98 protein-coding genes, 1 other RNA gene, 1 pseudogene and 1 riboswitch (2 of these 101 only partly in view) are annotated in these 115343 nt (G+C 54.5%); of the genes and pseudogenes, 64 read left to right on the forward strand and 36 right to left on the reverse strand.

Features of this window, described 5'->3' with window-relative positions:
* A protein-coding gene (ftsZ, locus tag FE788_RS03745) for a cell division protein FtsZ (RefSeq protein WP_138379381.1) crosses the window boundary here: on the forward strand, positions 1-656 show its 3' portion. 1120 nt of this gene lie to the left of the window's left edge; 656 of the gene's 1776 nt are visible here — the last part of the coding sequence; its start codon lies beyond the left edge, outside the window; its stop codon occupies positions 654-656.
* A 403-nt stretch (positions 657-1059) separates the two neighbouring features.
* Complete coding sequence (locus FE788_RS03750) at positions 1060-1254, forward strand: hypothetical protein (protein ID WP_138379382.1); 195 nt, start codon at positions 1060-1062, stop codon at positions 1252-1254.
* A 22-nt stretch (positions 1255-1276) separates the two neighbouring features.
* Here FE788_RS03750 and hppD read toward each other — a convergent pair whose 3' ends face one another.
* The gene (gene hppD, locus FE788_RS03755) at positions 1277-2329 is read right to left on the reverse strand and encodes a 4-hydroxyphenylpyruvate dioxygenase (protein ID WP_138379383.1); all 1053 of its coding nucleotides are present in this window, start codon (positions 2327-2329) and stop codon (positions 1277-1279) included.
* 137 nt (positions 2330-2466) lie between these two features.
* On the opposite strand from hppD, the gene FE788_RS03760 reads away from it, so the two are divergent.
* Complete coding sequence (locus FE788_RS03760) at positions 2467-2934, forward strand: Lrp/AsnC family transcriptional regulator (protein ID WP_138379384.1); 468 nt, start codon at positions 2467-2469, stop codon at positions 2932-2934.
* A gap of 44 nt (positions 2935-2978) precedes the next feature.
* Here FE788_RS03760 and FE788_RS03765 read toward each other — a convergent pair whose 3' ends face one another.
* From FE788_RS03765 to FE788_RS03775, 3 genes are all read right to left on the reverse strand, one after another.
* Complete coding sequence (locus FE788_RS03765) at positions 2979-3542, reverse strand: phosphatase PAP2 family protein (protein WP_210414126.1); 564 nt, start codon at positions 3540-3542, stop codon at positions 2979-2981.
* 151 nt (positions 3543-3693) lie between these two features.
* Complete coding sequence (gene hisC, locus FE788_RS03770) at positions 3694-4779, reverse strand: histidinol-phosphate transaminase (RefSeq protein WP_138379385.1); 1086 nt, start codon at positions 4777-4779, stop codon at positions 3694-3696.
* A gap of 60 nt (positions 4780-4839) precedes the next feature.
* The gene (locus FE788_RS03775) at positions 4840-8319 is read right to left on the reverse strand and encodes an indolepyruvate ferredoxin oxidoreductase family protein (RefSeq protein WP_210414127.1); all 3480 of its coding nucleotides are present in this window, start codon (positions 8317-8319) and stop codon (positions 4840-4842) included.
* A gap of 142 nt (positions 8320-8461) precedes the next feature.
* Between FE788_RS03775 and FE788_RS03780 the strand changes: the two genes are divergently transcribed.
* Complete coding sequence (locus FE788_RS03780) at positions 8462-8935, forward strand: Lrp/AsnC family transcriptional regulator (protein WP_138379386.1); 474 nt, start codon at positions 8462-8464, stop codon at positions 8933-8935.
* 118 nt (positions 8936-9053) lie between these two features.
* Positions 9054-9638: a hypothetical protein gene (locus FE788_RS03785; protein WP_138379387.1), complete on the forward strand. Its 585-nt coding sequence runs from the start codon at positions 9054-9056 to the stop codon at positions 9636-9638.
* Positions 9639-9709: 71 nt separating this feature from the next.
* Here FE788_RS03785 and FE788_RS03790 read toward each other — a convergent pair whose 3' ends face one another.
* Both FE788_RS03790 and FE788_RS03795 read right to left on the reverse strand, forming a co-directional pair.
* Positions 9710-10726, reverse strand: coding sequence for a zinc ABC transporter substrate-binding protein (locus FE788_RS03790; protein WP_168190253.1), 1017 nt, complete (start codon positions 10724-10726; stop codon positions 9710-9712).
* 124 nt (positions 10727-10850) lie between these two features.
* The gene (locus FE788_RS03795; protein ID WP_138379389.1) at positions 10851-12239 is read right to left on the reverse strand and encodes a short-chain fatty acid transporter; all 1389 of its coding nucleotides are present in this window, start codon (positions 12237-12239) and stop codon (positions 10851-10853) included.
* A 242-nt stretch (positions 12240-12481) separates the two neighbouring features.
* Here FE788_RS03795 and FE788_RS03800 point away from each other — a divergent pair, with 242 nt between their 5' ends.
* The 7 genes from FE788_RS03800 (at position 12482) to FE788_RS03830 (ending at position 20602) form a co-directional block, all read left to right on the forward strand.
* Positions 12482-13000 (forward strand): PAS domain-containing protein, encoded by a 519-nt coding sequence (locus tag FE788_RS03800; protein ID WP_138379390.1) that lies wholly within the window; start codon positions 12482-12484, stop codon positions 12998-13000.
* Positions 13001-13241: 241 nt separating this feature from the next.
* Entirely contained in the window at positions 13242-13820 is a 579-nt protein-coding gene (locus FE788_RS03805; protein ID WP_138379391.1) for a PAS domain-containing protein, read from the forward strand.
* Positions 13821-13822: 2 nt separating this feature from the next.
* Positions 13823-15094: a methyl-accepting chemotaxis protein gene (locus tag FE788_RS03810; RefSeq protein WP_138379392.1), complete on the forward strand. Its 1272-nt coding sequence runs from the start codon at positions 13823-13825 to the stop codon at positions 15092-15094.
* A 403-nt stretch (positions 15095-15497) separates the two neighbouring features.
* On the forward strand, positions 15498-16298 hold the full coding sequence (locus FE788_RS03815; protein ID WP_138379393.1) for an outer membrane protein assembly factor BamD: 801 nt from the start codon (positions 15498-15500) through the stop codon (positions 16296-16298).
* Between the two features lie 17 nt (positions 16299-16315).
* Entirely contained in the window at positions 16316-17986 is a 1671-nt protein-coding gene (gene recN / locus FE788_RS03820) for a DNA repair protein RecN (RefSeq protein WP_138379394.1), read from the forward strand.
* Positions 17987-18001: 15 nt separating this feature from the next.
* On the forward strand, positions 18002-20083 hold the full coding sequence (ligA, locus tag FE788_RS03825) for an NAD-dependent DNA ligase LigA (RefSeq protein WP_425462975.1): 2082 nt from the start codon (positions 18002-18004) through the stop codon (positions 20081-20083).
* A 225-nt stretch (positions 20084-20308) separates the two neighbouring features.
* On the forward strand, positions 20309-20602 hold the full coding sequence (locus FE788_RS03830; RefSeq protein WP_138379396.1) for a hypothetical protein: 294 nt from the start codon (positions 20309-20311) through the stop codon (positions 20600-20602).
* Positions 20603-20743: 141 nt separating this feature from the next.
* On the opposite strand, the gene FE788_RS03835 is transcribed toward FE788_RS03830, so the two are convergent.
* Positions 20744-21643, reverse strand: coding sequence for a 50S ribosomal protein L11 methyltransferase (locus FE788_RS03835; protein ID WP_138379397.1), 900 nt, complete (start codon positions 21641-21643; stop codon positions 20744-20746).
* A 252-nt stretch (positions 21644-21895) separates the two neighbouring features.
* On the opposite strand from FE788_RS03835, the gene FE788_RS03840 reads away from it, so the two are divergent.
* Together FE788_RS03840 and FE788_RS03845 are read left to right on the forward strand one after the other, a co-directional pair.
* Entirely contained in the window at positions 21896-22528 is a 633-nt protein-coding gene (locus FE788_RS03840; protein WP_168190254.1) for a head GIN domain-containing protein, read from the forward strand.
* A gap of 39 nt (positions 22529-22567) precedes the next feature.
* Positions 22568-23323 (forward strand): head GIN domain-containing protein, encoded by a 756-nt coding sequence (locus FE788_RS03845; protein WP_138379399.1) that lies wholly within the window; start codon positions 22568-22570, stop codon positions 23321-23323.
* Positions 23324-23536: 213 nt separating this feature from the next.
* Here the strand turns inward: FE788_RS03845 and FE788_RS03850 are convergent, their stop codons facing one another.
* From FE788_RS03850 to FE788_RS03860, 3 genes are all read right to left on the reverse strand, one after another.
* A complete protein-coding gene (locus tag FE788_RS03850; protein WP_210414128.1) occupies positions 23537-25816 on the reverse strand; it encodes an ATP-dependent helicase in 2280 nt (759 codons plus the stop codon).
* A 98-nt stretch (positions 25817-25914) separates the two neighbouring features.
* Positions 25915-27750 carry a chloride channel protein gene (locus FE788_RS03855; protein ID WP_168190255.1) on the reverse strand — a complete coding sequence of 612 codons (1836 nt, stop codon included), beginning with the start codon at positions 27748-27750 and terminating at the stop codon, positions 25915-25917.
* Positions 27751-27763: 13 nt separating this feature from the next.
* On the reverse strand, positions 27764-28288 hold the full coding sequence (locus FE788_RS03860; RefSeq protein WP_168190256.1) for a thioesterase family protein: 525 nt from the start codon (positions 28286-28288) through the stop codon (positions 27764-27766).
* Between the two features lie 231 nt (positions 28289-28519).
* Here FE788_RS03860 and FE788_RS03865 point away from each other — a divergent pair, with 231 nt between their 5' ends.
* Positions 28520-32191, forward strand: coding sequence for an AsmA family protein (locus FE788_RS03865; RefSeq protein WP_484177332.1), 3672 nt, complete (start codon positions 28520-28522; stop codon positions 32189-32191).
* 22 nt (positions 32192-32213) lie between these two features.
* Here the strand turns inward: FE788_RS03865 and FE788_RS03870 are convergent, their stop codons facing one another.
* From FE788_RS03870 to ssrA, 6 genes are all read right to left on the reverse strand, one after another.
* Entirely contained in the window at positions 32214-32438 is a 225-nt protein-coding gene (locus FE788_RS03870) for a ribbon-helix-helix domain-containing protein (RefSeq protein ID WP_138379404.1), read from the reverse strand.
* A gap of 25 nt (positions 32439-32463) precedes the next feature.
* On the reverse strand, positions 32464-34074 hold the full coding sequence (locus tag FE788_RS03875) for a fumarate hydratase (RefSeq protein ID WP_138379405.1): 1611 nt from the start codon (positions 34072-34074) through the stop codon (positions 32464-32466).
* Positions 34075-34921: 847 nt separating this feature from the next.
* Complete coding sequence (locus FE788_RS03880; protein ID WP_138379406.1) at positions 34922-35752, reverse strand: ferritin-like domain-containing protein; 831 nt, start codon at positions 35750-35752, stop codon at positions 34922-34924.
* 126 nt (positions 35753-35878) lie between these two features.
* Positions 35879-37303: a class II fumarate hydratase gene (gene fumC, locus FE788_RS03885; protein WP_138379407.1), complete on the reverse strand. Its 1425-nt coding sequence runs from the start codon at positions 37301-37303 to the stop codon at positions 35879-35881.
* A gap of 16 nt (positions 37304-37319) precedes the next feature.
* Complete coding sequence (locus tag FE788_RS03890) at positions 37320-37865, reverse strand: SspB family protein (protein WP_138379408.1); 546 nt, start codon at positions 37863-37865, stop codon at positions 37320-37322.
* 234 nt (positions 37866-38099) lie between these two features.
* Positions 38100-38506: a transfer-messenger RNA gene (gene ssrA, locus FE788_RS03895) on the reverse strand.
* Positions 38507-38583: 77 nt separating this feature from the next.
* Here ssrA and FE788_RS03900 point away from each other — a divergent pair.
* The 3 genes from FE788_RS03900 to FE788_RS03910 all read left to right on the forward strand — a co-directional run bounded on the left by FE788_RS03900 (position 38584) and on the right by FE788_RS03910 (position 41359).
* Positions 38584-39378, forward strand: a complete 795-nt coding sequence (locus FE788_RS03900; protein ID WP_138379409.1) for a thymidylate synthase — start codon at positions 38584-38586, stop codon at positions 39376-39378.
* Positions 39378-39884: a type 3 dihydrofolate reductase gene (gene folA, locus FE788_RS03905; protein ID WP_138379410.1), complete on the forward strand. Its 507-nt coding sequence runs from the start codon at positions 39378-39380 to the stop codon at positions 39882-39884. The genes FE788_RS03900 and folA overlap by 1 nt, the downstream gene beginning before the upstream one ends.
* 248 nt (positions 39885-40132) lie before the next feature.
* Positions 40133-41359: an ATP-binding protein gene (locus FE788_RS03910; protein WP_138379411.1), complete on the forward strand. Its 1227-nt coding sequence runs from the start codon at positions 40133-40135 to the stop codon at positions 41357-41359.
* 112 nt (positions 41360-41471) lie between these two features.
* On the opposite strand, the gene FE788_RS03915 is transcribed toward FE788_RS03910, so the two are convergent.
* Both FE788_RS03915 and FE788_RS03920 read right to left on the reverse strand, forming a co-directional pair.
* Entirely contained in the window at positions 41472-41906 is a 435-nt protein-coding gene (locus tag FE788_RS03915; RefSeq protein WP_138379412.1) for a CoA-binding protein, read from the reverse strand.
* Positions 41903-43045: an Mrp/NBP35 family ATP-binding protein gene (locus FE788_RS03920; protein WP_138379413.1), complete on the reverse strand. Its 1143-nt coding sequence runs from the start codon at positions 43043-43045 to the stop codon at positions 41903-41905. The genes FE788_RS03915 and FE788_RS03920 overlap by 4 nt, the downstream gene beginning before the upstream one ends.
* 281 nt (positions 43046-43326) lie before the next feature.
* On the opposite strand from FE788_RS03920, the gene hflK reads away from it, so the two are divergent.
* The 8 genes from hflK to FE788_RS03960 all read left to right on the forward strand — a co-directional run bounded on the left by hflK (position 43327) and on the right by FE788_RS03960 (position 50833).
* Positions 43327-44391: an FtsH protease activity modulator HflK gene (gene hflK / locus FE788_RS03925; RefSeq protein WP_138379414.1), complete on the forward strand. Its 1065-nt coding sequence runs from the start codon at positions 43327-43329 to the stop codon at positions 44389-44391.
* A 20-nt stretch (positions 44392-44411) separates the two neighbouring features.
* Complete coding sequence (gene hflC, locus FE788_RS03930) at positions 44412-45281, forward strand: protease modulator HflC (RefSeq protein ID WP_138379415.1); 870 nt, start codon at positions 44412-44414, stop codon at positions 45279-45281.
* A gap of 8 nt (positions 45282-45289) precedes the next feature.
* Complete coding sequence (locus tag FE788_RS03935) at positions 45290-45472, forward strand: DUF2065 domain-containing protein (RefSeq protein ID WP_138379416.1); 183 nt, start codon at positions 45290-45292, stop codon at positions 45470-45472.
* Positions 45473-45685: 213 nt separating this feature from the next.
* Positions 45686-47158, forward strand: a complete 1473-nt coding sequence (locus tag FE788_RS03940; protein ID WP_138379417.1) for a DegQ family serine endoprotease — start codon at positions 45686-45688, stop codon at positions 47156-47158.
* A gap of 526 nt (positions 47159-47684) precedes the next feature.
* Positions 47685-48248: a bifunctional adenosylcobinamide kinase/adenosylcobinamide-phosphate guanylyltransferase gene (cobU, locus tag FE788_RS03945; RefSeq protein ID WP_138379418.1), complete on the forward strand. Its 564-nt coding sequence runs from the start codon at positions 47685-47687 to the stop codon at positions 48246-48248.
* Positions 48245-49282 carry a nicotinate-nucleotide--dimethylbenzimidazole phosphoribosyltransferase gene (gene cobT, locus FE788_RS03950; protein ID WP_138379419.1) on the forward strand — a complete coding sequence of 346 codons (1038 nt, stop codon included), beginning with the start codon at positions 48245-48247 and terminating at the stop codon, positions 49280-49282. Before cobU ends, cobT begins: the two co-directional genes overlap by 4 nt.
* Positions 49275-50081, forward strand: a complete 807-nt coding sequence (cobS, locus tag FE788_RS03955) for an adenosylcobinamide-GDP ribazoletransferase (RefSeq protein WP_210414129.1) — start codon at positions 49275-49277, stop codon at positions 50079-50081. The genes cobT and cobS overlap by 8 nt, the downstream gene beginning before the upstream one ends.
* A complete protein-coding gene (locus tag FE788_RS03960) occupies positions 50078-50833 on the forward strand; it encodes a histidine phosphatase family protein (RefSeq protein WP_138379420.1) in 756 nt (251 codons plus the stop codon). Before cobS ends, FE788_RS03960 begins: the two co-directional genes overlap by 4 nt.
* A 7-nt stretch (positions 50834-50840) precedes the next feature.
* On the opposite strand, the gene cobO is transcribed toward FE788_RS03960, so the two are convergent.
* The 6 genes from cobO to FE788_RS03990 all read right to left on the reverse strand — a co-directional run bounded on the left by cobO (position 50841) and on the right by FE788_RS03990 (position 57126).
* On the reverse strand, positions 50841-51461 hold the full coding sequence (cobO, locus tag FE788_RS03965; RefSeq protein WP_138379421.1) for a cob(I)yrinic acid a,c-diamide adenosyltransferase: 621 nt from the start codon (positions 51459-51461) through the stop codon (positions 50841-50843).
* Entirely contained in the window at positions 51445-52503 is a 1059-nt protein-coding gene (locus FE788_RS03970) for a threonine-phosphate decarboxylase (RefSeq protein WP_138379422.1), read from the reverse strand. The genes cobO and FE788_RS03970 overlap by 17 nt, the downstream gene beginning before the upstream one ends.
* The gene (gene cbiB / locus FE788_RS03975) at positions 52500-53471 is read right to left on the reverse strand and encodes an adenosylcobinamide-phosphate synthase CbiB (RefSeq protein WP_138379423.1); all 972 of its coding nucleotides are present in this window, start codon (positions 53469-53471) and stop codon (positions 52500-52502) included. The genes FE788_RS03970 and cbiB overlap by 4 nt, the downstream gene beginning before the upstream one ends.
* Before the next feature lie 17 nt (positions 53472-53488).
* The gene (locus FE788_RS03980) at positions 53489-54367 is read right to left on the reverse strand and encodes an ABC transporter substrate-binding protein (protein WP_138379424.1); all 879 of its coding nucleotides are present in this window, start codon (positions 54365-54367) and stop codon (positions 53489-53491) included.
* Complete coding sequence (locus FE788_RS03985; RefSeq protein WP_168190257.1) at positions 54367-56229, reverse strand: TonB-dependent receptor plug domain-containing protein; 1863 nt, start codon at positions 56227-56229, stop codon at positions 54367-54369. The genes FE788_RS03980 and FE788_RS03985 overlap by 1 nt, the downstream gene beginning before the upstream one ends.
* Before the next feature lie 149 nt (positions 56230-56378).
* A riboswitch (cobalamin riboswitch) is annotated at positions 56379-56583 on the reverse strand.
* Between the two features lie 51 nt (positions 56584-56634).
* On the reverse strand, positions 56635-57126 hold the full coding sequence (locus FE788_RS03990) for a MarR family winged helix-turn-helix transcriptional regulator (protein ID WP_138379426.1): 492 nt from the start codon (positions 57124-57126) through the stop codon (positions 56635-56637).
* 299 nt (positions 57127-57425) lie between these two features.
* Between FE788_RS03990 and ectA the strand changes: the two genes are divergently transcribed.
* The 7 genes from ectA (at position 57426) to FE788_RS04025 (ending at position 64607) form a co-directional block, all read left to right on the forward strand.
* Positions 57426-57926 (forward strand): diaminobutyrate acetyltransferase, encoded by a 501-nt coding sequence (gene ectA, locus FE788_RS03995; protein WP_138379427.1) that lies wholly within the window; start codon positions 57426-57428, stop codon positions 57924-57926.
* A gap of 77 nt (positions 57927-58003) precedes the next feature.
* The gene (gene ectB, locus FE788_RS04000; RefSeq protein WP_138379428.1) at positions 58004-59317 is read left to right on the forward strand and encodes a diaminobutyrate--2-oxoglutarate transaminase; all 1314 of its coding nucleotides are present in this window, start codon (positions 58004-58006) and stop codon (positions 59315-59317) included.
* Between the two features lie 100 nt (positions 59318-59417).
* Positions 59418-59816 carry an ectoine synthase gene (locus FE788_RS04005; RefSeq protein ID WP_138379429.1) on the forward strand — a complete coding sequence of 133 codons (399 nt, stop codon included), beginning with the start codon at positions 59418-59420 and terminating at the stop codon, positions 59814-59816.
* 13 nt (positions 59817-59829) lie between these two features.
* Entirely contained in the window at positions 59830-60747 is a 918-nt protein-coding gene (gene thpD, locus FE788_RS04010) for an ectoine hydroxylase (protein WP_246057967.1), read from the forward strand.
* Positions 60748-60809: 62 nt separating this feature from the next.
* Positions 60810-62243, forward strand: coding sequence for an aspartate kinase (locus tag FE788_RS04015; RefSeq protein WP_138379430.1), 1434 nt, complete (start codon positions 60810-60812; stop codon positions 62241-62243).
* Entirely contained in the window at positions 62233-63183 is a 951-nt protein-coding gene (locus FE788_RS04020; protein ID WP_138379431.1) for a TPR end-of-group domain-containing protein, read from the forward strand. The genes FE788_RS04015 and FE788_RS04020 overlap by 11 nt, the downstream gene beginning before the upstream one ends.
* On the forward strand, positions 63180-64607 hold the full coding sequence (locus FE788_RS04025; RefSeq protein ID WP_138379432.1) for a sodium/proline symporter: 1428 nt from the start codon (positions 63180-63182) through the stop codon (positions 64605-64607). The genes FE788_RS04020 and FE788_RS04025 overlap by 4 nt, the downstream gene beginning before the upstream one ends.
* Positions 64608-64645: 38 nt before the next feature.
* On the opposite strand, the gene FE788_RS04030 is transcribed toward FE788_RS04025, so the two are convergent.
* Positions 64646-65071: an RrF2 family transcriptional regulator gene (locus FE788_RS04030; RefSeq protein ID WP_138379433.1), complete on the reverse strand. Its 426-nt coding sequence runs from the start codon at positions 65069-65071 to the stop codon at positions 64646-64648.
* 340 nt (positions 65072-65411) lie between these two features.
* Here FE788_RS04030 and FE788_RS04035 point away from each other — a divergent pair, with 340 nt between their 5' ends.
* From FE788_RS04035 to hpaR, 4 genes are all read left to right on the forward strand, one after another.
* Entirely contained in the window at positions 65412-67298 is a 1887-nt protein-coding gene (locus FE788_RS04035; RefSeq protein ID WP_138379434.1) for an SLC13 family permease, read from the forward strand.
* Between the two features lie 241 nt (positions 67299-67539).
* Positions 67540-68820, forward strand: coding sequence for an efflux RND transporter periplasmic adaptor subunit (locus FE788_RS04040; protein ID WP_168190258.1), 1281 nt, complete (start codon positions 67540-67542; stop codon positions 68818-68820).
* Entirely contained in the window at positions 68817-71984 is a 3168-nt protein-coding gene (locus FE788_RS04045) for an efflux RND transporter permease subunit (RefSeq protein WP_138379436.1), read from the forward strand. Before FE788_RS04040 ends, FE788_RS04045 begins: the two co-directional genes overlap by 4 nt.
* 154 nt (positions 71985-72138) lie before the next feature.
* Positions 72139-72534: a homoprotocatechuate degradation operon regulator HpaR gene (gene hpaR / locus FE788_RS04050; protein WP_281277197.1), complete on the forward strand. Its 396-nt coding sequence runs from the start codon at positions 72139-72141 to the stop codon at positions 72532-72534.
* Between the two features lie 15 nt (positions 72535-72549).
* Here hpaR and FE788_RS04055 read toward each other — a convergent pair whose 3' ends face one another.
* Together FE788_RS04055 and dapA are read right to left on the reverse strand one after the other, a co-directional pair.
* The gene (locus FE788_RS04055) at positions 72550-73413 is read right to left on the reverse strand and encodes a fumarylacetoacetate hydrolase family protein (protein ID WP_138379438.1); all 864 of its coding nucleotides are present in this window, start codon (positions 73411-73413) and stop codon (positions 72550-72552) included.
* Positions 73414-73445: 32 nt separating this feature from the next.
* Complete coding sequence (dapA, locus tag FE788_RS04060) at positions 73446-74357, reverse strand: 4-hydroxy-tetrahydrodipicolinate synthase (protein ID WP_138379439.1); 912 nt, start codon at positions 74355-74357, stop codon at positions 73446-73448.
* A gap of 163 nt (positions 74358-74520) precedes the next feature.
* On the opposite strand from dapA, the gene FE788_RS04065 reads away from it, so the two are divergent.
* Genes FE788_RS04065 through hpaD form a run of 3 tightly spaced genes read left to right on the forward strand, consistent with a single transcriptional unit; the run spans position 74521 to position 77315 of the window.
* Positions 74521-74916, forward strand: a complete 396-nt coding sequence (locus FE788_RS04065; protein ID WP_138379440.1) for a 5-carboxymethyl-2-hydroxymuconate Delta-isomerase — start codon at positions 74521-74523, stop codon at positions 74914-74916.
* Between the two features lie 2 nt (positions 74917-74918).
* Positions 74919-76436: a 5-carboxymethyl-2-hydroxymuconate semialdehyde dehydrogenase gene (gene hpaE / locus FE788_RS04070; protein ID WP_138379441.1), complete on the forward strand. Its 1518-nt coding sequence runs from the start codon at positions 74919-74921 to the stop codon at positions 76434-76436.
* A 36-nt stretch (positions 76437-76472) separates the two neighbouring features.
* Entirely contained in the window at positions 76473-77315 is an 843-nt protein-coding gene (gene hpaD, locus FE788_RS04075) for a 3,4-dihydroxyphenylacetate 2,3-dioxygenase (RefSeq protein ID WP_138379442.1), read from the forward strand.
* An 18-nt stretch (positions 77316-77333) separates the two neighbouring features.
* Here hpaD and FE788_RS04080 read toward each other — a convergent pair whose 3' ends face one another.
* Positions 77334-77663, reverse strand: coding sequence for a TraR/DksA family transcriptional regulator (locus FE788_RS04080; protein ID WP_138379443.1), 330 nt, complete (start codon positions 77661-77663; stop codon positions 77334-77336).
* Positions 77664-77874: 211 nt separating this feature from the next.
* Here FE788_RS04080 and FE788_RS04085 point away from each other — a divergent pair, with 211 nt between their 5' ends.
* From FE788_RS04085 to FE788_RS04100, 4 genes are all read left to right on the forward strand, one after another.
* Positions 77875-78294 (forward strand): hypothetical protein, encoded by a 420-nt coding sequence (locus FE788_RS04085; RefSeq protein ID WP_138379444.1) that lies wholly within the window; start codon positions 77875-77877, stop codon positions 78292-78294.
* A 70-nt stretch (positions 78295-78364) separates the two neighbouring features.
* Complete coding sequence (locus FE788_RS04090; protein WP_138379445.1) at positions 78365-79120, forward strand: (Fe-S)-binding protein; 756 nt, start codon at positions 78365-78367, stop codon at positions 79118-79120.
* Complete coding sequence (locus FE788_RS04095) at positions 79120-80535, forward strand: lactate utilization protein B (RefSeq protein WP_138379446.1); 1416 nt, start codon at positions 79120-79122, stop codon at positions 80533-80535. The genes FE788_RS04090 and FE788_RS04095 overlap by 1 nt, the downstream gene beginning before the upstream one ends.
* Positions 80532-81152, forward strand: a complete 621-nt coding sequence (locus FE788_RS04100) for a LutC/YkgG family protein (RefSeq protein WP_138379447.1) — start codon at positions 80532-80534, stop codon at positions 81150-81152. Before FE788_RS04095 ends, FE788_RS04100 begins: the two co-directional genes overlap by 4 nt.
* Before the next feature lie 136 nt (positions 81153-81288).
* Here FE788_RS04100 and FE788_RS04105 read toward each other — a convergent pair whose 3' ends face one another.
* Positions 81289-81483, reverse strand: coding sequence for a hypothetical protein (locus FE788_RS04105; RefSeq protein WP_138379448.1), 195 nt, complete (start codon positions 81481-81483; stop codon positions 81289-81291).
* Between the two features lie 136 nt (positions 81484-81619).
* Between FE788_RS04105 and FE788_RS04110 the strand changes: the two genes are divergently transcribed.
* The gene (locus FE788_RS04110) at positions 81620-83470 is read left to right on the forward strand and encodes a PHA/PHB synthase family protein (RefSeq protein ID WP_138379449.1); all 1851 of its coding nucleotides are present in this window, start codon (positions 81620-81622) and stop codon (positions 83468-83470) included.
* Between the two features lie 54 nt (positions 83471-83524).
* Positions 83525-84814 carry a phospholipase A gene (locus FE788_RS04115; protein WP_138379450.1) on the forward strand — a complete coding sequence of 430 codons (1290 nt, stop codon included), beginning with the start codon at positions 83525-83527 and terminating at the stop codon, positions 84812-84814.
* A 374-nt stretch (positions 84815-85188) separates the two neighbouring features.
* On the opposite strand, the gene FE788_RS04120 is transcribed toward FE788_RS04115, so the two are convergent.
* On the reverse strand, positions 85189-87378 hold the full coding sequence (locus tag FE788_RS04120) for a TonB-dependent hemoglobin/transferrin/lactoferrin family receptor (RefSeq protein WP_138379451.1): 2190 nt from the start codon (positions 87376-87378) through the stop codon (positions 85189-85191).
* Positions 87379-87597: 219 nt separating this feature from the next.
* On the opposite strand from FE788_RS04120, the gene FE788_RS04125 reads away from it, so the two are divergent.
* The 10 genes from FE788_RS04125 to FE788_RS04175 all read left to right on the forward strand — a co-directional run bounded on the left by FE788_RS04125 (position 87598) and on the right by FE788_RS04175 (position 96960).
* Positions 87598-88179, forward strand: a complete 582-nt coding sequence (locus tag FE788_RS04125) for a MotA/TolQ/ExbB proton channel family protein (RefSeq protein WP_138379452.1) — start codon at positions 87598-87600, stop codon at positions 88177-88179.
* Positions 88166-88498 carry a DUF2149 domain-containing protein gene (locus FE788_RS04130; protein WP_210414130.1) on the forward strand — a complete coding sequence of 111 codons (333 nt, stop codon included), beginning with the start codon at positions 88166-88168 and terminating at the stop codon, positions 88496-88498. Before FE788_RS04125 ends, FE788_RS04130 begins: the two co-directional genes overlap by 14 nt.
* A 21-nt stretch (positions 88499-88519) precedes the next feature.
* Entirely contained in the window at positions 88520-92443 is a 3924-nt protein-coding gene (gene cobN / locus FE788_RS04135; protein WP_138379454.1) for a cobaltochelatase subunit CobN, read from the forward strand.
* A gap of 351 nt (positions 92444-92794) precedes the next feature.
* Positions 92795-93004 (forward strand): alpha/beta hydrolase family protein, encoded by a 210-nt coding sequence (locus FE788_RS04140; RefSeq protein WP_138379455.1) that lies wholly within the window; start codon positions 92795-92797, stop codon positions 93002-93004.
* Positions 93005-93017: 13 nt separating this feature from the next.
* The gene (locus FE788_RS14360; RefSeq protein WP_138379456.1) at positions 93018-93263 is read left to right on the forward strand and encodes a tyrosine-type recombinase/integrase; all 246 of its coding nucleotides are present in this window, start codon (positions 93018-93020) and stop codon (positions 93261-93263) included.
* A 300-nt stretch (positions 93264-93563) separates the two neighbouring features.
* A complete protein-coding gene (locus tag FE788_RS04150; RefSeq protein ID WP_138379457.1) occupies positions 93564-94835 on the forward strand; it encodes a tyrosine-type recombinase/integrase in 1272 nt (423 codons plus the stop codon).
* A 284-nt stretch (positions 94836-95119) separates the two neighbouring features.
* Complete coding sequence (locus FE788_RS04155; RefSeq protein WP_138379458.1) at positions 95120-95557, forward strand: hypothetical protein; 438 nt, start codon at positions 95120-95122, stop codon at positions 95555-95557.
* A 100-nt stretch (positions 95558-95657) separates the two neighbouring features.
* Complete coding sequence (locus FE788_RS14365; protein ID WP_138379459.1) at positions 95658-95849, forward strand: AlpA family phage regulatory protein; 192 nt, start codon at positions 95658-95660, stop codon at positions 95847-95849.
* Positions 95850-96026: 177 nt separating this feature from the next.
* Positions 96027-96572 (forward strand): hypothetical protein, encoded by a 546-nt coding sequence (locus FE788_RS04170; protein ID WP_138379461.1) that lies wholly within the window; start codon positions 96027-96029, stop codon positions 96570-96572.
* 10 nt (positions 96573-96582) lie between these two features.
* The gene (locus FE788_RS04175; protein WP_138379462.1) at positions 96583-96960 is read left to right on the forward strand and encodes a helix-turn-helix domain-containing protein; all 378 of its coding nucleotides are present in this window, start codon (positions 96583-96585) and stop codon (positions 96958-96960) included.
* Between the two features lie 323 nt (positions 96961-97283).
* On the opposite strand, the pseudogene FE788_RS04180 reads toward FE788_RS04175, so the two are convergent.
* The 3 genes and pseudogenes from FE788_RS04180 to FE788_RS04190 form a co-directional block, all read right to left on the reverse strand.
* Positions 97284-97843: pseudogene (locus FE788_RS04180) on the reverse strand (transposase).
* 77 nt (positions 97844-97920) lie between these two features.
* Positions 97921-99234 (reverse strand): type II toxin-antitoxin system HipA family toxin, encoded by a 1314-nt coding sequence (locus tag FE788_RS04185; RefSeq protein ID WP_138379463.1) that lies wholly within the window; start codon positions 99232-99234, stop codon positions 97921-97923.
* The gene (locus FE788_RS04190; RefSeq protein ID WP_138379464.1) at positions 99234-99488 is read right to left on the reverse strand and encodes a helix-turn-helix domain-containing protein; all 255 of its coding nucleotides are present in this window, start codon (positions 99486-99488) and stop codon (positions 99234-99236) included. The genes FE788_RS04185 and FE788_RS04190 overlap by 1 nt, the downstream gene beginning before the upstream one ends.
* A gap of 143 nt (positions 99489-99631) precedes the next feature.
* Between FE788_RS04190 and FE788_RS04195 the strand changes: the two genes are divergently transcribed.
* Genes FE788_RS04195 through FE788_RS04215 form a run of 5 tightly spaced genes read left to right on the forward strand, consistent with a single transcriptional unit; the run spans position 99632 to position 107541 of the window.
* Positions 99632-99829, forward strand: coding sequence for a hypothetical protein (locus tag FE788_RS04195; protein ID WP_138379465.1), 198 nt, complete (start codon positions 99632-99634; stop codon positions 99827-99829).
* Between the two features lie 18 nt (positions 99830-99847).
* Complete coding sequence (locus FE788_RS04200) at positions 99848-101461, forward strand: class I SAM-dependent DNA methyltransferase (protein WP_138379466.1); 1614 nt, start codon at positions 99848-99850, stop codon at positions 101459-101461.
* The gene (locus FE788_RS04205; RefSeq protein ID WP_138379467.1) at positions 101454-102803 is read left to right on the forward strand and encodes a restriction endonuclease subunit S; all 1350 of its coding nucleotides are present in this window, start codon (positions 101454-101456) and stop codon (positions 102801-102803) included. Before FE788_RS04200 ends, FE788_RS04205 begins: the two co-directional genes overlap by 8 nt.
* On the forward strand, positions 102800-104389 hold the full coding sequence (locus FE788_RS04210; protein WP_138379468.1) for a DUF6119 family protein: 1590 nt from the start codon (positions 102800-102802) through the stop codon (positions 104387-104389). Before FE788_RS04205 ends, FE788_RS04210 begins: the two co-directional genes overlap by 4 nt.
* Positions 104386-107541, forward strand: a complete 3156-nt coding sequence (locus FE788_RS04215; RefSeq protein WP_138379469.1) for a type I restriction endonuclease subunit R — start codon at positions 104386-104388, stop codon at positions 107539-107541. The genes FE788_RS04210 and FE788_RS04215 overlap by 4 nt, the downstream gene beginning before the upstream one ends.
* A gap of 363 nt (positions 107542-107904) precedes the next feature.
* On the opposite strand, the gene FE788_RS04220 is transcribed toward FE788_RS04215, so the two are convergent.
* From FE788_RS04220 to FE788_RS04230, 3 genes are all read right to left on the reverse strand, one after another.
* The gene (locus FE788_RS04220) at positions 107905-108915 is read right to left on the reverse strand and encodes a 3-hydroxybutyryl-CoA dehydrogenase (protein WP_138379470.1); all 1011 of its coding nucleotides are present in this window, start codon (positions 108913-108915) and stop codon (positions 107905-107907) included.
* Positions 108908-110002: an NAD/NADP-dependent octopine/nopaline dehydrogenase family protein gene (locus FE788_RS04225; RefSeq protein ID WP_138379471.1), complete on the reverse strand. Its 1095-nt coding sequence runs from the start codon at positions 110000-110002 to the stop codon at positions 108908-108910. The genes FE788_RS04220 and FE788_RS04225 overlap by 8 nt, the downstream gene beginning before the upstream one ends.
* 108 nt (positions 110003-110110) lie before the next feature.
* Positions 110111-111112, reverse strand: coding sequence for an AraC family transcriptional regulator (locus FE788_RS04230; protein WP_138379472.1), 1002 nt, complete (start codon positions 111110-111112; stop codon positions 110111-110113).
* Between the two features lie 277 nt (positions 111113-111389).
* Here FE788_RS04230 and FE788_RS04235 point away from each other — a divergent pair, with 277 nt between their 5' ends.
* From FE788_RS04235 to FE788_RS04245, 3 genes are all read left to right on the forward strand, one after another.
* Positions 111390-113660 (forward strand): TonB-dependent receptor, encoded by a 2271-nt coding sequence (locus FE788_RS04235; protein WP_210414131.1) that lies wholly within the window; start codon positions 111390-111392, stop codon positions 113658-113660.
* Between the two features lie 76 nt (positions 113661-113736).
* Positions 113737-114807, forward strand: a complete 1071-nt coding sequence (locus tag FE788_RS04240) for a nitrilase-related carbon-nitrogen hydrolase (protein ID WP_138379474.1) — start codon at positions 113737-113739, stop codon at positions 114805-114807.
* Positions 114808-114835: 28 nt separating this feature from the next.
* A protein-coding gene (locus FE788_RS04245) for a spinster family MFS transporter (RefSeq protein WP_138379475.1) crosses the window boundary here: on the forward strand, positions 114836-115343 show its start. It continues 839 nt past the right edge of the window; 508 of the gene's 1347 nt are visible here — the first part of the coding sequence; its start codon is at positions 114836-114838; the stop codon falls past the right edge of the window.

The raw sequence follows: 115343 nt of genomic DNA on the forward strand, positions 1-115343 counted from the left end.
CGCTGGAATTGCAGGATGAAGTTCGGGAAGAAACCGAGGAGCTGTTCAGCCAGCTCGACGACAGCATCGTGGAAGACCGGCAGGTTGAGGCGGAGACTGTGGAGCCGGCCATAGAGGAGGATCGGGAAGCGCCTTTCATCGCGCCGGAGCCGGTTCTGCCTGAGCGCAAGGTACAGCCGCTTTCCGATAAGCCCGATCCTTATGCGGAAGCCGCTTTGGCCAATGCCCAGAGTGGCGAGGAACGGCCCAGCCGGCTGAATATTTTCGGGTCCATGCTGGGGGGAAAGAAAAAAGCCAAATCCTCAAAGGAGCCTGTTCTGCGCCAAGGGGATCTTTTGGGCGGCCGTGAAGAGGAAGAACCCTCCAGGGCCAGCGGGCCTTCAGGAACCGACCGGGAAGAGGCAGAGCCGTCTTCCCCGCCAGCGCGTAATCCCTTGCGTCAAAAACCGGCCGCGCCGCGTACTGAACGTCCGCAGGAGCAAGCGGCCAAACCGGCAACGGAACAGGCCGATCGGGCCTCTGCTGATCGGTCCGCCGGTCGCGGCCCGTTGACGGCCGGAGAAAGAATTGTGCCGCGAACGCCGTCAAAACCGGCGGGTGAGCGGGAAGAGGATCATCTGGAGATTCCGGCTTTCCTGCGCCGGCAGGCCAACTGAAGCGGCTGGGGAATGTCGCGCCGGTATGTCCTGATATAGCAGGAAAGACAGACTGCCATAGTTGTGAGGGCGGTGTTTTTGAACGCCAGTAGTCTGAGATTGGGTTTCGATAAAAAAGACGAGTATTTTTATAATAAGGCGAGTATCATTTTCCCCACAAAACTTTAAAGGCGGGCCAAAACCCGCCTTTTTTATTGGGGCCTTCTTCATTCTTTGAGGTCACGCCCTTGTCCAAATATATGGTGCGGGTTCCCGATGACGTTGTTCTGTCATCCTTGCAAGTGAGGGGAAGCGACGCCATCCACAAAGCCTATGGGGCGTCGCTCCGGAAGGAGGGAATTAGAGTGAATTGTGCATAGGTTGACCCATTCTGCCGGGCCGGTCTGGTTCAGGAGCCAGGGGTTTGGCGCAGGTCATACTGGCGGTACGGCCCAGCCAAATCCCTCAGGAACCGGGCCAGACCGGCCCGGCCCTTCGGGTTGGCGGCTTGGGGCCGCTCACTTTGTCAGACGCCTGGGTCAGACGCCTGGCCCGATGCCCCGCATCGCCCGGCGCCGTCTTCCGCGTGAGGCGGGCCGCAATCCGCAAACAGAATTGAGCCAACCTCTTCACAATTCACTCTAAATCACGCCGCGGCGGATCTGATCCAGCTCGATGGATTCAAACAATGCCTTGAAGTTGCCTTCGCCAAAGCCCTTGTTGCCCTTGCGCTGGATAATCTCGAAAAAGATCGGGCCAATCACATTGTTGGTGAAGATCTGCAACAGAATGCCCTGATCTTTGCTGCCGTCGATCAGAATGCGGCGTTTGCGCAATTCTTCCACGTCTTCCTCGTGACCGATCACCCGATCGTTAACCAGCTCATAATAGGTGTCTACCGTATCCTGTAACGGTACGTTATGAGCCCGCAGAACATCCACGGTTTTGTAGATATTTTCTGTATGCAGGGCTACGTGCTGAATGCCTTCGCCGCGATATTCCATGAGATATTCCACAATCTGGGACTTGTTGTCCTTGGATTCATTCAGTGGAATATGGATCTTGCCGCAGGGGCTGGTCATGGCCTTGCTGGTCAGGCCGGTTTTCTGCCCTTCGATATCGAAATATTTCAGTTCCCTGAAATTAAACAGGCGTTCATAAAATTCCGCCCAGAATGCCATGCGTCCCTGATAAACATTATGGGTCAGATGGTCGATGAACTGGAACCCGGCGTCTTCGACATCCTTTTCATCGTCCAGTTCAATGGGCACAAAATCCACATCATAAATGGTATTCTCGCCATACCGGTCCACCAGATAAAGACGGCTGCCACCAATGCCTTCTATGGCCGGGATATACAGTTCCATTGGCGCCACATCGGTTGGAACCGGGTTGGCGCCAAGGCTCAGGGCGCGTTCGTAAGCGTATTTGGCGTCCTTGACCCGGAAGGCCATGGCGCAGATGCTGGGGCCGTGGGCGAAGGCATAACGTTGGGCAAAACTGTTGGGTTCTGCGTTGATGATGAAGTTCACATCGCCCTGACGGTGCAAAGTGACGTTTTTGTGCCGGTGCTTGGCTACGGTTCTGAACCCCATCTGTTTGAACAGACCACGCAGCATTTCCGGGTCCGGCGCAGCATATTCGATAAACTCAAACCCATCCAGGCCCATGGGATTTTCAAAAAGATCAGCCATTACAGTCTCCTGATAAGATCGTGCCATTTATGTTTTACGGGGGAAATTATACTCCATAATGTATGGAATTTTGTTTATAAATTAGGAGGTTTTATGATATTTATGGGTTTCTGTTTCAAAAATATGAAGTAAGTGAAATGAATATTGCTCTTGATGCGGCGGATAAAAAAATTCTTGAACTTATTCAGCAGGACGCAACGCTGACCCATCAGGAAATTGCCGACCGGGCGGGTTTGTCGTCCACTTCGGTCTGGCGGCGCATTCGCAATCTGGAAGAAGTGGGTGTGATCCGGGGACGTGTGGCGTTGCTGGATGCCAAAAAGATTGGCATGCAGGTCAACGCTCTGATTAGTGTGCGCCTTACACATCAGGGGCTGGAGACCGGCAAAAAGTTCGAGGAATTTATCGTCGAGCAGCCGGAAGTGATGGAATGTTACGCCGTGGTGGGCAATTATGACTATGCCCTGATCGTGCGAGTCAGCAACGTGGAACGGTTTGAAAAATTCCTGTCCGGGACGCTGCTCAGTCACCCGGCGGTGGCCACATCTACATCCAGTTTCGCGCTCAGGCAAGTCAAATACACTACGGCCGTGGCCCTAGACTGATCCTCAAACGGAGGAGGGAAGATTGATGGGGAAGGCTAAAGCTGTTACCAGCTTGTGCTGAGGCGCAGCCCCATAAAATCCCCACCCGCCTGGGGCGTAAGGGTAATACCTTTATAGGTCGTGGTGAACGCGAAACTGCTGAGCATGCCGATGGCCGCTCCGACCAGGACATCGGCCATATCGTGTTTATCTGCATGAATCCGGCTGTAGCCTACAAAACCTGCGCCCAGGTAGGCGGGTAGAGCATAGTCCCAGCCATAACGTTTGTGGATAAAGGCCGCGCCCATAAAGGCGGTGGAGGTATGGCCGGAGGGAAAGGCTTCGCAACACTCACCATTGGGCCGCCGTTTGTCAATGGCCCCTTTCAGGCCGTGAGTCACAATTTGCGTGACGGCGTATGATTGGATGAATTGAAGGGGGCCCTCGCTGCCGTCTTCATAAAACAAGGTGGCGCCAAGGCCCGCCAGCGGGATGATGGCCCGCAATACATCGCCGGCCTTTTCCACGTCATCTTTGGCCGTGGCGGTGGGGGCACAGAGGGGCAGGCCGATGATCATGCCCAGGATCGCCAGCGTATATGTCCGAAGGCGGGGCTGGAGGCTTTTCATGCGATCCCCTCTCAGTAAAAAGACAATATAGCATGGATTGCCGCGACGACTTAGGAGGAAACGTCATCGCGAGCCCCCGCAATATACTTTGCGGGCGTGGCGATCCAGAACCGGGGAGTGTTATCCGAATCTTCTGACCTGTGCGAGACGTTCAGGTCATAAACTCTGCCAGAGCTTTGAGCAGGGCGTCGTTTTCCGCATCACGGCCAATGGTAATGCGCAGGGATCGCTCAAGCCCGTAATTGGCCACGGGACGCACAATAATACCCCGGCCCCGCAGGAAATTATCCGCAGCTTGCCGCTGTTCAGCATCCCTGAAATGGACCAGCACAAAATTCCCCACACTGGGGGTCACCTCAAGGCCGATTTCCTCAAGGGCTGCGCTCAGGCGGGGCAGCCACTTGTTGTTGTGGATCCGGGTGCGGGCCACATGATCCTGATCCCTAACGGCGGCTTCGGCCGCGGCTTGGGAGATTTTATTGACGTTAAAGGTGGGGCGGATGCGGTGCAATACGGCGAGAATTTCTTCCGGGGCATAGACCCAACCCACCCTAAGCGCGGCCAAACCGTAGATTTTGGAAAAGGTGCGGGTGACCACCGTATTGTCCAACCCGTTGTCTACCAGCTCCAGCCCGGCATTATAATCTTCAGTTTCCGGATATTCCGCATAGGCCGCATCAAGGATCAGCAGAACGTCTTCCCGCAGACCTTGTCGTAGTCTTTTGACTTCCTCGAAAGGCAAATATGTGCCAGTAGGATTATTAGGGTTGGCCAGTACCACGACTTTGGTACGCTCCGTTTGAGCGGCAATCATGGCGTCAATGTCGGCTTTGTAGTTCTGCTCGTCAATCATCACTGCTGTGCCGCCCACGGCCCTGGTCACCAGCGGAGGCACCAGAAAACCGAAGCGGGACAGGATAACCTCGTCACCGTCGCCCACATAAGCGCGGATTAGAAGCTGCAACAATTCCTCCGATCCGTTGCCGCAAAGGATCTGTTCAGAACGTAGGCCATGGACCTCGGCAATGGCTTCTCTGAGCGTGGTACAGGCCGGGTCCGGATACAGCGCCAGATCATCGTTCAGCGCCCGTTCGATGGCGTCCTGTACCTTGGGGCTTGGCCCCAAGGGGCTTTCGTTGGAGGCGAGCTTGATAATGCGGTCCACGCCTTCCACTTTGGATTCACCAGGCTTGTAGGGCACGATATCGAGAATGCCTTTACGGGGGGATATGCTCATCTCTGTTCTCGTCTTGTTATCATTTCTTGTTATCATTCCGGATTATGCGGCCAGGCCGGATTACGCGGCCGCAGAGGTTGTGACCGCTCTGTTGTGAAAGTCGTCCAGAAGCGGGCGAATATTGTCTTCCACGTCGCGAATGGCCTGTTCCTTTACATGGCCGAAGCCACGGATATCTGCCGGATAGGCGGCAAGCTTGACGGCCAGGTCATAATTTTCTGCCGTCAGTTTCTTGAGGATTTCCGTCATTCGGTTTTCATAATCGCGAATCAGGCGGCGTTCCATTTTACGTTCTGCCGTCATACCGAAAATGTCCAATGGGGTACCACGCAGGACGCGCAGCTTTGCCACCAGCTTCAGCAGCGGGAACATCCAGCCGCCGATTTCCATTTTTTTCAAATGGCCTTCATCGTCTTTTTTGGCCAGCAATGGCGGGGCCATATGAAATTTCAGTTTGATGTCCCCTTCAAACTGGGCTTTGAGGCGGTCCATGAACCGCCCGTCAGTATAGAGCCGCGCCACCTCATATTCATCCTTAATGGCCAGCAGCTTGAAATAATTGCGTGCCACGGTCTTGCTCAGCTCTTCGGCCCCCGGTTTAATGGCCTGTTCGGCGGCTTTGACCTGCTCCACAAAAGCGAGATATTTCTGTGCCAAGGCGTCATTCTGATAGTGTTTCAGCTCCTTCGCCCGGTAGTCCAGAATGTCCTCCAGCGTCTCCAGCGGTTTTTCCGTGCCTATCGGGCGAGGCAGGGCCGCGGTGACCAGCGTCATGTCATGGGCGGCGAGCCGGCCCCAAGTGAAACTCTGTTTGTTGCTGTCAATGGCCACACCATTGAGCTCAATGGCCCGGAACAGCGCCTCCTGGCTCAAGGGGATTTGCCCTTTCTGCCAGGCATATCCTAGGAGAAACATATTGGTGGCGATGCTGTCGCCCATCAGCGCCGTCGCCAGATCCGTCGCCTCGATACGATCCAGGGCTTCTTCGCCGACCAAAGTGGTGATGTTGCGTTCGATCAGGTCGCTGTGAATATCCGCGTCCCGGTTCAGGGTGAATTGTGCCGTCTGGGTCTTATGGCTGTTGAGGATGACCCGGGTTTTTCCGGCTTCCAGTGTGCGCAGGGATTCGGGACTGCCGGCGACGACCATGTCACAGCCCAGCAAAAGATCACTGCGGCCGGTGCCGATGCGCACCGCATGCAGCGCGTTTGCTGTTTTCGCAAGGCGCACGTAACTGATGACCGAACCGCCTTTCTGGGCAAAGCCGGTGAAATCCAGAACGCTTGCGGCCTTGCCTTCCAGATGTGCGGCCATGGTGATGATCTGGCCGATGGTGACCACGCCGGTACCACCGATACCGGTGACCATGATGTCGTAGCTCCCGTCCAGGGATCGCACATCCGGCGCCGGAAGCCTGTCCAGAAGGTCCTCTGGAGTCTGGCGATTGCCCTTGCGGACCCCGCCGCCATGTACGGTGACAAAGGACGGGCAAAAACCATCCACGCAGCTGTAATCCTTGTTGCAGCTGGACTGATCTATGGCCCGCTTGCGGCCCAGCTCCGTTTCCAGGGGAATAATGGACACGCAGTTGGAGGCTCGGGAACAATCGCCGCAGCCTTCGCAGACCAGATCATTGATAAAGGCCCGTTTTGGGGGGTCGGGAAAGTCGTTCTTTTTGCGCCGCCGGCGTTTTTCTGCGGCACAGGTTTGGTCATAAATCAGCGCCGTGACCCCCTTTATTTCGCGCAGTTCCTTTTGCAGGCGGATCAATTCGTCCCGGTGATGGACCGTCACCCCCGGGGCAAAGTCGGCCCAGTCGTCATATTTGTCCACTTCATCGGTCACAACGACGATTTTCCTGACCCCTTCATCATGCAGCTGGCGGCTGATCTGGTCCACGGTCAGCGGTCCTTCCAGCGGCTGCCCGCCGGTCATGGCGATGGCGTCGTTATAAAGAATTTTGTAAGTGATATTGACGTTGGCAGCCACCGCCTGACGGATCGCCAGCAGGCCGGAATGATAATAGGTGCCGTCTCCCAGATTCTGGAAGATATGACCTTCATGGGTAAACGGGCTCTGGCCCAGCCAGTTGACACCTTCGCCGCCCATCTGGGTCAGATAGACGGTATTGCGGTTCATCTTGGTGGCCATGAAATGGCACCCGATACCGGCCATGGCGCGACTGCCTTCGGGCACTTTGGTTGAAGTATTGTGTGGGCAGCCGGAACAGAAATAGGGACTGCGAATGTCTTTTTGGTCGAGTGCGCCAATCAGTTTCCGTTTTTGGATCACCCGCTCAAGCACATCGGAAATGTGATCTGCAAAGCCCAGCTCTCTCAGGGCGGGGGCCAGTGCCATCAGGATCTCTTCCGGACAGAGCTCGCCGGTGGAACGGATCAAGGGCTTGCCGTTGCGGTCCTGCTTGCCGATCACCAGGGGACGGCGGTCGGCGGGCATATTATACAGTATGTCACGGATCTGGCTTTCCACAAAGGCGCGTTTTTCTTCCACCACCAGCAGGGTTTCACAACGTTCGGCCAGCGCTTTCACCGGGTCCTGGTTTAACGGCCAGGTCAGGCCCACTTTCAGGATGCTGATTCCCAGCTCCTCGCCCTGGTCGCGGTCCAGGCCGGCCAGTCTCATGGTTTCCATCAGATCCAGATAAGCCTTGCCACAGGTGACTATGCCCAGCCGCGGGCGGGAACTGTCCCAGACCAGATGGTCCAGCGGATTGGCGCGGGCAAACTGGGCCACGGCGTTCAGCTTGTGATCCATCAGCCGGTATTCAATCTGTTGAAACGGATCGGGCCAGCGATAATGCAACATGGCCGGGTCATAGCCTTCGGGCGGTGGTGTCTCAAAACGACGATTGACCTGATCCAGATTTACGGTGCCGGCACTTTCAACGATTTCACTGGTGGCAATAAAGCCGGACCAGCAGCCGGAATACCGGCTGAGCGCAAAGCCATAAAGGCCGAAATCCAGATAATCCTGCAAACCGGAGGGCGCAAGGACGGGCATCATCCAGCTTTGCATGACCTGTTCGCTCTGGTGGTTCATGCTGCTGGAAACGGCGTTGTGATCATCGCCGGCCACCACCAGCACGCCGCCATGGGGGGAGGCGCCAAAGGCATTGCCGTGTTTGAGCGCATCGCCAGCGCGATCCACGCCAGGACCTTTACCATACCAGATGCCGAACACCCCGTCATAATCGGCAAAGCCGGATGTTTCTACCTGTTGGGATCCCAGGACGGCAGTGGCGGCCAACTCTTCGTTAATGCCGGGCTGGAACTTCACATTATGGGCTTCCAGGTGTTTTTGAGCCCGCCAGAGTTCCTTGTCATATCCGCCCAGCGGAGAGCCGCGATAGCCGGAAATAAAGCCCGCCGTGTTCAGCCCGTTCTCCCGGTCCAGTGTCGCCTGCATCAGAGGAATGCGCACCAGCGCCTGGGTGCCGGTGAGGAAAATTTGTCCAGACGTGCGCCGATAGCGGTCGTCCAGTTCGTAATTCTTGTCAAATGTCAAAGTCTGATCAGTCATTTTTGTGAAGCGCCCTGTCGTTTTATCCTATGCATAATAACGCCAAAAACGGGGGAATGTCCTTGCGATTTTTTCTCTGAGAAGGAATAATAGGGGCAGAATATTCTATATTTATAATTATATAAGAAAGGTTCTTTCTGTAATGGTTTTGGATCATATTGATTTCAATATTTTGCGGGAATTGCAGAGTGACGGCAGGTTGTCCAATCAGGAACTCGCCACACGGGTGGGGCTGTCGCCCTCGCCCTGCTGGCGGCGGGTGAAAAGGCTGGAGGAAGAAGGCATCATTAAACAGTATGTGGCGCTTTTAGACCCGGACCGGATCGGCCTGCCAATCATGGCTTATTGTCAGGTCATGCTGGAAAAACACCAACTGGATCAGTCTGATCAGTTTGATCAGATGATCCGGGAGCGTGCCGAGGTGCTGGAATATTATTCTATGAGCGGGGATTATGATTTTCTGCTGAAAGTCATCAGCCGCAGCATCCGTGAATATGAGGAATTCCAGACCCAGTTTCTCATGCGCCTGCCGGTGGTTCGTTCGGTGAGCACCAGTTTTGTCCTGCGTCAGAAAAAACACACGACGCGACTGCCGCTGCGTTTTGTGGAAGAATAGGGAAGGGAATAGACTACACAACCCCAGAAACATTCATCGACTGAAAGTTTAGACAATTCTTTTGAACCTGTTAAACTGGACCCGGTAACCCGGTAATAAGGAAAGGGGGGAGGCCCAGATGCGGTTGCTTGCGCAGCTTGTTCAGTTGACAGTCGGAGGTGTTTTGATCTCTGGGGCGGAGGCACCGGGTATGCTGGCCATTGCCCAAGAGACGGACGTTTTGTCGCAAGAGCAAGCCCGAGAAGATGATCCGGAAAACAAACGCCGGATTTTACGAGTCCTGATCCGGGCCAAATATCCGCCGCTCAGCCGGGAAGAGTTTCTGGGGGGCGTGCAGCATCTTCGCCAGCGTCAATATGGTGAAGAAATTGTGGTGCATTGGGAAGACATCCTGGACCACCGTTTTTACGCCGGATTTTCTCCGGAAATCAATGATGCCATGACCGTTATCGAAACCGAAGATCGGGTTTATTTTGAAGATGCGGGATATAGCTTGCAGAAGCTCACCTTCCGGATGGATTATTTTAACCTGCGGGCAACAGAAAACCACATTTATGCCCAAACCTGGTCTGGCGGCGCGTTGGTGTCCAGGATCAATATGAAAGATTACGGCCAGATCTGGACCCGGTATCAGCTCAAGGAGATCGAAGACCTGAACGAACCGCTCAACCGGCACCTGGTTCGGATGCTGACAAAGTTTTAGTTGGCAAAGTTTTAGTTGGCAAAGTTTTAATCGCAACTATTGATCCGGATCAGGCTTTGCTCTGATCAAAATCAGTCCATTTGTGGATCTATGTCAAACAGGTCGCTGTCCACAGGCTGGCATTGTTGCAGCGTGAGGGAAATTTCCTCAATCAGTTCAAAATACAACTCCGGGCCGGGATCAAGATACAGCCCCAGCGGATCAATCACGTCATATCCTGCCTGAGTATCCCCCATGACCACGGTGGCAATGCGTGGATGCGAACCCGGTGCCCCAAGGACACAGGCAACATTTTTCTCCCGGGCGATTTTTCTGAGCGCCCTTAGATGCTTGACACTGGGCGGGGCATCCGATTTCAATTGAATGGCGCCGACGCTTTTCAGATTAAAGGCCCGTTCAAAATACTGGATCGCGTCATGATAGACAATCAGCGGTTTTTCCCGCATGGGGCGCAGCTGATCGCGGACGCGTTCCTCCAGGTCATAAAGCCGTTTAATCAGCAGTTTGGCATTGCGGATATAGGTCAGGCGATTGTCCGGATCATGCCGGGACAGGGTTTCTTCAATAATGGTGACGATCCGCCGCGCATTGGCCGGATGCAGCCAGATATGCAGGTCCATGGCCTCCTGAGCGGCCTGAGGATTTGTGTGATCCCTGTTCCCCGCCTGATCTGATGCCTGCTCCTCGGAAAACCAGACCTTGCTGGTTCGATAGGGCAGCAGGAGGATGTCTTCCTGCGCGGCAAGGCGTACGGCGTGGAGTTTGTAGTGTTTCTGGCTGACGATGCTGGACAGAAAAGTTTCCAGTTCAGGGTCCACATAAAACAGGATGTCGGCGTTGATGACCTTGCGAATGTCGGAAGATTTCATGCTGAAAATATGCGGATCCAGCGCGCTGTCGAGCAGCAGCGACAGGGTCCCCTGATCCCCCATCACCCCGGCCACCAAGGAATGAATCGGTTTGATGCTGGCGACGACGGAAAGCTGTTTGGCGTGAGCCCCCAAAGGGGCCGCGGCCATCAAAATGGCGACCAGCCCCAAAATAAAAGCCCATTTTTTATATGTGGTGTTTCGGATGAAGGGCAGCATGATTTTCCTGTTTCGGGGTATTTTGTTGTTATAACATAACATATCTGGAGTTTTCGCGAAGTAAAGTCAAGATACAATTAGGACAATTTCGGCCAGGATCATTTCGGCTTGGATCATTTCATCCTTACAGGGCGGCGAAGAACAGCCCTGCGGAAAAGGTGACAAAGGTGACCAGCAGGATAACAAATGTGTATCCCATGATCTGGCGCATATGCAGTCCGGCAATGGCCAGGAGCGGAATGGTCCAGAACGGTTGGATCATGTTGGTCCACTGGTCCCCGTAGGCGATGCCCATGACCACCAGTGGCAAATCCACATTCAGGTTTTTGGCGGCCTCGATGAAAACCGGTCCTTGGATGGCCCATTGTCCGCCGCCGCTGGGCACAAAGAAATTGACCAGCCCGCCGGAAATAAAAGCCCAGAAGGGCAGGCTGTGGGGGGTGGCCAGGCTGGTGAACCAGTCGGACATGATGCTCACCAGTCCGGACTGCGCCATCAACCCCATAATGCCGGCATAAAAGGGATATTGTAGCAGAATGGGGGTAACGGTGCGGCTGGCATTGGTGATCAGGGAAACATAATGCAGGGCCGACCGGGACAGACATAACCCCAGGGCCAGTAGTGACCAGTTGACAATATTGAGATTGAGATCAAGCCCTTTGGTGACAAACCAGTGAATCAGATACACCAACAGTATCCCTCCTGACAGAAGGGGGATCAGCCGGCTGTTATCGAGCCTGGCGGCCGGGCTGGATGCGCTTGGCAGATGGGATGGACTATCGCCCGCTTCTTCTTTCTCCAGCTCTTTTTTATCTAACTTTTCCAAAGCATTGATGGCGGTTTCGGGAATTTCAAGAATGTCCTGGTCCCGTGGGCGCATCAGGGCGCAGGTTAACGCCACCAGGCTCAGGGTGATCAGCGCGGTGGCAATGTTCCACGGGGCAAAGATGGTTTCGCTGACCGGGATGATGCCCCCCATCATATCTTCCAGTTCATTACCTGGGGTTGCCACAAACAGCGGCGCGGAAGCGGAATAGCCCATATGCCAGATCACAAACCCCGAATAGGCGGAGGCCACCAGCAGAGGATAATGCAGACGCAGCCCTTTCTTGCGGCCCTCAAGGGCTACTTGTTGGGCCATAATGGCACCGGACACCAGCCCCAGCGGCCAGGACAGGAGACTGGCGAAACCGGCCACCAGCGTCACCATCAGATAGGCGCCGGGCTGGGTGGCGGGCTGCCGGCCAAGAAATTTCAATGCCTTTTGAATGGGGTCCGTATGGGCCAGGGCATGCGCCGTGATCAGCATGATACAAAGCTGCGCCATAAAAGACAGTAATGAGGCCAACCCGCTGCCCCAGGCTGCCATGGCCTGAACGGGGGCGGTATCGGTAACGGTGAAGGTGATGGCAAATGTCAGGAAGGTCAGCAAAATGGCAAAAACAAAAGGTTCCGGATAATACCGTTCCACAAAAACCACAAACGGCCGCGACATGATCTGGAGCAATTTCATCTTGTCCTCCCTTTGTTATGGTGCGCCCGGCACAGTGCTTCCGGCAGTGAATATGCGCAGTGAATATGCGCTGTGAATATTAGGTAAGCCCGGGGCCTGGGTCCAACGGAAAATTACCGGCCTCGGTTCATAGAAGGCGATAACTTTTTGTTCAGAATTGGGACATAACATGGCCCACAACGTGTTTTTGTCAGAAGACCGGATGAGGACCGGACAAAGCATAAGAAGGTTGAGAGACGAGTATGACAGATCTAAATGAAGTCACTTTTGACGATTCTGAAATCATTGTCAGCAAGACAGACCTGAAAGGAAAAATCACTTATGCCAATCATGTTTTTATGAAGGTCAGTGGTTATTCCGAAACAGAACTCTTGGGTAAGCCGCACAATATCATCCGGCATCCAGACATGCCCCGGGCCGTTTTTAAGCTGTTGTGGGACAGAATACAGCAGAAAAAGGAAGTCTTCGCCTATGTGAAAAATGCCTGTAAGGATGGGCGGTATTATTGGGTTTTTGCCCATGTCACGCCGACCTTGGACCTGCATGGCAATATTATCGGATATCATTCCAGCCGCCGTACTCCCAACCGCAAGGTTTTACCGATCATAGAAGATCTCTATGCCGGCTTGCGGCAAATTGAACAGCAAGCCACCAGCCCCAAAAAAGGCATGGCGGCAGCAGGGGAACATCTGGCCCGTGTGCTGGCGGAAAAAAATATGGGATATGAAGAATTTATTTTTTCTCTGGACGGTGTGGCCTGACAGGGGCATGGACCGTGATATTTTCCTGATCCTCCATAAACGTCTCTCCTGGGCCGGATCATCGGGAAAATCGAAAAATATGGCAACCAGCCCATTTTGGACCAGTGGCGTTAACGTTTTGTTTAGGATGGACCGCTAGGTTTTTTTTAGATTGTGACGAAGTTCTAATATACATCCATAAATTTTATCGCAGACCTGTCTTTATGCTACTTTTTATTTTACGACGCAGAGCAATAAATTGATGAACAAAATTATTCCAACAACTCAAGAGGTTACATTCGGCGAGAATGAGCTTATTGTCAGCAAGACGGACCTTAAAGGCCGGATCACCTACACCAATCATGTTTTTCAGAATGTCAGTGGATTTGAAGAAGCGGAGCTTATGGGGCAACCGCATAATGTGATTCGCCATCCCGATATGCCCCGGTGTATTTTTAAGGTGCTGTGGGAGCGGCTCCAATCCGGCAATGAGGTTTTTGCCTATATCAAGAATATCTGCAAAAGCGGCGCCTATTACTGGGTATTTGCTCATGTCACGCCAAGCTTCGGGTCGGAGGGGACCATTATCGGGTATCATTCCAGTCGCCGCCTTCCTGAACGACGCAAGATCGCCATGGTCGAGCAGTTATATCAATATCTGAAAAAAATAGAAGACGATGCGCCCAATTCAAAAGAGGGAATGGCACTGGCCTATGCCCGACTGCAGGAGCTGCTGGCTGAACAGAATATCAGTTTTGATCATTTTACCTTTGAAATTGAACAGTATTTTCACCGTTTGACATTTGATAAAACTTCCACAGAGTATCGTTTGGTAGGTTGACCATGGCCCTTTTTTCTTTAAAAACCAAAAAAATCGTACCCGAAACCCGTCATAATAAGGAAGACGCCCGTCTGCTTTCTGCCGGGGGCCAGACATCGGCGGAGCAGGAAAAATGTGTAGAATATGAAAAAGCGCTCCAGATGATCCGGGAAACGCTTGAGGCGGTCATGACCGGAGACATGGAGCGCCGGATCATCAATATTGACTCCTATGATGACAATGTGGTCCGCACCTTTAATGCGTTGAATGCCGTGCTGGATATTACAGATGCCTTCATCCGCGAATCCACGGCTATGCTCGAACATGCCTGCGATAAAAAATATTATCGCAGATTTGTAGAACGCGGCATGATGGGAAGTTTTCTGAATGGGGCAAAAACCCTGAACAAAACCCGCCTGCGCATGCAGCAGATGGAGCAGGAGGCCTGGCAGAAAACACTGGATCTGTCCAACAATTTTGAAAACAAAATCTCTTCAGTGGTGTTGGGGTTGTCTTCAGCCACCCAGCAGCTTTCGGACTCCGCCCAAGAAATGAAAAATCTGGCGGATGAAAACTTTACCAAGAGCCAGGAAGTGTCCGGCGCCGCGGAAGTGGCCACGGGTAATGTGAACGCCGTGGCCAGCGCGGTTGAGGAACTGTCCAGCTCCATCAACGAAATCACCAATCAGGTACAGGCGTCCTCCGCGGCTACCAAGGAAGCCGTGTCGGGGTCGATTACGGCCGGGGAAGCGGTTAAGGGACTTGAAAATTCAGCCAACCAGATTGACCGGGTTGTGGAACTGATCCGGACGATTGCAGGTCAGACTAATCTGCTGGCGCTGAACGCCACCATCGAAGCGGCCCGTGCCGGAGAGGCCGGAAAGGGCTTTGCCGTGGTGGCGTCGGAAGTGAAAAATCTGGCCAATGAAACCTCCAACGCGACGGATGATATTGTGGCGCAGGTGGAAAACATCCAGAAGGCGATCAAGCACACCGTCGAGACCATTGAGGACATCAGCGCAAAAATCAATGAAGTGGATAATTATTCCGCCGCTATTTCCGCCACCCTGACCCAGCAGAATGCGGCCACTATGGAAATCTCCCGAAATATCCAGGAAGCGGCCAGTGGAACCACGCTGACGGCGGAAAAAATCACGGATATTAGCGCCTCATCGCGCAGCACCAGCGATATGGCGTCTGAGGTGAGTACGGCTATTGAAAATGTCTCCCATCAGATTGTCACCATGAAACAGGAGGTGGAGGATTTCTTGGCCTTTGTGCGAAACAAGGACTGAGTGTCGATCTGGGGTGATGTGAAAATATCCTCTTTAGAGTGAATTGTGCATAGGTTGGCTCAATTCTGTAAAGCCCCTCCCGCTCGACGGGAAGGGCTTTGTTTTACAGGACAGGGGTTTCCGATCAGGTCAGGGAACAAAGACCCCGGAGGGGGGCGGCGTTTTGCAGATCCGGCAGCTGGTCTGATTATTGGCTTGGCATGGCACTATTCGCGCCGTGAAAGGGTCTCTTGATCAGGAGCCGATCCGGATGTAAAAAATGGATTGGCTCTTTTCTGTTTCGGCATGCTATAGTCCGTGGCGGAATCGGATATAACTGATAATCTAGGGTTTATTTACCGGTTGGACTTTCCCGATTTTTTGGCGGGGAAAAGATCGCCGGTACTGACAAAACGGATCAAGTATGAATTTTCGAAATGGGGTGTTCCCGCGTATCAAAAGTCTTAAACCGGGGGGTCTTCTGGCGGTAGGAACCGCCGTATTGGTCCTTCTTCTGGCAGGTTGTTCCGGCCGGGATACCTTGCAATATAAGGACCGGACGGTAGAGGAAATCTATGACTGGGCCATGGGGTATATGGAAAAGGGACAATACCGCTATGCGGCGGTGGCTTTTGACGAGGTGGAACGCCAGCATCCTTATTCCTCCTGGGCGCGGCGCGCTCAGTTGATGTCGGCTTATGCCTATTATATGGCCAATAAATATGAAGAGGCCATTTTGGCGGCGGAACGGTTTATTTCCCTGCATCCGGGCAACAAGGATGTGGCCTATGCCTATTATCTGGTGGGCATCAGCTATTATGAACAGATTGCTGATGTGCGTCGGGACCAGAAAACCACCGAACAGGCGCTGGCCGCGCTGGCCGAAGTGGTGCGCCGTTTTCCGCAATCCGAATATGCACGCGATGCCCGGCTGAAAATTGACCTGGCCCAGGATCATCTGGCGGGCAAGGAAATGGAAGTTGGTCGGTTTTATCAGAAAACCGGGGAGTTCATGGCCGCCATCAATCGCTATAAAACGGTGGTCGAAAAATATCAGACCACAAGCCATGTCCCCGAGGCCCTGCATCGTATGGTGGAGGTTTATCTCTCCCTCGGCATCATCCCCGAGGCCCAGAAGGCGGCCGCGGTGCTCGGCTATAACTATCCAAAGAGCAAATGGTACGCCCGTAGCTACGACTTAATGCAGCAATACGGGAATAAATAAGGAAAAACGCCACGGCGATGCTTGTCAGCCTGACCATCAGGGATATTGTCCTGATTGACCGTCTTCAAATATCCGTTGAAGGCGGCCTTTCCGTTTTAAGCGGGGAGACCGGGGCGGGAAAATCCATTCTTCTGGACAGTCTGGGGCTGGCCACCGGTGGGCGGGCGGAGCGCAACCTGGTCCGCCATGGGGCCGATCAGGGGGTGGTGATCGCTGAGTTTTCCCTGCCAGGGGACTGCCCGGTGTGGGACGTTCTCAATGCACAGGGTCTTGACTATGAGCCCGGGCAGTTGATCCTGAAACGCAGCCTGTCCCAGGACGGCCGCAGCCGCGCCTTTATCAATGACCAGCCGGTCAGTATCGGGCTTTTGCGTCAGGTGGGCGAATATCTTGTGGAAATTCACGGTCAGCATGATGAACGCGGTTTGCTCAACCCGGCCGGACACCGGCAGTTGCTGGATGAATATGGGCAGCATGATAAAGAGCGCGAGGCGGTGGCGCGGTGCTGGGAAAACTGGACAACCTTAAAGGCGCGGCTGGCCGAAGAAGAGGAAAAACTGGTGGTGGCACGGGCCGATGAGGAGTATATCCGGCATAATCTGGAAGAATTGGATGCCTTGGCGCCGGTTTTAGGGGAAGAAGAGGAATTAGCGGCAGAACGCGCCCGCATGATGCGCGGTGAAAAACTCTCAGGCGGTCTTAATGAGGTCCTCACCGATCTTTTGCAGGAGAGCGGCGCTGATGCCGCGTTGCGTGGCGCCATGCGCCGTCTGGAACGCATGACCGATCAGGCGGCAGGCATGCTGGATTCCGTTGTGGAGGCGTTGGAGCGGGCCTCCATGGAAACCGCCGAGGCAATCAGTGGCCTTGAGCGGATGTTGCAGGACCTGGAATTTGATCCCCAGGAACTGGAGCGGGTAGAAGAAAGATTGTTTGCACTCCGGGCGGCAGCCCGTAAACATCACTGTGCTGTTGATGACTTGCCGGCGCTTAAGGAACAGTTTGCCGAAAGACTCAAGGCCCTGGAATATGGGGATGAGGAAGTGCGTCGCCTCGAACGGGAAGTGGCCGGGGCCCGCAAAGACTTCGAGGCGGCTGTGGCCCGTCTCAGTGAGGCGCGGCACAAGGCCGCGGCCCAGCTTGATGAACTGGTTGGCCGCGAATTGCCGCCTTTGAAACTGGACAAGGCACGGTTCAGAACCACGCTTTCTCCCTTGCCGCCAGAGGAATGGGGACGGGACGGGGGCGAGCGGGTGGAGTTCGAGATTGCCACCAACCCCGGTGCCCCTTATGGCGGCCTGATCAAGATTGCTTCCGGGGGAGAGCTCAGTCGCTTTATTCTGGCGCTTAAGGTGGTGCTGGCCAGTCGCAATACTGTGCCGACCCTGATTTTTGACGAGATTGACCGGGGGGTGGGCGGTGCCGTGGCCGATGCGGTGGGGGAACGTCTGAAGCGCCTGTCCGCTGAAGCCCAGATTCTGGTCATCACCCATTCGCCGCAGGTGGCCGCGCGAGCCGACAGCCACTGGCTGATCCGCAAGGGGGAAATAAACGGCTCCGATAAAGTCTTTACCCGGATTACGGCGCTGGATCGGCAGTCGCGACGGGAGGAAATCGCCCGCATGCTGGCCGGCGCGACCATAACCGACGAGGCGCGTGCCGCCGCAGACAGTCTGATGCAGGGATAAAATATTATGTCCGAGTTGTATGAAAAGGCCGTCGAGGATCTGACAGAAAGCCAAGCACAGGCCGAACTGGAACGGCTGGCAAAACTCATCGCTCGTCACGACAAACTGTATTATCAGCAGGATATGCCGGAAGTCAGCGATGCGGAATATGACCGTTTGCGTCGGCGCAATGCGGCCATTGAGAAACGGTTTCCCCATCTGGTGCGGGAAGACAGCCCCGCCCATCGGATCGGCGCAGCGCCGGCCAGCGGGTTCGCCAAGGTGGTCCATGCCCGCCCCATGTTGTCTCTGGACAATGCCTTTTCCGATGAGGATGTGGTGGACTTTGTGGCACGGGTGAGGCGTTTTCTGGGGCTTGGGGATGAGGAGGCTGTGGAACTCACTGCGGAACCGAAAATTGATGGCCTGTCGGCATCCCTGCGTTATGAAAATGGTGTGTTGCTCCAGGGGCTGACCCGAGGTGATGGCCGGGTGGGGGAAAATATCACTGAAAATCTCCGCACGATCGATGATATTCCCAAACAGTTGAAGGGAAGCGGCTGGCCTGATGTTCTGGAAATCCGGGGCGAGGTCTATATGCGCAAAAAAGACTTTTTTGCGCTGAATGAGAGACAGATGGCGGCCGGCAAACCGCCTTTTGCCAATCCGCGCAATGCCGCCGCTGGCTCGGTGCGGCAACTGGATAGCCGGATTACGGCCCGGCGGCCCCTGAGGTTCTTTGCCTATGGCTGGGGAGAATGTTCTGACAGTCTGGGACAGACCCAGTGGGAGGTGCTGACCCGGTTTTCGCAGTGGGGGTTTGTCATCAACGAACTGACCGAATGCTGCGCCGGGCCTGAGGAGGCGCTGGCACAGTACCGAAAGATCGCGGCGCTTCGGGGAGAGCTGGATTATGACATTGACGGGGTTGTCTACAAGGTCAACCGTCTGGATTGGCAGGATCGGTTGGGCACGGTGGCTCGGGCGCCGCGGTGGGCAATTGCCCATAAATTCCCGGCGGAACGGGCGCAGACTCTGCTGAAAGGGGTGGATTTCCAGGTTGGGCGCACCGGCGCCGTCACCCCGGTGGCGCGTCTTGAACCGGTGACGGTAGGCGGTGTGGTGGTTTCCAACGCCACCCTGCACAATGCCGATGAAATCGCCCGGCTTGGCATCCGCATCGGGGACCGGGTGGTCATCCAGCGGGCCGGCGACGTCATCCCCCAGGTGGTGGAAGTGGCCGAAGCGGCCAAACAGGGCCGGGATATTATCTTTCCGAAAACCTGCCCCAGTTGCGGCAGCCATCTGGAACGTGAAGACGGCGAGGTGGTCTGGCGTTGTTCGGGCGGACTGATCTGCCCGGCGCAGCGGGTCGAGCGGCTCAGGCATTTTGTGTCCCGCAATGCGTTTGATATTGACGGCCTCGGCAATAAACAGATCGAGTTTTTTTTCAACAAAAAGCTGATCGAAAGTCCGGCGGATATTTTCACATTGGAAGAACGCGATCGTCACAGTCTCACCCGATTGAAAAATTTTGAGGGGTGGGGCGAACAATCCGTGGCCAATCTGTGGAACGCCATCAACAGCCGTCGGCGCATCGATATGGACCGTTTTCTTTATGCGCTCGGCATTCGCCATGTGGGGCAACAAACAGCCCGGCTTCTCTGCCTGAATTACCTAAACCTTGACACGCTTCTGAGCCAGATGGAAAAAGCCCGGGACCGCAGCAGTGAAGCTTATCAGGAACTGCTGAATATTGACGGCATTGGCCCCAAGGTGGCGGATGCCATTGTGGAATTCTTTGCTGAACCGCATAACCGCGAGGTTATTGATCGCCTGCTGGAGCAGGTTGAGGTAGAAGATTTTGAAGCTCCCGCTACGGAAGGTTCTGCCATTGCAGGCAAAACTATCGTATTTACCGGCAAGCTTGAAAAAATGTCTCGCCAGGAAGCCAAGGCGTCTGCAGAAAGCCGCGGGGCGAAAGTGTCGGGGTCTGTCTCTTCCAAAACCAATCTCGTGGTTGCCGGTCCCGGTGCGGGGTCAAAACTTAAAGCCGCAGAGGCACTGGGCATCAGGATCCTGACCGAAGACGAGTGGCTGGAGCTGATCGGCGCCTGATCCGGACGTTGTTTCCTCACGCCCGAATAATTTCCCAGGTCCTAATCAGTCTAGGTCCTAATCAGTGCAGAGTGTTGGGTCAAAGCTATGCGATTTATGCATATCTGTTGCGCATTTTTGCCCTCTACTCCCGATAGAGAGAAGGCCCTATATGCAGCTCGTCGATAGGGTCGATGCATTAAGTTCAACAGATTGCCAAAATCAACAGATGGTTAGGATAGATCAATGACTAAATATACGACGACGTATAATTTCATGGATCTGTTGAAGGACAAAGGTTTTGTACCGGGGACAGATCATGTCGAAGAAAACCTGTCAGATGAAAATCTGGTAGAGTGGATTGCGGGTTTCATGGCTATGCTGTCCGGAAAAATCAACCGTACCGTTGCTGAATATGACTATGATTTCATGGACCTTCTTCATGACAAGGGGCATGTTCCGGCTATGGTAACGGCAAACGATAACTGGCAGACAGAGCCGGCAAACGACAACGCTCCTGCAGTGGACGTGGCTTCCTGATATATTGAGCCTCTCCTTGAGATATAAGCCTTTCTGGCGGTTTCCTTTCGCCAGAGGGACGTTTTAAAAACGTTGAAATAGTCGTTGTCTGTCCTGTCCGGAGAAACACCCGGAGTGTGGCCCGGGCGATGACCGCCCTTTTCAGGCGCGGTGCAAGACCAGGGCCCGCCATTCGTTCAGCGCATAGCTCCTGACAAATCTGAGATTCTGTTTTTCATAGGCATGACGTACGTCTTGTTCCTGCTTGTCCAACAGGCCGGACAGGATGACGGTGCCGTTGGGGGCAAGATGCCGGGCCACCTCTGGAGCGAGTTCGATCAGCGGTCCGGCCAGAATATTCGCCACAATCAGACCATAAGGCCCGTTCGCTGACAGCTGGGGATCGGCAAACCCTTCACAGGTAATGGCGGTGATGCCGCTGATCCGGTTGACCCGGGCATTTTCCAGGGTGGTTGCCGTGGCGACGGGGTCAATATCACTGGCCATGACCGGGATCTGCCAGAGTTTGGCCATTGCCAGCGCCAATACCCCCGATCCGCAGCCGAGATCCAGCACCGGCCCGTCAGGGCGTCCCTGATCCGCCAAATCAGCCAGCGCCCTGAGGCAGCTATGGGTGGTTTCGTGCTGGCCGGTTCCGAAGGCCTGTCCGGCCTCGATCAAGAGCGCAAGGCGATTTTCGGGCACTTTATCCGCATCATGACTGCCGTAAACGAAAAACCGGCCCGTATCCACGGGGTGTAGAAGTTTCTGGGATTCACTGACCCAGTCTTTTTCTTCAAGGGCCTGCACCTGGATTTCCGGTATGGCGCGGCCAGAATTCCGGAAACAGGCGGCAAGTGTTTCGCGGATCTTTCTTTCATCAGGTTTGTGGGCGTAGAAAGCTTCAAACTGGCGCATGTTTTCCCCTTCGCGAATTTCAAAATCCGAAAAAGTGGGCCAGTTCTCCTGAAGTGGGTCGCTTTCGGCCAATGCAAACAGGGTTTCCTCTATGGCAGGAATCATGTCCTGGCTCACGATGAGTTCCAGTTTCCAGCTTGTCACCGTTTGTGTCCTTTATAAAAGATTGGTGTTTCCCGCCTTTATGACGCTCTGTTTGCCTGAAGGCAAGATCGGAGTTGCCGCCCGAGTGGGGCAGGGTGAAAAAAGCTGTGCCGCGGGGGAAAATGCGACGAGCCGGGCCGGAAATGCGACAAGGGGGAGAGGGGGCTCTTGCGGCGGTTTATGGGGATCCTCTATACTTTAATCGTATAAAAATGAAATCATATGAGCTGAACGCACACTGTGGAGATGACAATGAAAAAAACACTGTTGCTGGCTGGCGTTGTTGTTCCGGCCCTGATGGGAGGGGTGGTTCTGGCCGATGAAAAGGTGACGGAACAACGTGATCTGGGAGGCTTTACCAAAATTCGGATTCATACAGCTGCGGCTCTGGAGGTTGTGGTGGGGAAGGATTTCGCCGTTGAGGTGAGCGCGCCGGAGAAAAAACTGGATAATCTGGTGACCACGGTGGAGGGAGATACCCTGATTGTGGAGTATGAGGAAGAGTTTCATATGAAGGAGGCGGCCCATATCCGTGTCCATATGCCGGAATTTGTCGCCCTTGACGTCTCAGGTGCGGTGGAGGCGGATATTGAAAATCTTCAAAGCCCGGAATTTGATGTTGAGGTCAACGGCGCCAGCAGCATCGAAATTGACGGCAGTTGCGGTCGCCTGACTGTGGAGCTCAGCGGTGCCAGCAATTTCGAAGGCCGGAAACTTGAATGTGAAGTGGTCCGTGTAGAGCTTAATGGCGCGGGCAATGTGGAAGTCTACGCCTCCCGGGAAGTTGAGGTGGATGTCAATGGCGTCGGCAATGTGGATATTTATGGTAAGCCGGAAAAAGTTCATACCGATGAAAGCTTTTTCAGCAATATTGACATTCATTAATCCCCGTGAAGCAATAAATGTGACAGATTGGAAAACAGGATGAGCGTTAAAACAGTTACAGGTATAACCGCCGCTATCGCAGGACTGGCCTTTTTTTCCGCCCAGGCGGCTGAAAAGAGCTATGACCTTGCGGAATTCAATCGTATTGAAATCAACAGCGGTGCAAATATTGATATCCGGGTCGGCAAAAAACAGGCTGTGAAGGTGGAAGCCGAAGACGACGTTCTGGATCATATGGATCTGGAGGTAAGCGGAAAGACTCTGGAGATCAACCAGAAACGACGACTGTTTTCAAGCTGGAGCGGGGCCCAGCCGAAAATCACGATCCGTGTGAAGGACTTGCGGGATCTGGAAATTAACGGCTCTGCGGACGGAACGGTTTCCGGACTGCGCGGGAAAAGCTTCTTTCTGGAGCTGAACGGGTCGGGAACGCTGGAACTGTCGGGGGATGTGGAACAGTTCGGTATTGAACTGAACGGGGCTGGCGACATTACCGCCCGGAAACTCAGAACCCGGAATGTGGACGTGGAAATTAATGGCAGCGGTGACGTGGCGTTTTCCGGAAAATGCAAAAGCCTCAGCCTGGAAATCAATGGTTCCGGAGAATTCGACGGCAAGGAGCTGAAATGCGAGGCCGGCGATGTGGAGATTATGGGTTCCGGCGATGCGTCGGTCTATGCCAGCGATATGCTGCGGGTCGAAATTATCGGCTCTGGCGATGTGGAAGTTTACGGTAAACCGGAAAAACTGCTTAAAGAGGTGCGCCGGAAAAGCCAGGTGGTGATCAAGGATTAGAGTGAATTGAGCCAACCTATGCACAATTCACTCTAACGCCTTTCCCGGAGGGGGAAAATCCTTCTGTAGCCTCTGCGGGGTTTCCCCTTCAGTGTGATGGCGAACAACAACGAAGCCACCCATGCTGCTGTCCCGTCTCCGGATCGCCACGCCCCAAAAAAGGCAGGACAAAGATACGAAACCGGGACTTTCCAGCCCCCTTTTCCGCGCAATTCACGCGCGGCGGATAAAACTTTCCATCACCTTGCGGCGACTGCCGTGTTCAAAGTCGATATCCAGCTTGTTGCCGTCTATGGAAATGATCGTGCCGTAGCCGAATTTATCATGGAACACCCGGTCGCCAACCTTGAACTGCGCGGCCGCAGCCGGGGCGGTCGAGCCGGGCGAAAATGACCGGGCGCCGGCCGTTTTGGGACCGCGACGCCGGGCTGTGGCCCGGTTCAGTTGATAGGACGACCCACTGCCCTGTGATGCGCTGTACCACCCCGACGATCTATTCTCTGCGGTGTCGAAATCGGCAAACCCCGGCTGGTTGCCATATAGCCCCTTTTGTCCGGTATGTTCCACATGTTCGGCGGGCATTTCGTCAATAAAGCGGGAGGGGATCGGGCTCATGTAATTGCCGAAGATATACCGGCTGGCCGCATGATAGATTTTGGCCCGCTTGCGGGCCCGCGTCAGTCCGACATAGGCCAGGCGACGTTCTTCCTCCAGCCCGCGCTGGCCGCTTTCTTCCAGGGTTTTGCGGCTGGGGAACAGCTCTTCTTCCCAGCCCGGCAGGAACACCGTGTCGAATTCCAGCCCCTTGGCGGCATGCAGGGTCATCAGGCTGACCTTGTCCTGATTGTCCATCTGGTCATTATCGGTGACCAGGCTGATATGTTCAAGAAAGGCGTCAAGGTCTTCAAATTCATCCATGCCCCGTAACAGTTCCGACAGATTTTCCAGCCGGCCGGGGGCCTCCGGGGATTTGTCATTCTGCCACATGGCAAGATAACCGGAATCCTCCAGAATGGTTTCCGCAAGCTCCACATGGGACAGGCCTGCCTTCATCTCGCGCCAGCGGGCAAAGTCCGCAAGCAGGTTGCTTAAGGAACGCCGGGCCTGCGGGCGGATTTCCTCCGTCTGAAGCAGGTTTTCCGCCGCCTGCATCAGGGACAAGCCTTCGGCCCGCGCTACGGTGTGCAGAGCATTCATGACCGCCGGTCCAAGTCCGCGTTTGGGCACGTTGATGATGCGTTCAAATGCGAGATCGTCCTGAGGCTGGTTCACCACCCGCAGATAGGCCATCGCGTCGCGGATTTCCTGACGTTCATAGAATTTAAGACCGCCCACAATGCGGTAGGGGATGCCCAGCGTGATAAAGCGCTCCTCAAACTCGCGGGTCTGGAACCCGGCGCGCACCAGAATGGCGATTTCGCGTAACGCATGTCCCTTGCGGTGCAGGTCCTCGATTTCTTCGCCGATAAGGCGGGCCTCTTCACGCCCGTCCCAAACGGCACTGACCGTGATTTTTTCACCGCCCGGCTGATCGGTCCAGAGGGATTTGCCCAGCCGGCTTTCATTGCTGGCGATGAGGCCGCCGGCCGCGCCCAGTATATGGGTGGTGGAACGGTAATTCTGTTCCAGTCGGATCACTGCTGCACCCTCGAAATCCTTCTCAAAGCGCAGGATATTGCCTACCTCCGCGCCGCGCCAGCCGTAAATGGACTGGTCATCATCGCCCACACAACAGATATTTCGGTGCCCTTGGGCCAAAAGCCTGAGCCACAGATATTGTGCTACGTTGGTGTCCTGGTATTCATCCACCAGAATATATTTAAACCGCCGCTGATAGTCCTTGAGAATGTCCGGGTTTTCCTGAAACAATGTGAGACAAAGCAGCAGCAAATCCCCAAAATCCGTTGCGTTGATGGTTTTCAGGCGCTCCTGATAGGCGCTGTAAAGCTCAATGCCCCGTCCATCGGCATAAGAAAAAGCTTCCTGTTCGGGCACCTTATTGGGGCTGAGCCCACGGTTTTTCCAGCCGTCGATGAGCCCGGCGAGTTGACGCGGCGGCCAGCGTTTTTCATCAATGCCGGCCGCTTGCACCAGCTGTTTCAAGAGCCGGATCTGGTCATCCGTGTCCAGAATGGTGAAATTGCTATTCAGTCCCATCTGGGCTGCATGACGGCGCAGGATTTTGACCCCGACGGAATGGAACGTGCCAAGCCAGAACATGCCTTCCACCGCATCGCCAATGATGCGCCCGACCCGCTGTTTCATTTCCTGGGCGGCCTTGTTGGTGAAGGTGACGGCGAGGATCTGGCCCGGGAAGGCCCGCCCTGTGGCCAAAAGATGCGCGAGCCGCGTGGTCAGAACCCGGGTTTTGCCCGTGCCCGCGCCCGCGAGCACCAGCACCGGCCCGTCCAGGGTTTCGACCGCCTCGCGCTGGGCGGGATTAAGGCCCTCCAGATAGGGCGGCGGCCCCTGCGGCACAGGGGCACCTGTCATCGGCGCTTCCGGAAGATCATCTAACTCAAATGGATCAGACATATCCCCTGTATAGCCGATCCAGCACAGAATAACAGAGAAAATATCAGCGGATTTTTTTATTTCTCCTGATCTTCGAGCAGCATCTGGTTATAGCGCCGGAGCACGTCCTCGATATGCAGGATGCCGACGATTTCCCGGTGTTCGCGATGTTTGATCACCGGCAGGATTTCCTCGCCCAGATGATCGAACAGGTCATAGGCGTGTTCGAGGCTATCCCCGGGCGTAAGGTCGCTTCGTAAGGGCCGGCAAATGTCCTTGGCGGTGAGGGCGGAAACACCGCCGCCCGGTGATTTCTCATCTGACTTTTCATAAGCCTGGCGCAGTTCGGCAATGGCGATGCGGCCCATCGCCCGGGCGGTATCGTCAATTACAAACAGGTTGCTGTGGCCTTCTCTCAGGATCATGTCCCGCACCCGATCCAGCCCGGCATCTTCGCGAATGGTGGCGTAATCCTGGCGCAGCAGGTTGCGGATCGGTGTGGTGCGGATCAAATGCCGTGCCAGGCCGCCTTCCAGGTCCAGTCCCCGGGCTTTCAGCTGAATATGGAAAAAGGAGGAGACGCCCAGATAATGATGGGTGACCAGATTGGACAGAACCACCGCCACCATCAGCGCCACCGTGATCTGATAATCGCCGGTCAGTTCAAACACGATCAGGATGGTGGAAATCGGTGCGCCGATGACGGCGCTGCAGACCGCGCCCATGCCGACAATGGCATAAAGCCCCTGACTGCCCGACAGTTCCGGCGCAATGGAAGTGGCGATAATACCGAACGCGCCGCCCACCATGGCGCCCAGAAACAGGGTTGGGCTGAACACGCCGGTGCCGTAACGGAACGCCAGGCTGATGGAGGAGGCGGCGGTTTTTACCACAATCAGCAGAAAAAGCAGCTCAAGCGACAGCATTTCCTTGAGCGCGGCATCCGTGGTGCCGTACCCGGCCCCTAGAATATAGGGGCAGAATATGGCAATCAGCCCGACCGCCAGACTGCCCAGCACCGGACGGATCCATTCCGGAACAGGCAGGCGTTCGGCGACATTTTCCGTAAACAGCACAGATTTCATGAAAATGACAGCAGCAATGGCGCTGACCACGCCCAAAATCATGAAAGCCGGGAACTCATAAAAGGAATGAATATGATAATCAGGAATGATAAAAGCCGGAAAGTCGCCCAGATGAATGCGCGAAATGATCGCGGCCGTGACCGAGGCGATAACGATCGGGGCAAAGGCATGCAGGGCGTAATGCCCCAACACCACTTCCAGGGCAAAAAACACCCCGGCAATCGGCGCATTGAACGAGGCCGAGGTGGCGGCCGCCACACCACAGCCCAGGATGGTCCGGGATACCGCATGGGACAGGTGCAGGCGTTGGGAAAACCAGGATGAAATGGTGGCTCCAAGATGAACCACCGGCCCTTCGCGCCCCGCTGCCGATCCGGTGCCCAGGGCGATGGCTGCTGCGGCCGCGCTGATCAGGCCCTTGCCGGTGGGAATGCGGGTGTTGTGCAGGGCGTTGGCTTCAATGACTTCCGAAAAGCTGTAGCTGCGGTTGTCTTTCAGGATAAAGCGGTAGATGCCGGAAATGACAAGGCCGCCGCCGAGCGTGGATAACAGAATCTGCCACCATTCCAGACGATTAATATGGGTCAGAATGTTTTCTTCGGGCGTTTCCAGCGCCAGTTCCTGTGTATAAAAAATCAGCATGCGAAACAGAATGGCGGCATAGGCGGCGGCAATGCCGATCATTACGGCAAGGACAGTGCTGACCACTTTGTCGTGGGTGCGTATGTAGCGTCTGGCGTCCTTACGCAGCAACAAAAGCGGCACCCGAAGGAATCTTGGCAGTAACCGTGACGGATATTTGAAGGTTTTCCTTTTGCCGTGGTGCATGGCGAGGTCCAGATCAGGCGATAACGGGTTTTCCCGGCCGGCGAATCCCGATGGTGCGGCCCAGCTCCCGCGGACGGGGCAGGTTGCTGTGCTGCTCCAGGACCTTGCGCAGGCGGGCGATTTTTGCTTCGGGGAAGCGGGCCGGGCGGCGGGTCCTGACGTCCACATGCAAGGAAATCTGTTCCATGGTAGCGGAGAGCAGATTCTCATGAGCATGGAAAATACGCATGAAATAATGGATGAATTTGCTGTCCATATCAAGCAGTTGAAAATGTACGCGGACGGGAGTTCCTTGGCTCAGTTCATGCTGATAAGTGACATGATTTTCCAGGGCGAACATGGACTTGTCCTCTTCACGGACATAATCCAGGCCCAGATCATGTTCATCCAGAAAATTGGTCAACGCCTGATCGAACAGCAAAATATAATAGGCCATGTTCATATGGCCGTTAAAATCGATCCATTCTTCCTTGACAGTGGCTTCCAGCATGACAGGGCCGTAGAGTGTTTCATCGGGCATGACTTTTTGATCGGACATGAGGGGCCTTTTTGTCATTTTATTACCAAGGTCATGTGTGGCACATAACAGATTGTGCAAACTTTATCTATCATTGACCGGGCCTTGTCATCTTATTTTTACGTTTTCCCGGTAAGGATCATAACAATTTTGCGTCTTCAGGGGACATATTATTGCCACTGTTTTGCCGTCATGTATAATCCTGTGAACGTGTAAGGGGAGATCCCCAAAATCCGGAAAAACACAGACTTATTGACGAGCGGTAAGTTTGGAAAAGCGGAGTGGACATTGAAGAAACTGGGAATTGGACTTGCCGTCGTGCTGGTCTTGTCTTTGGGGGCTGTATTGATCGTTCCGGGATTTATGGACTGGAACGAATATAAGGACAGAATTGAAACGGCTGCATCGAGCATGACCGGCCGGGAGGTGCGGATTGCCGGTGATATTTCCCTGTCGCTTTTTCCATCCACGGCGCTGTCAGCCAAGGATGTTACGGTTGCCAATATTGAAGGGGGGCGGGCGCCTCATTTTCTCTCGCTTAAGGCGCTGGATGTCAAAGTGGCGCTGTTTCCTTTGCTGGGCGGCAATCTGAAGGTCAAGAAATTTGTGTTGGTGGAGCCGGTCATTGCGCTTGAGGTGCTGGAGGACGGCCGGGTCAACTGGGATTTCGCGGACCCGGCACAGGCGGCGGAAGATCAGGGCGAGGACGAAGGGACCGGCGGCCGGGAACTCAGTCTTGATACATTCCAGATCAGTAACGGCATGATCAGTTTCGAGGATTTCCAGAGCGGGCGGGCGGAACTGGTGCGTAACATCCATGCGGACATTTCCATGGACAGCCTGCAAGGCCCCTTTGTTGTTGAAGGCCAGGCCAAATATAAATCCCTGCCGCTCGGCGTCACCCTGGAAACTGGGACATATCGGGCTGGGCGCAAGATGCCCTTGAGCCTGGATCTGACGGCGTTCGGGGATCAGGTCACAGCCCATTTTATGGGTGGGGTGCTGCCGGATCCGGAAACCGGGCAGGTCGATGGCAAGCTGAGCCTGAAAGCCCGGGATGTGGCGGATCTTGTGAAAATTGCGGCAGTCATGAGTGAGAACCCCTTTGCAGTTCAGCAGGATTTTCAACAATCCTTCACCCTAAGTGCCGGTTTTGCGGCTACCCCGCAGAATATTACCCTCTCGGATCTTGCCCTCAGTTTCGGGGACAGTCGCGGACAGGGGACGTTTGCCGCCACGCTAGGCGATAAGCTGAAATTTTCCGGCGACTTGTCGTTGAGCAGTTTTGATCTGGATCCGGTTTTGAAATTTATCAATGAAGGCAAGGAGAATGCAGCCTCCTCCGCCGCTTCGGCCAAGGCTGATCCCGTGGACTACGGCTTTCTTGAGCGGTTAGAGGGGGAGATGGCGTTCAAACTCGGCGCTCTGAAATACAATAACAAGATCGCCAGCCAGATTGTCCTTAACACGGATGTCAAAGATGGCAAGCTCAGTATTGGAGAGTTTCGCATCAGCATGCCCGGTGGTTCGGATCTGACCTATGGCGGAGTCATCAGTATACCGAAGGATCGCCCGGAAATGACCGGGGAACTGTCCTTGCGTTCGGGCAATCTGCGGGGACTTTTGGATTGGCTCAATATTGATACGTCACAGGTGCCCCCGGGGCGGCTGACCCGGTTTTCTCTGGAAGGACAGGTGAATGCCAATGACAGTCTGGTTCAGATATATGGTGTGAAGGGGCTCTTGGACACGGCGAAATTCAGCGGTGGGATTTCTTATGCGCTTCAGGACCGGCTGGCGTTGGGAATTGATTTGCAACTGGACAATATCTCTTTTGATTCCTATATGCCGGCGGCAAAGGACAAAAACGCTGGCCCCGTGGATATCCGGGACGCCGTTAAGGGGCTCGCGGATATTGATGCCAATTATGTCCTGACCCTGAAAAACGCCACCTTCAACGGGGCAAAAATCGCTGAGGCCAACCTCTCCGGTTCGCTTGTGGGAGGACAGCTGAAAGCGGATAGCCTTGTTCTCAAAGACATGGCCGGGCTCAACCTTGAAGGCACCGCCTGGGGTGGTGGTTTTGATAAAGAGCCGACACTGACCCTGAATTTAAAGGCATCGGCCAGGGATCTAGGCCGGGTGCAGCGGGCGTTCAAGTTGGAAAACGGAGTCAACTGGAAGGCACTGGGGACGTTTTCCGCTTCAGGCGTGGTGAAGGCGCGGTTGGATCAGGTGGATGTGGATCTTGACAGCCAGCTGGGCAGCAGCAAGATGCGTATAAAAGGTATGGTGCGTAGCGCCACCCTAAAGCAGCTCCCGGAGATTGGCAGTTATAACCTCATCATTTCGGCAGAAAATCCCAGTCTCTCTGTCGCTATTAGCCAGTTTGACCTGCCCCTGACGCCACCAGCGACGGCAGATGACCGTCCGGTGGCGTTGTCAGCCAGAATAAAGGGCATTCAGAAACAGCTTGACGTGGATGGCAATGTACAGATCGCGGGGGGGCGTGTGGCATTCATCGGCCGGGTGCAGCAACCGCAAGAGACCCCCAGCTATGATCTGAGCCTGGAGCTCAAAAGCCCCGAACTGCGTGAGTTTGTGCGCGGGCTAGGGCTGGATTACAAACCACAGCAGCCTAAACTTGGGGCCTTGCAGGTCAAAAGCCAGATTTCCGGAACCAATAACAATTATGTGTTACAGAATATTGCCGGCGATATTGGCCCAGTTAAAATCAGCGGCAGCGGTAAAATCCATCTGCCCCGGGATAAAAAGGGAAAAACCCGATTTGATTTCACCCTGAAGGCCGGGGATATTCCCTTGAGCCAGTTCATGGCGGCATCCGCCGACGACACTGCCAAAGCCTCGCACCGCTCTTTCGGTCAATGGTCCCGGGAACCGATTGATCTGGGGCCTTTGCAGGCCTATGAAGGCCAAGCGAAAATCAGCGCCTCCAGCTTAAGGTACAAGGATTATATCTTTGAAAGCCCTCAGTTTATGCTTCTGGTCAGGGACGGAGAGCTACGGGTTGAAAACTTCACCGGTAAGCTGTTTGGAGGGGATGTAAAACTGGCCGGCCGTTTGAGCGGTACTTCGGAGGCCAGGATGGCGCTGGATATTTCCCTGAGCAAGGCGTCTCTGGCTAAGGCGACAAAGGCTGCCGGCGGGATCATGCCGCTTAGTGGGTATCTTGATCTGAACGGAACGTTCAGTGGCGAGGGCATAAGTCAGCATGCCATCATGTCCTCTCTCACCGGCGGGGGCAAGGTGGTGGCTTCACCGGGACTGATCCACGGGATTGACATTCCGATGATCAGCAAGAAACTGTCTGACGTCAAGACGTCGCAGAATTTCCTGCAGGTTCTGGGCACGGCGCTGGGCGGGGGGCAGACCCCCTATAAAGGCGGAACCAGTACCATTACCGTCAAAAACGGGTTGATCAATTTCAGCCCGCTGGATCTGGAACTTGAAGGGGCGGCCTCCGCTATCACCATGGGTATCAATCTGTTTCGCTGGGAAATGGATCTGGATGGCCGGTTTTCCCTGACGGATCATCCTTCTGCGCCGCCCATTGGGCTCAAGGTTAACGGCCCCATACACAAACCCGTGGTGAAATATCAAACCCAGGAAATCCAGAGATTCGTGGCCAGCCGGATTGCCTCCAACATGTTGCAGAATATGGTGGGGGGCAATGAGACCCTGAAAGGGATTTTCGGCATCAAGGAGGGCACGAAGGAGGGCACGGAAAACGGTGGGGCGGTGTCGCCGCCGGCGGAGCCTGAATCAGAGTCTGAATCACCGGAGGTGGCGCCGCGTGAAGAGGGCGCGCCGCAAAAACCAGAGGATTTCGGCAAAAGATTGCTGGAAAAACTGTTCAAGAAACCGGCACAGGACCAGAATGCTGCCCCCGATACGCCACAATAAACTTTTTCTGGAAGGGAAAGGATCAGGAAGGGGGCAGTTTTTTCTTCAGCACATAGACCCGGATGGCGCTGGATAAATTGCCGCGGCGTTCCGCATCAATCTGGCTGACCAGCTCTCCCACGCTTTGGCCTTTGGCCCGGGCAAGGCGTTTCAGTTCCCGCCAGAAGATATTTTCCAGGGTGATGCTGGTGGCATGTCCGGCGATGCGCAGTGAGTGTTTTTTCAGCTCATAGTCATCGTCGGACATGGTGTATCTCCTGACAGGCCCGTTCTCAGATATTCTTGAAGAAATCGTTGCCTTTGTCATCGACCACGATAAACGCCGGAAAATCCTTGACCTCGATTCTCCAGACGGCTTCCATGCCAAACTCCTCAAAGTCCAGCACTTCGACCTTGGTGATGTTGTTCTGGGCCAGGATGGCAGCAGGCCCACCGATGGAGCCAAGATAGAAGCCGCCGTGTTTCTTGCAGGCCTCTGTGACCTGCTGGCTGCGGTTGCCTTTGGCCAGCATGATCATGCTGCCACCTTTTTCCTGGAACGTGTCCACGTAAGAGTCCATGCGCCCTGCGGTGGTTGGCCCAAAGGATCCTGAGGCATAGCCTTCCGGTGTTTTGGCCGGGCCCGCATAATAAATGATGTGGTTTTTCATATAGTCGGGCATGGGTTCACCGGCCTCCAGTTTCTTCAAAATCGCGGCATGGGCCAGGTCCCGCGCCACCACGATGGTCCCCGTCAGGCTGAGCCGGGTTTTGATCGGATACTGGCTCAACTGGGCCAGAATTTCTGACATGGGGCGATTAAGGTCCACCTTGACCACTTCGCCGTCCAGGTCCTCATGGGTGACGTCCGGCAGATATTTAGCCGGATTGGTTTCAAGCTGTTCGATGAAAATACCGTCTTTGGTGATCTTGGCCTTGGCCTGACGGTCTGCCGAACAGGACACGCCAATGCCAATTGGCACGGAGGCGCCATGCCGTGGCAGGCGTATTACCCGCACATCATGACAGAAATATTTGCCGCCAAACTGGGCGCCAATACCGTAATTCTGGGTCATCTTGTGAATTTTTTCTTCCAGTTCCGGCACCCGGATGGCATGGCCGAACCCGTTACCGCGGGTCGGTAGCGTGTCCAGATAGCGGGCAGAGGCAAGTTTCACAGTTTTCAGATTCTGCTCGGCGCTTAAGCCCCCGATCACCACCGCCAGATGATAAGGTGGGCAAGCGGCCGTGCCCAGCGTCTTGATCTGGGCTTCGAGAAATTCCATCAGTCGGTCTTCGCGCAGGACTGCCGGGGTTTGTTGATACAGGAAGGTTTTGTTGGCGCTGCCCCCGCCTTTGGCCATGAACAGGAAATGATATTCATTGCCCGGGGTGGTATAGAGCTCGATTTGGGCCGGGGCGTTGTTCCGGGTGTTTTGTTCTTCAAACATGCTGATGGGAGCCAGCTGGGAATAGCGCAGATTGGTCCCGGTATAGGTATCGACGACGCCCTGGGTGAGGGCGTTGCCGTCATCTCCTTCAGTCCAGACATACTGGCCTTTTTTGCCGATCACGATGGCTGTTCCCGTGTCCTGACAGCTGGGCAGGGTCATGCCGGCGGCTACATTGGCGTTTTTCAGAAGCTCCGTGGCAACAAAACGATCATTATCGGAAGCTTCCGGGTCTTTGAGAATATTTGCCAATTGCTGCAAATGGCCGGGCCGCAGCAGATGGGCGATGTCGCGCATGGCCTCCCGTGCCAGCAGACGAAGGCCTTCGTCGTCGACACATAGAATTTCCTTCCCCCCCAGCTCCTTAACGGTGACATGCTCGGAAGTGATTTTCCGGTAAGGCGTGTCATCAGGGCGAGTGGGGAACATATCAGTATAATTCAGATCGGTCATGAAGTGCTTTCCTCGGTCAAGACTGGTCATTTTGTCCTATTTACTAGCGATTTTGTCTGTCAGGGCCAAGTTTTATTTCACTTGCAGACGGGCGACAGGGATAAAGTGCTGAAAAGCCTCTTCATCGCAGAATTGAAGATCGAGACTCATCAGGACAAGTCAGGGGGACATGCCAGGACTCATCAAGAGTATAATTTTTCAGGTGCCGTATTTTTCATTTAATTTGACAGTCATCGCCCCTGACGATGGCTTATGAAAGAAAACGCCTGGTTGCTGGGGGAGGGGGCAAAGCATGCTGTTTGATGCCTGAAAATGTGCCATTTTGGGACTGATGTCAGAAAATGATCTTTTAAGGTTAAAAAATATCCCGGGGATCGGTTTTTAACTTTGGAAAAGACGGTATTTATGGTATATGCCGAAGGCTTGTTATTGCCAAATGTTCCAGATGATCCAAAGGTTCAGACAGGGATATGACGGCAGGGCAATATGACAGGTAGTCAGGCAGTAAGCTATCATGGATAGCGCTAAAATAATTCACCAGAGGTGATAAAAATATATCTTACGTTTTGTGTACTGAAGAGATGAGCAAGGTCAACGCCTTGCTTTTTTTCTTGAGAGCCCATCGCATTATAATTCATATCTGAGTGTTTGCGCATGGATGACCGCTCACCTGCCCTGTTTTAGGGAGAGCCTGCGTCAATTGCCCCGAAGCTTCTTGCGTCGCTCCCGCGCAGGCGGGAGCCCAGAGTCCGCTAAAAACTCCCCAAAACCGGCGAGACGTTTTATTTATAAACTGGATTGCCGCCTTCACGGCAAGGACGAAGGAGAAGCGGCAAGGACAAAAATGTCAGGTAAAAGCCTGTTTTTGTTGAAGTCCCCGGGTCTTCCATTTAACGAAAAACCAGGCCAGCCGAATCCCCAGCCGAGACAGACGGCTTTCCGGGTTAAGCCCGGCGGCCCGAAGGATCATGCGCCCGGCATTGCGGATATGGTGAAAACGGTACAGGCTGAAGGTGGTTTTGAAATAATCCCGGGTACAGTCTTCCAGCGTCATTTCGGGGGCAGGATCAGCATAGGCGATATTGGCGCTGTAATAGGCCTGTGCCAGTTCTTCGTCCTCGGCCTCCGAAACCCGGCCCAAGGCAATTTTCAGCCGCGCCATCAGGGGCAGGGGATTGTCCCCGGCAAACCGGTCGATATAGCGGTGAAACAGCTGATAATGAAAAAACTCATCCCGGGCGATTTTAGCGCAGATGTCTTTCAGACAGGGTTCGTCCGTGGCCTCTTTCAGGGCGGAATAGAACGATGAGGTGCCGGATTCTACAACGCAGCGCGCGATCAGTTCGCCCTCGCGGGAGCCTCTGACGGACTGGTCCACATCCAGAGGGATCTGGTAGGCCTTGCGAAAATGATCCAAGCTTTTTTCAAAGTCAAAGGAAGGATCAGCCAGCTCCGCCCATTTGCCCAGCGCCAGGCCGTGCTGTTTTTCTTCAATGCCCCATTGTTCTATGGCGGCGCAGACTTCCGGATCGCCCGCAAAGACCCGTTCCAGATACGTCACATAATCGGCACTGTTGGCCTCAACAAGAGCGGCTGTTTTTACAGCTTTCAGGATACCCGGATCAAGTTTTGATGACTCAAACCTGTCCCAGCAAACATCTTCCATTCGCCAGCGCATGATTTCCGTCCCCGTAAGTTCATTCTGGCGTGATTCTCATCACAATTCACTCTAGGGCTTATATACGGGGCTGGTTCTGGGATTTCAACACCATAACGTGTAAGCCGTAAGCTTGCTGCAAATATTTCAGAGCGAATGCGGACCTAACATGGTCTCCGGCCGGACAAGGCGGTCAAATTCCTCTTCCTCCACATATCCCAACGCCAGGGCTGCCTGTTTCAGACTGGTGCCCTCCTGATAGGCTTTTTTGGCGATCTCAGTGGCCTTGTCATATCCTATGGCCGGGGCAAGGGCAGTAACCAGCATCAAGCTGTTGTTCACCAGTTCCTCCAGGCGCTCCGTGCGGGGGGTCAGGCCCGCGAGGCATCGTTGGGTAAAGCTGTTAATGCCGTCGCTGAGCAGGCGCAAGGCATGCAGCACGTTATAGGCGATCACCGGTTTAAAGACGTTAAGTTCCAGATGTCCCTGACTGCCGGCGATGGTGACGGTTGTATGATGGCCCATGACCTGAGCCGCCACCATGGTCAGGGCTTCGGCCTGGGTCGGGTTGACCTTGCCCGGCATGATCGACGATCCCGGCTCATTGGCTGGCAGGATAATCTCACCGAGCCCGCAGCGCGGCCCCGAGCCCATCAGGCGGATATCATTGGCGATTTTCATCAGGCTTACGGCCAGAACATTCAGGGCGCCGGACAGTTCCACCAGTGTGTCATGGCTGGCGAGCGCTTCAAACTTGTTGGGGGCCGTGACAAAGGGCAGGCCAGTGAGGGCGGCGATTTTTTCTGCAACCTTTTCTGCAAATCCTTCAGGGCTGTTTACGCCGGTGCCTACGGCGGTGCCCCCCTGGGCCAGCTGATAGAGGCGCGGCAGGGTCGCTTCCAGTCGTTGCCGGTTGTGGCGGATCTGGCTGGCGTAACCGGAAAATTCCTGACCTAGGGTTAGCGGCGTGGCATCCTGTAGGTGGGTGCGGCCGATTTTGAGAATGTGTTGCCAGTCCGTCGCCTGTTGATCAAGGAGCCGCTGCATTTCGTCCAGGGCCGGAAACAGCGCATGATGCAATTCTTCCGCAGCGGCAATATGCATGGCCGTGGGAAAGGTGTCATTGGAGGATTGGGACCGGTTGACGTGATCGTTGGGATGGACCGGCGTTTTGCTGCCGATTTTTCCTCCCAGAATCTCAATGGCCCGGTTGGCGATGACCTCATTGGCGTTCATATTGCTCTGGGTGCCGGACCCGGTCTGCCAGACGACCAGCGGGAACTGGTCGTCCTGTTTGTTGTCGATGACTTCTTCAGCGGCCTGAATTATGGCTCCGGCCCGTTTTTTATCCAGAACCCCAAGCTCAAGATTGGCCTCTGCGGCTGCTTTTTTGACAAGACCCAGGGCGCGGATCAGGGGCGCAGGAAGGCGTTCTGCGCCGATGGGAAAATTCATCAGGGATCTTTGGGTTTGCGCCCCCCAGTAACACCCCTCAGGGATATCCAGCGTGCCGAAAGAATCCTGTTCCTTGCGACGCGGTGGATGGAGAGGAGGAGATGTGGCGGGAGACATGGGTCTGATCCCAAAGTTATTTTTTGCGGAAACTGTCCAGCGTGACCACGTTGTCCGTGGCGCTCTCATCGGTTTTTTTCTTGTCCGTGCGCGGTTGTTCTTTGGCCGCATCTTCCGTGCTCTGGGCGGATGGTATTTGGCTTGTGGGGGTAGGGGGCGTCATCCCCGTCTCCTCACTGCCCATTTCCGCCTCATCATCTTCCAGTTCGTTGCTATGGAAATGCAGACCGAAATCGACGCTGGGGTCGAAAAAACCGATCAGCGCGGAAAACGGCACGCTGAGATGTTCGCGTTTTCTGTTAAAGCTCAGGGAAATTTCAAAATGATCCTCGTCTGTCTTCAGGTCCCAGAACTGATTCTGAAGCACGATGGTCATTTCTTCGGGATATTTTTCCTTGAGGTAGGCCGGGATTTTCACATCAGGATAATCGGTCCGAAACGTGATATAAAAATGATGATTGCCCGGCAGTCCGAATTTGGCGGTATCCGTCAGAATATCGCGCACCACGGACAGCAGGGCGTTCTGGACCATCTGATCATACTGGATCACTGTATCACTCATTGTGACTTCCTTGCCCTTTTCCTCATCTTTAACCTTCGTCAGGAGACGACTCGATTTTTTTCCAGTTTATAACGGCAAACCGCCCGTTGTGCGAGTCCGTAATTCACATTCGCCTTTCACGCCTGCGATTCACGTCACTTCCGTGTAATGTGGGGGGCCACATTTGTCTGTCTGTATATCGCAGGTGCATGTCGCTGGGGAAATGTCTGCCGGGACGGAATGATGACTGTTTAAAGTGAAGGGCTTCTGTTGCTAGGTGCCCTCCGAACCCCGCGTAGCGATGCTATATTAAGCGGCTACAGCAAATGCTTCGTTATCGTTAGCATTTATTTTAGATGACCCATCACAGCGGTGTCATACTGGGCGAAGAATATATCTTTACCACGCTCGTCGATCCTAATTTCGCCCCCATCATAAAAATACGCCCTCAAAATACAATCACGACAATTTTTTCGTCTGGTATTTCTGGTGGTATTTCTGGCCGCTTTTGCGGCGCTTATACCCCGTGGCGTTATTCTTATGGTGGAGGCGCCGGGTACCGCCCCCGGGTCCGATACGCTTATTTCATATATTCGTTTATCGCCATAGTCGACTCTGTCGACCCCCCTAATATAGGCATGAGTGGTTAAAATTTAAATAGCCATGTGATTTTTTTTATGCCATGACTCTTGGGCACCTTTCTGTTCAAATTGGTTCAATTGGCTCAAAAAAGGACGACATGAAACAATATTTGGATCTGATGCGCCATGTCAGGGACACCGGCGTTAAAAAACAGGATCGTACAGGCGTTGGCACCATCAGCTGTTTCGGCTATCAGATGAGGTTTGACCTGGAACAGGGGTTTCCTCTTCTGACCACCAAAAAACTGCATCTCAAATCCATCATTCACGAGCTTTTGTGGTTTCTTTCGGGGGAGACCAATATCCGTTATCTGAAAGAGAACGGGGTCAGCATCTGGGACGAATGGGCCGATGAAAACGGTGATCTGGGACCGGTTTACGGACACCAGTGGCGATCCTGGCCGGCGCGTGATGGTGGGACCATTGATCAGATTGCAAATCTGGTGGATATGCTTCGCACCTCGCCGGATTCCCGGCGGCTGATTGTGAGCGCCTGGAATGTGGCGGATATTGAACACATGGCATTGCCTCCATGTCACTGTCTGTTTCAGTTTTATGTGGCGAACGGGAAACTGTCCTGCCAGCTCTACCAGCGCAGCGCGGATGTGTTTCTGGGGGTGCCTTTTAATATTGCCTCCTACGCCTTACTAACTCTGATGCTGGCCCAGGTGACCGGGTACAAACCCGGTGAATTCATTCATACTTTCGGGGATGTGCATCTGTATCTGAATCATCTGGAGCAGGTGGACCTGCAATTGCGCCGCGAGCCGCTGCCGCTGCCGGAAATGAGGCTGAACCCGGAGGTGAAGGACATTTTCAAGTTCAGATATGAGGATTTTGAGCTTCGGGGGTATCAAGCCCATCCCCATATCAAGGCGGAGGTGGCGGTCTGATGGTGCGGGTCAGCCTGATTGTCGCCATGGCCCGCAACCGGGTGATTGGCAAAGACAATGCCATGCCCTGGCATATTCCCTCGGACCTGAAATATTTCAAGGAACAGACACTCGGCAAGCCGGTGATCATGGGACGCAAGACGTTCCAGTCCATCGGCGGGCCACTGCCGGGCCGTCCCAATATTGTGATCACCCGGAACACCGCCTTTGCGCCGGAAGGGGTGATTGTGGCCCATGATCTGGACATGGCGCTTGAGGTGGCGACGAACCTGGCCGAGGCCAAGGGCATTGACGAAGTCATGGTGATAGGGGGAGCGGAGATCTATGAACTGACGCTGCCGCTGGCGGACCGGCTGTATCTGACCCGGGTGGAGGCGGAACCGGAAGGAGATGCCTATTTCCCCGAAATTGACCCCCGGGAGTGGATAGAACGCAGCCGGAAAGAGTGCAAGGCGGGTGAAAAAGACAGCTGCGATTACAGTTTTATTGTCCTGGATCGCCTCTGAGACAAAACTTGACGGGGGCCTGGAAATTCACAGGAAATCCGGAAATTCACGGGGAACCTGAAAATTCACGGGGAGTCTGGCCCAAGGCGCTGATACCGCTGGCTTTTGATACTTTTGAAAAAAGTAATATGAAGTTTTTGTGAACGTAACATGTTGTTAACAAAACTTCGCAAATGATACGGCTACAAGTAAACAATTACATAACAATGCCGTAGTGGGTGTGTCATTTTCACGGGTATCCGCGCCATATGACAAAATTCGTTGATGACAGAGTGGAGCAGCTGGCCATAGATGTTCCCGTGGTCTCTCCCGCCACCTCTTGTGAGGAGGTGTATCGCCTGTTCCAGGATGATCCTGATTTGCTGGCGATAGCTGTTTTGGAAAACGGGAAACCGGTGGGCCTTGTGCACCGTACAGATATGATGCTGGCGCTGGCGGATCGGTTCGGATTTGCGCTTTATGGACGCAGGCCCATTCATCTTCTCGCCAATGACTCGCCACTGATTGTGGACGCCTCCAACAGCATTGACTTTCTGAGCAACATGTTGGCCTACGATGCTCCTCATGCGCTGCTCAAGGGGTTCATCATCTGTCGCGGCAGGGAATATCTGGGGGTGGGAACGGCCATATCCCTTTTACAGGCCAGTGTGGAACGCAGTAAAAAACGCGCGGAGGAATTGCAGAAAGCCAAAACTGTTGCCATCGAGGCCAATAAAAGCAAATCCGCTTTTCTTGCCAACATGAACCATGAATTACGCACGCCGCTGAATGCCATTATCGGGTTTACGGAAATGATGCAGCGGGAAATCTATGGCCGGGTCCCGCAACAGGAATATCGGGAATATATTGATATTGTCCATAATAGCGGCACTCATCTTTTGGGGGTAATCAATGCCATTCTCGACATGAGCAAAATTGAAGCGGGCCAGATGGAACTTCATGAAACGGACTGTGACATTTATGAGCTTGTGGTTCAGGTCCGGCGGATGTTGATTTCAGCAGCCCAGCACAAAAACATCAACATCGTGCTGAATCTTCAGGACGGCTTGCCCTGTCTTTGGGGCGACCCGACCATGATTCGCCAGATTCTGCTTAACCTGGTCAATAACGCCATTAAATTTTCCCCTGATTTTACAACGGTGACACTTAAGATCCAATTGCTGCCGTCCGGGGATTTGCAGATTGTTGTCAGCGATCAGGGAATTGGGATTTCAGAGGCGCATCAGGAAGCCGTGTTGCGACCATTTTTTCAGGTTGAAAGCGATCTTAACCGGTCCCAGGAAGGCAGTGGCCTGGGATTATCCATTGTGAAGGCCTATCTTGAATTGCACAACGCCCGGCTAACCATTGACAGTGCGCCAGGGGATGGCACCGACATGATTATCGTCTTCCCCCACGAACGCCTGAGGCTGTACAGCGCAGCGGAAACGTATTATCCGCCGCCGCGGCTGGCCAATATGGGGGCCGGCGCCTGATCCTCTCTCTTGGAGTGAATTGTGCATAGGTTGGCTCAATTTACTCTAAAACCCTGAGACAGGGGGGATGACGCACTCATCAGTGTGCAAAGCACACTATATCAGATCAGGATCAGATCAGGTGTTTCAACAGGCCCAGACGGGGAATCTCGATTTTTGGACAGCGGTCCATGACGACCGTGAGCCCCCTGGCGCGGGCCTTTTCCGCGGCGGTCTCATTGATCACGCCCAACTGCATCCATACGGCTTTGGCACCGATGTCAATGGCCTCGTCCACAGCAGTGGCGGCGTCCCTGGAATTGCGGAAAATATCGACGATGTCGACGGGCACCTTAATGTCCGCGAGACGGGCGACCACCTTGCGCCCATACAGGTCCTGTCCGGCCAGTCCCGGATTGACGGGATACACTTCATATCCCTGATCAATCAGGAATTTCAGCACCCGGTTGCTGGCGCGTTCGGGATTGTGGCTGGCCCCGACCAGCGCAATGACTTTGCTGCGGCTCAGAAGGTCGCGCAAAGCGTCGTCAGAAGGCGATTGGGTCATGAAAGCTGCTCCATGATGTGACGGGCGATGTTCAGATAGGCCTGACTGTGGGGACTGTCAGGGGTATGGGCCACAAGGGGGGTGCCGGCGTCCGATGTTTCACGGATGTCCATGTGTAACGGAATTTCCCCGAGAAAGGTCATGCCCTTTTCTTTGGCTGTGTTCCGCCCGCCGCCATGGCCGAATATGTCGCTGCGCTCCCCGCAATGCGGACACAGGAAATAACTCATATTTTCAATCAGCCCGAACACCCGGATGTTGGTTTTCCGGAACATGTCCAATCCCTTGCGGGCGTCGATAAGCGCAATATCCTGCGGGGTGGACACAATGACGGCCCCGTCCAGTTGTACAGTCTGCACCAGCGTGAGCTGCGCATCTCCGGTTCCCGGCGGCAGGTCTACAATCAGTACATCCAGGTCGCCCTCCAAGTCCCATTTCACATCCCGCAACATCTGTTGGATGGCGCCCATCACCATCGGACCGCGCCAGATAGTGGCGGTATCCTTTTCCAGAAGGTAGCCGATGGACATGCTGGCCAGACCGTGCCGGAAGACCGGTGTGATCTTGCCCCCGCCCAGATTTTCGGGGCGGGCATCATCCGCCCCGAGCAGGCGCGGAATGGAAGGGCCGTAGATGTCAATATCGAAAATGCCGGCCTTCAAGCCCAGCTTTTGAAAAGCCAGGGCCAGATTGACCGAAGTTGTGGATTTCCCCACGCCACCCTTGCCGCTGGCCACGGCAATGACGTGTTTGACGCCGGGAACCGGCAGAGCCGGTCCGGGGGTGCCGGCATGGGGCATTGGTCGGTGTTGGGGGGGCTTTTGGGCAGGCTTCTGCGGCCGGGGAGCGGCAGCAGCGGCTGCCGGCGAACGTTCTGCTGTCAAGACGGACGTGACTTTTTCAACCCCTTTCAGGGTCAGCAGGACCCTGTCCGCCTCGCGACGAAGGTCTTCCATCAGGTTGGCTTCCGCTGGATCAATTTCCAGGGCAAAATAGACGTGACCGTTTTCCAACCGCAGCCCCTGCACCAGCCCCAGGGAGACAAGATCCTTCCCTTTATCGGGATGCACAACGGTGCGCAGTTTCTCAAGCAGGGCTTCTTGGCTGATTTTGTTTCGTTTTTTCTTGATATTGAACATAGAGGTCTTACCTATAAATAGCTTTTTGCGTCGTCAGAAACGAGGCGATACAGCTTGAGCCTAAAACTGGTACGCTGTTCCGTGCCGCAAGTTTATTGCTGATGTCATTGAAACGGAACACTGCATAGCATATAAGGCTAGAAGAGCATTTTTAAAAGGGAAAGTCGAACTTTCCCCGTAATAAGGCATGATATCGCCGGTGAGTAAAATGAGCAGGGGCGAATTGTGCCGAAAATGAGCTTAGGTGATGGGATATATTGGATTTAGTCAAGGAGGTTTGAATGCCCTGGCAGAATAATGGCGGTGGAGGAGATCGTGGACCCTGGGGACAGGGGCCTCGTCGTGGCGGCGGGCAGGAGCCGCCAAATATTGATGATCTTCTGCGCAAGGGGCAGGATAAGTTCCGGTCTATTTTTTCCGGGGGGGGCGGAAAAGGGTTTTACCTGATTGCTCTGCTAATCGTGGCGGGATGGCTGGCCACTGGCATTTACAAGGTCAATCCCAATGAAGCGGGTGTTGTTCTGCGGTTTGGCAAATGGGTGGACACCACGGCGCCGGGACTGCATTATCATCTGCCGGCTCCGATCGAGACGGTGTACAAACCCAAGGTAACGGAAATTAACCAGATTGATATTGGGGTTCCGGCTGGCAGCAATGTTCAGGCACGGCGCACCACGACCGATTTGGGCAAAGAACGTCAGATGCTGACCGGGGATGAGAACATCGTGGATGTGGATTTCTCCGTGCTCTGGCGGATTTCTGATCCGGCCAAGTTTCTTTTTAATGTGGAAAATCAGAACCACACCATCCGCTCCGTGGCCCAGAGTGCGGTGCGGGACATTATTGCCCAGACTCCCATTCAAAAAGCCTTGACGGCTGGACGGGCGGATATCGAGCAGCGGGCCCAGGACTCTATTCAGAACATTCTGGACAGATATGATGCCGGGGTGCAGATTACCCGCGTGAAACTGACCAAAGTGGATCCGCCGGCCCAGGTTATTGAAGCATTCCGTGAAGTACAACGGGCCGAGGCGGACCGGGAAAAAGCCGTCAATCAGGCCGAAGCCTATAAAAATGACATCGTTCCCCGCGCCCGTGGTGAAGCGGCCAAGATGTTGCAGGAAGCCGAAGCGTACCACGCGCAGGTGATCGCCAAGGCGGAAGGGGAAGCGGCCCGTTTTCTGTCGATCTACGAAGAATATAAAAAGGCCAAGGATGTGACGCGCAAACGTATGTATCTTGAGACCATGGAAGAAATTCTCAGCAAAATTGACAAGGTTCTGGTGGAAAAGGAAGGTGGAGTCATCCCTTATCTGCCGTTGCCGGAACTGAAGAATAAGCAGTAACGGGAAGGTGGAGAACTGAGATGAGCAAATTTGGATCATTGTCCGTACTGGTTATTCTGGGGCTGGCCGCGATTGTCGGGGGGGCGTCCGTCTACACGGTGAAGGAAACTGAACAGGCGCTGGTATTGCAGTTCGGGAACCCGGTTCATACGGAACAGGAAGCCGGCCTGCATTTCAAAACCCCCTTCCTGCAAAATGTGATTTATCTGGATAAACGTATCCTGCTTCTGGATACGCCGGAACAGGAAGTCATTACCGAGGACCAGAAACGGATCATCGTGGATGCCTTTACCGAATACCGGATTCTGGATCCGCTGAAAGTTTATCAGACCGTGCGGAATATCATGGGGGCGGAACTGCGCCTGTCTACGATTATCAATTCCAACATGCGCGAGGTTTTGGGCCGCATGAAATTCAGCACGATTCTGAGCGGCGAGCGTGATGAAATGCGCCAGGAAATCCTGAAAAGCGTGGCGGATGAGGCGGAGGAGCTTGGGGTCGAAATTGTTGATGTCCGCATTCGCCGTACCGATCTGCCGATTCAGAACAGCCAGAATATTTTCCAGCGTATGGAAGCCGAGCGGGAGCGTGAAGCCCGTGAAGCCCGGGCCCTTGGTGAAGAAGAAGCGGTGCGGATCCGCTCTTCGGCGGAAAAGGAACGGACCATTCTGTTAGCGGAAGCCGAAAGAGAGTCGCAGAAGATGCGTGGGCAGGGCGATGCCATAGCCGCACGCACCTTTGCCGAAGCCTTCAACAAAGACCCGGAGTTTTACGAATTTTACCGGTCTTTGCAGGCTTATCGGGAAGCCATCAATAAAGGGGATACCACGATGGTTCTGTCACCGGACAGCGAGTTTTTCCGGTATTTTGGCAACAAGGACGGAAAATAGCCCCCGTCATGAATGACTTGCTGATGGCGCTAGGGTTGGTTTTGGTGATTGAGGGCATTCTGTATGCCCTCTTTCCCGAACAGATGCGCCGGATGATGCGGGCGGCCCTGGAGCTTTCGGAAATGTCCTTGCGGATCAGCGGACTCGTGGCTGTTATCCTGGGCATCGGGATTATTTATGCGATGAAATAAAGGAAAAACGCGACCAATCAGTTTGCAGAACCTTATTTCCTTCTTATTTTGTAATAGAATCGTTTCATAGGCCCTCAAAAGGGTTCGGTGTGGGGAACAGGGAAAGGCAAGGAGAGCGTCGTGTACCTTTTGGGCGAAAAAACAGGACAGCGCCTTGGGCCACAGTCCATAAACAGCAATAAGTCATCAAGTGGAAAGATATCAGGAAAAGGCATGAGTTCAATCAGACATATTTTTATGGGGGCGCTGGTGGTGGTTCTTACTGCCGCGGCGATCCCCGCGACAGTTTTTGCCAAAGAAGCTCCGGCATCCTTTGCGGATTTGGCAGAGAAACTGCTCCCGGCCGTGGTCAATGTCTATACCAAACAGACCATAAATATTGACCGGGACCGGGGGTTTCCGGGATTCCCGCCGGGGTCGCCTTTTGAGGAGTTCTTCAAACGGTTCGAGGATCGCAATAATGGGGACGAGGACGGCCGCCGCCCGCGAACCCGGCAGCGTATGTCCTTGGGCTCAGGATTCATTATTTCCTCAGAGGGTATTATTGTCACCAACAATCATGTGATCGAAGATGCGGACGAGGTTTCCGTCCGCATGCATGACGGCACCGAATATGATGCCGAAATTGTGGGCAAGGACACTAAGGTTGATCTGGCGGTGCTCCGGGTCAAGGCCAAAAAACCCCTGCCTTATGTCACCTTTGGGGATGACACCAAATCCCGGGTTGGTGACTGGGTTGTGGCGATTGGCAATCCCTATGGTCTTGGCGGCACGGTCACCGCAGGGATCATTTCCGCCCGCAACCGGGATATCAACAGCGGTCCCTATGACGATTACCTGCAAACCGATGCTTCCATTAACCGGGGGAATTCCGGTGGCCCGATGTTCAATATGGATGGGGAGGTGATTGGTATCAACACGGCCATTTATTCCCCCTCCGGCGGCAATATTGGTATTGGGTTTGCTGTTCCGTCCAGCCAGGCCAAACGGGTGATCGACCAGATCCTCGAATATGGCCATGTGCGTCGGGGCTGGCTTGGGGTCACCATTCAGGCGGTGACCGAGGAAATTGCCGAAAGCCTGGGGCTTGATGAGGCCCGGGGAGCTTTGGTTTCTACTGTCAATAACGGCAGCCCGGCCGATGATGCCGGTATTGAATCCGGGGATATCATCCTTGAATTTGATGGCAAGGATGTTGAGGAAATGCGGGAGCTGCCACGCCTTGTTGCCGATACGGAAATCGGCAAGACTGTTAAAGTCAAGGTGCTGCGCAAGGGTAAGATAAAAACCCTGAAAGTCACCATTGCCGAACTGAAGGAAGACGATGAAGTGGCTGTGCCGTCCAAACTGGACAAGAAAAAAGACCAGGGACCGGAAAAAAGCCTGTTGGGTATGACGCTTGAGAATCTGGACAGGGAAACGCGCGAGGCGCTGAACCTGGATGAGGATTTCCAGGGCGTGGTGATCACCCATGTGGAGCGTTACAGCCCGTCGTCCGAACGGGGCCTGCGGCGGGGTGATGTGATTGTGGAAATCACCCAGGTCGAGGTCAGCACCGTGGAAGAGGCCCGCAAGCGGATCGAAGAGCTGCGCGCCATGGGCCGTAAATCTATCCTGCTCAAGGTTTATCGCCGGGGCAGTTATTCCCATGTGGCTGTGAGCTTTGATGAGGAAGAAGAGCAATAAGCCTTGCCAAAACAGAATAAAAGACAAAGGCCGGGAAAATCCCGGCCTTTGTAGTTTCATAATTCTGTCCCACCAAAAAATGGGAAAAAATGGGGACAGTATACTATTTAATTGAGAACAGAGTAAAAGAGTAAATAAAATTATAAATAGTATACTGTCCCCATTTTCCCTGTCCACATTTTCCCCGACGGAGATTTACCACCGCCGATGATCGTGTTGACATCCGCTCTGGGCCCCCGCCTGCGCGGGAGCGACGGAAGGGGGCTTCGGGAGGTCGTGATGGCGCAGGCTATCCCTAACATGGCAAATGACGCGGTCATCAATGGCGCAAATTCACTCTATGTCATGGCAAAAAAGATCCCTCAAAAGGCCTCGTTCATAATATCTTACGGTATTTCACGACAGAATCAGGGGATGGAAGCTATGTCAGCCCACTTTTCTATTAGATATGGCTGTTATACAATGGACTTAATCCGTATGCCGTGGTGGAAAGTGTGGACGGCATGCGCGAACAGAAGGAAGCAGTATGGAATATCACAAAGCCTTTGACGGCATCACACTGGTTCTGGGGGGAGCCAGATCGGGAAAAAGCCGTTTTGGGGAACAGCTTGCCCTGGCGGCAGCGACCAGCCCGATTTATCTGGCGACAGCGGAAATCAGAGATGAGGAAATGCGTGCCCGCATTGACCGCCATCGCGAGACACGGGGCAAAAACTGGACCACGCTGGAAGAGCCTGTGGACATCGCGGCCCAGATTGATCGGTTTTCGGCGCCGGAATATCCTATTTTGGTGGATTGCCTCACTTTATGGCTCAGCAACCTTATGGAGCGGGACCTGTCTGTTGGGGTTGAAACAGAACGTCTGTGCGGCGCTCTGGAACGGGCGCAGGGCCGGGTTGTCCTGGTTGCCAATGAAGTGGGGTTGGGTATTGTGCCGGAAAATGATCTGGCCCGGCAGTTTCGGGATGAGGCCGGCCGCCTGAATCAGACTGTGGCAGCCCTGGCGGATCATGTGGTTTATATGGTGGCCGGTCTGCCGCTTCCAGTCAAAAAGAATGGCAAAGCCCTGATCACGGAACTGATGACATGACCTGCCAGGTAGAATTCAGGGAAAGAGCGGACTTTGAGGCCGCCCTGAGGGACCTGCCGGGCCCGGATCGGGATGCTTGCGCGTTTGCCCGGGCGCGTCAGGATAGTCTGACCAAACCTCGCGGGGCGCTTGGAAAGCTGGAAGATCTGTCGGTTTTTCTGGCGGGCTGGCAGGCGCGCCGCATGCCCCGGCTGGAAAAGGTGTCCTGTCTGGTGTTTGCCGGTAACCATGGGGTGGTGGCGCAAGGCATATCGGCCTATCCGGCGGAAGTGACCCGGCAGATGGTGCGTAATTTTGAAGAAGGTGGGGCGGCGATCAATCAGCTGTGCCAATTGGCAGAAGCCTCGTTGCAGGTGATTGCGCTGGAACTGGACCAGCCGACCCGGGATTTTACCTGCGAAGCCGCCATGACTGAAGCGGAGGTTTGCGCCGCGCTCAACGCCGGGGCCGCGACTGTACCGGTAACCGCCGACTGTCTGTTGTTGGGGGAGATGGGCATTGGCAATACCACTGCGGCGGCGGCTTTGTCGTTGTCTTTATTCGGTGGACAGGCTGAGGACTGGGTGGGGCCAGGCACGGGACTTAAAGGAGAAAGACTGCGCCACAAGGCCCGGGTCGTAGCAGAAGCCGTTAGGCGACATAACGGGCATGAACTGGAAACCTTTGATCTGTTACGCTGTTTGGGCGGACGGGAGCTTGCGGCTATCGCCGGGGCCGTTATTGCCGCCCGTCACCGGCGCATACCGGTCCTGCTGGACGGGTTCATTTCCACGGCTGCGGCGGCGGTTCTGACTCGCGTTACCCCGGACAGTCTGGACCATACCCTATTGTCGCACCTGTCAGCTGAACCGGGGCACCGGCATCTGGCCGAAGCCCTGAACAAAGAACCGATCTTGCACCTTGATCTGCGTCTAGGGGAAGCCAGCGGGGCGGCTATTGCCCTGATGATTCTGAGGGCGGCCTTGGCGACCTATGCGGGTATGGCCAGTTTTGACGAGGCCCGGGTCTCCCGGGAGGAGGCCGAAAATGACTGATACCCCGAACAGAACCGCTGGTGTGAAAGCGGATCTACGCATGGTGGGGGAGGATGTGGCCGCAGCCCTTATGCTGCTGACCCGTATCCCGGTGCCCTGGCACAGAATATCCGACTCGCCCCCCGATCTGAATCGTGCGCTCTGGGCATATCCGGTTGTGGGGTTGGTGATTTCGGGGTTGGGGGCGGCCGTCTTTCTTGGGGCCTCTGCTGTGTCATTACCGCCTTTGGTTGCAGCGTTGCTGGCACTGTTGGCGATGGTTCTGGGGACCGGCGCCTTTCATGAAGACGGATTGGCGGATGTGGCGGACGGGTTTGGCGGCGGGCAGGACAAGGCGCGCAAACTGGAAATTATGAAAGACAGCCGTATTGGCACATATGGCACCGTGGCAGTGGTCCTGTCCCTGGGATTGAGGGCGGGGGCCCTGTCGGCTTTTACACCGCTTGCAGCCGGCACAGCGCTTCTGGTGGCGGGCTGTTTCAGCCGGCTGATGATTGTAGTGGTCCTGCGGCTGATGCCACCGGCCTATGAGGGCGGCATGGGGACAGTTGCGGGACGACCGACATCGGGCCGTTTGCTGATGGCCGTAATGATTGCTGCAGGGAGCGGCCTCCTTCTGCTGCCGGTCTCGGCGTTTCTGGCCGCTGTTCTGGCGGCGGGGGTCGGTGCAGGACTGATGGCGGAGATCGCCAGGCGGCAGATCGCTGGCTATACCGGTGATGTTCTGGGGGCGGTGCAGCAGGTGGCGGAGATTCTGGTTTTGCTGACCCTGATTTCCTATGGGGAGGTTATCCCGTGACGGAACCGCATTTGACATACTGGTACCTGATCCGCCACGCCCCGGTGGCCGGGCATCACGGGGCGTTATACAAAGAGGCGGACATGCCGGCGGATGTGAGCGACCGGCTTTCCCTGGACTGGCTTGCGGCCCATCTGCCGCGCGATGCCAATTGGTGGGCCAGTCCGCGGCGGCGGGCGGTAGAGACGGCACAGGCTTTGCAGAAAAGTCTTTCTTTACGCCTGCCCATCTGGGAGGATACGCGCCTGGGAGAACAGGATTTCGGAGATTGGCAGGGTCTTGATTTTCATCAGTTATGGTCAATTATCGAAGATCTGCCGGCGCATAACTGGTCCTTGCTTGCCGCAGACACCCGTCCGCCCGGCGGGGAAAGCTTTCTCGATGTCTGGCAGCGTGTAGGAGATTTTATTACCGAACATACGGCGCAGGCCCATTGCGATCATTATATGCCAGAGAAATATGTGATTGTGGCCCATGCCGGCACGATTAGGGCGTTTGTCGGTCAGGCTCTGGGGCTTGATCCGGAACGGGCCTTGTCTTTGGGGATGCAGCCCCTATCCCTATGTGAGATGCTGCATCAGACGGGAACAGGACGTGGTGGGGCGTGGCAGTTGTTATCGCTCAACAGAACTGCCGTTCCCAATAAGGTGAGAAGCACCAAAGAAAAGGCCACAAAACCAGATTCCGAAAAAACAGATTCTGGTCCTTCAGATTTTGGGGAAACGAAAAATCCAGATGTATCTCAGATCTGAGAGGGAGTCAGAAATCAATGCCGCGTACAGGTTTTATACCTGCTTCAAAGGGGTGTTTGATATTTTTCATTTCCGTTACCTGATCCGCCGCTGCCAATAGCGTCGCAGGAGCATCCCGTCCGGTCGCAATAACGTTGCAGAGAGGGTGACGATTAAGAAGGGCGGCTATCACCTCGTCATGGGGCAGATAATTGTAGCGCAGCACAATGTTCAGTTCATCCAGCACCACCAGCTGATAGGCGCCGCTTGTCATCATTTCCACACCAACACTCCAGGCCGCGTGCGCTGCCCGTATATCCTGTTCCCGGTTCTGAGTGTCCCAGGTAAAACCTTCGCCCATGATGCGCAGAGTTACCTGCTCGTCAAAACGGGAAAAAAACTGTTTTTCTCCGGTTTTCCACTTGCCCTTGATAAACTGAACGATACCCACTTTCCAGCCCCAGCCCAGCGCACGAGCAACTGTCCCGAAGGCGGCCGTGGACTTGCCCTTGCCATGACCGGTATGCACCAGAAGCAGACCGCGATCGGTTTTCTTTTTCTGTTTCATGCGGTTGCGGTGAGCCGCCTGCTGTTGTTTCATATGCTGTTTATGGACTTCATTGAGCGTTTGATCATGATCTGAAGTCATGAAATATCCTTTCCAATGTATTTTCTAGGCGGTGCCAGGCGGAGTCATTAGGTGGCAGGCCAAAACGCAGCCAGTGATCCCGTTCGGTGAAACGGCGCACATAAATGCCGGCCTGGGCCAGTATATCGGCTTTGGCACACATATCCCGGCCTTCTGTCAAGCAAAACAGGGATGTTCCGCCCCGAACAGCGAAACCATATTTTTCGAGGAGCTTTCTCAGGCGAGTCATATTCCATTTCAGTCGGCGACGGTTCTCGTCAATCCATATAGCGTCCTCAAATAATCGAGTAAACACCAGAAGGGAAAGCGTGGAAATCGTCCACATCCCCTGGTGCGTCTTGAGTTTGCGGGCAAGGTATTGGGTGCAGACCGCCGCGCCCAGCCGCAGCCCGGCAAGGCCGGAAAATTTGCCGGCTGACCGCAAAACCACGACGTTGTCCAGTATGTTATAGTGCAGCAGGCTGACTGCCGGCGTCGTATCCGCAAACGCTTCGTCAATGATAACGGTGCCGCCCCGTTGACTATAGTCCCGCACAAGGTTGTATAAGGTTGGCGGGTCAATACACCGGCCGTCGGGATTGTTGGGATGGGTCAGGATAAGAACTTTTCCGGGCGGCAGGTTTTCTAAAAGAGTCGTATCATGGATGGCGTTCACACCATAAGGGATGTTCACCACCCGGTGCCCTGCCCGGCGCCAGCAGCGGGCATGTTCTGAATAGGTGGGGGTCGCGATGAAAACCTCGTTTTTTGGAAAAAGGCCGGGCAGGGTTTCAATCAGATACTGTGAACCCGGCGCCAGAACCAGCTGATCCGGGGATAAGCGGGGCGAAAGATAGGCCGCATAGGCGTTCTTGCAGTGCTCGATATCTTTTTCTGAAGGCAGTCGTCCGGCAGCCTGGCGGATCCAGGCGGGGTCAAGTTTTTCCAGCCATGGATAGGGATAGGGACTGATCCCTGTAGACAGGTCGATCCACGGGCGCGGCGCCGCAGGATAAAGGGTTTTGATATGGGTCAAATCGCCGCCGTGATGGTGTCGTATCATATTGCTCCCCCTATCAAAAGGGCTAAGACCAGCATGATCCAGCTGATTCCGATAATCCGCAGGCCGGTTTCAATATCTTTGGGGAGCGCCTCATGTCGGCCTTTGCCGAAATAAGCACCGTCAATCCGATACCCCCCATATTGCCGTGATCCGCCCAGCTGCAGGGACAAAACACAGGCTAGCGCCGCTTCCGGCCAACCCGCATTGGGGGAGACATGAGCCGGGGCCTGGCATCTCACAAGGCGGACAGCCTCAATCATATTGATCCGGCCAAGTAGGCCGCCGGCCAGAACAATCAGCAGGGCGCTGAGCCGGGCAGGAATCAGGTTAACCAGATCGTCAAGGCGGGCAGCAGCCATGCCGAAATGCCGGTAGCGGGGAGTGCGGTGGCCGACCATGCTGTCGGCCGTATTGATGGCTTTATAGGCCACAAGACCGGGGACACCCCCGATCAGATACCAGAAACAGGGGGCGATTACAGCATCGGAAAAATTTTCTGCCAGACTTTCCAAAGCGGCTTTGATCAAGCCAGAGGAATCCATGGCGCTTACGTCCCGGCCGACAATGCGTGCCACGGCCTGTCTGGCGGCCGGAATATCTTCATGGTCGAGAGACGTTGCAACTTTCTTCACATGTTCATAAAGGCTACGGGCGGCCAGCAGGGTACTGGCGAGAACCAGAAGCAGGACTTCGGCCACCACCTCAGGCAAAAAGGTATACATCCCCTTGTGCAGCAAGAAAGTTCCCACTGTAAGGATCAGAAGATAAACGGCAAGGCAGATGATGCCCTGAATACGGTTTTTTCTGGAGCTGTGGCAATCAGGCCGGTTCATCCTCTGCTCTAGAAAAGCTAGTAGTTTGCCCATCCAAACCACCGGATGAGAGAGGCGCCGGTACAGCCAGCGTGGATCGCCGATCAAAGCGTCAAGGAGCAGAATTACAAGGAGGTCGTGTAGGGGGGAGAACATGATTTGTTTTTCTGCATTTATTTTTCTACGGCGTGGACGTCGGACCGAACGAGACGGTTGGCTTCACGCGTGATATAATCGGCAGCTTCGGCCACAAAAATGCCGTTGCAGGACAGATAACGGCCGGGCACAAAAATGGTGGGAATCTGGTCAACCATCCGACCGATGACCCTGTGGCGGCTGATGCTCCAGTTTGACGGGCGGTTGGAATCCAAGTCGAAAAAACTGGCGATAATGATGTCTGGCGGATGTTTGACCAGCATTTCCAGTGGCAGTGTGCGCCAGCCCGAAAGATCCAGTTCGTCGGCAAGGGTGTCAAAGCCTGCCAGCTTGATCAGGTCATTGACAAAGGTATTTTTCCCGGCGGTCACTCCGCTGGGCGTCAGGTAAAGCGCCCGCAGATTACGCCGCGGCAGGTTTTTCAGCCTGTCAAATCGGGCTTTAAGTTCCTTGATTTTGTTTTCCGCCCGGTCCGCCTGATTCAGGGCCTGTCCCACCTCGCGGATATTACGGATCAGGGTTTCCTGATCACTGCCATAGATTGCGGAAGTAACCCGGATATTCTTTTTCCTGAGAAAGTCAAGCATATCCCAGCCGCTCCAGTAGCGAACGACCTGATCCGGGGCACGGCTCAGGATAGCTTCCGCTGTGGCCCTGACTTGCGGGAGGCCCAAGGCGCGCTCCCGGTAAAAACTGTGACGGGCGGTAGCATCCATTGACAGGGCCAAAATCTGGCTGCGCTCTGCCAGGGCCAGAACATACTGGTCTGCGCAATAGTCCAGGGAGATGACCTTGGGCAGGCTGTCCTCCGCTTGGGCACCACAGCCGAGCCCCCCAAGAAAGACGACGGCCATCCGGCAGATCAGGCGTCTGATAAGGAAGGCCGTCTTTTTCATCAGAATGTTCCTCTTATACCGGCATAGACAGACCGGTCCGGAGTGCCATAACCCAGAACCTGCTGATATTCCTTATCAAACAGGTTATCAATCCGGCCGAAGATTTCGATATGATCTTGCAGCCGGTAGCGGGCCCTGAGGTCAATGCGGAGCCAGGACGAAATGATTTGGCCGCCTCTGTCGTTTTCTTCCCCGTTATAGGTGGCGGCAAGGTTGATGCCCAGCCTGTCCGTAGCCTGCCAGTCCATCTGGCCATAAGCCATATGTTCGGGCACGCGGATAAGCTTTTCGCCACTGTTGCGGTCTGTGGCGTCCGTATAGGTGTAGTTGCCGCTGATCTTCAGCGTGTCTGTGATCTGCCCGACCAGCCGCAGTTCCACGCCTTGGGACCTGACCCTGTTGATGTTGTCATATCCTGAGGTAAAGGAAAAGTCGATCATATTGTCCACATCCTGGCGGAAATACGTGGCCGCAAGAAAAAGACGATCTTGCAGAAAAGCTTGCTCAATGCCGATTTCCCAGCCTTCGGATTCTTCCGGCTTGAGGTCGGGATTGGGCGCCGAAAGCCCGCAAAAAGTACAGACAAAGGTCAACTGGAACACGCTGGGCGCCTTGAAGCCTTCGGCCCAGTTGGCAAAAACCTTGGTGCCGGTGGCTTCGCGGTAATAGGAGGCGGTAAATCGCGGTGTCGTGGTTGCGCCATATTGGCTGTGATCATCATAACGTAATCCGGCTGTAAGTGTGAAGCCTTCTAGACCCTGCCAGCTGAGTTCACTGAACAGGCTGTCGATGTCAAAAGACTTGTCTGACACGCTTGCCGCTTTACTTGTTTCGTGTTGGGCGCCGAAAGAGAGAATGAAGGCCCGCGTGAGTTCCGCAATCCCCAGATAATCCAGATTAAAGCGGGTGCCTTCGGCGACAAAGGGTGCAAAGATTTCGCTAATGCTTTCCCGGTTGGTTTCTGCATAATCGACAGAAAAGGTATTGCGGAATCGATCATCTGCAAAATTCAGATATCCTTTGGCGCCAATCAGAAATTCCTCGGAATACCCGATTTCGGCACCATCCATCGGGCCGGCCTGGTCAAATTCATTACGGTTGTCCGTGTAGCGGCTGATCAGTTCAGTGCTAAATGTGTCATTAAGCCGGGCGCGGACTTTGCCGTGCAGGGTGTAATTCCAATAGCCGTCCTGTTCCGTGTTCCCGTCATTTTCATCGGCTTTGGAAATGCCGTCCGTGCGGATGCCGCTGAGGGACAGGTTAAAGGTGATTTTGTCATTGCCGCCATAAAGGCTGCCACTGCTGCGAAGCGTGTTATAAGAGCCGCCCTCCACGGAAAACCCGCCCCCCAGACCGGGTTTGCCCGTGGCGGTAATAATGTTGATTACCCCACCAATGGCGTCGGAGCCATACAGGATGGATTGTGGGCCTTTGAGAACCTCAATGCGGTCAATGCCAGTGGGGTCCAGATGGGCGAAATTATACCCGCCGCCGGGACTGGAAACGTCATTGATCTGAATGCCGTCGATCAGCACGACGGTTTGATCTGAACTTGCCCCACGGATGCGCAGGCTTGAGGTTCCGCCAAAGGCGCCATTGCTGTTGAGGGTAAGACCAGGGATGGTCTGCAAGGCGTCCTGAATAAACACCGTCTGGGTGGTTGTCAGGTCATCGGAATCAAGTGTTTCAATGCTGCTGCCCACTTCGGACAGAGGCCGGGCGTACCGGGTGGCGGTGACGACGATTTCCTCGTCCGCCACATAAGCACTTTCGGCGGCACTTTCAGCATAACCCGGAAGGGCGTGAAAGGTGATGAGAAAGGCCAGTAGGCTTGTACGTCCCGTAAGATGGTGTTTCCTCATAATATTATACTCCTCATTCAGTCGCAAAAGGACCGACTGTTTGTGAACCATGCGCTTGTGAGGAGATTTTGGGAAAACACCCGACCCTCCGCACCAGCAACTCCTGTCGCCAATACGGATGTTCCGCCCTGATCCATTGTCCCGATGGTCAGGTGGGCGACCAGATGGCAGGTTTCCTGGCTCTTGGGTTATTGCTTCTGTTTCGCCTTCCCGGACAGGGTCCAGTGACATTTAAAGAAAAGAAGCTCGCCAATTACAGTTGCGGGCACAGCCACGGCTTGGGAAATTCACAGAATATATTCCGTACCGTGTTCCCTTTTAACCCCGAAGGGCACCATCTGCGGCTGATATATACACAGAGTTGGCAAGTTGATCAACTAAGAATTCGTCTGAGAAGAGGGGCCCTCAGGACTGCCGGTCGTTTTCTTCCCGGGTGATATCCCCGACATCCAGAACCGGCGAGGCGTCCAGACGTTCTGCATCCATCATCTGGGCCACCCGTTGTAGGGCTGCGAGGATAAAGCTTTGTTCCCAGTCCTCCAGTTGGTCAAATTGGGTGCTGAATTTATCCTGCAGGGCGGGGGGGGCCTTGGTCAGTGTCGCATGCCCCTTATCTGTCAGGTGAACCAGAACCTTACGCTTGTCCTGGGAGTCGCGTTCCCGAAACACCATGTCGGCGGCGGACAAGCGGTCAACAATGGTTGTGACTGTGGCCTGGGTCAGGTTCATTTCCTGCGCCAGACGGCCGATGGTCACGTCACCAAGTTCATGGATCGTTTGCAGCAGCAGAAGCTGTGGCAGGGTCAGGCCGGTTTCCCGGGCCAGCCTTTTGGAATGCAGGTCCGTGGCGCGAATGATCCGGCGCAGGGCAACTAAGACTTTTTCTTTGGCATCCATAATTTTTGATCACCTTGGTTTCTGTCGTTTGTCCAGAAAGGTGGCATGGGACTAGGCAAAGCTCAAGGACATCTTTTGTGACATATCCTGTCTTGTAAGAAACGTTAATACAAATGGTCGGATTATTTCACAAAATTCACAAAAAGAATAATTTGAGTATCAAATTTTAAATAATAATATTATTTACGAAATAATTCCTGAATTATTCCTGTAATTGCTTGAAAAAAATATATAGAAATACTAAATAAATACCAAAATTTATCTTGAAGTTCAAAGTAAAGGATGGGCTTTGTATCGTTATGCTTTCTGACTATCGAATGCGGGAACCCCGGCAGGAAGACGCCGTTGCGGTGCATGACCTGATCGGTCGGTGCGAACCGCTGGATGAAAATTCCCTGTATTGCAATCTGTTGCAGTGTCGTCATTTTGCCGAAACCTGTGTTGTGGCCGAAAATGACGGCGGGGTGGTCGGGTTTGTGTCAGGATATATTCCCCCGCGGACCAGCAATACCATTTTTGTCTGGCAGGTGGCGGTTGACGAGACGGCCCGAGGCACCGGCCTTGGCAAGAAAATGCTGATGGAGTTGTTGTCGCGCCCGGCCTGTCGTTCCGTGAACTGGTTGCACACCACCATCACCGAAGACAATGCGGCCTCCTGGGGCTTGTTTTCCTCCCTGGCGCGGGATTTGAGCGCCCGCATCGTCAAAAAGGAATTCTTTGATCGCGATCAGGATTTTCAGGGACGTCATGACAGTGAGTTTCTGGCCGAGATTGGGCCTTTCAGAACCTATTTCATTTAGGGTTCTGGGACCAAGTCCCTGAATTTTATCGAAACCAAACATTCTTAACCCCAATGGATCTAAAAAGAGGAGTTTCCATGTCCAGCAAGCCGGCACTTGCCGTGAACAATGACACCCCCGATATTTTTGAGGAAATGGAATCGGAAGTGTGCAGTTACGCCCGGTCATTTCCGACGGTTTTTACCCGGGCGGATGGGGGCTATCTCTATGATCAGGAAGATAAAAAATATCTTGATTTTCTGGCGGGGGCAGGAACGCTGAACTATGGGCACAACCACCCTTATCTCAAGGGGGAGTTACTGGATTATATTGCCCGGGATGGTATTGCCCATGGCCTTGATATGCATACAGAGGCCAAGGAAGCCTTTCTCAAGGCGTTTGATGAAATTATTCTCAGCCCCCGAAAGATGAATTATGTGGTTCAGTTTACGGGGCCGACCGGCACCAATGCCGTCGAAGCCGCCCTGAAGCTGGCGCGTAATGTCAAAGGCCGTCATAACATCATTTCCTTTACCAACGGGTTTCATGGGGTGTCTGTGGGCGCTATGGCGGCAACGGGCAACAGCCATCACCGCAACGCATCCGGTATTCCCCTGACCGGCACCACCTTCATGCCGTTTGATGGCTATTTGGGGGACGGGGTGGATACCACGGAATATCTGGACAAGGTTCTATCTGATCCCAGCAGCGGCGTTGATCATCCGGCCGCCGTTATTGTGGAGACCGTGCAGGGCGAAGGGGGGCTGAATGTGGCTTCCGCCCAATGGATGCGCAATCTGGAAAAGATCTGTCACAAGCATGACATGCTGCTGATTGTGGATGACATTCAGGCGGGCTGCGGACGGACCGGAAGCTTCTTCAGTTTCGAAGAAATGGGCATTACGCCGGACATCATCACGCTGTCCAAGTCATTGAGCGGGTTTGGCTTGCCCTTTGCCGTGACCATTTTCAAGCCGGAATACGACATGTGGAAGCCCGGTGAACATAACGGTACCTTCCGGGGCAACAACCATGCTTTTGTGACCGCCACGGCGGCGCTGAAACATTTCTGGACCAATGATCAGTTTATCAACGATGTGCGTTGCAAGGGCAAAGTCCTTGAAAAAATGCTGTCCGGCATTGCCGACCAGTATCCCGATGACATGCTGGTGGCCAAGGGGCGCGGCATGATGCGGGGCCTGAGCTGTGCTGACGGAAAGATGGCGTCCCGGATTGTTGAAAAGGCTTTCTCGAAAGGGCTGGTGATCGAAACCAGCGGATCAGAAGGTCAGGTGGTGAAATGTCTGTGTCCGCTGACGCTGAGTGAGGAGGAACTGCTGGAAGGGCTGTTTATCCTGAAAAGCTGCGTCGAAGAGGTTCTGGGCAAGGGAAAGACCCGGGAAATGGAATAAGCCTGTCAAAATGAAATGTTTCCGGGCGCCCGGCATGGCGTCCGGTCCGATCTGATTGTTGAATGATCCTGGAAAAATTTATGAAGGAAAGCTGAGAAAAATGATCGTCAGACATCTGAGTGAAGCGGAAAAAGGTGAACGCAAGGTCGAAGCGGAAAACTGGAACAGCGTCCGGTTGTTGCTCAAGGAAGACAATATGGGGTTTTCCTTTCATATCACCACCATTTATGCCGGCACGGAAACCCCGATCTGGTATCAAAATCACCTTGAATCCGTCTATTGCATCAGCGGGGAAGGCGAGGTGGAAACCTGCGATGACGGCAAGGTGTATCCCATTACGCCAGGCATGATCTACATCCTGGACAAGCATGACAAACATATTCTGCGGGCCAAGACGGAAATGAAAATGGCCTGTGTGTTCAATCCGCCACTCAATGGCAAGGAAGTTCATGATGAAAATGGAGTCTATCCGCTCGAAGCAGCATCAGTTGCCGAATGACAAAGGAGGTCTCATGATTGCGGATATTTATCCCTCCCGAAAAAGCGCCGAGCCACAAATTTTGCTGCGTCATGATCCTGTGGTGTACACGGAAATGCAGGATGGCATGTTTCTGAGCAGGGAACAGAAACAGGAATTTGAGGAAAAGGGGTTTTTGGTTCTGAAAAACATTTTTTCAGAGGTTGAGATTCGGCTGTTGCAACAGGAGCTCAGCGATCTGCGTCAGCGCTTCAAAGAACTGAAAGGCCGCGAGGAGGTCATCAGTGAACCAAATAGCGGAGAAATCAGGTCGATTTTCAAAATCCATGACAGTAGTCCGGTTTTCAGCCGGCTTGCCAGGGATTCCCGGCTGGTGCACGCCGCTCAGGACATTCTGGCGGATGAGGTCTATATCCATCAGTCGCGGCTTAACTACAAGCCGGGATTTGAGGGCAAGGAATTTTACTGGCATTCAGATTTTGAAACCTGGCATGTGGAAGACGGCCTGCCCAATATGCGCACGGTCAGTATTTCTATCACTCTGACGGACAATACGTCGCAAAACGGAGCGTTGATGTTGATTCCCGGTTCCCACAAGGATTTCATCAGTTGTGTGGGGGAGACCCCGGAAGATCATTACAAAGAATCACTGAAAAAACAGGAATACGGCGTTCCCGATCATGACAGCCTGGAATATCTGGCCAATAAGGGCGGCATAGAGCAGGCCTTGGGGCCGGCAGGAACGGTGGTGATTTTCGACTGCAATACCATGCATGGGTCCAATAGCAATATCACCCCCTATGCCCGCAGCAATGCCTTCTTTGTGTACAACAGCATGCAAAACAAGGCTCAGGCGCCTTTTGGCAATATTCCGCCAAGGCCGGAATTTGTGGCGACCCGGGAAAAATTTGTGGCCGTTCGTCCCGAGGAAAGGCCGCTTTTAAAAACATAAACGGATGGAATGTCGGGCCCGGAAGCCACCTGAACAACAGAGGACGCCACGAAGGAAAGATAATGCATACCGTAGAAAAAATTGGCGGGACGTCCATGAGCCGCCATGAAGATGTGTTGAACAATATTTTTATCGGCGGACGCCAGGAACGGGATCTTTATAACCGTATCTTTGTGGTGTCCGCCTATGGAGGCATTACGGATAAGCTTCTGGAACATAAAAAGAACCGCAAACCCGGAGTTTATGCTCTGTTTTCCGACGGGGACAGCGAATGGGCGTGGGGGGATGCCCTGACCCGGGTTTCCCATATCATGTGTGAAAAAAACAAGAAAATTTTCGGCGACAGTGAGGAGCAGCGCCAGGCCGACAGTTTTGTCATTGAACGGATTGAAGGGGTCCGCAGTTGTCTGATGGATCTGCACCGGCTGTGTTCCTTTGGACATTTTCAGCTTGAGGAACATCTGATGACCGTGCGCGAAATGCTCAGTGCGCTTGGTGAGGCCCATAGTGCCTACAATACCAGTCTTCTGTTGCAAAAACACGGCGTCAATGCCCGCTTTATTGATCTCAGCGGTTGGCGGGAAATGAGCAAACAGCCGCTGGATGAAAAACTCATGGCGCATATGAAAGATGTGGACCTGACTCGTGAACTGCCGATTGTGACCGGGTATGCGCAATGTTCTGAAGGTCTGATGAATACCTATGATCGCGGGTATACGGAAATCACCTTCAGCCGTCTGGCGGTGCTCACGGGCGCCCGTGAGGCGATTATCCACAAGGAATATCATCTGAGCAGCGCTGACCCGAAAATTGTCGGGGTGGAAAAGGTCAAGCCCATCGGCCAGACCAATTATGATGTGGCGGATCAGCTGTCCAATCTGGGGATGGAGGCAATTCATCCGCGCGCGGCCAAGGGGTTGCGTCAGTCGGGTATTCCGCTCAGGGTAAAAAATACGTTTGAGCCGGATCATGACGGCACGCTCATCCGCACGGAGTATATGAGCGAAAAACCCTGTGTGGAGATTGTGGCCGGGCGCAAGGGTATTTATGGCATCGAGGTATTCGATCAGGATATGGTCGGTGTCGGCGGATATGAGGAAACCATTCTGAAGACCCTTAAACGCTTTAAGGTCAAGATGATCACCAAGGATATCAACGCCAACACCGTCACCACCTATGTGGTCGGTAATCTCAAGGATGTGCGGCGGGTGGTGACGACGCTGGAGGAAGAATATCCCCAGTCGGAAATCTCCGTACACAAGGTGTCCATTGTGTCCGCCATCGGCAGTGACATACAGATCAGCGGTCTGCTTTCGCGGGCGGTCAGGGCGATGGCGGAACACCGGATTGTCATACGGGCCATGAGCCAGTCCATCCGCCAGGTTGATATCCAGTTTATTGTGGCCGAGGACGATTACGAAGCGGCCATTCGAGCACTGCATGAAGTGCTGGTGGAGAAGGACGCGGAACAGGGAATAATGACAGATGCCGCGTAACGTGACAAAACTGTTGCTGATTCTGTGCAGCAGCCTGATGTTGAACGGCCTGGTGCCTTCGATGGGGCCGGCGCAAGTAGCGGCGCCCGTCGGCGTGGATCAGGAGAATTACCGCAAGGTTGGTGCTGAACAGCTGGCGCAGAAAATCGGGGAGTTGGAAAAGCCACTTTATTCCCCATTTATTGAACGGTTTCTTCTGGATGAGGTCAAGAACCTGCGGGTGGATCAGGAGCGCTTAAGGACGGAAATGACCGAAAAGCTGGCCAGCAGTCAGCTCAAGGTTTCCGATCTCGCCATGACCTATGTGACAGATGCCGTGACCTATTTTTTCTATCTGATTACGGGGATCACCACCCTGATGGTGATTGTGGGGTGGACCTCATTGCGGGAAATTCGCTCCAAGGCCGAAAACCTTGCCAATAAGAAAATCAGCCAGGTTACAGCGGATTATGAAAGACGGTTGCAGCACATAGAGGATGAATTGCGACAGAAGTCGCAGCGTATCGCCGAAAATCATGAGGAAATCGAAAAAACCAACGAAATTCATTCCCTCTGGCTCAAGGCGTCGCAGGAAACGCTGCCGGAGGCCAAGATCGCCATTTATGATCAGATTTTGATGATCCGTCCCGATGATGTGGAAGCCTTGACCTACAAGGCGGATGCGGTTTTGCAGCTTGATGAACCGGTCTGGGCGCTCAGTCTGTGCAACCGGGCCCTGAAATATGACCCGGAAAACGCCAACGCCTATTATCAGCGGGCTTGTGCCGAAGCGAAACAGGGATATGTGGATGATGCCCTGAAGGACCTGGAAAAAGCCTGCGCACTTTCCGAGCCCTATCGCGACGAGGCGCGGGAAGACCCTGCCTTTGACGGATTGCGTGAACTGCCGGCTTTCATGGAAATCATCAGCAAAAACCCGCTAGTTGAGGACGAGACATGATTGCCAGTTTTGTCATTTTCCTGGTCTTGTTCATGGGGGTGGGTATTTTATCGGCGCTGAAAAGCACAGGCCACAAAAAGGATTATTATCTGGCGGGCCGCAATGTATCGCCATGGTTGGCCGGGCTGTCGGCGGTGGCCACCAATAACAGTGGTTTTATGTTTATCGGGGTGATCGGCTTTACCTATTCCACCGGACTTGCGGCCATCTGGTTGATGGTCGGGTGGATTTTCGGGGATTTTCTGGCCTCGCTTTTTGTCCATAAACGGTTGCGTGAAGTTTCCGGCGCCGTCGATGAAGTGACCTTTAGCGGTGTTCTCAGCCAGTGGCGGGGAACGGAACAGAAAGTGCTGCGGGTTATCACGGCATTGATCACGATCCTGTTTTTAGGGGTTTATGCCGCGGCCCAGCTCAAGGCGGGCGGAAAAGCCCTGCACAGCCTGCTGGGATGGGACCTGCGTTCCGGAGCGCTTATCGGCAGCATTATTGTGGCGGCTTATTGTTTGTCTGGCGGTATTCGGGCGTCCATCTGGACCGATGCAGCCCAATCCATTGTCATGATCCTGGCGATGGGAATCCTGATGGTGATGGCGATAATGCATCTGGGCGGTCCCGAAATGGTGGTCCACCAGCTTGGCGCTATTCCCGGATATTTGTCGCTCACGCCTGAAGGCAGCCTGTTCCAGCCGAAATGGCTGTCGTTCGGGCTATTTGTGATCGGCTGGCTCTTTGCCGGTCTCAGCGTGATCGGCCAGCCGCATATCATGGTTCGGTTCATGGCCCTGAAACGTCCCGGGGACATGCGGAAAACCCGCCTGTATTATTATGGCTGGTACACGCTGTTTTATGCCATGGCCACGGTGGTGGGACTGTTGGCCCGGCTTTATCTGAGCGATGCCAGCAGTTTTGATGCAGAACTGGCGCTGCCTCTGATGGCGATAGAAATTTTGCCGCCGGTGCTGGTGGGGCTGGTTTTGGCCGGTATTTTTGCGGCCACCATGTCAACGGCGGACTCCCTGATTCTGAGCTGTTCGGCCGCCATCACCCATGACCTGTTTCCCCGCAGGCTGGAAAATATCTGGCTGATCAAGGCTGCAACGCTGATGGTGACCGCGTTGGCTTTGTGGATTGCGCTTGCAGACCAGCAAAGCGTTTTCCGGCTAGTGATTGTGGCCTGGTCCGTCCTTGCCTCTGCCTTTGCGCCCCTGTTAATCGTCAAAAGCTTGGGCAGAGAGGTTCCGGAACGCCTGGGCGTGATGATGATGGTTGTGGGGGTGCTGGTGGACCTGATGTGGATCGAAATGGGCTGGAGCACCTATCTTTATGAAGGAATGGCAGGGATTTTGTCCGGCTTGCTGGTCTATGCGGCTTTCCGCGGCGTCTTCTCTGACCCGGTCGTAGAGTATGTCGAAGGAAACCGCTGAGGCTAGCGTGAATTGTGAATAGGTTGGTTCAATTCACTCTAGGTGTGCTGGGGCGCGGCGTCCGCAAGATCCCGCAGGGTTCTTTGATCCAGAACCTCAGTTAGGGCCAGGCGCGCGTCGATCATGATATTGCGAATCCGGCAGCTGGTTTCATCGGGGCAATCTTCACAGGGGCGATACCGGGTCAGGCTTGCGCAGGGCACCATGGCCAGCGGGCCGTCAATGATCCTGATAATATCGCCCACGGTGACCTTTTCCGGGGCGCGGGCCAGGCGGACGCCGCCATACAGCCCGCGTTTGCTGTCAATAATATTGTTTTTGCGCAGTTCAGTGAGGATCGCCTCCAGAAATTTATGGGGAATATTCTCGGCCTGGGCAATAGCGCCTGTCTGGACCCGCTGGGTATCCTGCGCCACTAGATAACTCAGCGCCTTCAGCGCGTATTTTGCTTTCATGGACAGCATGATGGTCCCTGTTTCTTTATTCGCTGTTGCCCCCGGTCCGCTTTTCCTGAACCAGCCGGGGGGATCCCACTTCACCCTGTATCATGATTATGGCGAATCCCGGATGTGCTGTGCTTATTGGGAGATGGCGCGGAAAACCGCGGGTTTTGGCAACAGCTTGATTTCCGGGACAGCAAAAATTCAGTATGATTTTCCCTCAAAGTCTGAAGCAACGCCGCACTATGCGACCTCTTGGTCCTGACCGGGTGATTATCCTGCTCTGTTTAACGAAGGTTTGTTGACTTTGCAATAAAAATTAAATAATCCTATCGGGAAAATAGGAAATTAAGGGTGAACGGCTATGACATTTTCCGCCGAGACGCATCTGCTCATTACCTTGGGGGTGTTGCTGGCCCTGTTTGTTGCCTTTGTTCTGGAACGTGTGCCAGCGCATCTTAGCGCGATGACGGCGACGACGGTTTTGCTCGTCACCGGGACGCTTTCGACGGAGGATGTCCTGGCAACCTTCAGCAATCCGGCGCCGATGACCATTGCCTGCATGTTTGTCATCACGGCTGCTTTGGAAGGGGCAGGGGTGATTGATGCATTAGGTCGTTTTATGCTGGGGCTTGCCGAGCGGCATAAGGGGCTGGCGCTTCTGGGATTGTTTTTTGGGGTGATGGTGGCGTCGGCTTTTATGAACAATACGCCGGTGGTGATTGTCATGGTGCCGGTCATGATTGCCCTGGCCCAGAAGCTGGGGGATTACCCGTCAAAATATCTGATGCCGCTCAGCTTCGTCGCGATTTTCGGGGGGACCTGCACCCTGATTGGCACCTCCACAAATCTGCTGGTGGACGGGGTGGCCCGCAGTCATGGCTTTGCCGGTTTTGGTATGTTTGAAATGTCGCTGGCGGGGTTGTGCCTGGCCGCTGCCGGAGGGATATATCTGATGCTGGTGGGGCGGCGGGTTCTGCCGGACTATCCCCTGCTCATTGATCAGATTGGCACAGAAGAGGCTAAAAAACGTTTTGTGGCGGATGCCATGATCCTGGGGGGATCCTCAGTTATCGGCAAAACCCTGAATGAGCTGAACTACGACGCCAATGCCCGGTTTCGTATTGTGGACCTGATCCGCGGTGATGCCGGTGTAAGGCGCAGCATCATGGCCCCCGAAAGTGGTGCGGCCTTAAGCGCCCTGCGCGATACGCCGCTTCAGGAAGGCGACCGCCTGATTTTTAAAACAGACAAAGGGGATCTTGAGCGGATCCGGTCTTTGTTCGGGCTGTCTTTCGATACGGAACGCAAAACAAATGGTATGGCCGGGACCGGGGCCGGGGCCGGGGTCGGGGTGAGCGTGCCGGCACGGCTCGGAGCGCCTCTTGTGGCCCGTGAAACCGTTGTGGCCGAAGGGGTACTGGGAAAATCCTCGCGCCTTGTGGGCAAAAACCCGGCAACGTTGCGCTTGCGGCGCCGATATGGTTGTTATTTGCTGGCTATTCACCGGCGCAATGAAAATATCACGGCCTCGTTTGACAATATTGTGTTGCGGGAAGGGGATGTTTTGCTGTTTGAAGGGCCGCGGGAAGAACTGGACAAGTTGTTTGAGAATGAAAATATTCTCAGGATTACCCACCTCAAAGGTGTTGAGCTGGATCGTCCAAAGGCGGTTCTTGCCGTTATGGCGCTGGGCGCGGTGGTGGGGTTGGCTGCCCTGAATGTCATGCCCATTGCCGGGCTGGCGTTGTCTGCGGCGGTGTTCCTTGTCCTCACTGGTTGTGTCGGTTCACGCAAGGCTTATGAGGCCATAGACTGGCGGATCCTGCTGTTGATCTATGGCACGCTGGCAGTGTCCACGGCCATGGAGAAAAGCGGGGCGGCCCAGATTCTGGTCAGCGGGCTGATGGCAGCTTTGGGTGAAATGGGACCGGTGATGCTGCTGGGCGGAATTTACCTTCTGACCTCACTGCTGACCGAAGTGATGAGTAACAATGCGGCCGCTGTGTTGATCGCGCCACTGGCCATCGGTCTGGCTGAAAGTCTGGGGGTGGATGCGCGCCCGTTTCTGGTGGCGGTCATGTTCGGGGCGAGCGCCAGTTTCGCCACGCCCATCGGATATCAGACCAACACCATCGTCTATTCGGCGGGAGGATATAGATTTGCGGACTTTCTGAAAATCGGGATTCCGCTGAATATTCTGATGTTGCTTGTATCTGTGGGGGTTATTCCGCTGTTCTGGTCTTTCTGAATACCCGCTCACAAAAATGTGAATGGCTGTTTTTTAGGGTTTCCCGGTAGACAAAGCCATTTTGGGATATATATATCAGTCAACTCTGTCGCAGACTGAAATTTGACTGAAATTTTAAGTCTTTGGTAAAACTGAATAACCGCCGGAATTCCCGGTTCTGGGTAATGTTTTCCCGGTTTTTACAGCCAGAATGAGGCCCCAGAATAAGGTTATTGTCAGATTTATTTTGAAAGGTTCCTCCATGAAACGGGCGCTTTCGTTTATTCCTTTTATTTCGTTTCTTGCCGTTGTGATAGGGCTTGCGGGCTGTGAGCAGGAGCTTGGCAATCAGGCCGGCCCGGGCTTTGGCCAGCCGCCGCAGGTTGAGGTGGCGGTGCCGATCGAAAAGGAAGTGACGGAATGGGATGAATTTACCGGCCGTCTGGCCGCAGTGGAAGCGGTGGATATCCGGGCGCGGGTAAGCGGCTATCTGGAATCTGTCCATTTCAAGGAAGGCGCCATGGTCCAGAAGGGGGATCTTCTTTACATCATTGATCCCCGGCCCTATGAGGCGGCCTTGAAGAGCCGCAAGGCGGAACTGGTTCAGGCCCAGGCGCGGTTGAAACAGACGACGGCCAATCTGAAACGCGGCAAGGAGCTTGTGGCCAAGAAAGCCATCTCGCAGGAGGTCTATGACCAGCGCGTCGAGGAATATGAGCAGGCCCGTGCCGCGGTAGAGGCGGCTCAGGCCGCGGTGCAGCTTGCGGAGCTGGATGTGGAATACACCCATGTGCGGGCCCCGATCACGGGACGTATCAGCCGCACGCTGGTCACCCCCGGTAATCTGGTCAGCGGTGGTTCCAGCTCTTCTACCCTGCTGACCCGAATGGTGTCCATGGACCCGATCCATTTTTATTTTACGGGGGATGAGAGGGACCGGCTGCGCTATTTGCGGCTTGACTTGGAAGGGCGTCGACCCAATTCGGCGCGTTTCGCCAATGCCGTGCGATTGCAATTGCCGGATGAGGAAGGTTATCCCCATCGTGGGGTGATGGATTTCGTGGATACCCGGATTGATGAGGAAACCGGCACGATTACCGGTCGGGCCATTTTCGACAACCCCGATCATCTTTTGGTGCCTGGCATGTTTGCCAAGATCAAACTGAAGGGGGAAGGGCCATACCAGGCGTTTCTGATCCCGGACAAGGCCGTAATCACCGACCAGTCACAACAATATGTCTTTGTGCTGGATGAAAACAACACGGCGCAGCGCCGGGTAGTAACAGCAGGAATTATGGCCTATGGCCTGCGGGTGATCCGGGATGGCCTGTCCGCCGATGATCGGGTGATTGTGAATGGTTTGAGTCGGGTTCGCGCCGGCATGACGGTCCAGCCGGTGCTAGTAAAGCTGGAGCCCCGGGAAGAGGAAAACAGCGATTTTGGTTCGGACCCTGATCTGGACAGTCCTGACCCGAAAAATTCTGACCCGAAAAAAACTTCCCAAGAAAACGGCACTAGCGCCGAAGGAGAGGGCGGGGCATGAAATTCGGTCACTTTTTCATAGAACGCCCCCGGTTTGCCGGGGTTTTGTCCATTTTGCTGATTATTATCGGGCTTCTGGCTTTCGGGGCCCTGCCGGTATCCCAATATCCGGAAATTTCCCCGCCGACCATTAACGTGTCGGCCTCCTATCCGGGGGCGACAGCGGAAACCATTGCCGATACTGTGGCCACTCCTATTGAACAGGCGGTCAATGGCGTGGAAAACATGCTGTATATGACCTCGTCCTCCACAGCGGGCCAGTTGTCGCTGGACATTACGTTTGAACTGGGGACCGATCTGGATACGGCGCAGGTTCTGGTGCAGAACCGGGTTGCCCAGGCGGAACCGCGCCTGCCGGCGGAAGTGCGCAATCTGGGGGTTGTGGTTCAGAAACGATCGCCGGACCTGATGATGGTGGTGCATCTTTTGTCCCCGGACGGCACCTTTGACAACCTGTATATCAGCAATTATGCCCAGTTGCAGGTGGTGGACGTGCTCAAAAGGATCAAGGGCATCGGCGACATCACTGTTTTCGGCACCCGGGAATACAGCATGCGGGTGTGGCTGGATCCGGACCGGCTGGCGGCCCTTAACCTGACAGCAACGGATGTGATTCAGGCGCTCAGGGCCCAGAATGTGCAGGTGGCTGCGGGAACGCTGGGCCAGCCGCCCATGAAGGAAAAAACGGCCTATCAGTTTTCGGTCAATACCCAGGGGCGCTTCAACGATGTTGAACAGTTCAAGAAAGTCATCATTAAGTCCGGGGAAGAAGGGCGCCTGGCGCGCATCGAGGATGTGGCACGGGTGGAGCTCGGGGCCAGGGATTACGGGATCAACAGTTTCCTGAATGGCAAGATGGCAACGGGGCTGGGCATTTTCCAGCTGCCCGGCGGGAACGCCCTGGAAACTGCGGCGGCAATTCACAGAACCATGGAGGAACTGTCCAAAGATTTCCCCGACGGACTGACCTATAAAATCGCCTATGACCCCACCCAGTTTGTGGAAGAGTCCATGGACGCCGTCTACCAGACTATTTTTGAAGCGGCGCTTTTGGTGATCGTAGTGATTATCTTGTTCCTGCAGTCTTGGCGGGCGGCCCTGATCCCGATTATTGCCATTCCGGTCTCCCTGATCGGCACCTTTGCGGTGATGGCCATGTTCGGGTTTTCGCTCAATACGCTGTCGCTGTTCGGGCTTGTTCTGGCCATCGGGATTGTGGTGGATGACGCCATTGTGGTGGTGGAAAATATTGAACGGAATCTGGAGCTTGGCAAAAGCCCGCGCGAGGCTGCTCATATCACCATGGACGAGGTGGGTACGGCGCTCATTTCCATCGCGCTGGTGCTTTCGGCAGTTTTTGTGCCGGCGGCCTTTTTGGGCGGAATTACTGGCGAGTTCTTCCGCCAGTTTGCGCTCACCATTGCGGTGGCAACCATCATTTCCGCGTTTAACTCGCTTACGCTTAGTCCGGCACTGGGGGCTATTCTGTTACGGGAGAAAGGGGCGCCGCGTACCACTTTCGGCAGGATCTGGAATGCAGTTCTCGGGCCGGTGTTCAGGGTTTTCAACGCGGTTTTTGACAAGGCGACCACCGGATATGAGCGCAGCATATCGCAGGTCATCCGCCGTCCGTATGTTTCCTTAAGCGTTTTCGGCGTGTTGCTGTTGGTGATGGTTGGGGCGATCCTGCGTATTCCCACCGGATTTATTCCGCAGCAGGACATGGGATATCTGATCGTATCGGTAGAACTGCCCAAAGGGGCGTCCCTGCAACGCACCACCGATGTGGTGCTGGAAGCGACCGATGAAATCTTGGAGGTGCCGGGGGTGGGCAATGTGGTGGGCATTGCCGGGTTTAGCGGGGCGACTTTTGCCTCGGCGTCCAATGCGGCGGCCATGTTTGTGTTGCTGGAGCAGTTTGAAGACCGCGCGCCAGGCATCACGGCGGCGGGCGTTGCGGCGCAGATCCGGCAAAAACTTGGTCATATCATGGAAGCGGGCTTTTTTGTCATTGATCCGCCGCCGGTGCGCGGGCTGGGTCAGGGCGGCGGTTTCAAGATGATGGTGCAGGACCGTTCGGGCCAGGGGTTGCGGGCGCTGGAAGCTGAGAGCTGGAAACTGATCGGCATGGCCAATCAGGATCCGATGATCCAGTTTGCCTTCACCACCTATGGCACAAATGTGCCGCGCTATTGGCTGGACATTGACCGGACCAAGGTGGAAATGCTGGATGTGCCGATTGACAATGTGTTCAGCACATTGCAGGCCTATCTGGGGTCGGCTTATGTGAATGACTTTAACCTTTTTGGCCGCACCTACCGGGTGACCGTACAGGCGGATTCCGAGTTCCGGCTGACCCCGGATGATATTACGGATCTGAGGACCCGCTCGCGCAGCGGCAAGATGGTGCCGCTGGGATCGTTGCTGGAAGTGCGCAAGACCACCGGTCCGGACCGGGTGGTGCGGCATAACCTTTATCCGGCGGCCGAAGTCCAGGGCAGCGCCATGCCGGGGGTAAGCACCGGCGCGGCCATCGAGGTGATGGAACGGCTTGCGGCGCAGGGGCTTCAGAGCGGATTTGGCTATGAATGGACGGAGATTGCCTATCAGGAGAAAAAAACCGGCAATGTGGGGCTGTTGATTTTCCCCTTGAGTGTACTGTTTGTTTTTCTGGTACTGACCGCTCAGTATGAAAGCTGGTCGCTGCCGCTGGCCATTATCCTGATTGTGCCGCTATGTATTCTGTTTGCCCTTGGCGGCATCTGGCTCAGGGGCATGGACAACAATATCCTCACCCAGATCGGCTTTATCGTGCTGATTGGGCTGGCGAGCAAGAACGCCATTCTGGTGGTGGAATTTGCCAAGCAACAGGAAGAGGAAGGGCGGCGGCTTCTGAGCGCGGTCGTCGAAGCGGCCCGGTTGCGGCTGCGGCCCATTCTGATGACCTCCATCGCTTTTATTCTCGGGGTTGTACCGCTGGTGTTTTCTTCTGGTGCCGGTGCGGAAATGCGTCAGGTTCTGGGGACTGCGGTCTTTTCCGGCATGATCGGCGTGACGCTCACCGGGCTGTTCCTGACTCCGGTCTTTTATGTGGTGATCCGTCGGTTTGTGACGGGCCAGAAAAACGACAACTCCCTTGAAATTCCCGAACCGGATAAGATCTAGGGGCGATATGCTAAGAAATACTAATATCTGTGAAAGGAGCTGAGGAAATAGGTTGCGAGAGTCTTTGACAGGGGGTAACACTAGAGCCTTGCTTCAAAGCGTTTCAACGGCAATGGACCCGCTCGCCATGCGTGAATTCAATCGCTCCCTTCCCATGCGGATGCTCAGGGCACGGGAAGTATTTATGAAATTGTTCAGACCCATTCTGAACGATTACGGCATCACGGAACAGCAATGGCGTGTGCTCAGGGCGTTGCTGGATGAAGGGGAAATGAGTGGCCAGGCCCTGAGCCGTAAATGCTGCCTGTCCGGGCCCAGCCTGTCCCGCATCATCAGCCTGCTGTCCAAAAAGGGATATATCATCAAACGTATTCAGCCTGACGACCAGCGGTACATGCTGATCCGGCTGGCGCCCGCCGGCAAAAAATTGTGTGAAGAAATGTCTCCGCGCATCGAGGAAAAATACCGGGCGGCGGAAAGTATCATAAGCCCGCAGCAGCAGGAACAGTTGCACCGACTTCTGGACCAGATCATCGACCGGGAAGAGTAAGCCCCCAGAAAAGCCTTACAGGCGTTCATCTTCCACCCCGTTTTTCAGGCAACCGATTCCGTCCACGGTCACTTCCACCACGTCGCCGGGGATAAGATAACGTGGCGGGTCAAGGCGCGCGCCGGCGCCCGTGGGGGTGCCAGTGGCGATCATATCCCCCGGTTCAAGCTGGGCGAAGGTGGAAATATAATGGATTAGATAAGGGATCGGGAACATCATGTTGGCAGTGGTATCGTCCTGACGTATTTCCCCATTCACCCGGGTCTGAAGATGCAAGGCCCCCAGATCTTCAAACTGATCCGACGTGACCATCCAGGGGCCATACGCGCCGAGTCGTTCGAAATTCTTGCCCTGGGTGACGTTGAACTTGGCGTGACGCACCCAGTCGCGCAGGGTCGCTTCGTTCATGATGGTGAGGCCTGCAATGTGATCCCGGGCATGTTCTTCGGGAATGCGCCGTCCGGCTTTGCCGATGATGACGACAATTTCTCCCTCATAATCCAGTTGTTCACTTTCCGGGGGGCGGACCAGATTTTCCCCCTGTGCAACAAAAGAACCGGGCGTGCGCATGAAAATGCTGGGATATTTCGGCAGTTCGGATTCGTCTTGATATTCCGCATTGCGGTTGGCGTAATTGACGCCCACACAAATGATTTTTCCCGGGCTGAGTAAGGGTTTTAACAGCTTGACCTGCTCCACGGGGCAAAGGGGGGGCAAGCTTTGGGCCAGGGCCATGGCCTCTTCCAGCCGCCCTTGTTGCAGCAGCGCATCAAGGCTGTATACCCCTTCTCCCAGTCGCCCGCCCAGGTCGATGACCTGATTGTCCTGAACCGTTCCTACCGAGATCCGGCCGTCTTTTTCGAAGGTGATGAATTTCATGATCCTCTCCCGCGTCCTTTATATCATGCCTGTTATATCAGGCCTGCGCGGTCCAGTACCGCGTCCAGACGCCTTTCCAGGTCCGGTGGGGCGGGGCACATGGGCAGGCGGTGTTCATTGTCCGCGATCAGGCCCAGGCGCTTCATCATATATTTGATGGGGATGGGGTTGGTGTCGTAAAAAACTGCCTGATTGACCTCCAGTAGGCTGGCATGCAGCGCCCGGCCTTTTTTCAGATCATTGTTCCAGACGGCCTCTACCATATCCGCCAGAATGCGGGGGTTTAGGTTGCCCACCGCATTCATCAGGCCGCAGGCGCCCACCGCCATCATGGGGAAACTCAGTTCTTCCAGCCCGACGAAGAATTTCAGGTCCGGGTCGATATGCCCCAGGCATTCGCTGACAAAACCCAGATCGTTGACCGCATGTTTGAGGCCCACGAAATTGGGGGAACGGTTCCGCAGGGTCCGCACCGTGTCCAGCGTCACACCGACGGCGGTACGGCCGGGAATATGGTAAATCATCCAGGGCACGTCATGGCCTTCGGCCAGTTTCAGGTAATAGTCGATCAGGCCCCGCTGCGGCGGCCGGATATAATAGGGAGTGACAATCAGCAGGGCATCGGCGCCGGCGTCTACCGCATGATGGGTGAGCTGTTGCGACTCGGCCAGCGACTGGGAGCCGGTGGCCGCCACCACGGGGCAGCGTCCGTTGACGGTATCGACGGCAAGGGAAACCAGGCGGTTCCTCTCGTCAATCGTCAGGGTGGAGGGTTCGGCCGTAGTGCCGTTGACCAGAATGCCATGCGAGCCGTTCCTGATCTGGAACTCAACCAGCCCGACATAGGCGTCATAATCCACCTGGCCATTGCGGAACGGGGTGATCAGGGGGGGAATGGAGCCTTTCAGGCGGTCGGCCTGGGGGCGGTCCTGTGATGGTGTCATTATTCGTCTCCTTGGGGGCTGTCTTCTTGGAGTGGGCCCCGCTTACTTATTGACAGGATGTCAAGAATAATTTAATACATAACATGTTATCTATTATCTTGTTAACTAATATTGCGATGACTGTCAATATCCTTCATACTGATCGCCTGTCTGGAGAAAAACCGTGCCTCATTTTATCGTAGAATACTCCGCGAATATAGAGCAGGAACTGGATCTTCCGGAGTTCCTTGCAAAAATCCGTGATGTGGCCGTGGAGACCGGGCTCTTTCCTTTGGGCGGAATTCGGGTACGGGCCGCCCGCCGGGACCATTATGTCATTGCCGACGGCAACCCGGAAAACGGTTTTGTGCATATTGTGGCGCGGCTTCGGGCGGGGCGGCCGTTCGACCTGCGCAAACAGGCAGGGCATCAGATCTTCGGGGTGATCTGCGACCACCTCCAGTCGCTTTATAACCGTCGCCCGTTCGCCATTTCCTTTGAAATGCAAGAAATCGACATGGACTTCAATTTCAAGAAAAACAACCTTCATGAGCGTCTTGAGCATAAACAGGAAGCATAACCATGACACAGTTTGAGCAAAACTTGCAAAAGGCCGAAGCGTTTTTGCAACGTTTCAGAGATAACCCGGCTCCGCATTTTATTGCCGGTACAATAACCCTTGGTCGCTCAGGCCGGACGTTTGACAATATCAGCCCCTTAGACAACAGCGTGATGGGAGAGGTGGCCGAAGGCAGCGCCGCCGACATTGACGCGGCCGCCACGGCCGCCTGGGACGCCTTTCCGGCCTGGCGCGACATGTCCCCCAAGGAACGCAAACGGATTCTTCATCGTCTCGCGGATCTGATCGAGCGGGATGCGGAGGAAATCGCGCTGCTGGAAAGCCTGGATACGGGACAGCCCATCCGTTTCATGAGCAAGGCGGCCATCCGTGGGGCCGCCAATTTTCGCTTCTTCGCGGACCGGGCGCCGCAGGCCCGGGACGGGCAGGCCCTGCCGATGGACAGCCATATCAACTATACCCTGCGTACTCCCATCGGGCCAGTGGGCGTGATTACCCCTTGGAACACGCCCTTTATGCTGGCCACCTGGAAAATCGCCCCGGCATTGGCTGCCGGCTGCACCATTGTGCACAAACCGGCGGAATGGAGCCCGCTGACGGCGGTGAAACTCGCCGAACTGGCCCAAGAAGCCGGTATCCCCGACGGGGTGTGGAATATGGTGCAGGGGCTGGGCGAAGGCGCGGGCAAGGCGCTGACCGAGCATCCTCACATCAAGGCGCTGGCCTTTGTCGGCGAAAGCCAGACCGGTAGCCTGATCATGGCCCAGGGCGCTCCGACCCTGAAACGGGTGCATTTCGAACTGGGCGGCAAAAATCCGGTGATCGTGTTTAACGATGCGGATCTGGACCGGGCGCTGGATGCGGTGGTGTTCATGATTTACAGCCTGAATGGCCAGCGCTGCACCTCCTCCAGCCGTTTGTTGATCCAGAAAGACATCGAGGCGGAATTTCTCGACCGTCTTGCGGAACGGGTGTCGAAAGTACGGGTGGGCCACCCGCTGGACCCGGCGACGGAAGTGGGGCCGCTGATCCACAAAAAGCATTTTAACAAGGTGATGAGTTATATGCAGATCGCCCGCGAGGACGGGGCGGAGATCCGGGTTGGCGGCGCGGCGCGCGAGGATCTGGCGCCGGGCAACTATGTCATCCCCACCCTGTTCGCGAATGCCCGCAATGACATGCGCATAGCCCAGGAGGAAATCTTTGGCCCGGTGCTGACCGCCATTCCCTTCACCGACGAGGCGGAAGCGTTGCAACTGGCCAATGACGTGCAATATGGACTCACGGGCTATATCTGGACCCGGGATGTGGGGCGGGCCCATCGGCTGGCGCAGCGGATGGACGCAGGCATGATCTGGGTGAATTCGGAAAATAACCGGCATCTGCCTTCTCCCTTTGGTGGCATGAAAGCCAGCGGCATTGGCCGGGACGGCGGCGATTACAGTTTTGAGTTTTACATGGAAACCAAAAATATCTGCATCGCGCTGGGGGACCACCCGATCCCCAAACTGGGGGTTTGAACGGCACCGGAAGAAACCTTGGAAAGGATTAAGAGAATGGGCGAAATTGTACTGGCCGCCAAAATCACCCATGTGCCGACCATCTGGATGTCGGAAAAGGTGAAAGGGTTTGAAGGCATCCGGAAGCAGGCTGTTGCAGGGTTGAAAGAAATCGGTCGTCGCGCTGAAGCCCGGGGGGTGGAAACCTTTATCCTATGCGACACTCACTGGTTGGTGAACCAGGGGTTTCACCTGAACGGCCGCCCGGGTTGGGCGGGCACCTTTACCAGTCATGAACTGCCGCATATGCTACATGGGCTGGCCTATGACTATCGCGGGGATCCGGATCTGGGCGACCTGATTGCCGAAGAAGCCAATGCAGCAGGGCTGCGTACGCTCAATCACAAGGTGCAGGGCTTGGACCTGGAATATGGCACGCTGATTCCCATGTGGCTGGCCAATACATTCGGGGCCAGGGTGTTACCGGTGGCGGCCAACCAGTTCTCGGCCCCCGAAGAAAACCGGGATTTCGGTATAGCGTTGCGCCGGGCGGTGGAAAAAAGCGGCCGTCGTGTGGCGTTTCTCGCCTCGGGCTCCCTGTCCCATGCGTTCGCACCCAACCGTGTCTCCCGGGATAAACTCAATGACATCACCGATGAATTTCTGCGGCAGGTGGACCTGAGGGTTTTGCAGCTCTGGACCGAAGGCGAGATCGCGACCTTCCTGAAAATGCTGCCCACTTATGTGACGGCCTGCCACGGGGAAGGGGCTATGGCCGATACCGCCATGCTGTTTGGCGTGCTGGGGTGGGACAGTTATAGGGGTAAAGCCGAAATTCTTTGTGACTATTTCCCGTCCAGTGGCACGGGTCAGGTGATCGTGGACTTTCCAGTGTCTTAACTAAGGGGCCTCAGCAACCTATCCGGCGCAATTGCGGCATTGCGGAGTGGACGGGTCAAGAGACAGACGATCTTTGTCAATTTCTTCGCCACAGGTGATGCAATACCCGAATTCCCCGTCTTCGAGACGCTGCAAGGCCGCCTCGATGCGCTGTAGTTCCAGGCGGCGCCGGCGTTCCACCTCCTTGGACATGGCCTGGGCCTGAAGAGCATCCATGCGCGACAGGCGCCCCACCTTGGTCTGATCCAGTTCAACGGCCGCCTTGTTATCCTGGGCCGTATGGATCAGCTGTTCCAATTCTGCTTTTTTGGATTGCAGTATTTTTCTGAAACGATCCGCGTACGCCATTTTCTAAAAAGTCCTTACCGGTTGCCTATCTGGAGAAAGGGGTTTCAGTAATGATCCCTGCTCCAAAACAGTATCGGCCGGATAGTCGGGAATGACAATCCCTGGTAACTATGTTTTAAATAATTATTTGTATAAGCAATTAATTCTTGACCGGGGGCCCCGGATCAGAAAAATAAAGGTACAAACTGAAGGTCAGGGTGAGGAAAATCCCATGCCATCTGAGGTCAGGCATATCTTTTTTGAGGAGGCAGAGCTGAGACGGGCTCTGGTCAAATATGCCCTTGTGAAGGGGAAAACCCTGCTGTTTGACGATATCAAAAGTATCATCATCAATAACAGCGGCATGGTTTCCGCTACCCTGATGATCAAAAAAATTATCAACGAACCGCCGATCAGGATGGAATTTTCTACAGCGGAACTGGCGGCGGCGCTGGTGCTGTTTTGTAAGGAGACGGGGGTACCCTTGCCTAAAAAGGGGGTGAAAAGCCTGAATGTTGATGAAGATCGGGTCTATATGACCATTATTCTGGATGAACGCCTCAAGATAGAGGGCCTGGGCCTTGATCGCCTGACAAAAAAATTCGTCAATAAGCAGCCCGTGATCCGTCGCAACGCTAATCCGGAAAAATAACGATTTCTGATCTTTTCTGTTCACCTCGGTTCTCTGCTTGGTATAGTTTCCCGCAAACGGGAGACATCAAGTGCCGCAATCATCCACCAGCAAAAAGAGTGCCGCCGGTCTTTGGGTGACCTGCTTGGTCAATCTGTTCAGGCCGTCAGTGGCCTGGGCGGTGGTGCGTTTGCTGAACCAGGCCGGGATTGACGTGATCGTTCCCAAACACCAGACCTGTTGCGGGCAGCCCTCCTATAATGGCGGGGACAGGTCCAACGCCCGGCGTGCAGCAAGGCAGGTCATCCGGCAGTTCGAGAGGCTGGATTATATGGTGGTGCCGTCGGGATCCTGTGCAGCAATGATCCGCAAACACTATCCGGAACTGCTGAAAGAGGATAGAGATTGGAGCGCCAGGGCGAACAACCTGGCGGCCAAATGTTATGAGCTTACAGAATTTCTGAACCATGTGGCCGGATATGACGGCACACAAGTCTCTTCCCTTAAGGCCACCTATCATGACAGCTGCAGCGGCTTGCGGGAGTTGAACCTCAAGACCGCCCCCCGGGACCTTCTGGGCCGGGTTCGGGGACTTGAGCTTGTGGAAATGCGTGATGCGGAACGCTGCTGTGGCTTCGGGGGTGCTTTTTGTCTTAAATATCCGGAACTTTCCAATGATATGGTTTCGCGCAAAATCCGCAACATTATGGACAGTGGCGCAGAATGTGTGATTGCCGGGGATCTGGGCTGTCTGATGACCCTGGAGGGGAAACTGCATCGTCTGGGCCATCGGATCAGGGGCTATCACATCGCCGAAATTTTGGCCGGTATGGAAGGGGACGCCTGATGACCGCGGGGACTGGGTCGCCAAAGAGATTCCGGGAGGCAAGTCGTACGGCGCTGAACAATGAACGCCTGCAACGGGCCATGAACCGACTGCAATCGGGGTTTGGTGAGGCCCGGGCGCAGGCCATTGCCGATCTTCCGGAATTTGATGCGTTGCGGGATCTGGCCCGCCAGCGCAAGGATTTTACGCTCCGTCACCTGCCGCAGTATCTTGCGGCCTTTGAGCAGGCGGTGCGCCGTGCCGGCGGGCGGGTGCACTGGGCGAAGACGCCGCAGGAAGCCAACCGTATCGTGCGTGGCCTGTGTCAGGAATATGATTGCCGGCATGTTGTGAAATCCAAGTCCATGGTGGGTGAGGAAATGCGTCTTGCCGATTATCTTCTCGGCTGGGGGGCAGATGTCATTGAAACTGATCTTGGCGAATATATACTTCAGCTGCGCCAAGAAAAGCCCAGCCATATCATTGCGCCGGCGACCCATTTGAATCGGGACGACATTGCCGAAACCTTTCAGGCGACGCATGGTGAGGACGGGCAACAGGGCAAGGCAGCCGAAGGATTGGTTCAGGAAGCGCGACACCGGTTGCGGCAAAAATTCAAGCAGGCCGAAATGGCCATTACCGGGGCAAATTTTCTGGTCGCGGAAACCGGAACCGTGGTGCTGGTGACCAATGAAGGCAATGCGGATCTGGGGGTAACACTGGCCCCGCATCATGTGGTGGTCAGCAGCATTGAAAAAGTGGTCCCCACCCTGAAAGATGCGTTCCTGTTTCTGCGGCTTCTGGCCCGTTCGGCTACAGGGCAGGACATTTCCACCTATACCAGCTTATACACCGGCCGGCGGCGCGACGGGGCAACGGACGGACCGGAAACTTTTGATGTTGTTTTGCTGGACGGGGGACGCAGTGATCTGTTGGACAGCGAATTTGAAGAGATACTGCACTGCATCCGCTGCGGGGCCTGTCTCAATCATTGCCCGGTCTACGCCGGGGCGGGCGGGCATGCCTACGGGTCCATTTATCCCGGCCCGATGGGGGCGGTGCTGGCGCCGGCGCTGAATGACGGGACTGTCCATCGTGAATTGTCCCAGGCTTCCACCTTTTGCGGCAAATGCGAGGAGGTCTGTCCGGTGCGTATTCCTTTGCCGAAACTGATGCGTTACTGGCGGGAAAAAAGCTTTGGGGATCATCAGTCCCCCTTTACCGAAAGGGTGATGTTACGAGGGTGGGCCTGGCTGTGTCGCCACCCGCATCTTTACCGTTCCGTCATCCGGCTGATGTCGTCTTTGCTTCGGCGTCTGTCTCATGGAGGTTGGATCACCTCCTTACCGGGGTTGGGGCGCGCCTGGACCCAGGATCGTGATATGCCGGCCCCGCCCGCCAAAACCTTTTTCGAGGAGTGGGAGGACAAAAGATGAGTCGTCTGGAAGACCTGTTTCCCGGAAGGGAGCAGAAAAACCCCATCTCCCGGGACAAGTTGTTTGAGGCGCCCGAGCTTGTGCCAGCACGGGGCAGGCTTGAGGGACAGGCACGGCGGGCGGCCTTTCTGCACCGGGCCACCACCCAGCGGATGGCCTGTTTGCACGCCCATGACAAATCAGTGGAACAGGTGGTGCGGGATTATCTTTGCGCAGAGGAACAGCGTGAGAAGCCAGTGATGATTCCGGAGCGGGAAATCCGCGCATTGTTTCCGGGGATCGAGGTTTTCGATCCGTTTGATGTGCGCGATGGGGACGGGGCCGTTTTGATCACCGGATGTGCCGGAGCCATTGCGGAGACCGGTTCCTTGATTCTGACCAGCCATCCCGAGCGTCCGCTGGCCGCCGCCTTCTTGGCGGATACGCATATTGTTTTGCTGTCCTCGGCACAGATCTTTGCCAGCCTGGAGGATTTTTTCCTCAAACAGAAAGAAAGTATACCCCATGCCGTGCATGTGATCAGCGGTCCCTCTACCACGGCGGATATCGAAATGCGCCTGGTGAAGGGCGCTCATGGCCCTCTGAAACTGGGTGTTGTTTTGCTGGACGTATCCTAAAAAATAATAAAACCCTGAAAAAAACATTTCACTCAAAGGAAAGACGTCACAATTTGTTCTTTTTTGCGTGTCATGTTGCACCTGCGCACCAAATATTTTCATATTTTCTGCTAGAGTGAATTGTGAAGAGGTTGGCTCAATTCTGTTGGCGGATCGTGGCCCGCCTCACGCGGAAGACGGCGCCGGGCGATGCGGGGCATCGGGCCAGGCGTCTGACCCAGGAGTCTGACAAAGTGAGCGGCCCCAAGCCGCCACCCCGAAGGGCCGGGCCGATCTGGTCCAGTTCCGGCGGGGTTTGGCTGGGCCGTACCGCCAGTATGGCCGGCGCCAAATCCCTGGCTCCTGAACCAGACCTGACCGGCAGAATGGGTCAACCTCTGCACAATTCACTCTAGTGATAGTATTTTGAGCTAGATCATTTTGCAGTGCAGCGAATTCGGTTAGGGTGGCACAGGAAAGGATATTCCATGACAGCGTTGTCTGATGATTCTGATAATAAAAAGGGGGTCCCATCATGTTCTTCCGGGGCCGCCTGTTCCCGGCCCATGTCGCCGGGTGGGCTTTGGGAACGGGATGCTTATGGTGCTACCGCGGTATATGAGACGATCGACCGGTCCCTGAACGCCATTGCGGCCAAATACACTGCGGGACTCAGCCCACGGGCACTGGTCAGCGCCTATATGGACTGGCTTGCCGGTTTGACATTCTCACCCGGTCGGCAGGCACAACTCAGGGACAAGGCCTTTCGAAAATGGCTACGGTTTGTGCAATATGCCCTGCAGGCGTTGCAGCATTCGCCAGGCGCTGAGGCACCGGACTGCTGTATTGAGCCGTTGCCTCAGGATAAAAGATTCCGGGGCGAAGCCTGGCAACAGCTGCCCTTTAACCTGATGTATCAGGGGTTTTTGCTCACCCAGCAATGGTGGTATAACGCCGCCACCGGGGTACGGGGGGTCACTCCTCAGAACGAACGCGCCATTGATTTTGCCGGACGGCAGATTCTTGATCTTTTTTCCCCGTCCAATTTTCTATGGACCAACCCCGAGGTTCTCAAGGCCACCTTTGAACAAGGCGGGCTCAATCTGTATCGTGGATGGCAGAATTTTCAGGAAGACATGGAACGCCTGCTCAGCGGCAAGCGCCCCGTTGGGGCAGAGAATTTTCTGCCGGGGCAGGACGTGGCGGTTACTCCGGGCAAGGTGATTTATCAGAACCGGTTGATTGAGCTTATTCAGTATGAGGCGCAAACAGACAAGGTGCGGCCCGAACCGATCCTGATCGTACCGGCCTGGATCATGAAATATTATATTCTCGACCTGTCGCCGGAAAATTCCCTGGTCAGCTATCTGGTGCAGCAGGGCTATACAGTTTTCATGATTTCGTGGAAAAACCCGGGGCCCGAGGATCGGGATCTGTCCCTGGACGATTACCGCACATTGGGGGTGATGGCGGCGTTGGACGCCATTGAGCATATTTGCCCCGATCAGAAGATTCATGCCACGGGGTATTGTCTGGGGGGCACGTTGTTGTCGATTGCGGCGGCGGCCATGGCCCGGGACAGGGATGAGCGCCTGAAAAGCCTGTCCTTCTTCGCGACCCAGATTGATTTTGAGGAAGCCGGGGAATTGATGCTGTTTATCAATGAAAAACAACTGGCTTTCTTGGAAGATATGATGTGGGAGCAGGGGTTCCTCGATACGCGTCAGATGGCCGGGGCGTTTCAGCTGTTGCGCTCCAACGATCTGATCTGGTCGCGCATGGTGCGGGACTACCTGATGGGCGAACGTCAGCCAATGACGGATCTGATGGCCTGGAACGCGGACCAGACCCGGATGCCCTATCGCATGCATACCGAATATCTGCATAAATTGTTCCTGAATAATGACTTGACGGCCGGGCGTTATGAGGTGGAGGGCAAACCTGTGGTGATTGCCGATATCCGGGCCCCCATGTTTGTCGTCGGCACCCGTACCGATCATGTGGCGCCGTGGAAATCGGTGTATAAATTCACGTTGTTTGCCGATACGGATGTGAGTTTCCTACTCACGTCCGGCGGGCATAATGCGGGCATTATCTCGGAACCCGGTCACCCGCGCCGACAGTATCAGATTTCTTTGCACCGGGACCGGGATCCTTATGTGGACCCGGATCGCTGGGTTGAACAGACTCCGGTAAAAGATGGCAGCTGGTGGCCGGAATGGGTGAAATGGCTGGACAGTCAGTCGGGGCCTCTGATAAAAGCGCCGGAAATTGGCGGTGACAAGGGCCGTGCGGCAGTGGTGCGCGATGCACCGGGATGTTATGTATTGATGCCGTAGAGCAAAAAAGGCAGTGGTCACAGGGTGACAAGAAATCAGGGGTAACCTATCCAGATGAGACGTAATCGGCTTCTTGGCAGGGCTTTGATGATCGGGGTTCTGATGATTGGGATCATGACGGGGGCCGGGGCGCATCAGGCGGCCTTTGCGGCAGAGCAGGCTTTTCTGGTAATAGAACAGCCCCTGATGAAGCAGAGGGAGCCGGGCCGGCTCAGTCTGTATGTCACTAATCCCTCTGACCGTGCTGTGTCGTTTGTTGTTCAGGATCATTTGCCGGTGGAGATCGCGGTGGGGACCCAGCGTCGCGGGCTGACGGTGCCGCTTGCCCCTGCCGAGACGGCAGGAGAACGGATCATTCCGCCGACGGGCTTTTTGAAGGTGGACTATATCCTGACCCTGCCCGAAGACATTCGGCCAGGGCCGGTGCATCTGAGCTTGCGGAAGGGGCAGGGCAGGGGGGTTTTTGTCATGCTGCGCAGCGACAAGGTGGCCGGCCATGAGCTTGCAGCGACCGGACCGTCGGACAAGAGGACACCAGAGACGGCGGAAGAAGTGGCAGAACGAGAATTTGTTGTCCTGAATGAGCGGGATATAGAGGAGTTGAAACAGGAAAAAGGGTTCTTTTTCGAGAATATTTCCCGGTATGAGCCGTCCTATATTCTGTTTGGCAATGATGATTTTAATGCCAAGTTCCAGCTCAGCTTCAAATATCGCCTGTTTGGCGGGGGGCGACAGGTGAGCGACCGGCGGTCCTGGCTGGAAGGCATACATTTTTCCTACACCCAGACGTCGTTCTGGGATCTGGCGGCGGAATCCAAGCCGTTCGAGGACAATATATTCCAACCGGAACTGTTTTATTTTTTGGAGGACTGGCGGCCCTCCTTTCTGCCGGAGTCGGCGAATCTGGATTTGCAATTCGGTTTTCGGCATGAATCCAACGGCCAGGGTGCCGATAAATCCCGCAGCCTGAACGTCCTGTATGCCCGCCCCGGCATTGATTTCGATTTGGGAGCAGGACGGTTTTTCCGGCTCATGGCGGATGTGTGGGCCTATGTCGGTGATCTGAGCGACAACCCGGACATTAAGGATTTTCGCGGACATACTGGCCTTAGCCTGACCTATGGCACGCTGGATGGGGTCCAGATCGCGTCACGGATCCGGGGCAGTCTTGCCACCGGCCAAGGCAGCGTGACCCTGGATGCGACCTATCCGTTAAATAAGCTGTTTTTCAAAAATATTGACATTTATCTTCAGGCCCAGCTGTTTACGGGCTATGGGGAGACCCTGCTGGATTACAACCGCAAGGTCACCCGCCTCAGATTCGGTGTGGGCATCATTCGCTAGAGTGAATTGTGAAGAGGTATTCTTATTCTTGAATAAGGTCTTGTGCTGGTAAGTTTGTCGTGTCGGAGGTCTGCAAAGCGGGGAAACAGTATGTTTCCTGTATGGGTTTTTTACTGTTTTTACTGTCATTTTGCCGGTCTTGTATTCCTCTCATCGCGCTTGCGGGGCCGGTGATGTCACATGAAAGAGCTGTTGCAGAGGGCTCTGGGGACCAGACTACCTTTCCAAAATGGAAGCATCAACTCTTTTATAGGTTAACCATTGTCATTTGGTGGATTTAATGAGTCCTGAACCTAGTTGGCGCGTCCAGTGTTGCTGGTGTAACAGGCCACGGGATTTCTCCGGAGCCAGTTGTTTATGCTATCTCAGGGGGCCTAAAATTTGTATTTCAGGCTGGCCGAAAAGTTGCGTCCCGGCTGTGTAAACCTTTGCAGGTAGGTTGTTGTGCTTGCATATCCCCGCACGTCTTCCCAAAGCCAATATTCCTTGTCGGTCAGGTTAAAGACGGCGGACCGCAGGGAAAGGTAGGGGGTAATATTGTAATAGGCCGTCAGATCCACAAGGGTATAGCTGTCGGGGGTGAAATAGTCTTCATCGGAAACCCAGTCCTTACTCTTGGCACCGACCAAGGTAAGGTTTATCCCGACGCCCCAGACTTCATCGGGGGAATCAAAGGTCAGGCCGAACACAGCTTTGGTCGGAGAAATAGAATCAATTGGGGTATCTTGTCCGTCGATTTCCGTATTGCCCTCGGCATAGGCAAAAGCCGCCTGAAAGGCCAGTCCCTCGGGAGCATCCAAAAGCTGGTCAAGCCATAGGGCCGTTCGCGCTTCGATGCCCTTGATAGTGGCTTCGTTATAGTTGACATACTGATAGACGCTGAGGCCGTCGACCAGATCCACGGTCTGTTCAATGAAGTCGTCATAGGTGCTATAGAAGCCGGTCAGTTCGAAACTTCCCGCTTTGGCGTTGATGCGGAAACCCAGCTCAAAGGAATCGCTGCTTTCTGGCTCGAGGTTGGGATTGGACAGGGTCACATAACCGCGTACCGCCGAACTCTGGTCCTCCCGGTATAGCTGATTGAGCTCAGGCGCCTTGAAGCCCTGGCTGAACTGGCTGAACACGGAGAAGGTATCGGTGAGTTTATAGACTGCGCCGAGCCGGAAGGTAACGTGATCGCTCTCATGGCTGCCTAACTGATCCGTATAAAGGTCGTCAACCTGAGGATCGGCTTCGAACCGGTCATAGCGGGCACCCGGAGTGAGCAGCAGGCTGCCGTCCAGCAGCCTGATCTGGTCCTGGATATAGAGGCCATAGGTCTTGCCCTTGACTACAGGCGTATAGCGGGACAGATCGGGATCGCGGTCGATATCCAGATAATATTTATTGGTGATATTTTCCTGTTCGGTGTACTGGAAAATGGCGCCGTAGGTGATGTGATGGGGGCCAGCCGCCTTGTCAAATTGGGCGGAAACCTGGAAATCTTCCTCACCATGGCTGTAATCGATCAGCCGGGTAAAATAGCCGAAACGTTCGGTATAGTTGATAGTTTTCTGCTTAACCTTGCTGTCCTGCCAATCCAGGGTCCAGCTCAGGTTGTCGAACAAGACAGTGTTGGCGGTCCATTCATGGGTCAGGCCGATGTGATAGCGCTCGGATTTATCATCGCCGGTATAATTGTCATAATCATAGGAAGCGCTGTAGCTCGGCCCTTCAAGGGATTTCAGTTCGATAAAGCCGGTGGAGCGGAAATATTCGCCGACTAGTTTGAGGCGGTGAGCGTCATTGAGCTGATACTCGATTTTAGCGAGGATATTGTCGGTATTATAGTCATAGGGATCGGGCAGAGTGCGCTCGTTGCCGAGCGCGTCGCTATAGCCGTCGCCATAGTTTTCCGTCTCTTCGCCGTCCCTGCGGGTATACTGGATCAGGCTTTCCAGCTTCCCGCTGCGATTGGCAAGGGTCAGGGTTTCGGCGAAAGTATCAGTGACGCTGTCATAGAGTATTTTGGCGGCGCCGCCGGTGTCATCCCCTTCGTCCAGATAGGAGGCCGGGCTCTTGGTGGTGAAGGCCACCACACCGGCCATGGCGTCGCTCCCGTACAGGCTGGAGGCCGGTCCGCGCAGGATTTCCACCTGCGCCAGGGAATCGATATCGACAAAATTACGCGGGGAATTGAGCCAGGGGCCGGAGGCAAAACCTTCGGACTGTTCGGTGCCGTCCACCATGATCTTGACCCGGTTACCGGTCAGGCCGCGGATGTTAAAACCGGAAAGGCCGTAACGTCCCGCATTGGTGGCTTCCACGCCCGGTTCATAGCGCAACATGTCACGAATGTTATCGGACAGGATGGAATCGATTTTTTCCTCGTCTATGACCGAGACGGTGGCGGGAACGTCCACCAGCTTGTTTTCCGTGCGGGTGGCGGAAACCACAATGACCTCAAGTGGGGCGGTAGCCGGGCCGAGATCCGATTCCTCGAATTCCTCAGCCAGGGAAGGGATGGTTAAAGCCAGGACGGAGGTGCCGGCGGCCAGCAAGGAAAGAAGCGCTGTTTTATTCATGATGATATTCCCGGTGCGCGAATGTTATGGTTTTAAAACTAATAATGATTCGCAAAAACAAATAGCAGGCCAATTTTGAAGCGTCAATAAATTAATAATGATTCTCAAAATTAGTTGCAAATAACTTTCGATGCCTGTATGAGCTTAGGAAAGAGAAATGGAATCGGGGGGGAGGCAACCCCTTCCATATATTAGAGAATTATTGAGTGGAGTAAGCTTGTGATAAAGACCCTTGAAGACCTGATGTATCAGGTGTCGGACCTGTTCATGGCGCCGGTGCTGATTCTGCTGGTGCTGTTGTTTTTCTACAGCCTATATGCTCTGGGCGGTTTTGTTGTGGAGGGAGTTCAACGCAGCAGGGGGACGGCCCGGTTCCGCAAACTGCTCGGCAACGGCCTCTGGTCCGGTGAGGAGGCGCCCAGGGGCTATCCGCTCACGGCCCTGGCCGTCAGTCGGCCGGACGTCACCAAAGACGAGCTTGATGTGGCGGCGCTCAGCGAGATGGAAGGGGTGCGCATGGTCAGCCGGGTAGCCCCCATGCTGGGCCTGATCGCCACCATGATCCCGATGGGGCCGGCGCTGAAAAGCCTGTCCGACGGCGACGTGCAGGGCATCAGTGAAAACCTGATCGTGGCCTTTTCCGCCGTGATCTTCGGCCTTGTGGTGGCTTCCATCACCTTCTTTATCGCCAGCACCAAAAAAAAATGGCTGGCCCAGGAATTGGTGGCGCTGCTGCCTCATGTGGAAAAGCGGGCCGAGGATTTTGCAGAAGAGAGGGAGATCCTTCGTGAAGCTTCTTGAAGAGGATGAATCCATCAACCCGGCGCTGTCCGTGGTCAATCTGGTGGACGTGTTCCTGGTGCTGATTGCGGCGCTATTGATCTCCATCGCCCAAAACCCGATCAATCCCTTCCTCGATGACGATGTTATGGTAATCAAGAACCCCGGTCAGAAAGACATGGAAATGATCATCAAGAAGGGCGAGAAAATAGAAACCTATAAAAGTACTGGCGAAATCGGGGCCGGCGAAGGGGTCAAGGCGGGCGTCGCCTACCGCATGCCGGATGGATCGATCATTTACGTACCTGATGAAACAGGTGCGGATGCTGTTGCCAACTAATTTGTGACCAGAGGAAATATTATGCGTATCCTGCTGACTTTAATGGCTTTTTTTGTGTTTGGAAATGTCGCATCGGCGACGGAAAAACAAAAGATACTGTATGTTTCTGGCACTCACGCCAATACGGCGAAAATTTCTGTCATCAGGAATTATCTGGAAAAGCATGATATTTCCATCGACTTGGCGAACGCCCGGGATTTCAAGACTGGGGAAGATGCCCTGGCCCGTTTTGACGGCTACGATCTGGTCTTTATGGATGATTCATCCGCCCGCAGCACCAAGATGACGTTCAGCAAGTTTTTGCCGGCCATCAGCCGGGCGAAAAGCCGCCTGCTGGCGATCAACTGGCTGCAAAGTCCCGATCTGGTCAAGGGGCTGACGTCCGAGCAGGCGCAGGTCCTTCATGATTATTATGATAACGGCGGCATGGTAAACCTTTCTCGTATGGCCGACTATCTGGCTTATCAGGTGCTGGGTAATGGAACAAAGACGGTGCCGGCGCCCGTGGTCTATCCGGAGGTGGGCATATATGCCCCCGGCTATGACGGGCTCATATTCGAGGACGTGGACAGCTATCTCAACTGGCGCGGCCAGAAGCTCGATACCGGAAGGCCCGTGATCGGCGTTCTGCTGCAGCGGTCCCTGATTGAATCCGTCAATACCACCGTGGTGGATGACGCCATTGCCCGGATCGAGGAAAAGGGGGCGTTGGCGATTCCGTTCTTTTTTGAGCTGAGCCCCCGCTCCAGCGACTATACCCCAATGCTGCAGAAGGACGGCAAGACCATTATCGATGTGATTGTCAATTTCCGGGCCATCCACTGGGCAAACAAGCGCAAGGAAGAGTTTGAAAAGCTTGGTGTGCCAGTACTGCAGGCGCTGACTTACTTTGATGGCGACCAGGCCGCTTGGGAACAGGACAGCCAGGGCATCTCCTCCACCATGACCCCCTTTGTGTTGGTGCTGCCGGAAACCGCAGGCGTGATCGATCCAGTGATCGTCGCCGCCGTCAACCAGGAAAGCGGGCATGCGGAGGTGATCGACTATCAGATGGATCACCTGGTCTCCCGTGCCCTCAAATATGCCGCGCTCCGTCACAAGCCGAACGGCGAAAAAAAACTCACCGTCATGGTCTGGGGTGACAAGGATATGGGCGCGTCCTTCCTCAATATCGAACACAGCCTGCGATCCATCAGCGCCAACCTCAATGAGGCCGGTTATGGCGTTGACAAGGTGGACAGCAATTATTTCACCGATCCCATCGACCGGATTCTTAATCCTTTCTACCGGGATTATGAACTTGACGGGCTCTTAAAGGATGATCTCGCCGAGCTGATGCCAGTAAAGGAGTATCTCAAGTGGTTCAACAGCCTGCCCGAGGATGTGACCAAGCCGATCAATGATTTCTGGGGCCAGGCGGAAGATAACTTCATGGTGGTCAAGCGGGATGGTGAGGCTTATTTCGTCCTCCCCCGGATCCGCAACGGCAATATGCTGATCATGCGCCAGCCGCCCCGGTCCGATGATAAGGACCAAGACAAGATGATCTATCACCAGGGTACAGTGCCCATGAACCATTATTATCTGGCGGCCTATTATTATGCCCGCAAGTTCTGGAACAGTGACGCCATTATCCACCTCGGCACCCACGGCAGTCAGGAGTACCTCAACGGCAAGGAACGTGGCCTGTCCCGCTATGACCAAGGCAATTTGGCGGTCTGGGACACGCCAGTCATGTATCCCTTCATCATTGATGATGTGGGTGAGGCCATGCAGACCAAACGCCGCGGCAGCGCCGTGGTGGTCGCTCATATGACACCGCCTTTTGCCGCCGCCGGTCTCGAGGGCGTGACCGCAAATGTGCACGAGCTGATGCATCAATATCGCTCCATGGATGAGGGTGGCGTGAAGGTCAAAACCGGCGAGGAACTGAAAAAAATATGTTTTGAGTCAAAGGTTTGTGATGACCTTGCTATGACGTCAGAGCAGATTGACGCCGATTTTGATCATTTCCTCGAGGAACTGCATCTTTATCTGGAAGATGTGGCCAATGCCAACCAGCCGCTCGGCCTGCATACCTTTGGGGAACTGGCGGAACCGGATCTGGTGACTTCCACCATTGTCCAGATGCTGGGCCGGGACTTTATCGCCCGGGCGCGGGAGTTCGAGGCCGATCATTACGGTGTGTCTCCTGAAGCCGGCAACGACCATCTGGACTCAAAAGCGTACAGCCTAGAAGACCTGGCCGGGTTTAAAACCGTGCGCGATTATGTAATCAAGGGCAGGGATTTCTCCGGTCTGGAGGATGAACTGCGCGCCGATCTGGAAAAGGCTCGTGACTTCTATAATCGCATGGAAGGCATCCGGGAACTGCCCCATCTGCTGGCGGGTCTCAGCGGCCAGTATGTGCCGGTTAAAACCGGCGGCGATCCGGTCCGTTCCCCGGACTCGCTCGCCAGCGGCTTTAACCTCTATGGTTTTGACCCCTCGCACTTGCCGACCAAAGCCGCCTGGGAACAGGGCAAGGAACTGGTCGAGGGTGTGATCGGCGATTATTACAAAGAGCACGGGAACTATCCCGACAAGCTGGCCTTTTCGCTGTGGTCGATTGAGGCCATGCGCCATTACGGCGTGCTGGAAAGCCAGGCCCTTTACGCCATGGGTGTGCGTCCGGTCTGGAGCGAGAGCGGTATGGTCACCGGCACCGAGATCATCCCCATGCGCGAATTGAAGCGGCCCCGGGTCGATGTGGTTCTGTCCGCCACCGGCCTCTATCGCGACGCCTTCCCCAATGTAGTGCTTTTGCTGGCGGAAGCGGTCAAAAAAGTGGCCGAGCTCAAGGAAGCCAACAACTCCATCTGGGAAAACAGCCAGCGGGTGAAAGCAGAACTTCTGGCCGAGGGTATGAGCGAGGAGGATGCGGAATATTTCTCAACTGTGCGGGTTTTCTCCAATGAATCCGGTACTTACGGTTCCGGTGTGGATGATGCGGTCCGGGCCAGCGACACCTGGGAAACGGACGCCAAAATCGCCGACAATTATATGGCCAAGATGGGCAATGCCTACGGCGCCGATCCGAACCGCTGGGGCGAAAAAGTGGAGGGCGTCAATATCTACGGCAAGCAGCTTTCCGGTACCGATGTGGCCATGTTCGCCCGCTCGTCCAACCTGTATGGCATGATTTCAAGCGACGATCCCTTTGAATATTTCGGCGGCCTGTCGCTAGCGATCCGAAACCTGGACGGCAAAAGCCCCCAGATGGTGATTTCCAACCTGCGGGACGCCAATAATCCCCGGGCCGAGGAGGCGGCCCAGTTCCTGGCCAAGGAACTGCGTACCCGTACCCAGCACAGCCGCTGGGTCAGTGAAATGATGAAGGAAGGCTATTCGGGCGCCACCACCATGGAAGGCAAGATCACCAATTTCTGGGGCTGGCAGGTGGTTGACCCAAACCTGGTGCGGGCCGACCAGTGGCAGGAGTTCGCCGAGATCTACGTGAATGACAAGTTCAACCTTGGCATCAGTGAATGGTTCGAAAAGGTCAACCCCGGCGCTCAGGCTCAGATCATTGAACGCATGCTGGAAGCGATGCGCAAGGATTACTGGGACGCCAGTGACGAGACCAGGAAGCAGCTTGTGGAACGTCTGATTGAGCTGGTCAATAAATATGATCTGATCGTCGATAACGAGAAGCTCGCTGATTTCGTCAACGCCCAGGCCGCCGGGTTCGGCATGTCTGCGGCCCTGCCGGCCCCGGACGCGGCCACGCAAGGGCAGATGAGCCAGCCCGTTCAGGGCCGTGAACTGCAGAAAGTGGAGCAGGCGGAAGTTATAGAAAGCGGCTGGGATTTAAACCTTCTGGGTTCCTTGGCGCTGTGCTTTATTTTCTTTGCAGTCGGCGCCATGCGTCAAACCATAGGACCCTTCAGAAACCAAGCGGTTTAACGGATACGAAAAGGGAGGGGGTATGCTCTCCCTTTTCGAAACCGCTCCTAGATAAGAAATTTTTAAGTGCGCAAAATCTGCGTAATTATCCGCTTAACCCTCTGTAAATTATAAACTTTCCAGTGACTCTCGCCCGAACAATATGAAAGATGGCGGGCGTTGAGACAGCAGCATGAAAAGGCCCTGCAGCAAAAGACGCCCGCAAGGGAGTAATCACATGTTCAATTATATTCTATCTCTGGTTTTCTGTCTGTTGCTGATGTTGCCCGGCACCGACGGTATTGCGGCCGGACCCTGAACTTTACATAAATAATAGCCCCTGTTCCTGGCGGAGTAGATCCGCACTCCCTGATGCTGATACATGGGGAACTGGACGGGGCCTATTCGACGGCCCAGTTTGATGAGATATTTACGGCCTTGTATCGCCTGAACCGGGAGGCGGTCATGGTCCGATACTGGGGCGAAGGCCACGGGATCAGAAGCCCGGCCAACATCCGCGACATGTGGCGGCGTATGTTTGAATGGTATGACCTATATCTGAAGGGGGAAAGGGGTCGTTAAGCGTTTCACTATAATGAGAAATGCGGCTGGACTTAAAGACGTGACGCCCCACATCCTGAGACACACCGCTGCGTTTCGCATGGTTCAAGCAGGTGTGGACCGCTATAAAGTTCAGAAAATACTAGGCCATTCGAGTCTGGCAGTCACAGAGCGATACGCTCACCTGTCTGTCGAACATCTCCGGAACGACATTATGGTATTGTCACATGGGAGAGAATCCATAAGTGGGAATGTAGTCCCGTTTAAGATAAAAAAATAGTTGGCACACAGATGTACCAACTGTGACAAATGTGCCAGATCATGAATTTTCATACAATAACTAAGTCATTGTTTTTTCTTCAAAATTGGTGCCCCCACACGGACTCGAACCGCGGACCTACTGATTACAAATCAGCGTTATGGGTAATTTCTTGAATTCTTTTGAAATATTGTGAAACAATAAAAACCATTGGAAAACAATGTGATATATTGTATATTATGAAATCATGGGGTTTCATGCAGTTTCCCAAAATTAAGGAAAAAACGCTACCCCAAATGTTACCCCAAAAAAGGGGGCGGAATGGCCCGCAAAATGAAATTCACTACGCGCATGATTGAGGCGCTCAAACCTGGCCCTGAAAGATATGAAATCTGGGAGCAGGGGCGCGCGGGATTTGGGCTGCGGGTTACGCCGGGTGGCACGAAAAGCTGGTTCTATCTATACCGCTTCAAGGGCAGACTCAGGCGCATGACTCTGGGGCGGTTTCCTGAAATCGGCCTGGCCGCGGCGCACCAGCTTCACGCCGAGGCGGAAGGGAAAAAAGAGCGTGGCATTGATCCAGGAAAGGAACGCGTCGCGTCAAATCGCCGCGAGCGGGAAGCTCCCACCGTCAAGGAACTGGTCGAGGATTACCTAAATAATATTTCCAAGCGCTCGCTTGATGAGGATCGGCGCATTTTCAACCTGGATGTGCTGCCCGCAATTGGCCGGAAGAAGGTCAGGGATATTCGCCGTCGCGATGTATTGCAGATACTGGATGGGATTATTGAGCGGGGCTCCCCAATTCAGGCGAACCGCACGCTGGCGGCAATGCGTCGGATGTTTAACTGGGCGATTGGCCGAGATATTGTTTTGATGAACCCCTGCGCCGCCATAGAGCCGCCGGGGAGGGAAAAAGCTCGCGACAGGGTTTTGGGGGTTGACGAAATAAAAAGGCTCTGGACGGGACTGGAACAAGCCCGGGTGATTAAGTCTGTGGCCCTGGGGTTGAAGTTCCAGTTGGTAACAGTGCAACGGATCGGGGAAGTCGCAACAGCGGAATGGCAGGACATGGATCTGGAAGAAAGGATTTGGACCATTCCGGAGTCCAAGGCGAAGAACGGCATTTCCCACCGCGTCCCACTGTCCGGCTTGGCAGTGGAGATACTGGACCAGGCGCGGGCACTGCAAAAGCGGGATGAGGCAGAACAGGGCCATAATCCGGGCGAGGGGGACGAAGCGAACTGGGTGTTTCCGTCGCGCGTTGCCGGGCGGGCGGTCACGGTGGCGGCATTCAGCCAGGCAGTTAGAAAAAACCGCGATGTCATGGGGGTGAAGGACGTGACGCCCCACGACCTGCGGCGTACGGGGGCAAGCCATATCGCCAGCATGGGCATTCCTCGATTGCACATTTCCAAAATTTTAAATCACGTGGAAAGCGGCGTTACGGCCGTTTACGACAGGTACGGTTATGACGCGGAAAAACGCTGTGCCCTAGACGCTTGGGCAGCGCGACTTATGGAGATAGTTCAGGGGGAAAAGCCGGACAAGGTGGTATTGTTTCATGGTAGGCGGACAGGGAGCGAGACATGAGCCGCACGCGGACAGAGAAGGAGCAGATCGAGAAGGGGCTTGTCAAGGTCCGAGAAAGGCGGCAGGGTCAAGTGTGGGTGCGGAACAGGATAGGGCCAGAGGCGGAAAATTTAGGAGAGTTGATAAAAGGCCTTCTAAAGAAAGAGAAGTTCGGCAAGGAAAGGGTAAAATTCATTTCCGACAGTGCACGCGGCTGGCTTGAAGAGCAGGGGCTGCCAAACACCGCGGTGGTTTGTTATAGAGCAGGTGAGCCACCTACGCCGGTTCCCCGGAAAGAATTTGACTTGAAAAAGGGCGGTGTTGCTGTGCTGGACAATTTTCTGGAAAAGTTGGGATATGGGTATTGGGATGATGAGCGCCTTGCTGCGCGGCTGGTCATGCATGCTGAGCAAATTCTTGATCCGGGGCTGGATGTGGATGTGATTGAGGAAATGCGGCGGTTTACGGAAACACTTGAATATTTGCGACAGTTCCGGGCTGTGGATGCCCGGACCGGGAAGCCCCGGAAACGGAAAAGTCTAGGGTCATATATTCGCGAAGTTTTGAAGAAAGACGGGAGGGGCCTGTCACCCAAGGTCGTTTGGCAAATCCTAGAAGCAAAAGGGGTGGTTCGGGAGAATGAAACGGGAGCCACGGCTTGGAAAGGGGGGGTGGTGCGTTGGGAATCGTTTTGTAACGCGGTATACCGGGAAAGAAAGAAGCTTAAGAACCTCGAAAATTAAAAAAATCCATAGTTAGTGATTAAGTATGATTCTGTAAAATTTACATTTCAAATTAATCCTGCACACTTCTCTTGTTTTTATAAAAATGCAGGAGAGATGTATGGTAACCCCAGCCCTTCTTAATATAAAGCAGGTTTGCGAAATCACCAGTTTATCCAAAGTCACGATCTGGCGTTTGGAAAGAGCTGGAGACTTCCCAAAACGACATAAAATTTCTCGAAACCGCATAGCGTGGCTTCATACTGACATTCAGGATTGGATTGCAGAAAAATCCGGGGGAAAGGGAAAATGAAAGAAGGCTCCAGCCGTCGGGGTGAAGCCGTAGAAAGTCCAAGAAATTCGCAGGCGGACTTTACGACTTTTCCCCCTCAAAACAATCAAACTTTTCCAGAAAAAATTATCGCGCGCAGGTATCGCGTTTTCCCTACCTACGTCCGCGTGATTTCTGAAATCCTTTTGGGAGGCTGCAATGATTAAGCGACTGAAGCTTTCTTTTCTGATTTCTCGTTCCGGCGGCCCGGAAATCATCCATCTGAGCGGCCAGACGGCCCGGGCCCTTCACTCGCTAATTCTAGCCGGGGAGAAGAGTGTCAGGGCGCCGGGAATCTCTGCCTGGGCGTTCAGGTTGTCTGAATATATTTGCCATTTAAGGCATGAATATTTCCCGGAAGTTTTGAGGGTTAGGGAAAAAACATTCCGGGGTGGTTGGGGACGGCTGGTACGGGCGCTATATCCTCAGAACCCCAGCTCGGGTTTTGCAACGTCGGGAGATAGCGGAATGACTGATGGCACCACACTAATCCCCAAAAATGCCATGGAAGAAATCCGGATTGGACTACAGAAATATCATGGTCAGAAGCTCTATATCCGATTTTTTCTCAATGTTGGCGGCGGTGATTTCTTCCCCTTAAAAAAGAGGGTGACGTTTCAAATTCATCACCTCAAAGGCTTGATTTCCGCCTACCGGGAAACTCGCAAAATCGCTGCCAAACGCTGTTGGTTAAAAAATAAATAAAGGCAGCGGCATGGCAAAAAAAAACAACAAAGGCCGCTCTTCCTATGATCGCCACATACGCTTCTATTACTATCTTTTGAAATCGGAAGCCTGGCGATCTTTGAAACCCGGCCCGCGCGCCCTCCTGATAGAATTGTATTCCCTTTATAATGGCAATAATAACGGCGATATTTTTTTGTCAGAACGTGAAGCCGCGCGGCGGTGTAATGTCAATAGAAAAACAGCTGCAAGATATTTTCACGACTTGCAAGAAAAGGGGTTCATTTTTCCAAAAACAAAAGGCTGTTTTAATGTGAAGTCCCCTGAGGCCACGGCCTGGATTCTCACAGAATTCCCCTATAATGGTAATCTTCCCACGAAGGACTTTATGCGGTGGAACGGGCAATAAAAAATTAAAACGCGGGGGTAAAAAATGGGCCCGCCTGGGGGTAAACGATGGACCCGTTGTCTCAAATTTGTTGCATAAATGTCACGAGTCGGGGGTAAAAAATGGGCCCGTTTTTATCATTTTTGTATTTTAACGGGGGTAAAAAAGGGGCCACAGATAATATACCATACACCCTTACCAAAAAGCAGGTCCCTTTCCAGGACAACAAATCTAAAAAAATAAAATAAAAAAAGAATGTTTAACCTTCGACACTCGAGTGGCCTTGTCTTAAAAAAAAGTGGGCAGGACCGTGGTCTTTAGGCCGTAGACTCATAATTTTTCAATCAGATTTGCACTGAGGCGAGTTTTGCGGCGGCCAGGAAGTTCTCTGGATTTTTGTTATATCGTGTCGCAATGCCCCGATAATGCTTGAGCTTACTGAAGAAGCGCTCGACCAGATTTTGTTGCCGATAGGGTCACTTGCTGAAAGCAAATGTCTGTTTCCGGTTGGCCGTGGGCGGGGTGTTTGCCCAGGCTTTGCGTTCGGCTGTAATGCGGCGCAAGGCATCAGTGTCATAGGTCTTATCTGCCAGGAGAACGGCTCTTTCCTTGATGTCACCGATCAGATCAAGCACCGCTTGCTGTCGTGGGCTTGGCTGACTGCCTCAAACAGCTGGTTCCAGACCCCGGCCTTGCGCCAGCGGACAAAGCGGTTGTAGCAGGTGGTTGAGGGACCATACCGCTCCGGAATGTCCGCCCACGGCGTCCCTGCCCGAAAGCGCCATAATATCCCATTAGTCACCCGCCGGTCGTCTACTCGCGGCCCCCCGCGAGACTTGTTCGGCAATAGCGGAGCTATGATCGACCATTCAAAGTCTATTAGTTCATACCGGCGGCGACGCATCAATCTTTCCTCAATGTCTTGAGGGAGATTGAATCATATCTTAACCCGTTTGGGAATCCCTTTTATGAGTTTACGGCCTAGGTGATGATCGCTTCCAGCTGGCGCAGGCGGCGGTGGTAGCCGCCGATGATCGACTCGGTGAGGCCATGTGGGAAACCGTTCGGCAGCGCGGCCAGCGTTTTATCGATAGCTTTGTCGCTGCGATCCAGCAACTCTGCGAACAGCTCCTGGACGATGTTTTTGCCCATGCCGCAGGCTTCGGCCGTTTCCAGAAAGTGCCGGGGAGCAATTCTATGCACGAGGTAATGCCGGCTTTTACCGATGGCCATTGCCATTTTCATCTGACGTTGCTGCAGCTGCTTCGCGTCATAGAGCGGCTGGACCGACATGACATCGTAAAACGGCGTTAGAGAAAACCGGCTGCGCGGGTACAGGAACAGGCTGAAATTCTTGGCGTGACCGTCGGTCGCGGCGAGCAACCAGAACACAATCGCGGCCTTCATGATCCGCCGCTGATCCTCAAGGGGCGTATCGCTGCTGGTGAACAGGCCAATCAGCCCAGCCAGGCCCGGGCCACCATCGCTTTCATATTTCCGGGCCGGCGGAACCGACAACGCCTGGCAGCAATCTTCCTGCGGCAGGCGCAGCAGCCGTTTATCCGTGGTCCAGAGCCGGTCGAACCGCTTGACGACGAGCACTTTCCTGTTGCCAAAGCGCGTGATTGCAGTTTCGGCAGCCGGCAGGCCGAGCGCATTCATCAGCGTCATGCACAGATGCTCGTTCTCGACCGAGAGTGAAAGGTCGATGCCGTCCGGCCGCTTGCCGATCTCCGGTTTGAAGATGTGGGTGGTCGCCGTTGTGCCGTGCGGGATATGCCACTGGTCCTTCCAATGCAGCAGGGCGGTTTTTTCCTGCGCGCCCGCCAATGAAATCCGGAATTCTTCATCCGCGCCAATGCCGAGCGGACTATTGCCAAGGTCTCCTAGCAGCGCGGCGATCTCATCGTCACTCACGGGCCTTGCGTCGATCCCGCCGGGCGGTCCCGGGGCAATGTCTTCGGGCAAGAACTGCAGGGCGCCGACGCAGTCGCGGCCGATTGCGCTCAGCAGGTTGAAGGCATCGGTCCCATCGGCCCGGGCGCGTTCGGCAAGCTTGCGGCGGATATCGGGATTATCCGGGAGCAGATTATCGAACACCGCGATCACCGCCGCGCCGATATAGCGATCCTCGCGCAGCGGCAGCGAGAGGGAGATCGGGAAAGCATCCTCCCAGGACAGCCAGCTGTCATCATACTGGAAATCGACGGCGCCGCTCGCGGCCTTGCGCAGCTGGCCGACCAACCGGCTGTTCAGATAAACCGCAAGCGGGGCATGTCTTTTGCGGCGGGCCATCAGAACAGCCCCTCGATATCCTCTGGCTTGGCCTGGCTGCGCGGCCGGACGACAAGCTCCAGATCGAGCGCGGCCAGGGCGGCAATAACCGTGGCAAGCTGCGTGGCCGGGGCGCCGTCCTCCAGCTTGGAAATGGTCGCCTGGCGCAGATGGATTTTTTCGCCGAGCTGGGATTGCGTCAGGCCCCGTTGCTTGCGGACCCGGCGCAGGATGGCGCCCAGCTGTTTTTCTGATCTGGCAATCTGTTCGGTCATGATCCTGTCCTTTTATAGCTAATATACGTAAATGCGTATAAAATGTCAATATACGCGAAAGCGTATAAGTCATTTTTATGCGCGAACGCGTATAAATGATATTCAGACTACACAAATGTGTATCCGTTGGTTACACTGCGGCGATGGAAAAAGATGTCGGGTTTCGCATCAGGCTTCAGCGCGAGCTGCGCGAGAAATTTCTGGCAGCCTGCCACGCAGAGGACAAGTCGGCGGCGCAGGTGATCCGGGAGTTCATGCGAGAATATGTGTCCAAGCGCCGCCCCTCAACGGAATCGCCGGCGCAACAATCGCCCGAAAATCGCGATAGAGGTAATTTGTAGACCAGGAAAAGAGGCACTATGACACGCCGAAAGTCAGAATCGAAATCAAGCAGCAAAGGCAAGGCCAAGAAAAATAACGGCCAGCTGGGTTTTGAGGCACAGCTCTGGGCCGCCGCCGACAAGCTGCGCGGCAATATGGAGCCGTCGGACTACAAGCACGTCGCCCTTGGCCTGATCTTTCTCAAATACATCTCCGATGCCTTCGAGACAAAACGTGCGGAACTGCTCAAGGAGGAACTGGCCGATCCGGAAGACCCGGAGGAATACCTCGCCGAGAACGTCTTCTGGGTGCCTAGGCAAGCCCGCTGGTCGCACCTTCAGGCCAACGCCAAGAAGCCCGAAATCGGCAAGCTTATTGACGACGCCATGCTGGCGATTGAGGCCAAGAACGAAAACCTCAAGGGCGTTCTGCCGAAGGACTACGCGCGCCCGGCGCTGAACAAGGTGATGCTGGGTGAGCTGATCGACCTGATCAGCGGCATCGGCATGGCCGAGGAAGCCGACCGTTCAAAAGACATCCTCGGGCGCGTTTACGAATATTTCCTCGGGCAGTTTGCCGGCTCGGAAGGCAAACGCGGCGGGGAGTTCTATACGCCGCGTTCCGTCGTGCGGCTTCTGGTCGAGATGCTGGAGCCCTACAAGGGCCGCGTCTATGACCCGTGCTGCGGCTCCGGCGGCATGTTTGTGCAAAGCGAAAGGTTCGTTGAGGAACACGGCGGGCGCATCGGCGACATCGCCATCTACGGGCAGGAAAGCAATTACACCACCTGGCGGCTGGCCAAGATGAACCTCGCGGTGCGCGGCATTGACGCCGACATCCGCTGGAACAACGAGGGCAGCTTCCATAAGGACGAATTGCCGGACCTGAGGGCCGATTACATTCTCGCCAATCCGCCCTTCAATATCTCCGACTGGGGCGGGGAGAGATTGCGCGAAGACGCCCGCTGGAAGTTCGGCGTGCCGCCCGTGGGCAACGCCAACTATGCCTGGCTTCAGCATATCTATCACCACTTGGCACCCACCGGCACGGCGGGCGTGGTGCTCGCCAATGGCTCCATGTCCTCGGCGCAAAGCGGCGAAGGCGAGATTCGCCGCGCGATGGTCGAGGGCGACGTGGTGGATTGCATGATCGCCCTGCCGGGTCAGCTCTTCTACTCAACCCAGATTCCCGCCTGCCTGTGGTTCCTGGCGCGGGACAAGAAGAACGGCACGTCCTCAAGTAGCGAAGCGGTAGGACAACGGCAAAGCTTCCGCGACCGGCGCGGCGAGGTTCTGTTCATCGACGCACGCAAGCTCGGCCACATGGTGGACCGCACCCGTCGGGAGTTTTCCGATGAAGACATCGCCAAAATTGCGGGCACCTACCACGCCTGGCGCGGGGAGGACGGCGCGGGCGATTACGAAGACGTGCCGGGCTTTTGCAAATCCGCCACGCTGGAGGAGATCAGGGCCCACAACCACGTCCTCACCCCCGGCCGCTATGTCGGCGCGGCGGCGGCCGAAGAAGACGATGTACCGTTCGAGGAACGCTTCGCAGAGCTGAAAGAGGCGTTGGCGGAGCAGTTCGCCGAAGCCGAGGAGCTCAGCGCCCTTATCCAGAAGAAGCTGGAGGAGGTCGGTGCGCATGGGTGAAAGCGTAATTCTTCCGTACCCGCCAGACTGGGTGTTGACAACACTTGGTGAAGTTGCGGCTAGTGGTGGAGGAAATATCCAGACAGGGCCCTTCGGTAGCCAGCTGCACGCTTCAGATTATGTCGAGCATGGTATCCCTTCTGTGATGCCTCAGAACATCGGCGATAACAGAATTACTGAGAAAGGAATTGCGCGCATCACCGCTGAGGATGCGGAACGTCTATCGCGTTATCTGCTTCAACCTGGTGACATCGTCTACAGTCGGCGAGGCGATGTAGAAAGGAGAGCGCTTATTAGGCCCAACCAAGCAGGTTGGTTATGCGGCACGGGGTGCCTGAGAGTGCGCTTGGGCGAAGGGCCGGTCATGCCAGAATTTGCTGCGTATTATCTCGCTCATCCTGATGTAAGAGCCTACATCGTGCAGCATGCTGTCGGCGCTACTATGCCAAACTTGAACACGTCTATTCTTTCTTCTGTCCCGTTTCTTGTTCCTCCGCGTGGTGAGCAGGAGCAGATATGCGAAATTCTCGGAGCCCTCGACGACAAGATCGAGCTGAACCGGCGGATGAATGAGACGCTGGAGCGACAAGCGCGGGCGATCTTCAAGGACTGGTTCGTTGATTTCGGCCCCACCCGCGCCAAGATGGAAGGCCGCGAACCCTACCTCGCCCCCGAACTCTGGAACCTCTTCCCCGCCACCCTCGACGACGACGGCAAGCCGATGGGGTGGGAGTTATCGGAGATTGGCAAAGAGGTCGAAGCTGTGGGCGGCGCAACCCCAAGCACTAAAGAGCCTGCTTTTTGGGAAGGTGGTGAGCACCACTGGGCAACGCCGAAGGACTTGTCAAAACTCACATCGCCGGTACTGCTCGATACGGACAGGAAAATTACCGACGCCGGGGTTAAGAAGATCAGTTCCGGTCTCTTGCCGGCTGGCACGGTGCTTCTGTCTTCACGGGCCCCTATCGGTTACCTGGCAATTGCCGAGGTACCGACCGCCGTCAATCAAGGCTTCATCGCCATGGTTTGCGAAAAGCGGCTCCCTAACCTCTTTGTACTTTTCTGGTGCTACGAAAACCTTGATTACATCAAAGGTATTTCCGGCGGCTCAACCTTCGCAGAGATCAGCAAGAAGGCTTTTCGTCCCGTCCCGGTTGTCGTGCCTTCGGAACAGGTTCTAACAGCCTATGAGAATTTGGTCCGGCCTCTCTATGACCATATTGTCGCGAACATGAAAGAAACCGCCTCGCTCGCCCAGACCCGCGACCTGCTCCTGCCCAAACTCATGTCCGGCGAAATTCGCCTCCGCGAGGCCGAAAAAGCCGTGGAGGCCGTGGCATGACCTCACGGACGATATCGGTTTATCTGCTCAAAGAGGAGGTTGCAGATTATCAAGATGCACTGAAGGACAACATTGCTTTTACACGCATTGATCCTAAAGAAGGCGATGATGAGACCGGCGCAGCGCTGTTCATCAAGCCAACATTGAAGAACCCTCCCCGCTGGCAAGCCCTTCTTAGCGGCACGTTCGATCTTAACCAGGTTGATCTGGGCGTTAAGAGTTCTTCCGCCGTCTTGTTTTTGACTGTTGAAGATCGAAAGTTCGCTCTTGCCTTCGGGCACGGGCACGCGATGCTTGATGATGCCAAAGTGGTTCATGACTTTGGTTTGGAAGCCTCCCTCAGCATGGTGGAACCGGAGCAACTTCGGAACATCGATGTTATGCGCCCGGAGGCAATGGCTCTGCGCAAGCGGCATCAGGTCGGGCGTTCTTCACGCATGGAAGAGTTTGAAATTGACCAACTCCTTGATGTCGTTCGTAGCATCACCGGCCGATCGAGCGATCAGGACTTTGCCAAGAAGGTCACCGGAACAACCGCTTTCAAGATCACCGCTAACCTTGAGTATGCCGACTTGGCGAACAAATGCGCCCGCGCGTTGGAACTCTATGAAAGTGATGCCTATCAGGAGAATTTTGCCCTGATCGATAACCTCCGGTCGGAGAAGGACCCTGCCGTAATTGCGCGGCTCGATGATGCGTTGCTCGACGCTCTTAAAAATAGAGAGTTTGACCGAATCAGTCTGTCGCCTCCCGAAATCATAGAGCACCGGGAGATTGTTGGCTTCAAGTACAGGGGCTACGCAGGCGATGAAATTAAACCGGATCTCGATATCGCAGATTACTTTGCTGTATATCCAGATCAAGACGCCTTGGACTTGACCACACTCAAGCGTCACAAGGTCCATGTTCAATTCGAAGATGATGAGAGCGCGCGTGCCATCTGGAAACTATACAAATGCATAATCTTTGACTGCGTGATTGATGATCGGCAATACATTCTCACCGAAGGAAACTGGTATCGCATTGATACAGCATTTCGTGATCGGACGAATGAATTCTTTCGAAACAGTGTTGTGGAAATGGATTTGCCAAGTGCCGGGGCTACAGAATTCGAGAGAGACTATTGCGCGAGGGTGGCACAAGGGGAGGGGGTATATCTGTTTGACCGCCAGACGTTCCGCGTGCCCGGTGAAACCGCCAGATACGAACTTTGTGATCTTCTGTTTAACGAACGTGTGCTTTTGCATATTAAGCCATACAAGAACGGCTCAGGGGCACTCAGCCACCTGTTCAGGCAGGGCGAGATGGCTGGTGAGCTTTTCTGCCGGGAGCCTGAGTTCCGGCGCGCCGCCCGCGCGCATCTCGAAACGCTCAATGCTGATGCGGTGGGACTGATCCCGGACGAACCGCCAGACGCGCGCCAATATACACTGCGTTTCGGCATCATCGCGAAGCGCAGAGCGCAGGGTGGCGGTTTCGATATTCCGTTCTTTAGCAAGGTGTCATTTCAGCATGCAGCCCGCCGCCTGTCCGCTTACGGCTATCGGGTGGATGTATGTTTCATTGAGCGGGAGGCGGGTGCATGACCAAGTTCGCCGAAAGCCATGTTGAAGACGCTGCGCTCGAATGGCTTTCGGGGCTGGGCTATCGCGTTGTGCACGGGCCGGATATTTCCCCCGATGGGCCAACGCCCGAGCGTGTCAGCTATGACCAGGTGTTGCTGCTTGACCGTTTCCGCGCGGCCCTTGCGCGGATCAACCCGCACCTGCCCGCCGACACGCTGGAAGAGGTGCTGCGCAAGGTGCAGCAGGTGGAAACGCCGTCACTGGTCGAGGAGAACCGCCGCCTGCATCGCTACCTTGTCGAGGGCGTGCCGGTTGAGATCACGCGCGATGACGGCAGCATCGGCGGGGATACGGCCTATCTGATCGACTACAGCGACCCTGACAATAATGACTGGCTGGCCGTTAATCAGTACACGGTTATTGAGAATAAGAACAACCGCCGCCCCGATGTGGTGCTGTTCATCAACGGCCTGCCCCTGGCCGTGATCGAGCTGAAGAATCCCGGCGACGAGAACGCGACCCTTGAGGGCGCCTTCAATCAGCTCCAAACCTACAAGGATCAGATACCGTCACTTTTCCGGCCCAATGGCGTGCTTGTCACGTCCGACGGGATCATGGCGCGCGTCGGTTCGCTGACCGCAGATATCGAGCGCTTCATGCCCTGGCGCACGGTGGACGGAACCGAAGTTGCGCCTAAGGGCACGCCAGAGCTGGGCACGCTTATCGAAGGCGTGTTTGAAAAGAACCGATTTTTGACCCTTCTTCGCGATTTCACGGTTTTTGCCGATACGGGCTCCGGCCTTGTCAAGATCGTGGCCGGGTATCACCAGTTTCATGCGGTGCGCCATGCCGTCGAGCGCACGATTGCCGCGTCCCGGCCTGAAGGCGACCGGCGCATTGGGGTTATCTGGCACACCCAGGGCTCCGGCAAGAGCCTGCTTATGGCCTTCTATGCCGGGCAGATCATCGCTCATCCGGCAATGGAGAACCCGACCGTCGTGGTGATCACCGACCGCAACGACCTGGACGACCAGCTCTTCGGCACGTTCGCCAATTGCCGCGACTTGCTGCGCCAGACACCGCAACAGGCCGATAGCCGCGAGGATTTGCAAAAGGTGTTGTCCCGCCCTTCAGGTGGTGTGATTTTCACAACCATCCAGAAGTTCTCGCCGGAGCGTGGCGAAACCGACTATCCAGTTCTGACCGAACGCCGGAATGTTGTGGTGATTGCCGATGAGGCGCATCGCAGCCAGTACGGGTTCAGAGCCAAGGTCGAACGCAAGACCGGCGACATTTCCTACGGCTTCGCCAAGTATTTGCGCGATGCCCTGCCGAATGCCTCTTTCATCGGTTTCACCGGAACGCCGATTGAGAAGGAAGACGTGAACACCCCCGCCGTGTTTGGCGAATATATCGACGTTTACGACATCAACCGGGGTGTCGAGGACGGCGCGACCGTCCCGATCTACTACGAAAGCCGCCTGGCGCGCATTGAGCTGGACGAGGACGTAGCCCCGCTCATTGACGATGAAATCGCGGAGCTAACCGAGGACGAGGCCCTCGCCGAGCAGGAAAAGCTGAAGCGCAAATGGGCAAATGTCGAGGCCGTCGTCGGGGCCGAGAAACGCCTCGCCTTGGTGGCCCAGGATCTGGTGCAGCATTTCGAGGACCGCGTCGCCGCCATGGACGGCAAGGCGATGATCGTTTGTATGAGCCGCCGCATCTGCGTTGCCCTTTATGACCAGATTATCAAGTTGCGCCCAGAATGGCACAGCGACGATGACGAGAGCGGCGTCATCAAAATTGTCATGACTGGGTCCGCCTCAGACCCCAAGGAATGGCAGCCGCATATCGGCAACAAGGCCCGCCGCGAGCTTCTCGCCAAGCGCGCCAAGGACCCCAACGACCCGCTCAAGCTCGTGATCGTTCGGGATATGTGGCTCACCGGCTTTGACGCGCCGTGCATGCACACGATGTATATCGACAAGCCGATGCGCGGGCACGGGCTGATGCAGGCCATTGCCCGCGTGAACCGGGTGTTCCGCGACAAGCCAGCGGGGCTGATCGTCGATTACATCGGCATCGCGCAAAACCTGAAATCGGCCCTCAGCCAGTATTCGCGCGCCGACCAGAAACACGCGGGCATCGACGAGGCCGAAGCCATCGCCGTGATGATGGAGAAGTACGAAATCGTCCGGGATATGTTCGCCCAGGATACCAAGGGAGGTTTCGATTATCGCGCTGGTTTGACCGGCTCGCCGCAGGAGCGGCTTGCCGTTCTGGCCGGGGCGATGGAGTGGGTGCTGGACATGCAGCATCGGGCTGCGGCAAAGGAAACCACGAACGAGGGCAAGAAACGCGCGCATCGCCGATTCAGTGATGCTGTGCTGGCGCTCTCAAAAGCCTACGCGCTCGCCGCCGCCAGCGACGAGGCCCGCGACATCAGGGACGAAGTCGGGTTCTTCCAGACCATTCGCGCCGCGCTCACCAAAAGCGCGCCGGGTGCGAGTAAAACATCTGCCGAGCGAGACCTGGCTGTCCAGCAGATTGTCAGCCGCGCCGTCATCTCAACCGAGATTGTCGATATCCTTGAAGCCGCCGGGGTGGAGACACCGGACATCTCCATCCTTTCCGACGAGTTCCTCGCAGAAGTTCAGGGGATAGAGAAAAAGAATCTTGCCATGGAAGCCCTGCGCAAGCTGATCAACGGTGAGATACGCTCACAAAGCCGCGTCAGCGTTGTGCAGACGCGCGCCTTCTCGGAACGGCTAGAGGACGCCATTGCCCGTTACCACTCCAACGCCATCACGACGGCGGAAGTCATCCAGGAACTGATCAAGCTGGCGAAGGACATCCGCGCCGCGCACCAACGCGGAGAAGAAGAGGGACTTAGTTTGGAGGAGATTTCCTTTTATGACGCCCTGGCCCAGAATGAAAGCGCCGTCGAGGTCATGGGTGACGAGAAGCTCCGGGTCATTGCCCACGAGCTTCTGAACAGCCTTAAAACCAATGCTTCGGTAGATTGGCAGCATCGCATGGCTGCCCGCGCCCGGATGCGGGTTTTAGTCAAGCGTATCCTGCGCAAATACGGCTACCCGCCAGACCTTCAGGACGCCGCCGTGCAGACAGTTTTGCAGCAGGCCGAAGTTCTTTCAGCGAGGTGGGCGGCATGAAAACAAAAAGCATTAAGACTTAAGAGGGCGCTGCTTTGGTCCCGAGCCTGTTGAGATTTGTCTCGACGCGGAAAGCTTCTCGGATGGGTGCTGATTGCCCTGGCGGTTATTGACAGCCGGCATTTCATTTTCCCGGATTTTTTGACGGTTCCCTTATTAGGGCTTTAGGGCTGATATATAAGTTTTTTATTGTGCCGGATATGTTTTTAGAGGCAATTATCGGGGCCGGGCCGGGATACCTGCTTAATGCACCCGGTCTATTGGTGGGGGAACCATCGCCTTTGTCCACTTGCCGTCACGCGTTCGTGGTGACGGCATGGGATAGTGTGAGGATTCCCCGGTTTTGGTGTGAGCAGGCTCAGCTCAGTTTTGCTGGGTCATGTGTTGCATACTGTTATATTGCGGGGCAAGGTCCATATGGCGGACCAGGCGGACAAAATCGGTCATGCGCCGGTTGCGATAGGCGGCGAGGTCTTGGTTCCGATAATCGTAAAAACCGATACCGTCCTTGAGGCCGTTACGGCGATGGTGCATGTTGTTGACAACGATATCAGGGGGAGAAAAACGGGCCGGGTCAATTTTCCCGGACAAATAATCGGAGGCATAATAGAGAATGTCGCCGCCCCCCCAGTCGATGAATTCCAACAGTCCCAGCACAGCAAAACGCAGACCGAAACCAACCTTTACCGCCTTATCAATGTCTTCGGCGCTGGCGACCCCCTCTTCCACCATGCGTGCTGCTTCATTCATGGCCAGGGCCTGAATACGGGGCACGATATAACCAGGGCTGGACGAACAGACAATGGGTACTTTGCCGATCTGTTCCAGGATAGTGATCAGCCGGTCTATGGTTTCGCCGGAGGTCTTGCTGCCTTTGCTGATTTCCACCAACGGCATGAGATGGGCCGGGTTGAGCCAGTGGGCATTGACAAAATTTTGTGGATGGCGGACCAGGTCGGCGAGTTCGTCCACCATCATGGTAGAGGTGGTTGAGGCGAGGACGGCGTTTCTATTGGCGTGTTCGTCGATCCACTGGAATGCCTGTTTTTTGGCTTCCATGACTTCCGGCACTCCTTCAAAGATCAGCGTGGCTTCGGCGGCGGATGGCCGGGCGTTCTCGCGATCCAAGAGGGTGATGCGATTCAGGACATCATCAATGAAACCGCTTTCCAGAAGTCCCACGGACGCCATAAAATCCAGATCTGTTCTGATTTCCCGGAACGCCGTTTTTTTTAACTGGTTCTGCTCATCCTCGGAGCGATCTTTCATGTCCACCAGATGAACAGGAAGACCGGCAAAGGCAAAGGTTAGCGCAATACCCCGGCCCATACGGCCCGCACCGACCACAAGAACTTTATCCACTTTTTCAGTCATTCAGAAAAACTCCGTCTTTCAGAAACGCCTGCATTCGGGCCGGGGAATAATCCGCCAGGCCAAGATTTTCCAGCGTGCGTCCCTCAGCATATAAGTCACGTCCGGTAATGGCGGAGGCAATGGCCAGAAATCCCCGCGCGAGGGGCGTTTCCTTACCGCACCACTTGCCTACTGAGACCAGGAAGGACAGTCCCAGTGCTGTGTCTTCATTCATATAACGATGAGTCATCAGATCGATTTTCTCCCGCCAGTCGCCGCTGTCGGTGAGTTTCTCGTGGGCCGCATTGCCATACATCCATTCCTCACCGTCCGGGCTGTAATGGTCGGCCAGAGGGAAATGTGGTGCGCCATAGCCCAGTGTCTCGCGTACAGCGATCCGTTCCCCGTCCAGGGAATCCGTGACCCGGCGGATAGAGGGCTGGGTACCTTCGTTATGAATATCCCAGGCATCGAAATGTTCCAGCGGCCCCGCATTCATCATAATCAGGGGCGGGTGAATGATCGGTCCGGCATTCATTAGGGCGCCGCTCAGGCAGTCTTCGATTAGTTCGATGGCAGGGTAGGCCTGTTTCAGGCGCTTAGCGGCATAGGCAGTGTTCCTGGCAGGAAAAACGCCAGTGGGCAACCGGGTGGCATAGGCGCTAACCACTACTTCCCGAGAGCCGTGTTTGCGGGCGAGATAGGGCAGGGTGCCGGTTTCTGCAAAGCTCACATCTGCTTTATTACCGGCTTCGCACATTGCGCGGGCAAAAATGATGCTGCCGAAGGTGCCGGGAGGCAGGTAAATCACCTGACCGTCATCCAGTAGAGGCGCCAATTGTTGTGCCAGGCTGTTATGGGTCGTGGCCGGCAGGGGGATGATAATGAGTTCTGCGCCCCGTACCGCCTCTTCCAGCGAGGTCGTGGGGTTGTGTATGGGGACGTCCCGCTTGCCCTTGTGATCCACAAGGGAGATACTGCTGCTTTCCTGAACCGGTGCCAGCGCTGCCCCATCCCGGCGCCACAAGCGCACGCGATGCCCCTGTTCCGACATTTCCGTCGCCGCCGCATAACAGCCATGACCTCCGCCAAGTACCGCTATCTCCATGTTCACATCCTTTTCTGAATAGTTGGTATTTCCGGCACTGTAGAAAATGCAAGCACAGGGGACTATCCAGAATGCGAACCCGGCATCCGAAGGCCGAAATAAAGAAAATTATTTGTTCAGTCTTTTGCGCAGGGTTTCAGAGGGCAAACAACCATATCTTTTTTTGTAATAGGTTGCAAAGCGGCCAATGTTGTTGACACCGTATTTGAGCATGATATCGGTCACGCTTGTGGTTTCAGTACCTGTCTGCAGTTCTTCATGAATACGTTTTAATCTTACCTGACGTATATATTCCGTTGGTGTGGTATCCAAAAAACGCTTGAAGCTATTCTGCAATGTCCTGGCTGTAACGTTGGTATAAGATGTCAGATCAGCCAATGTGATATTCTCGTGTATTTTGTCTTCTATATATTCGCGCGCTTTTTTCACGTGCCATGGAGTTGCGCTTGCTTCTGTGCTTTCCATTTTATTTGAATAGTTATGATGATGCTGGAACAACAGAAGTGTCATAACCAGGTCTGTAAACTGATCACTTATAGCCCGTTTCTGTACAAGGGAAATGTCCACATTGTATAAGTTGCAGATGTAATTAATCGTGTTGATTAGAAGGCTACCCATCGGGGTAGAGTGCCAGATACTCAGATCAAAAACCAAAGGTTGTCTTAATTCCGTTTGCAACAAGCGGCATAGATGGGTTTCAATGGCTTCACGTTTGATACGAAGAATCAGATGATGGCAGTCGTCGTAAAGTTTGACATGAGTTTCTTCGGAAGGAGAAACAATCGTTGAGATGCCGACACCTGTTCTGGTCGATCTCAAGCCGTTTCTAACAGCACCATTACCCTTTAATGTGGTTTGAATCAGGTAATAATCTGAAATTTCACCAGCATTCACCTCCACATTAGCACCATAATGTAAATGCAGCAGCCCCAATTTATCAAGGCTTAGGCCATCAAGCCTGGTGTTTACCTGTTTGCGTGCATTATTGATTTTCATATAGTGTGGCCATAAGAACTGGCTTACGACCTCTTTTGTTTCTTCAATATCAGAAGACCTGAAAATTTTATGATTGTTCAAAGGGTTATTCATAAAAGATGGCGCAGTCATCATCTTTTTTTCTCTCCCTTGAGTATCTCCCAGAAAATTATGCCTGTAACTGCCTTTTGTTGTTTACGGGAGCGGTTCAGCCCTGTTTAGTGCCAGCAGATATGGCCGCTGGATATTGTGTATGGAAATATCCCCCCAGTCAAATCCAAGATTCTTTTATTTCGTCTTTTGAATAGTTTGTTCGTATGCCGGATAGAATTCCTTCCCCTAAACAATCATGCTTTTGCCATATTCGGAAAGGGAAATGATCCGAGAAAAGGGAGATGATAGGGAGATGGTAATGAAGAATAAAACGCTCATGACGAGTGCCGTAGTGATGGCCTTCTCGGCCTCGTTGGCACAGGGGAGTGAAGTAGACGCGCAAGATGGGAAGTCTTTTGTTCTTGAGGAAATTACTGTAACGGCTCGCAAACGGGCTGAAAATCTTCAGAATACACCTATTTCCATTACAGCGTTTACAGCAAATGATCTGGAAAATCGCCAGATTGACTCGGTGGCTGATCTAGATGAGGCTACCCCTAACCTGATTTTTGATACAGCGGCTCCATCTTCAGGCAGTAATTCTGCGGCCTCTGTATTTATCCGTGGTGTAGGGCAGGTTGATTTTGCACCTACTACAGACCCCGGTGTCGGTATCTATGTGGACGGGGTATATTATGCTCGGGCTATCGGAGCAGCTCTGGATTTTTTGGATCTTGAGAGAATTTCGGTCTTGCGTGGTCCTCAGGGTACTTTATTTGGGCGTAATACAATTGGCGGGGCTCTGAATATTGTTTCCAAGAAACCTGCCCCTGAATTTGGGGGCGATAGCAGTGTTACAATTGGCAGTGCCAATCGTATTGATGTTGGTACTAATATTAACTTTCCGGTCTCAGACAACCTGTTGACCAAAATTTCTGCCAGTTCCCGTAATCAAGACGGGTATGTAACCAACCTTGCCCTTCCGAATGCCCCGAAACTGGGGGACAATGATTCCGGTTCTGTAAGAGCGTCACTGTTGTGGCTGCCTTCTGAGAATATTGATGTATTATTGAACGCGGATTATACGAGAGAGCGGGAAGAAAGTGCTCCAAATGTTCTCATCGCCGTAGATCCCACCCGGGCCTTTCCAGGGTTTCATAACAATGTCAAGGTCGGCGACTGTGCAATTCCAGAAAATAATCCTGAATGTTTTTCAAGCCGCTATATCGGCAGCCCATTTACTACATATTCTACGCAAGTCAGCGCATCGGAAATTGATTACTGGGGTGTAGGGATAACTCTGGACTGGCGACTGGGTGCCGTGAATTTGAAGTCTATTACCGCTTATCGCAATCTGGAAAGCTATTCTACCCGAGATGCGGATCACGCACCGATGGTGATTTTTGAAACTGAGGATACGATTGATCAGGACCAGTTCAGTCAAGAGCTACAGTTTTCCGGCCTGGCACTGAATGACAAATTGAAATGGGTGATGGGTCTGTATTATTTCGAAGAAGAAGCCAACAATAATAACTTTGTTGATATCTCCGTTGGAACTTTCAGATCCGGTGGTTTGGTTAAAAATGATAACAAGGCTGTTTTCGTAAATGCAACATATGACATTACATACGATCTTCATGTGACAGCGGGTCTCCGTTACACCAAGGAAAATAAAGGTTTTACGCCTGATCAGGTTTTGCTTACTCCTGTGGCGGCTGGCCCGGGGATAACGATCCCCGCTGGCACGCGCGTATTGCCTTTTGTTGAGAAAAAAACGTCTGTGGATGAATGGACGCCGCATTTGAATATTTCCTATGATATATCCGAAAATCTGATGGTTTACGGGACATATTCAGAAGGTTTTAAGAGTGGCGGTTTTACACAGCGGGTTTTCCCCCCGATTGTCCCGGCTCCTGGTCAGGATCCGGCTGAAGTAATCCCAAGTTATGATCCGGAATTTGTGACATCTTATGAAGTCGGGTTCAAATCATCCTTCTGGGAAAAACGCGGACGATTGAATGTAGCGGCGTTTTATTCGGACTATTCCGATATGCAGATACTGATCCGTGAGGCCGTTGCATCTGTCACGGTGAACGCGGGGGAAGCAACAATGAAGGGGTTTGAAGCCGAGTTGACACTCCTGCCGATAGAAGGGTTGCTGGTGCAAGGGGGGATTGGTTATCTGGATGCCCGCTATGACAGCTTGAGCCCTAATGCCGTTGGGGTCACTATTAATAGCAAATTTTCCAATGCACCGGAATGGATGGTAAGCGGCTCCGCTGCTTATACATGGGAACTTGGGGGAGGCGCTGGAATATTAACTCCGCGAATTGACGGGGTATATACCAGTAAGGTTTATAATGACGCCATTAATACACCGGAGGTGGTGCAGGATGGATTTCTATTGTTGAATGCCAGCCTCACCTATGAAACGGACGATGAGAACTGGCGTGTTGTACTCGGGGTTCGGAATTTGACCGATAAGGTCTATCTTAATTCAGCCAGTGCCAATATGAGAACAGGGGGATATGTGGAAGGCAGTTACGCACGTCCCCGCGAATGGTCTTTGACCATAAAAACCTATTTCTAAATGCGACGGGGTGTTGGAAAAGACACCCCACTGACATGATGCTTTTTCGTGTTTCACTCTTTATATGGAACTGCTTATGACTATTGAACCCTATAATGCCGTTGGTCTTATTCCTACAGTTTGGGGGATTTCCCGGCGTGAGGACATATTGCGCAACATTGAACATCATCGTCATATGATCAAAGCTGCCTGTTGGCTATCAGGACTAGACCTTCCTGTGAAGCTGATAGCTTTGCCAGAAGGAGCCCTTCAGGGATTTAATGATGAGGTGATGGACCTGGATCATGTGGAGTTTGCCAATAGTTGCTGCATTGATATTCCGGGTAAGGAAACGGATCTGATCGGGGAAATTGCCAAAGAATATGGTGTCTATATTATGGCGCAGGCAAAAGCCCGGCACCCGGAAGTCAAGGATCGCTTTTTTAATGTAGGGTTCATCATCAATCCCGAAGGTGAGATCATTCTACAGCATTATAAGCTTACGCCACTTTACCCTGTGGAACACTCCGTTTGCCCTCATGACATTTATGACTGGTGGATTGACCGGTATGGGCGCACGCTGGACAGTTTCTGGCCGGTGGTGCGGACCGAAATTGGTAACTTGGGGATTATGATGGCCAATGAAGGGTCATATCCGGAAAATGCAAGAGCCTTGGCACTTAATGGTGCCGAGGTTGTGTATCGGGCCTCTATTCCACACCCGGCCGCTTCTAATGACTATTATGAAATTCAAAGCCGTGCCCGTGCCCTCGACAATAACATGTATATTATTGCCCCCAATATGGGGACCTATTATCTGACGCAGGACTCGGATACGCCGATTGATACATTTGGCGGTCGTTCGGCAATCATTGATTACAGGGGGCAGATTGTCGGGCGTCAGGATTATGGGGGTGTCTCTACATCGGTTTGCGGGCCAGTAAATATTGAGGCTCTCCGGTATCATCGCCAGAATTCCCAATGGACAAACTGGGCAAAGGATCTGCGTACGGAAATGTACCAAATAGTCTATGAAGAGCCCATTTACCCTAAAAATCTGTATCTCGATCGGAAGCCTATGAAACATGAAGAATACAGGGAAAAAGTAATCAATCGTCAAATTCAGCATATGCAGAAACGTAAAATCTGGGAAAAACCCGGGCAGTAAACAAAATAACAGAAGATGGGAAAACAGCATGGCTGAAGTGATTACTGAGACTGGCAAGGCACTGGAGAAGAAATCATATGCATATCCCTGGTATGTGGTTTTTATCTGTATGGTCGCCTATATCTTTTCATATGTGGACCGACAGATATTGTCTTTGTTGATTGAACCGATCAAAGCGGATTTGAAATTATCCGATACCCAGTTTAGTTTGTTGCATGGTTTGGCATTTTCGCTGTTTTATGCTTCCATGGGCATTCCCATGGCTTATTTGGCGGACCGTTTTTCGCGCCCCAAGGTTATTGCAATTGGCGTTTTGGTCTGGAGTATTGCGACGGTGGCGTGTGGCATCACCAAAAACTTTATCCAAATGTTTCTGGCCCGGATGAATGTTGGCATTGGTGAGGCAGCGCTTTCTCCTGCAGCTTATTCCATGATTGCAGATTATTTTCCGAAAGAAAAATTGGGGCGGGCATTGGCTGTGTATTCCATTGGCTCCTTTATCGGCGGGGGGCTGGCCCTGATTATTGGTGGGGCCG

Source organism: Luteithermobacter gelatinilyticus (assembly GCF_005849285.1).
GTDB lineage: Bacteria > Pseudomonadota > Alphaproteobacteria > Sphingomonadales > Emcibacteraceae > Luteithermobacter > Luteithermobacter gelatinilyticus.

What these genes read in the sequence shown, in the direction of transcription:
- hppD (WP_138379383.1), bottom strand. Translation starts at nt 2,329, where the DNA reads ATGGCTGATCTTTTTGAAAATCCCATGGGCCTGGATGGGTTTGAGTTT.
- FE788_RS03760 (WP_138379384.1), top strand. Translation starts at nt 2,467, where the DNA reads ATGAATATTGCTCTTGATGCGGCGGATAAAAAAATTCTTGAACTTATT.
- FE788_RS03765 (WP_210414126.1), bottom strand. Translation starts at nt 3,542, where the DNA reads ATGAAAAGCCTCCAGCCCCGCCTTCGGACATATACGCTGGCGATCCTG.
- hisC (WP_138379385.1), bottom strand. Translation starts at nt 4,779, where the DNA reads ATGAGCATATCCCCCCGTAAAGGCATTCTCGATATCGTGCCCTACAAG.
- FE788_RS03775 (WP_210414127.1), bottom strand. Translation starts at nt 8,319, where the DNA reads ATGACTGATCAGACTTTGACATTTGACAAGAATTACGAACTGGACGAC.
- FE788_RS03780 (WP_138379386.1), top strand. Translation starts at nt 8,462, where the DNA reads ATGGTTTTGGATCATATTGATTTCAATATTTTGCGGGAATTGCAGAGT.
- FE788_RS03785 (WP_138379387.1), top strand. Translation starts at nt 9,054, where the DNA reads ATGCGGTTGCTTGCGCAGCTTGTTCAGTTGACAGTCGGAGGTGTTTTG.
- FE788_RS03790 (WP_168190253.1), bottom strand. Translation starts at nt 10,726, where the DNA reads ATGCTGCCCTTCATCCGAAACACCACATATAAAAAATGGGCTTTTATT.
- FE788_RS03795 (WP_138379389.1), bottom strand. Translation starts at nt 12,239, where the DNA reads ATGAAATTGCTCCAGATCATGTCGCGGCCGTTTGTGGTTTTTGTGGAA.
- FE788_RS03800 (WP_138379390.1), top strand. Translation starts at nt 12,482, where the DNA reads ATGACAGATCTAAATGAAGTCACTTTTGACGATTCTGAAATCATTGTC.
- FE788_RS03805 (WP_138379391.1), top strand. Translation starts at nt 13,242, where the DNA reads ATGAACAAAATTATTCCAACAACTCAAGAGGTTACATTCGGCGAGAAT.
- FE788_RS03810 (WP_138379392.1), top strand. Translation starts at nt 13,823, where the DNA reads ATGGCCCTTTTTTCTTTAAAAACCAAAAAAATCGTACCCGAAACCCGT.
- FE788_RS03815 (WP_138379393.1), top strand. Translation starts at nt 15,498, where the DNA reads ATGAATTTTCGAAATGGGGTGTTCCCGCGTATCAAAAGTCTTAAACCG.
- recN (WP_138379394.1), top strand. Translation starts at nt 16,316, where the DNA reads ATGCTTGTCAGCCTGACCATCAGGGATATTGTCCTGATTGACCGTCTT.
- FE788_RS03830 (WP_138379396.1), top strand. Translation starts at nt 20,309, where the DNA reads ATGACTAAATATACGACGACGTATAATTTCATGGATCTGTTGAAGGAC.
- FE788_RS03840 (WP_168190254.1), top strand. Translation starts at nt 21,896, where the DNA reads ATGAAAAAAACACTGTTGCTGGCTGGCGTTGTTGTTCCGGCCCTGATG.
- FE788_RS03845 (WP_138379399.1), top strand. Translation starts at nt 22,568, where the DNA reads ATGAGCGTTAAAACAGTTACAGGTATAACCGCCGCTATCGCAGGACTG.
- FE788_RS03850 (WP_210414128.1), bottom strand. Translation starts at nt 25,816, where the DNA reads ATGACAGGTGCCCCTGTGCCGCAGGGGCCGCCGCCCTATCTGGAGGGC.
- FE788_RS03855 (WP_168190255.1), bottom strand. Translation starts at nt 27,750, where the DNA reads ATGCACCACGGCAAAAGGAAAACCTTCAAATATCCGTCACGGTTACTG.
- FE788_RS03860 (WP_168190256.1), bottom strand. Translation starts at nt 28,288, where the DNA reads ATGTCCGATCAAAAAGTCATGCCCGATGAAACACTCTACGGCCCTGTC.
- FE788_RS03870 (WP_138379404.1), bottom strand. Translation starts at nt 32,438, where the DNA reads ATGTCCGACGATGACTATGAGCTGAAAAAACACTCACTGCGCATCGCC.
- FE788_RS03875 (WP_138379405.1), bottom strand. Translation starts at nt 34,074, where the DNA reads ATGACCGATCTGAATTATACTGATATGTTCCCCACTCGCCCTGATGAC.
- FE788_RS03880 (WP_138379406.1), bottom strand. Translation starts at nt 35,752, where the DNA reads ATGCGCTGGCGAATGGAAGATGTTTGCTGGGACAGGTTTGAGTCATCA.
- fumC (WP_138379407.1), bottom strand. Translation starts at nt 37,303, where the DNA reads ATGTCTCCCGCCACATCTCCTCCTCTCCATCCACCGCGTCGCAAGGAA.
- FE788_RS03890 (WP_138379408.1), bottom strand. Translation starts at nt 37,865, where the DNA reads ATGAGTGATACAGTGATCCAGTATGATCAGATGGTCCAGAACGCCCTG.
- FE788_RS03900 (WP_138379409.1), top strand. Translation starts at nt 38,584, where the DNA reads ATGAAACAATATTTGGATCTGATGCGCCATGTCAGGGACACCGGCGTT.
- folA (WP_138379410.1), top strand. Translation starts at nt 39,378, where the DNA reads ATGGTGCGGGTCAGCCTGATTGTCGCCATGGCCCGCAACCGGGTGATT.
- FE788_RS03910 (WP_138379411.1), top strand. Translation starts at nt 40,133, where the DNA reads ATGACAAAATTCGTTGATGACAGAGTGGAGCAGCTGGCCATAGATGTT.
- FE788_RS03915 (WP_138379412.1), bottom strand. Translation starts at nt 41,906, where the DNA reads ATGACCCAATCGCCTTCTGACGACGCTTTGCGCGACCTTCTGAGCCGC.
- FE788_RS03920 (WP_138379413.1), bottom strand. Translation starts at nt 43,045, where the DNA reads ATGTTCAATATCAAGAAAAAACGAAACAAAATCAGCCAAGAAGCCCTG.
- hflK (WP_138379414.1), top strand. Translation starts at nt 43,327, where the DNA reads ATGCCCTGGCAGAATAATGGCGGTGGAGGAGATCGTGGACCCTGGGGA.
- hflC (WP_138379415.1), top strand. Translation starts at nt 44,412, where the DNA reads ATGAGCAAATTTGGATCATTGTCCGTACTGGTTATTCTGGGGCTGGCC.
- FE788_RS03935 (WP_138379416.1), top strand. Translation starts at nt 45,290, where the DNA reads ATGAATGACTTGCTGATGGCGCTAGGGTTGGTTTTGGTGATTGAGGGC.
- FE788_RS03940 (WP_138379417.1), top strand. Translation starts at nt 45,686, where the DNA reads ATGAGTTCAATCAGACATATTTTTATGGGGGCGCTGGTGGTGGTTCTT.
- cobU (WP_138379418.1), top strand. Translation starts at nt 47,685, where the DNA reads ATGGAATATCACAAAGCCTTTGACGGCATCACACTGGTTCTGGGGGGA.
- cobT (WP_138379419.1), top strand. Translation starts at nt 48,245, where the DNA reads ATGACCTGCCAGGTAGAATTCAGGGAAAGAGCGGACTTTGAGGCCGCC.
- cobS (WP_210414129.1), top strand. Translation starts at nt 49,275, where the DNA reads ATGACTGATACCCCGAACAGAACCGCTGGTGTGAAAGCGGATCTACGC.
- cobO (WP_138379421.1), bottom strand. Translation starts at nt 51,461, where the DNA reads ATGACTTCAGATCATGATCAAACGCTCAATGAAGTCCATAAACAGCAT.
- FE788_RS03970 (WP_138379422.1), bottom strand. Translation starts at nt 52,503, where the DNA reads ATGATACGACACCATCACGGCGGCGATTTGACCCATATCAAAACCCTT.
- cbiB (WP_138379423.1), bottom strand. Translation starts at nt 53,471, where the DNA reads ATGTTCTCCCCCCTACACGACCTCCTTGTAATTCTGCTCCTTGACGCT.
- FE788_RS03980 (WP_138379424.1), bottom strand. Translation starts at nt 54,367, where the DNA reads ATGAAAAAGACGGCCTTCCTTATCAGACGCCTGATCTGCCGGATGGCC.
- FE788_RS03985 (WP_168190257.1), bottom strand. Translation starts at nt 56,229, where the DNA reads ATGAGGAAACACCATCTTACGGGACGTACAAGCCTACTGGCCTTTCTC.
- FE788_RS03990 (WP_138379426.1), bottom strand. Translation starts at nt 57,126, where the DNA reads ATGGATGCCAAAGAAAAAGTCTTAGTTGCCCTGCGCCGGATCATTCGC.
- ectA (WP_138379427.1), top strand. Translation starts at nt 57,426, where the DNA reads ATGCTTTCTGACTATCGAATGCGGGAACCCCGGCAGGAAGACGCCGTT.
- ectB (WP_138379428.1), top strand. Translation starts at nt 58,004, where the DNA reads ATGTCCAGCAAGCCGGCACTTGCCGTGAACAATGACACCCCCGATATT.
- FE788_RS04005 (WP_138379429.1), top strand. Translation starts at nt 59,418, where the DNA reads ATGATCGTCAGACATCTGAGTGAAGCGGAAAAAGGTGAACGCAAGGTC.
- thpD (WP_246057967.1), top strand. Translation starts at nt 59,830, where the DNA reads ATGATTGCGGATATTTATCCCTCCCGAAAAAGCGCCGAGCCACAAATT.
- FE788_RS04015 (WP_138379430.1), top strand. Translation starts at nt 60,810, where the DNA reads ATGCATACCGTAGAAAAAATTGGCGGGACGTCCATGAGCCGCCATGAA.
- FE788_RS04020 (WP_138379431.1), top strand. Translation starts at nt 62,233, where the DNA reads ATGCCGCGTAACGTGACAAAACTGTTGCTGATTCTGTGCAGCAGCCTG.
- FE788_RS04025 (WP_138379432.1), top strand. Translation starts at nt 63,180, where the DNA reads ATGATTGCCAGTTTTGTCATTTTCCTGGTCTTGTTCATGGGGGTGGGT.
- FE788_RS04030 (WP_138379433.1), bottom strand. Translation starts at nt 65,071, where the DNA reads ATGCTGTCCATGAAAGCAAAATACGCGCTGAAGGCGCTGAGTTATCTA.
- FE788_RS04035 (WP_138379434.1), top strand. Translation starts at nt 65,412, where the DNA reads ATGACATTTTCCGCCGAGACGCATCTGCTCATTACCTTGGGGGTGTTG.
- FE788_RS04040 (WP_168190258.1), top strand. Translation starts at nt 67,540, where the DNA reads ATGAAACGGGCGCTTTCGTTTATTCCTTTTATTTCGTTTCTTGCCGTT.
- FE788_RS04045 (WP_138379436.1), top strand. Translation starts at nt 68,817, where the DNA reads ATGAAATTCGGTCACTTTTTCATAGAACGCCCCCGGTTTGCCGGGGTT.
- hpaR (WP_281277197.1), top strand. Translation starts at nt 72,139, where the DNA reads ATGCGGATGCTCAGGGCACGGGAAGTATTTATGAAATTGTTCAGACCC.
- FE788_RS04055 (WP_138379438.1), bottom strand. Translation starts at nt 73,413, where the DNA reads ATGAAATTCATCACCTTCGAAAAAGACGGCCGGATCTCGGTAGGAACG.
- dapA (WP_138379439.1), bottom strand. Translation starts at nt 74,357, where the DNA reads ATGACACCATCACAGGACCGCCCCCAGGCCGACCGCCTGAAAGGCTCC.
- hpaE (WP_138379441.1), top strand. Translation starts at nt 74,919, where the DNA reads ATGACACAGTTTGAGCAAAACTTGCAAAAGGCCGAAGCGTTTTTGCAA.
- hpaD (WP_138379442.1), top strand. Translation starts at nt 76,473, where the DNA reads ATGGGCGAAATTGTACTGGCCGCCAAAATCACCCATGTGCCGACCATC.
- FE788_RS04080 (WP_138379443.1), bottom strand. Translation starts at nt 77,663, where the DNA reads ATGGCGTACGCGGATCGTTTCAGAAAAATACTGCAATCCAAAAAAGCA.
- FE788_RS04085 (WP_138379444.1), top strand. Translation starts at nt 77,875, where the DNA reads ATGCCATCTGAGGTCAGGCATATCTTTTTTGAGGAGGCAGAGCTGAGA.
- FE788_RS04095 (WP_138379446.1), top strand. Translation starts at nt 79,120, where the DNA reads ATGACCGCGGGGACTGGGTCGCCAAAGAGATTCCGGGAGGCAAGTCGT.
- FE788_RS04100 (WP_138379447.1), top strand. Translation starts at nt 80,532, where the DNA reads ATGAGTCGTCTGGAAGACCTGTTTCCCGGAAGGGAGCAGAAAAACCCC.
- FE788_RS04110 (WP_138379449.1), top strand. Translation starts at nt 81,620, where the DNA reads ATGACAGCGTTGTCTGATGATTCTGATAATAAAAAGGGGGTCCCATCA.
- FE788_RS04115 (WP_138379450.1), top strand. Translation starts at nt 83,525, where the DNA reads ATGAGACGTAATCGGCTTCTTGGCAGGGCTTTGATGATCGGGGTTCTG.
- FE788_RS04120 (WP_138379451.1), bottom strand. Translation starts at nt 87,378, where the DNA reads ATGAATAAAACAGCGCTTCTTTCCTTGCTGGCCGCCGGCACCTCCGTC.
- cobN (WP_138379454.1), top strand. Translation starts at nt 88,520, where the DNA reads ATGCGTATCCTGCTGACTTTAATGGCTTTTTTTGTGTTTGGAAATGTC.
- FE788_RS04140 (WP_138379455.1), top strand. Translation starts at nt 92,795, where the DNA reads ATGCTGATACATGGGGAACTGGACGGGGCCTATTCGACGGCCCAGTTT.
- FE788_RS14360 (WP_138379456.1), top strand. Translation starts at nt 93,018, where the DNA reads ATGAGAAATGCGGCTGGACTTAAAGACGTGACGCCCCACATCCTGAGA.
- FE788_RS04150 (WP_138379457.1), top strand. Translation starts at nt 93,564, where the DNA reads ATGGCCCGCAAAATGAAATTCACTACGCGCATGATTGAGGCGCTCAAA.
- FE788_RS14365 (WP_138379459.1), top strand. Translation starts at nt 95,658, where the DNA reads ATGGTAACCCCAGCCCTTCTTAATATAAAGCAGGTTTGCGAAATCACC.
- FE788_RS04170 (WP_138379461.1), top strand. Translation starts at nt 96,027, where the DNA reads ATGATTAAGCGACTGAAGCTTTCTTTTCTGATTTCTCGTTCCGGCGGC.
- FE788_RS04175 (WP_138379462.1), top strand. Translation starts at nt 96,583, where the DNA reads ATGGCAAAAAAAAACAACAAAGGCCGCTCTTCCTATGATCGCCACATA.
- FE788_RS04185 (WP_138379463.1), bottom strand. Translation starts at nt 99,234, where the DNA reads ATGGCCCGCCGCAAAAGACATGCCCCGCTTGCGGTTTATCTGAACAGC.
- FE788_RS04190 (WP_138379464.1), bottom strand. Translation starts at nt 99,488, where the DNA reads ATGACCGAACAGATTGCCAGATCAGAAAAACAGCTGGGCGCCATCCTG.
- FE788_RS04195 (WP_138379465.1), top strand. Translation starts at nt 99,632, where the DNA reads ATGGAAAAAGATGTCGGGTTTCGCATCAGGCTTCAGCGCGAGCTGCGC.
- FE788_RS04200 (WP_138379466.1), top strand. Translation starts at nt 99,848, where the DNA reads ATGACACGCCGAAAGTCAGAATCGAAATCAAGCAGCAAAGGCAAGGCC.
- FE788_RS04205 (WP_138379467.1), top strand. Translation starts at nt 101,454, where the DNA reads ATGGGTGAAAGCGTAATTCTTCCGTACCCGCCAGACTGGGTGTTGACA.
- FE788_RS04210 (WP_138379468.1), top strand. Translation starts at nt 102,800, where the DNA reads ATGACCTCACGGACGATATCGGTTTATCTGCTCAAAGAGGAGGTTGCA.
- FE788_RS04215 (WP_138379469.1), top strand. Translation starts at nt 104,386, where the DNA reads ATGACCAAGTTCGCCGAAAGCCATGTTGAAGACGCTGCGCTCGAATGG.
- FE788_RS04220 (WP_138379470.1), bottom strand. Translation starts at nt 108,915, where the DNA reads ATGACTGAAAAAGTGGATAAAGTTCTTGTGGTCGGTGCGGGCCGTATG.
- FE788_RS04225 (WP_138379471.1), bottom strand. Translation starts at nt 110,002, where the DNA reads ATGGAGATAGCGGTACTTGGCGGAGGTCATGGCTGTTATGCGGCGGCG.
- FE788_RS04230 (WP_138379472.1), bottom strand. Translation starts at nt 111,112, where the DNA reads ATGATGACTGCGCCATCTTTTATGAATAACCCTTTGAACAATCATAAA.
- FE788_RS04235 (WP_210414131.1), top strand. Translation starts at nt 111,390, where the DNA reads ATGAAGAATAAAACGCTCATGACGAGTGCCGTAGTGATGGCCTTCTCG.
- FE788_RS04240 (WP_138379474.1), top strand. Translation starts at nt 113,737, where the DNA reads ATGACTATTGAACCCTATAATGCCGTTGGTCTTATTCCTACAGTTTGG.